Here is an 81,245-nt window from a genome sequence, read left to right on the forward strand (position 1 = left end):
CCAGCGTGCGCTGTTCGGCCGGGGCGAGGCGTTCGGCGATGGCGACGGCGAGCCAGTTGTGCTTGGCCTGCCGGGCCTCGGCGAGCACCCGCCGGCCCTCCTCGGTGAAGGAGAAGACGACCTGCCGGCCGTCGGTCGGATGCGGGCTCCGCCGCAGGATTCCCTGTTCCTCCAGGGCGCCGATCGTCATCCGCATCGACTGCGGCCGTACGAACTCGGCGCGGGCCAGCGCCGCGATGGTGGTGGGTCCCTCGGCGTCGATACGGGCGAGCGCCGCACGCTGTGAGGCGGTGAGCCCGCCGGCGTGCGAGACGGCGCGCAGCTGCCGCATGAGGAGGCTCACGGTGGCGCCCAGATCGGTCGCCAGGTCTTCCGGATCCTTTTCGGGCATGGCGGCACCCTAGGCTTACGACAGGCAAACTTGCAAGTTCACCTGTCGATAGTGCGGTGTTGTGCATACGCCCGCACGGTCCGCTCCAGAAAACGTCGAAGCCTGTGAGGCGCCGTGGCTCGGCGCCTCACAGGCTTCGCTTCCCTCGGTGGGTGAGCGCCTGACCCCCGTCCAAGCGCTCACCCGGCCGCCCCGTACGGGGCGGGTGTCCTCGCCCACGCCCCCGGGAGTGAGGGCGTGGGAGGTGTGGGAGATGTGGTGTGGTGCGGGTGGGGTCAGTGGCCCATGCCCGCGCCGCCGTCGACCGGGATGACGGCGCCGGTGATGTAGGCCGCCTCGTCGCCGGCGAGGAAGCGCACCGCCGCGGCGATGTCCTCGGGGCGGGCGGCCTTGCGCAGCGGGATCTCCTCCAGCATGGCGTCCAGGCGTTCCTGCGGGAGCGCCGCGGTCATGTCGGTCTCGGTGAGGCCGGGGGTGACCACGTTGGCGGTGATGCCGCGCGAGCCCAGTTCGCGGGCGATGGAGCGGGCGAGACCGACCAGGCCGGCCTTGGCCGCCGCGTAGTTCGCCTGGCCCGCTTCGCCGCGCAGGCCGACGGTCGACCCGATGAAGATCATGCGGCCCTTGCGGGCCCGCAGCATCCCGCGGGTGGCGCGCTTGGCCACCCGGTAGGCGGCGGTGAGGTTGGTGCCCACCACGTCGCCGAAGTCGTCCTCGGACATCCGCATCAGCAGCGCGTCGCGGGTGATGCCCGCGTTGGCCACCAGGACCTCGACCGGGCCGTGCGCCTCCTCGATCTGCCGGAACGCCGCCTCGACCTGCTCCGGGTCGGTGATGTCGCACCGCACGCCGAGAACGCCGGCGGGCGGCTCGCCCGAGCGGTACGTGACGGCGACCCTGTCGCCGTCGGCGGCCATGGCCCGCGCGACCGCCAGTCCGATGCCCCGGTTGCCACCGGTGATGAAGACGCTGCGGCTCATGGGTCCCTCTCGGTTGCTGCTGGTGTGCCCGGCTCCGCCGGCGGCACGGCGGCGGGCGCCGTGCGGGGCCCTGCCGCGGTCAGTCACTCTGGCACAAACCGATCGGGCGTTCTCGTCCGCTGCCGGTCACGCGGGGTGACCGGTACTGGGAGTTCCGGTAGGCGGGGTGCCGCTCCGGCCCGGGAAATGGGGTGGATGTGGGCTTTGGGGTGATTCGCGGGGTGGCGGGCGGTCTCCGGTGGGCCGGAGGGCTCGTTCGGTGCGTAGCGAAGTGGCGATAAAGTCGGCCGTAACTTTTCGATCCTTTTACCGAACCGGAGGGAGCATTGATGCCGAATGTCCGGTAAGCAGCGGCTCGGCGACTTCCTGCGCGACTGGCGCGGCCCGCGGGACCCCCGTCAGGTGCCGGGGTTCACCGCGAAATTCGGCCACCGGGACCGGCTCGGCATCACGCAGGCCGAGATGGCGGTGCTCACCGGTGTCACCGAGGGGTGGTACCGCAGGCTGGAGTCCGGCCGGATCGAGCGGCCGAAGACCGAGTGGCTGGAGCGCATCGTGCGCATCCTCGACCTCGACGAGGCGCAGCGGCACACCCTCTTCGTGTACGCGCGGGGGCAGGTGCCGCCGCCGCTCTACCGCCCCTCCGGCGCGGTCGACCCGTCGACGTCCGCGCTCATCCAGGTGCAGCCCTGGCCGGCCTATCTGTCCGACTCGGCGTGGGACGTGCTCCTGTACAACGCGGCCTGCGAGAAGGACTGGCCGTGGATGAAGCACGGCATCAACGTCATGATCTGGGCGCTGACGTACCCGGAGGCCCGCCTCCAGCTGATCAACTGGGAGGAGGACTGGGCCAAGCCGATGGCTTCCCAGCTGCGCCTGACCGCCGCCGAGCAGCCGGAGAACCGCAGGCTGGCGGAGGTCGTGGCGCAGATCAAGGAGCGCGACAGGGTCGCCGCCCGGCTGCTCACCGATGATCTGACGACGGTCACGCACCCGGACGGCGACCGGCGCTGGCTGTACCTGCCCGGCCACGGGGACGAGGAGTTCGAAGTCACCTTCCGCTGCTTCGCGCCGCTCAGCGACCGTACGCAGCGGCTCATGCTGGTGGTGCCGTCCGACTACCCGGTGGCGGCCGCCCTCCCCGCGGCCGCCCGCCCCGAAGCCGCCCGCCCCGAAGCCGCCCTCCCCGAAGCCGGTCTCCCCGCGTCCGGCTACGCCGCGTCCGCCAGCCGGGCCATGCCCTCGACCAGCTCGAACGTGGTGGACGGTACGTCCGGCACGCCCGCCTCCTGGTAGGCCGCCGCGACCGCGGTGAACAGCCGCTCGGGGTGCGCCAGCCCGCCTGCGTGCGCGGCCTTGACCAGGCGGGCCGCCTCGTCCAGCTCCGTGCCCTTGCGGGCGTGCGCGGTGGCCGTCTCGAAGATCCGGGACAGCTCGTCGCGGAAGCGGGTCAGCCCCGCGCGGTCCGTCAGCTCCCCGTGGCCCGGTACGAAGGTCGTGGCGCCGGTGGCCAGCAGGGTGTCGCAGGCCGTGACGCACGAGGAGAGCGAGCCCGACCAGACGATCATGTGGCCGCCGCGGAACAGGGCGTCGCCGGTGAACACCACACCGTCCTCGGGCACGTGCAGCGCGACATCGCCCGCGCTGTGTCCGGCGCCGAGGTCCAGGAGACGCACCGGCGTACGGCCGACGGACAGCTCCAGGCTGCCGGTGAAGGTCCGCGTCGGTCCGGTGACGGTGATGCCGCCGAAGTCGAAACCGCCGAAGTGCTCGACGGCGTAGGCCGCGACCGCGGTGACCGGCTCGCCGCGGCTCAGCGCCGACAGCATGTCCGGCGTCATCTCCTGGCACTGGTGCGCGGCGGACGCCTCGGAGGTGATGATCTCCGCGTCCGGGACCAGCTCGTTGCCCCACGTGTGGTCGCCGTTCTGGTGGCTGTTGACCACGGTGGTGATCGTCGCGTCCGGTACGGCACCGGCGATCGCGGCCAGCAGCTCCCGGGTGCCCTCCAGGGTGAACTGCGTGTCCATCAGGAGCGCTTCACCGTCGGACGCGACCAGGCCGCAGTTACTGTAACCCCAGGCGGTGCTGTCGTGCGTCCACGCCCAGGTGGTCGGGGAGAGCGGGACGAGGCGGGGCGTGGTCAAGGAAGAGGTCCATTCTCTCGGGCGGCGCCGCTGCCGCCGGATGGCACGGCGTACGGACCCGGCGGTGAACCCCACGGGAACGGTCGCCCGGTTCCGCAAGGGGCCAATGTACTCACCAACGGTCTGGACCACCCACACCGGATCACCCCTACCGGACCACCCATACGGGACCATCCGCGCAAGACGGCCGATGGTGCCCGTACCGGATGGACGGGCCGGTCGGGCCGGGCCGACCGCCACGGTACGGGCCGGTCCCGGAAACGGTGGTGACCAGGGTCACGCCGCCCCGTATCGCGTCGCCCCGCCGAGGACGCGGCAGGAAGGGCTATGCCATCCGCGACTCCGCATGTGCCTTGATGCCCGCGAGGTAGCCGGACTCCGGGTACGAGCGCATGGCGTGCTCGTACGCCGGGTTGCCCTCGCTCCACCGGTCGATGACCAGCTCCAGGTCCGTCCCGTCGCCGCGCGGCGTCAGGACGTGCGTCATCCGGCACGATGTCGCGGCGTGTTCCGGGTTGTGCACGGGGCCCGGATGCTGGACGTAGCCGAACCGGCGGCAGGGCTCGAACGCGGTTATCTCGCCGTACACCTGCACGATCCGCTCGCCGTCGGCGCCGTGCCCCACGAACTCGACGCGGCTGCCGATCTCGAACGACGACTCGATGCGCGAGCCGAACAGGGTCGCGCTGCTCCCCTCGGGCGTGGTGAGGGTCTCCCACACCTGCTCGGGTGCCGCGGCGATGGGGACGGTGTACCGAAGTGTCTCAGCCATGTCCGCAGAGTAGGGCCCACCACTGACAACGGTGGGTGGCCGCTGCCCCGACCGCCCGGCGGGCCCCGGGGAACCGCGCGTAGAACGGGTGCAATCGAGGCCAAAACCCGGCTGGTGCCGCATGCGGGTGGGGCGTGAGGTGGGAACGGGCGGGCCCACGGGGAACGGGGGAGGGGAGAGGGGAACGTGGCAACGGACCAACTCGAAGCGCCGGTGGCGGAGTTCGCGCGGTTCCTGCGCGGGCTGACGCGGCTGCTCGACGCGACGGCCGGCTGGTACGCCGTCTTCAGGCTGCGCGACCCCCAGGGCCTGCGGGCCTGTCTGGACGGTACGGACGTGCCGCCCTGGGACGTGGTGGAGTCGCTGCTGCACGACCTCGCGGTGCGCCGCGGCGAGCACGCCGTGCGCACCGCCGGGCCGCGGGCGCGCCGGCTCCACGAGGAGGCGGTCGCGGCGTACGATGCCCGGCCGGGCGCTCCCGCGCACCTCGGGGAGCGGCTCGACATGATGCTGCGCGAACGGCAGTACGCGGCGCTGCGCGAACGGGAGTTACGGGCTGCCCTGCTGGTGGCGGCGGGCGGCCCCGACGCCGCGCGGCTGGCGGACGAACTGGCCTGGGCCCGCGACGACCACGTACGGTCCGGGGCCCGGGCGCGTGAACTCCAGGGGCGCCTCGACGCGCTGGCGAGCGCGGCGGTGAGTCATCGCCCCCCGGGCGGCGCCACCGGTCTGTACGAGCACGAGCCGGACACCCCCAGCGCTCCCCGCGCCATCGGCACCCCCGAAACGCCCGTCACCCCCGCCAACGCCGCCCGCCTGGCCCAGCTCCGGGCCACCGGGCGCGGCGGCGAGGCGCACGCCCTGCTGTGCGCCGCCGCCCACGCACGCCCCTCCCAACTGCCGCGCACCATAAGCGAGCTGGAGAACGCAGGTCTGGCGGCTGAAGTGCCGACGCTGCTCTGGGAGGTGGCCTGCCTGCCGCCCGCCCGGCTCGCCGCTGCCGCCGACGCGCTGACCGCCGCGGGCCGCACCGCCGAGAGCGTGCGGCTGCTGCGCCAAGGCGTCGCCCGGCCCGCCGGGGAAGTGGCGCACACGGCGCTGGCGCTGCTCGGGGCGGGCCGCCCGGCCGAGGCCCGCGAACTGTTCGCGGCGCTCGTCCGGGCCCGTACGCCCGAGGAGGCGGTGGAGGCGACCGCGAGCGCCCCGGGCAAGCTGGTCCCGCTGCTCCTGGACGCCGCCGCCGGTGTCTCACCGCACCGCCACCGCGACATCACCCACGCCCTGCGCGCCGGTGGCGCGCGCTCCTGACCACGCGCCGGGCGCGCGCCTTTCCGGCCGCTTCCGGCGTCGCCCACCGCCGTACGGGAGATGGTCTTGCCTCGCCGCTGCACGGGGCCTACGGTCGCTCCACACGCGTAGATCCGCATGGCCCGCTGGCCGACGGCTCGACGAAGGAGCAGCTCATGGCCGATGTTGTCCGTAACGTCGTACGCGCCGCACTGGTTCAGGCGTCCTGGACCGGCGACACCGAATCGATGATCGCGAAGCACGAGGAACACGCCAGGGCGGCGGCCGCGCAGGGCGCGCAGGTGATCGGCTTCCAAGAGGTCTTCAACGCCCCGTACTTCTGCCAGGTCCAGGAGCCGGAGCACTACCGCTGGGCCGAGCCGGTGCCGGACGGCCCCACCACCCGCCGGATGCAGGAACTGGCCCGCGAGACCGGCATGGTGATCGTGGTGCCGGTCTTCGAGGTCGAGCAGTCCGGCTTCTACTACAACACGGCGGCCGTCATCGACGCCGACGGCACCGTGCTCGGCACCTACCGCAAGCACCACATCCCGCAGGTCAAGGGCTTCTGGGAGAAGTACTACTTCAAGCCGGGCAACCTCGGCTGGCCGGTCTTCGACACCGCCGTCGGCCGGATCGGCGTCTACATCTGCTACGACCGCCACTTCCCCGAGGGCTGGCGCCAGCTGGGCCTGAACGGCGCCCAGCTCGTCTACAACCCGTCCGCCACCTCCCGCGGCCTGTCCGCCTACCTGTGGCAGCTGGAGCAGCCCGCCGCCGCGGTCGCCAACGAGTACTTCGTCGCCGCGATCAACCGGGTCGGCGTCGAGGAGTACGGCGACAACGACTTCTACGGCACCAGCTACTTCGTCGACCCGCGCGGGCAGTTCGTCGGCGAGGTCGCCAGCGACACCAAGGAGGAGCTGGTCGTCCGCGACCTGGACTTCGGCCTCATCGACGAGGTGCGGCAGCAGTGGGCCTTCTACCGGGACCGCCGGCCCGACGCGTACGAGGGGCTGATCCGGCCGTGACGGCCCCGGACGCCGGGCCGGGCGCGGCACCGGCCCCCGCCGGCCTGCACGCCCGGCACCGCGCCGTGCTGCCCGACTGGCTCACGCTGCTGTACGAGCGGCCCATCGAGCTGACGCACGGCGAGGGCCGCCACGTATGGGACGCGGACGGCAACCGCTACCTGGACTTCTTCGGCGGCATCCTCACCACCATGACTGCCCACGCGCTGCCCGAGGTCACCAAGGCCGTCGCCGAGCAGGCCGGCCGCATCCTGCACACCTCGACGCAGTACCTGTCCCGGCCCATGGTCGACCTGGCGGAGCGGATCGCCGCGCTCTCCGGCATCCCCGACGCCCGGGTCTTCCTCACCACGTCCGGTACGGAGGCGAACGACACCGCGCTCCTGCTGGCGACGGTGTACCGGCGCTCCAACCAGGTCCTGGCGATGCGCAACAGCTACCACGGCCGGTCCTTCTCGGCCGTCGGCGTCACGGGCAACGCCGGCTGGTCGCCGACCGGCCTGTCCCCGCTCCAGACGCTGTACGTACACGGGGGTGTGCGCACCCGCGGCCCGTACGCCGGGCTGTCCGACGCCGCGTACATCGACGCGTGCGTCGCCGACCTGGAGGACCTGATCGGCCAGATGGCGGGCGTCGCGGCGCTGATCGCCGAGCCGGTGCAGGGCGTCGGCGGCTTCACCTCGCCGCCCGACGGGCTGTACGCGGCCTTCCGCGAGGTGCTGGACCGGCACGGCATCCTGTGGATCTCGGACGAGGTGCAGACCGGCTGGGGCCGGACCGGCGACCACTTCTGGGGCTGGCAGGCGCACGCCGGCAACGGGCCGCCGGACCTGCTCACCTTCGCCAAGGGCATCGGCAACGGCATGTCCGTCGGCGGGGTGGTGGCCCGCGCGGAGGTGATGAACTGCCTCGGCGCGAACTCGATCTCCACGTTCGGCGGCAGCCCGGTCACCATGGCGGCCGCCCTGGCCAACCTCGACCACCTCCTGGCCCACGACCTCCAGGGCAACGCCCGGCGCGTCGGCGGCCTGCTCATCGAGCGGCTGCGGGCGGCCTGCGCGGGGCTCCGGACCGTACGGGAAGTGCGCGGACGCGGCCTGATGATCGGCATCGAGCTGGTCGCCCCCGGCACGGACGAGCCGTCGCCGCGGGCGGCGAACCTCGTCGTGGAAGCCGCCCGCGAGCGCGGCCTGCTGATCGGCAAGGGCGGCCTGGGCGGCTCCGCCCTGCGCATCGCGCCACCGCTGTCGCTGACGGCCGAGGAGGCGCAGACGGGAGCGGGAATCCTCGCGGAGGCGCTGCGGGTGGCGGAGCGAGGGGTGGCGGCCGGTTAGGCGGCGACGGGTGAGCCGCACGGGCCCCGGACCGGCACGAGCCGGAACGCCACCCGTTCGGGCGTTCCGGCTCGTGCCGTAGTCCGTTCCGCTCCGGCTGTCCGCGCTCGGGCGGCTCCGCCGGTCCGGCCGGTAGGGCCGGTGCGGCCGGCTCAGGCGATGACGATGTTCTCCGCCTGCGGGCCCTTGTGGCCCTGCGTGACGTCGAAGGTGACCTTCTGGCCTTCCTGCAGCTCACGGAAGCCCTGGGCCTGGATGTTCGAGTAGTGCGCGAAGACGTCGGCGCCGCCGCCGTCCTGCTCGATGAAGCCGAAGCCCTTTTCGGAGTTGAACCACTTCACGGTGCCGGTTGCCATGTCTTAATCCTTCGATCGAGGCAGTTGAGGATCCCGCACGGCGCGGTCTCCAGGGTCGCCGCAATTGAGCCCATCCGGATGTGACCGGCAGAAACAGAAGGCGCCCGACGGTCACATCCCGTCAGGCGCGCATGACGTTCATGGGTACCAAAACTGCAACTGGGGCGACGGTAGCACGCGATCCGTCGCCGTTCCGGTACCGACCGTGACCACCGGGTGTCGCCCGTGTGGCGGCACCCGGGGCCCGGGCCGGGCCCCGGGTGCGCGGACGTCAGATGGTCGCGGTGTCGATGACGAAGCGGTAGCGGACGTCGCCGGCCAGCACCCGCTCGTACGCCTCGTTGATCCGGTCGGCGGAGATCACCTCGATGTCCGAGGCCAGCCCGTGCTCGCCGCAGAAGTCCAGCATCTCCTGGGTCTCCTGGAGGCCGCCGATCTTCGAACCGGCGAGGGTCCGGCGGTTGCCGATCAGGGCGAACGGCGCGACCGCCAGCGGGTGCTCCGGCACGCCGAGCTGGACCAGGGTGCCGTCGGTGCGCAGCAGGCCCAGGTAGGCGTTCAGGTCGAGCTGCGTGGAGACGGTGTTGACGATCAGGTCGAAGCTGTTCGCCAGCTTCTCGAAGGTCGCCGGGTCGGACGTGGCGTGGTAGTGGTCGGCGCCGAGCCGCAGGCCGTCGTCCTTCTTGCGCAGCGTCCGGCTCAGTACGGTGACCTCCGCGCCCATCGCGTGCGCGATCTTGACGCCCATGTGGCCGAGGCCGCCGAGGCCCACGACGGCGACCTTCTTGCCGGGCCCGGCCTGCCGGCGCGCCAGCGGCGAGTAGAGGGTGATGCCGGCGCACAGCAGCGGTGCGGCGGCGTCCAGCGGCAGGCTGTCCGGGATGCGCAGCGCGTAGTTCTCGTCGATGACGAGGTGGGTGGAGTAGCCGCCCTGGGTGGGCAGGCCGTCCCGGCCGATGGCGCTGTACGTGTCCACCTGGCCCAGCTCGCCGGTGCAGTACTGCTGGAGGTCCGCCTCGCAGTTCTCGCACTCGCGGCAGGAGTCGACGAAGCAGCCGACGCCGACCCGGTCGCCGACCGCGTACCGGGTCACCCCCGGGCCGACCTCGCTGACCACGCCCGCGATCTCGTGGCCGGGGACGAGGGGGAAGTGCCCGCCGTCGCCCCACTCCGCCCGCACGGTGTGGATGTCGGAGTGGCAGATGCCCGCGAACTTGATGTCGATGAGGATGTCGTGCTCACCCAGCTCCCGGCGCTCGATGGTGGTGCGCTCCAGCGGAGCCTTCGGGGCGGGTGCTGCGTATGCGGGTACAGAGGTGCGGTTCATGCTCTCCAGGGTGGGCTTGGCTGCCCGGGGCAACCAGTGCCCTGTTCAACCTACGCTCGGCGGTCCTACTACTGCGAGAAGCACCCTGGCGCGCACGCGGCCCGCCCCCGGTGCGCGCGATAATCACGGGATGGATCAGAGCACCGAAATGAGCGACTTCCTCCGCTCCCGCCGTGCCCGGCTCCGGCCCGAGGACGTGGGCCTGGTCCACCACGGCGGACGGCGGAGGGTGCCCGGCCTGCGGCGGGAGGAACTGGCGCAGCTGGCGGGCGTCAGCGTCGCGTACTACATCCGGCTCGAACAAGGGCGGGGCCAGAACGTCTCCGCCGAGGTGCTCGACGCGATCTCCGACGTACTGCGGCTCACCCCGGCCGAGCGCTCCCACCTCGCCGACCTGGCCCGGCCGGCCTCCCGCCCGCGTCCCGCCCCGCGCCCGCCGCGGCTGCGCCCCGCCGTCCAGGCGCTGATGGACGCGATGGAGGTCCCGGCGTACGTCGTGGGCCGGCGGCTGGACATCCTCGGCGGGAACCGGCTCGCCCGCGCCCTGCTCGGCGACTTCGCCGCGCTGCCGGCGGGCCGGCGCAACACGGCCTGGCTGGTCTTCCTCGATCCGGCCACGCGCGCGCTGTACGCCGACTGGGAGGAGAAGGCCAGCTCCGTCGTGGCCTTCCTGCGGCGGGACGTCGGCCGGTACCCGGGCGACCCCGAGCTGAGCGCGCTGATCACCGAGCTGTCCGCCGAGAGCGCCGACTTCCGCCGGATCTGGGCCGACCACGACGTACGGGACAAGGACTTCGGCCGCAAGCGGCTGCGGCATCCGGTGGTGGGGCCGCTGTCCCTCGCGTACGAGACGCTGACCCTGCCGGCCGATCCGGAGCAGCAGCTGGTCACCTACCACGCGGAGCCGGGGACGCCGTCGGCGGCGGCGCTGCGGCGGCTGGCGCGGCACGCGGCGGAGGGGGACAGCGCCCCGGAGCCGGGCGGTTTCCCGGAGCGGGCCGGTGCCGCGGAGCGGCGGGAGGAGGCCGTTTCCGCCTAGCGGTGAGGCCGTTTCCGCGTCGCTGTGAGGTCGTTCCCGCGTCGCGCCGAGGCCGTTTCCGCGGCGTGGCGGGAAGCGGCGACGCGGTCTGTTGTGCGGGCGCCCGGCTGGGTACCGTACGACGTGGGCCCCGCTGTGAGCATTCCGGCGGGGCCCGCCAGACGTCCGGCCGGTTTCCGCCCTGCGGACGGGCGTCTTTACTTCGCCATTACCTCTACAGTGCTGTAGATTTGCGATTCCCGGCCGGTGGCGGCGGCCGCCGCTCTGCCCGGGGGCATGCCATCCCGACGCAGGAGTGACAGCACATGACCGTGAACCTGGACAAGGGTCAGAAGATCAGTCTGAGCAAGTCCGGCGGGGGCGAACTCAGCGTGGTCCGCATGGGCCTGGGCTGGCAGGCCGCCGCCCGCAAGGGCTTCCTCGCCAAGCTGATGGCCCGCGAGATCGACCTGGACGCCTCTGCCGTGCTGTTCGCCGGTCAGCAGCCCGTCGAGGTGGTCTTCTTCCAGCACCTGATCAGCGACGACGGATCCGTGCGGCACACCGGTGACAACCTGGTGGGCGGCGCGGGGCAGGGCGGCGACGACGAGGTGATCTACGTCGACCTCCAGCGGGTGCCCCCGCACATCGACCAGATCATCTTCACGGTGAACTCCTTCACCGGCCAGACCTTCGCCGAGGTGCAGAACGCGTTCTGCCGCCTGGTGGACGAGAGCACCGGCCAGGAGCTGGCCCGCTACACCCTCACCGGCGGCGGCCAGTACACCGCGCAGATCATGGCGAAGGTGCGCCGGGCCGGCGGCGGCTGGGAGATGGCCGCCATCGGCGAGCCCGCGAACGGCCGCACCTTCCAGGACCTGATGCCGGTCATCACCGCGCACCTGTAAGCACGGGCGGAGGGCGCGCCCAAGGTGGCGCGCCCTTTCGCGCATCGGGGTCGCGTATCGGCCCGCGTATCGGCCCGCGTACCGGGGGTCAGCCGACGTTGACGCCGTAGTCGGTGGCGATACCGGCCAGCCCGGACGCGTAACCCTGGCCGATGGCGCGGAACTTCCACTCGCCGCCACGCCGGTAGAGCGCGCCGAAGACCATCGCCGTCTCGCCGGCGGCGTCGTACGACAGCTCGTAGCGGCACATCTCGCGGCCCGTCAGATTGTCCACGACGCGGATGTACGCGTCCTCGACCTGGCCGAAATTCTGCCCGCGCGTCTCGGCGTCGTGGATGGAGACGGTGAAGACGACCTGGCCGGTCTGCTCGCCGAGGCGGTCCAGGTCGACCAGGATCTGCTCGTCGTCGCCGTCGCCCTCACCGGTGAGGTTGTCGCCGGTGTGCCGGACCGCGCCGTCCGGGCTGGCCAGGTTGTTGTAGAAGACGAAGTGCGCGTCGGACAGGACGCGCTGGTCGGGGCCGCAGACGACCGCCGAGGCGTCCAGGTCGAAGTCCGCGCCGCCGGTGGGCCGGGCGTCCCAGCCCAGGCCGACGGTGACGTCCGCGAGGGGAGTGCCGTCCTGGTTGAGGACGACGTTCTGGCCCTTGCTGAGGCTGACGCCCATGGTGCTGTGTCTCCTGTTGCGAGTGCGGTGCGGTCCGGTGAGTCGGGTTCTTCCACCGGGCCAACGCGGCGGCCCGCACCAAGGTTCCCGGATTGCGCAAGCAATGAAGTTTTACGGGTGGCAACCGGGCGCGTCCCACCGGTTCCCGCTGAACCGCGGTCATGGTGTTGCCACAGTGGGTGACATGCTTCTACGGTCAGCTGCACGGCCGCGTTCTACGGGTGTAGACCGGCCGTGACGCGACGTCACCCGGGACGCGCCGCCCGGCCGGCCGACCACGCCGGGCCGTGTCCCCTCCGGCGCCGCCGAGCACCTGTGCTGTGTGTGGAAGGGAGAGCCGGAAGCATGAGCCGAACAGTCGTCCGCGGCGGTCTGGTCGTCACCGCCGCCGATGAGATCCACGCCGATGTCCTGGTCGAGGACGGCAGGATCGCCGCCCTTGCCGCGCACGGCACGACCACCGCCGAGAGCTGGACCGAGGGCGCCGACCGCACCATCGACGCCACCGGGAAATACGTCGTCCCGGGCGGCGTGGACGCCCACACCCACATGGACTTCCCGTTCGGCGGGACGTTCTCCTCCGACACCTTCGAGACCGGCACCCGGGCCGCGGCCTGGGGCGGCACGACCACCATCGTGGACTTCGCCGTCCAGACGCGCGGTCAGGCGCTGCGCGAAGGGCTGGACACCTGGCACGCCAAGGCCGATGCCCAGTGCGCCGTCGACTACGCCTTCCACATGATCCTCTCCGATGTGAACGAGCACTCGCTCAAGGAGCTGGACCTGCTGGTCGAGGAGGGCGTCACCTCCTTCAAGCTGTTCACCGCCTACCCGGGCGTCTTCTACAGCGACGACGGCCAGATCCTGCGCGCCATGCAGCGCTCGGCGGGCAACGGCGGGCTGGTCATGATGCACGCCGAGAACGGCATCGCGATCGACGTCCTGGTCGAACAGGCCCTGGCGGAAGGCCGCACCGACCCGCGCTACCACGGCGAGGTGCGCAGGGAGCTGCTGGAGGCCGAGGCCACCCACCGTACGATCCAGCTCGCCCGGGTCGCCGGCGCGCCGCTGTACGTCGTGCACGTCTCCGCCGAGGAGGCCGTCGCCGAGCTGGCGCAGGCCCGCGACAAGGGGCTGAACGTCTTCGGCGAGACCTGTCCGCAGTACCTCTTCCTGTCCACCGACAACCTGGCCGAGCCGGACTTCGAGGGCGCCAAGTACGTCTGCAGCACACCGCTGCGCCCGAAGGAGCACCAGGCGGCGCTGTGGCGCGGCCTGCGCACCAACGATCTCCAGGTGGTCTCCACCGACCACTGCCCGTTCTGCTTCAAGGGCCAGAAGGAGCTGGGCCGCGGCGACTTCTCCAAGATCCCCAACGGGATGCCGGGCGTCGAGCACCGGATGGACCTGCTCCACCAGGGCGTGGTGGACGGGCACATCAGCCGCCGCCGCTGGATCGAGATCGCCTGCGCCACACCGGCCCGGATGTTCGGCCTCTACCCCAAGAAGGGCACCATCGCGCCCGGTTCGGACGCCGACCTCGTCATCTACGACCCGGCCGCCGAGCAGGTCATCTCGGCCGCCACCCACCACATGAACGTCGACTACTCGGCGTACGAGGGGCGCACCGTCACCGGCCGCGTGGAGACCGTCCTCTCGCGCGGCGAGACCGTCGTCGACGAACGGCGCTACACCGGGCGCGCGGGGCACGGCCAGTACACCCCGCGCGGCACCTGCCAGTACCTGAACTGAAGGAGGCCGCAATGGACTTCGGAGTCGTCCTGCAGACCGACCCGCCCGCGTCCGACGTCGTCACCACCATGCGCCGCGCCGAGCGGCAGGGCTTCCGCCACGGCTGGACCTTCGACTCCTCCGTACTGTGGCAGGAGCCGTTCGTCATCTACAGCCGCATCCTGGAACACACCGAGCGCCTCATCGTCGGCCCGATGGTCACCAACCCCTCCACCCGCACCCCGGAGGTCACCGCCTCCACCTTCGCCACCCTCAACGACATGTACGGCAACCGCACCGTCTGCGGCATCGGGCGCGGCGACTCGGCGATGCGGGTGGCCGGCCGGCCGCCCAACACCCTCGCCCGCCTCGGCGAGTCGATCCGCGTGATCCGCGACCTCGCGGAGGGCCGGGAGACCGACGTCGGCGGTCGCCCACTGCGCATCCCGTGGGTGCGCGACGGGCGGCTGCCGGTGTGGATGGCCGCGTACGGGCCGAAAGCCCTGAAGATGACCGGAGAGCTGGCCGACGGCTTCATCCTCCAGCTCGCCGACCCGTTCCTGACCGAGTGGATGGTCAAGGCGGTGCGCGACGCCGCGGTGGCGGCGGGCCGCGACCCGTCCGACGTGAAGATCTGCGTCGCGGCGCCCGCCTACGTGGGCGACGACCTCGCCCACGCCCGCGAGCAGTGCCGGTGGTTCGGCGGGATGGTCGGCAACCACGTCGCGGACCTGGTCAAGCGGTACGGCGAGCACTCCGGCATGGTGCCCGAGGCGCTCACCTCGTACATCAAGGAGCGCGCGGGCTACGACTACGCCCACCACGGCCGCTCCGGCAACCCCGACACCGCGTTCGTGCCGGACGAGATCGTGGACCGCTTCTGCCTGCTCGGGCCGCCCGGGGCCCAGCTGGAGAAGCTGCACCGGCTGCGGGAGCTGGGCGTCGACCAGTTCGCGCTGTACGCGATGCACGACGCGCGGGACGCCACCATCGACGCGTACGGCGAACGGATCATTCCGGAGTTCGCGGGCTGAGGGCCCGGCAGGGGAGGGGGACGGCCATGCGCGTCGCCGTGGTGGGTGCGGGCATCGTGGGCGCGAGTGCCGCGTGGCACGCGGCCGGGCTGGGCGCGGACGTGGTGCTGGCGGGGCGCACCCAGCCCGGTGAGGCGACCGCGGCCGGCGCGGGCATCGTCTGCCCCTGGGCCTCCGGGAACGACGACCCCGACTGGTTCCGCGCCGCCGCCGAAGGGGCGCGGTACTACCCCGGCCTGGTCGCCGAACTGGCCGAAGCGGGCGAGCGCGGCCTCGGCCACCGCGTCGTCGGCGCGCTCGCCCTGGCCGCCGACGACGCGGACCTGCACCGCATCCGCCTGCGGGTGCTGGAACGGCGGCGCGACGCCGCGGACACCGGCGAGGTGGACCTCCTCGACGAGTCCGCGGCCCGCTCGCTGTTCCCGCCGCTGGCGCCCGGTCTGCGTGCCGTACGCATATCCGCCGGCGCCCGCGTCGACGGCGGCCGGCTGCGCGACGCGCTGCTGCGGCAGGCGCGGTGGCGCGGCGCGGACGTACGCCTGGGACGCGCGGCGCTGGTCCGTACGGGCGACCGGATCACCGGCATCGAGGTGGACGGCGAACGCATCGCCGCGGACGCGGTCGTCGTCGCGGCCGGGGCCTGGGCGCCGGAACTGCTGGCGCCGGTGGGGGTGACCGTACGGATCACCCCGGAGCGCGGGCAGCTCGCGCACCTGTCGCTGTCCGGCGCGGACACCGGGCATTGGCCCGTCGTCATGCCCCGCGCCACCGGGCACTACCTCGTCCCGTTCGACGGCGCGCGGGTCGTGGCGGGCGCCACCCGGGAGTCCGGCACCGGCTTCGACCACCGGGTGACGGCCGGGGGGCTGGCCGAGGTGCTGGCCGAGGCCCTGGCGGTCGCGCCCGGGCTGGCGGACGCCACGCATCTGGAGACGCGCGTCGGCTTCCGCCCCGTTGGCCCGGACAGCCGTCCGCTGCTCGGCCGGGTCCCCGGCCTGGACGGCCTGATCGTCGCCGACGGCCTCGGCTCGACCGGGCTGACCGCCGGCCCGTGGGCGGGACGGGTCGCCGCGCTGCTGGCCACGGGCGCGGACCCGGGGCTCGACCTGGGGGCGTACGACCCGGTGCGCTGACCGGCGCACGGTTCGGGCGGGGGCGCGTGGGTCCGGCCGGGGGCGCACAGGACGCGCCGAGGCGCGCGGGGGCGCGCATCAACTCACCCGTCACTCCCAACTCTTTGCCCACTCCTGATGCTCCCCATACGAGGTGGCCTTGGAGTGCGGCGGCCGATGCGGGGACCATGGATCCATGAGGCGCCCCCCATCGGAGACACACTTCGGCACCGGTACCCGTACGACGCCCGCTTCGGCCGGCCGGCTCTCCCACGTACGGTGGATCGCCGGCGGCACCGGAGCGGGCAAGAGCACCCTGGCGATAGTCCTGGCGCGGCGCCACGGCGCCGTCGTCTACCGCGGTGACCTGGCCCAGCACACCTGGCTGCCCCGTTGTTCACCCCGGCAGCACCCGAACTTCCACGCCGCCCGCGACGAGCCGCCCGGCTCCCTGTGGGACAGCCGCAGCCCCGACGAGGCGTGCGGCTTCGCGCAGCGCGTGGTGGCCGAGACCTTCGCCTTCGAGGTCGAGGACCTGCTCGCGATGCCCACCGACCGGCCCGTCCTGGTCGACTGGTTCGGCAACCTGCCGAGCCAGCTCGCCCCCCTGCTCACCCGCCCCGACCAGGCGGTCTTCCTGCTCCCCACCCCGGAGTTCCGGCTGGCCGCGCTGCGCTCCCGGCGCAGCGTCCCGGTGCGCTCCCTGGTCAGCTGGGGCAGCCGGGCCCCGGAAGCCACGCTGGCCAAACGGCTGGCCCGGGACGAACTGTGGGACGCCGAGGTCCGCCGCCAGGCGGCCGCCCACGGGAACACGGTCATCACCATGGACGGCGGCCGGCCGGTCACCGACCTCGCGGACGAGGTGGCGGAGCGCTTCCGGCTGGGGACGGCGGCGTAGGGGTACGGGGCTCCGCGGCGCGATGCACCGGACCCGCGCGACGGGCCGGAGTGCACGCGGCCGACAAAACCCGCGCGGCGGCCCGGAGTGCATGCGGCCTACAAAAGCCGCGCGTCCGACCGGAGTTCACGCGGCTTACGGCACCCGCGCGGTCCACTCCGGCGAGCTGAACTTGCCGCCCGCCAGCTCCTGGGCCCGCGCCATCTCCTCCTCGGAGACCGCCCCGTCCGTCCCGCCGTACCGCGACCGGAACGAGCCGATCATCCGCTCGATGACCTCGGCGCGCGGCAGCCCGGTCTGCCGGCGCAGCGGGTCCACCCGCTTCTTCGCGCTGCGGGTGCCCTTGTCCGACAGCTTCTCCTTGCCGATCCGCAGCACCTCGACCATCTTGTCCGCGTCGATGTCGTACGACATGGTCACGTGGTGCAGCACCGCGCCGTCACCCGCGACCATGCGCTTCTGGGCGGCCCCGGCGATCTTCCCGGCATCCGTCGCGATGTCGTTGAGCGGCTTGTACCAGGCGTTGATGCCCATGTCGCCGAGGGCGGTCAGCACCCAGTCGTCCAGGTAGGCGTAGCTCTCGGCGAAGGTCAGCCCCTGTACGAGCGAGGCGGGCACGCACAGGGAGTAGGTGATGGTGTTGCCGGGCTCCACGAACATCGCGCCGCCACCGCTGATCCGCCGCACCACCGTCACGCCGTGCCGCGCGGCGCCCTCCGGGTCCACCTCGTTGGCCAGCGACTGGAAGCTGCCGATGATGACCGCCGGGCGGTCCCACTCCCACACCCGCAGCGTCGGCGGCCGCCGCCCGGCGGCCACCTCGGCGGTCAGCACCTCGTCCAACGCCATGTGCAGCGCGGGCGGTTGCGGCGCCTCGTGGATGATCTGCCAGTCGAAGTCCGTCCAGTCGGTGGCCTGCGCGACCGCGCGGCGCACCGCGATGCCGACGGCCTCCGAGGTGAACCCGAACAGCACCGCGCCGGGCGGCAGCGCCGCGTCGATCCGGGCCGCGAGGCCCCGCGCGTCGGTGTCCGCCGGCGCGCCCTCCAGCGCCGCGTCGATGGCGCCCAGCGCCTCGTCCGGCTCCAGGAAGAAGTCCCCCGCGACATGGACGTCGCGCAGCGCCCCGCCCGTCACGTCGAGATCGACGACCACCAGCTTGCCGCCCGGCACCTTGTACTCACCGTGGTGCTTGCCCTGCACGGCGCATCCTCCCGCTGTCCTGTTCCCGGCGCTCGGCCCGGCGGCCGGCAGCCGGGTCAACCGTAGCGGTGCCGGTTTCATTTCCGGCAAAGGGGGCGGTTCGGGGCCCGGCCGGTCAGGGCGCCAGAGTGGCGAGCAGGTCGGGGAGGGCGGTGCCGATGGGGGTGCGGATCGTTTCGGCGGCCAGCTCGTCGTACGGGGTGGGCTCGGCGTTCACGATGATCAGCCGGGCGCCGTGCTCGGCGGCCAGTCCCGCGAGCGAGGCGGCGGGCTGCACCTGGAGGCTCGTCCCCACCGCGATGAAGACATCGGCGGCCTTGGCGACGCCCATGGCCGTACCGAGCACCTCCGGGTCGAGGCGCTCGCCGAACATGACGGTGGCCGATTTGAGGATGCCGCCACAGCCGGTGCACGCCGGGTCGGGGTCGCCCGCGGCCACCCGCTCCAGGGCTTCGGACATCGGCGCGCGGGCGTGGCAGCGGGTGCAGACCACGGTGCGGGCCGTGCCGTGCAGTTCCAGGACCTTGCGGTCGGGTACGCCCGCGAGCTGGTGCAGCCCGTCGACGTTCTGCGTGATGACGCGGACCGGCACGCCGAAGCGCTCCAGCCGGGCGACCGCCTCATGGGCCGCGTTCGGCCGGGCCTGCAGGGCCGGGCTGTCCTGCCGCATCCGCCAGGAACGGCGCCGGATCTCCGGATCGTTCATGTAGTACTCGTACGTCACCAGCTTTTCGGCCTCCGGGTCCCGCCGCCACAGCCCGTTGGGGCCGCGGTAGTCCGGGATGCCGGAGTCGGTGGAGATGCCGGCGCCGCTGAGGATCGCCACCAAGGGGCGGCGCGAGGTGCCGTGGGGCGCGGGGCTGGTGGGGGCCGTACCGGTCATGGTGCGAGCGTATGCGGAGGGTGGCCGGGGCGGCGAACGGATTTGCGAGGGCCCGCGGCCGGCCGAGGTGACCGGTACGGGTACCGATGTGATCAGGACGTGCCCTGCCCCGGGGGATTGCCGGGCCCCCTGCGGGGGAGAGGGCGGACAAGGAGACCGCTCGATCGTCCGTCGCATGTGAGGAGCCCCGTGTTCACCACCCGCCCCACCCTCCAGGGAACCTTCGGTATGGCCGCGACCACGCACTGGCTGGCCTCGCAGTCGGCGATGGGTGTGCTGGAGGACGGTGGTAACGCCTTTGACGCGGCGGTGGCCGCCGGGTTCGTGCTGCATGTTGTCGAGCCGCATCTGAACGGGCCCGCGGGTGAGGTGCCCGTCATCGTCGCGCCCGCGGGCGGGCCGGTGCGGGTGCTGTGCGGGCAGGGGCCCGCGCCCGCCGGGGCGAGCGTGGCGCACTACACCTCCCTGGGGCTCGGGCTGGTGCCCGGCACGGGGCCGCTCGCCGCCGCCGTGCCCGGTGCCTTCGACGCCTGGATGCTGCTGCTCCGGGATTACGGCACCAGGACACTGGGGGAGGTGCTGCGGTACGCCGTGGGGTACGCCGAGCACGGGCACCCGGCCGTCGAGCGGGTGGGCGAGACGGTGGCGACGGTCCGGGAGCTGTTCGAGACGGAGTGGATATCGTCCGCCGAGATCTACCTGCCGGACGGGCGGCCGGTCGGGCCCGGCGGCCTGCTCAGGAACCGGCCGCTGGCGGCCACCTGGCGCCGCCTGATCAGTGAGTCCGAGGCCGCGGCGGCGGGCCGGGAGGCGCAGATCGACGCCGCCCGCCGGATCTGGCGCGAGGGCTTCATCGGCGAGGCACTGGCCGCGTTCGCCGCCCGCCCCGCCATGGACACCTCAGGCGAGCGGCACGCGGGCACGCTGACGGGCGATGACCTGGCGGCCTTCTCGGCGACGTACGAGGACCCGGTGACGTACGACTGGAACGGGTGGACGGTGGCGAAGGCGGGGGGCTGGTCGCAGGGGCCCGCGCTGCTTCAGCAGCTGGCTCTGCTGCCTCCTGAGCTGCCCCGGTACGGGAGTGCCGAGTACGTCCACCTGCTGATCGAGGGGTGCAAGCTGGCCATGGCCGACCGTGAAGCCTGGTACGGCGACGCGGCCGAGGTGCCGGTTACGGCGCTGCTGAGCGACGACTACAACGCGGAGCGGCGGGCCCTGATCGGCGAGCACGCCTCGTACGAGCTGCGGCCCGGCAGCCCGGACGGCCGTACGCCACGGCTGAGCAAGCACGCGCTGGCGGTCGCGGCGGGCGCGGACGCCGCCGAGGTGCCGGGCGCCGCCGGCGCGGGCGCGGGCGAACCCACCGTGGCCACCGCCGATGCGCCCGGCGCCGCCCCCGCCATCGCGCCCGAGGTCGACCGGAGCGGCGCCACGCGCGGCGACACCTGCCACATCGACATCGTGGACCGCTGGGGCAACATGGTCTCCGCGACGCCCTCCGGCGGCTGGCTCCAGTCCAACCCGGTGGTCCCGGCGCTCGGGTTCCCGCTCGGAACGCGCCTGCAGATGGCCTGGCTGGAGGAGGGGCTGCCGAACTCGCTCACCCCGGGGCGCCGCCCGCGCACCACCCTCACGCCCTCGCTGGCGCTGCGGGACGGCATTCCGGTGATGGCGTTCGGCACGCCCGGCGGCGATCAGCAGGATCAGTGGCAGATGCACTTCCTGCTGGCCGCGACACTGCGCGCGCCGGTACGCGGCGGCCTGGACCTCCAGGGCGCCATCGACGCGCCGAACTGGCACAACGACTCCTTCCCCGGCTCGTTCTTCCCGCGCGCCATGCGGCCGGGCAGCGTGACGGTCGAGTCCCGGATCGGTGCCGAGGTGATCGGGGAGCTGCGGCGGCGCGGGCACCGGGTGACGGTCGGCGACGCGTGGTCGGAGGGGCGGCTGTCGGCGGTGGCGCGGGACCCGGAGACGGGCGTGCTGTCGGCGGCCGCCAATCCGCGGGGGATGCAGGGGTACGCCGTCGGGCGGTAGGCGGGGGCGTACGCCGTGCGGCCCGGGGGCCCGGCATCCGGAGTTCACCTCCTGTCCAGGCCCTGTGTCAGTGGGGCGTGGTTCGATGGAGTCATGATCGAAGCGATTCGTACGGAAACGGGAGACACGACGGAAGAGACGGGCGGCGCCTCCATGCACACGGCGGACGAGGTGCTGCGCGCGCTGGACACGGCCGCGGTCGAGGACGCCGTCCGCAAGGCCGCGGCGGCCGAGATCATGCCGCGGTTCCGGCAGCTCGCCGCCCACGAGGTGCTGGAGAAGAACGGCCCGCACGACCTCGTCACGGTCGCCGACCGGCTCGCCGAGGAGCAGCTGACCGCCGCCCTGACGAGCCTGCTGCCCGGCTCGCTGGTCGTCGGCGAGGAGGCGGTGCACGCCGACCCCGCCGTGCTCGACGCGCTGCGCGGCGACGCGCCGGTGTGGATCGTCGACCCGGTCGACGGCACCCGCCAGTTCGTGCACGGCGACCCGGGCTTCGCCACGCTCGTCACCCTGGCGCTGCGCGGCGAGCTGCTCGCCTCCTGGACGTACGCCCCGGCCCTGGACCTGATGGCGGTCGCCCGCCGCGGCGCGGGCGCCGAGCTGAACGGGGAGCCGCTGCGCCCCGGTTCCCCGGCGGCCGGCGCGGTGCTGGACGTGGCGATATCGCACTACGACTTCACCACCGACGAGCAGAAGCGGGCCCTGGCCCTGCTGGAGACCGACGGCGTCGCCCCGCGCCCCTGCGGCTCGGCGGGCCTGGAGTATCTGCACATCGCGCGCGGCGAACTGGACGCGGTCGCCTTCAGCTGGGAGAACTCCTGGGACCACGCGGCCGGGCTGCTCCTCGTCCACGAGACGGGCGGTGTCAGCGGCACGGTCGCCGGCGAGCCGTTCCGGATAGCCGGCGGCAACGCGCTGCCGTTCACCGCGGCACGGGACGCGGCCACGGCCCGGCGTATCCTCGAACTGCTGGCGGCCGCCGACTGATCCTCAAGGGCGAGGGTCGCAGACGAGGGGAGTGGCGCAGGTGCCGACGATGCTCGATGCCGTGGTGATCGGGGCGGGCCCCAACGGGCTGACCGCGGCCGTCGAACTGGCCCGCCGCGGTATGGCCGTCGAGGTCTTCGAGGCGCACGCCACCATCGGAGGCGGCGCCCGCACCGAGGAGCTGACGCTGCCCGGCTTCCGGCACGACCCCTGCTCGGCGGTGCACCCGCTCGCCGCGGGCTCGCCCGCCTTCACCACCATGGACCTGGAGCGGTACGGCCTTGAGTGGCTGCACCCGGAGCTGCCGATGGCGCACCCCTTCCCCGACGGCACGGCCGCGGTGCTCGCCCGCTCCGTCGGCGAGACGGCGATGTCCCTCGGCGCGCACGACGCCGGCACCTACCGCAGACTGCTCGCGCCCTTCCTCGGCAAGTGGGCGCCCCTGGCCGCGGACTTCCTGCGGACGCAGTGGCTCGGCCTGCCGCGCGACCCGGTGACGTACGCCCGGTTCGGCCTGGCCGCGGCCCAGCCGGTCGCCCTGCTCAACCGGCGCTTCCGGGACCAGAAGGCGCGCGGCCTGTTCGCCGGGCTCGCCGCGCACGTCATCGCGCCGCTCAGCAGTCCGGGCACGGCCGGCGCCGCGCTCATGTTCGCACTCGCCGCGCACGCGGGCGGCTGGCCGGTCCCGCGCGGCGGCTCGCAGGCCATTCCCGACGCCCTGGCCGCGCTGCTGCGCCTGCACGGCGGCGTGGTGCACACGGGATACGAGGTCAAGCGGCTGGACGATCTGCCACCGGCCCGGGCGTACGTCTTCGACACCTCGCCGACCGCGCTGGCCCGGATCGCCGGGCTCGGCAACGCCTACCGCGGCGTGCGGTACGGACCCGGCGTCTTCAAGATCGATTACGCGCTGTCCGGCCCGGTGCCGTGGACCGCGCCCCAGGCCCGCCGGGCGGGCACCGTGCACCTCGGCCCGACCAGCGGCGAGATCGGCACCGCGCTGCGCGCCGCCGCCGACGGCCGCGCCCCGTCCGTACCGTTCCTGATCACCTCGCAGCCGAGCCTGATCGACCCCACCCGCGCCCCCGAGGGCAAGCACACCTTCTGGGTGTACGGCCATGTCCCGCACGGCTGGGAGGGCGACGCCACGGAAGCGGTGGAGCGCCAACTGGAGCGCTTCGCGCCCGGGTTCCGCGACCTGGTGCTGGCCCGTGCCGTCGCCGGACCGCCCCGGCTGGCCGCCCGCAACGCCAACTATGTCGGCGGCGACATCTGCGCCGGTTCCGCCGCGGGCCTCGGCCTGGTCATCCGCCCCAAGCTCGCCCGTGTCCCGTACACCACCGCCCACCCGGCGGTCTTCCTGTGCTCCCAGTCCGCCCCGCCGGGCCCCGGCGTGCACGGGATGCCGGGGCACCACGCCGCGCGGGCGGTCTGGTCCCGGCTGCGCCCGACCCGCTGACCGGGCGCGGGCCGCCCACGCCCGGACGCCCGCGCCGAGCCGCCCGCACCGAGCCGCTCTCCGCGCGAAATCACCCCGAGTCACCGCCACGTCGTGGGCCGGCTTGACATGCAACCGGGCGGTTGCCAATCTGGTGGTGAGGGGGTCCGACGGTATGGACGAGGTGTTCAAGGCGCTCGCGGACGCGAGCCGCAGGCGACTGCTGGACCGGCTGAACGAGCGGTCCGGGCAAAGTCTGCGCGAGCTGTGCGCGGGGCTGGAGATGACCAGGCAGGCGGTGTCCAAGCACCTGGCGGTGCTGGAGGGCGCGGGTCTGGTCACGACGGTCCGGCACGGCCGGGAGCGGCTGCACTACCTCAACCCCGTACCCATCCACGATCTTGCCGACCGCTGGATCGGCCGGTACGAACGGAGCCGGATGGCCGCGCTCGGCAACCTGAAGCACGCTCTGGAAGGAACGGCGATGAGCAAGCCCGAGTTCGTCTACACGATCTACATCCACACCACGCCCGAGAAGCTCTGGGAGGGCCTGACCAGCCCGGAGTTCCTCAAGCAGTACCACGGCGGCTGGGCGCCCTCCTCCGACTGGAAGGCCGGCTCGAAGGTGCTGTGGCCGGTCGAGGACGGCGGCGAGCCGCAGGATCTCGGCCAGGTCGTCACCGAGTCGGAGCCCGGCAAGCGGCTCGCCTACACCTGGCACACGCTGCAGCCGATGCACCAGGAGATGTTCGGCATGAGCGACGCGGAGTTCGCCGAGGCGGTCAAGGAGCGCTCGAAGGTCGCCTTCGACATCGAGCCGGCCGAGGAGCCGGAGATGGGCGTGAAGCTGACCATCACCCACGACGGCTTCACCTCGGCCGACTCCAAGATGCTGGAGGGCGTCAGCGGCGGCTGGATCATGATGCTGTCGGAGCTCAAGACGATCCTCGAAAAGGCCTGACCCGCTTCCCGGCCGGCGGGCCGCCGCTCAGAGGTCCAGCACCAGCCGCGGCCCCTGCGTCCGCGACACGCAGGCGTACATCCGGCCCTCCGGGGCCCCGATGTCGTCCCGGTGCTCGGGCTCCCCGTCGAGAACGGTGAGTTCGCAACTGCCGCAGACGCCCTCGCGGCACCCGGACGGCACGCTGAATCCGGCGTGGTTCAGGACGTCGAGCAGCGACTCGTCGGCGGGCACCGGGACCGTACGCCCTGATCGCGCGCATACGGCGTCGAACGCCGTATCGGGTGCGAACACCCTGGGCAGCGGCTGGAACCGCTCGGCGTGCAGTTGCCCGGCCGGGAAGGCGGCCTCCGCCGCCGCGAGCATGGAGGCCGGGCCGCAGCAGTAGACCAGGGTGCCGGGTGCCAGCTCCGCCGCCAGCGCGCCGAAGTCCGGTCTGCCGTGCTCCCGGGTGGCGACGATGCGTACGGCGTCCCCGTGGGCGGCGCGCAGTTCACCGGCGAAGGGCATGGTGGCGGCCGAAGGCCCCACGTACACCAGCGAGGCCGGTACGCCCGCCGCGGTCGCCGCGCGCAGCATCGGCAGGACGGGCGTGATGCCGATGCCGCCCGCGAGGAAGAGGTAGCGCGGCGCGGGCACGAGGGGGAAGTGGTTGCGCGGCAGGGACACGTCGAGCGTGCGGCCCGGGCGCAGGAAGCGGTGGATGTATTCGGAGCCGCCCCGGCTGAGCGGGTCGTACCGAACGGCGACGCGGTAGGTCTCGCGGTCCGCGGGGTCCCCGCACAGGGAGTACTGCCGGGTCAGCCAGTTCGGCAGGGTCACGTCGATGTGGGCGCCCGGCTCCCAGGGGGCCAGCGGGCCGTCGGCGCCGCGCAGCACGAGGGAGACGACGTCGTCGGCGACCGGGTCGAGGTGGTCGAGGAGGGTCCGCTGCATCGGTGATTCCCTTTCCGGCGCGGTCGGTGGAGCTTCTTCCGGCACGATCAGAAGAGCTTGCGGTAGGACTCTGCGAGGACGGCTTCGAAGTGCTGCGGATCGAGGTCGCCCCCGAACTGCGCGGCGGCGACCTCGCCGACCGACGGCAACTCGTCGGCGAGGGCCGTGCTTGCCGGGTCCCACAGCCGCGACCGCAGCAGCGCACGGCCGCAGTGGAAGTACGCCTCGGCCACCTCCACGACGATCGCCAGCACCGGCGCCTTGGCCTCGGTGCGCATCCTGGTCAGCACGTCGGGCTCGTCGGTGGGGTAGGCCCGGCCGTTGACCCGCAGTACCTCCGACATGCCGGGCACCAGGAAGCACAGCCCGACCTCGCCGTTCTCCGCGATGTTGCGGAGCGAGTCGGCGATCCGGTTGCCCGGCCGGTCGGGTATCGCGAGCGTGTGCTCGTCCAGGACCTTCACGAATCCCGGGTAGTCGCCGCGCGGCGAGCAGTCGGCGTGTCCGGCCGCGTCCGCGGTGGCCAGCGACAGGAACGGCGAGTGCGCGATGAAGCGGCGGATGAACCCGTCGATATGGTCGATCTTCTTGTTCTCCAGCATGGACTCGGGTTCACCGAGCCGGGCGCGGACCTCCTCCATGGACAACCGGCGGGGGCGGGCGAGGGTGTGCGTCATGGCGGCTCCTTCCGGGAGGGGCGATACGGCGGACGGGCGCGGGCGGCAACGGCGCCCCGGCGTCCGGAGGCTCCGCCGACGGTGGCGGCAACAGCCGCTCCCCCGCAGCTCATGGCACCATTGTGAGTAATTGCTCAGGTCTTCGCCACTCGCATTCGAGGGGCTTCCCAGGAGGTGTCATGCCGACCGACCGCCAGGGCCTCGCACCACGTAAACAGCCACGCCAGGCCCGCGCCGAGGCGACCCGGCAGCGCATCCTCGCCGCGGCTGCTCACGTTTTCGCCGAGTACGGCTACGCCGCGGGGACCACCAACCGCATCGCCGAACGGGCGCGGGTCTCGATCGGATCGCTCTACCAGTACTACCCGAACAAGGACGCGATCCTGGTGGAGCTGCTGATCCGGCACCTCGACGCCGGGGCCGCCGCCGCCGAGGAGCGGCTGGACGGGCAGCTGCCCGACTCCCTCGAAGAGACCATGCGGCTCTTCGTGCGCACCTCGATCGACAACCACCTGGACGACCCCCAACTGCTGCGCGTCATGGCCGAGCAGGGCCCCCGGACCCCGGAACTCCTCGACAAGGTCGCCCGGCACCACCGGGCGCGGGTCGCCTCCGTCCAGGCGCTGTTCGAGCGCCATCCGCAGGTCCGGGTCGCGGACACGCACGTCGCCGCCCGGCTCGCCGTGGCCACCATCGAACTCCTCGTCCACCAGCTCCTGGCGGCACCGGACCCCGTGGACATCACCCGGTTCGAGAACGAGCTGGTGGCCATGCTCACCGGCTACCTCACGACCGAACGGTGACGGTACGGGCGCCCGCGGTACCGGCGGGTGCCGGGGCCCGTAATTCCGGTGCGGCCCGCTCGTCGTGCGTGGTAATCCCCTGGCTATGAGTGATCTTCAGACAGCGCGGCTGGTGCTCCACCCGCTCACCGCCGCCGAGGCGGAGCGGCTGGTGGCGCGCGCCCCGGCCGACGGCGACCGCTGGGCACCCGGCTATCCCACCGACGGGGACGTGAAGTCCGCCAACGACTTCCTGGGCCACTGCGCGTCCACCGGCGATCCGCAGCCCTTCGGGGACTACGAGATACGCCGCCGGGCGGACGGGCTCGCCATCGGCGGCGTCGGGTTCCACCGGCCGCCCGCCGCGGACGGCAGCGTCACGATCGGCTACGGCCTGGTGCCCGCGGCACGCGGCCACGGGTACGCGGCGGAGGCCCTGCGCGAGCTGCTGCGCCTCGCCCAGGAACGGGGCGTCACCTGCGTGAAGGGCGACGCCGACCACGGCAACACCGCGTCCCAGCGCGTCATGGCCGCAGCCGGAATGCAGCCCGTGGGGGAGGACGAGCGGGTGAAGTACTTCGAGATCAGCTGGCCCGTCACAGCCGGGGACACGGCCGGACCGCCGGGGCCCGCCGCCGGCGCCGGGGACACGGGACCATGATGGCCGTATGACCGCATCCGCATCCGCCCCCGCCCTCACCCTCGTCGCCGGTGACATCACCGAACAGCCGGCCGACGCCGTCGTGAACGCCGCCAACTCCTCGCTGCTGGGCGGCGGGGGAGTGGACGGCGCGATCCACCGGCGCGGCGGCCCGGAGATCCTGGCCGAGTGCCGGGCGCTGCGGGCCTCGCACTACGGCAAGGGGCTGCCGACCGGACAGGCCGTGGCGACCACGGCGGGCAGGCTGCCGGCCCGCTGGGTGATCCACACGGTCGGCCCGGTCTGGTCCGGGTCCGAGGACCGCTCGCACCTGCTCGCCTCCTGCTACCGCGAGTCGCTGCGGGTCGCCGACGAGCTGGGCGCCCGTACCGTCGCCTTCCCGGCCATCTCCGCCGGGATCTACCGCTGGCCGCTGGACGACGCCGCCCGTATCGCGGTGGAGACGGTACGGGCGGCGGAGACGGCCGTCGAGGAGGTGCGGTTCGTGCTCTTCGACGAGCGGGCGTACGCGGCGTTCGCGGCGCGGGTGGGCTGACCGGCCGCGAGACGGGGCCGCCCGGCGCTCAGTGCCAGGCGAACCGTGCCGACACGCACGGGTCCTCGTTGCGGTAGCCGAGGCGGTCGTAGAGCCGCTCGGCGGGCGCGTTGTCGGCCAGCTGCCACAGCGTGCAGAAGCCGTGCCGCCGTACGGTGTGCCGGGTCAGCCACGAGGTCAGCGCCGCGCCCAGGCCCTGGCCGCGCTGGGCGGCGTCGGTCGCGACGGACGCCATCAGCGGCGCGCCGCTGTCCCGCAGGCTGCTCATCGCGCCGCACGCCACCAGCCGCCCGTCCGCGCCGCGGATACCGGCCCACAGGCTCACGTCCGCCGAGCCGGGGCCGGTCGAGTGGGCCGGGCTGTGCTCGTTGAGGAAGGCGAGCAGCTCCCCGTGGTGGCTCTCGTCGAGCGCGACCACGCGGTACTCCGCCGGGTGGACGGACGGTTCCTCCAGCGTCCAGCGGAACACCCACTCGACCACGTCGGTCACCGCCAGGTGACGGCCGACCAGCGTCTCGGTGCCGCGCGGCCCGGTGAACTCCCGTACGCCGTCGGGAAATCCCTGCGCGGCACGCAGCACGAGACCGGCGGCGGCGTCGGCCTCGCCGACGCTCCACACGTGCCCGCGGGCGGCGTCGAGCCAGGCGGCGGCACCGGCGTTGCACCAACTGGACCGGTCGGCGGGCCGCTGCCGCGCGGCGCCGAAACGCAGGAGGGCGGCGCCCTCCTGGAGCTGAAGGCCCTGGGTGAACAGGTCCTCGGTCCGGGGGAGAAGAGTCGTTGCCTGCATCACTCTCTGAGAAGGACGTAGGGGAGGGAACGACTGCGGACACGCTGGAGGCGCGGCCGGAACCGTTCGTCTGAAGTAGGGGGTCCCGGCAGCGGCAGCACACGCGTGCGCGCCCGGCCAACCGGGTCGCCCACTCTCGCACACCGCCCCCGGACCGGCGCAAATTCGTGGCGGGTGCCGTATGCCACGTCGGGTCGGACAGCGGTTCCCGGCGGATTTTCCTCCGGGCCGTCGCTGGTCACCGAACGCTGATGTCGGAAAACCGCCAGCCCGCCGCCCGCGGCTGCCCGATCCTGGACGTATGCACACCGACTTCGAGCGCTGTCTGCGCGCCGTCCAGTCCAAGGACGCCCGGTTCGACGGGTGGTTCTACACGGCGGTGCGCACCACGCGTATCTATTGCCGTCCCAGCTGCCCGGTGGTGCCGCCCAAACCCGAGAACATGACCTTCTACCCGAGCGCCGCCGCCGCGCAGCAGGCCGGGTACCGCGCCTGCAAACGGTGCCGCCCGGACGCCAGCCCCGGATCGCCGCAGTGGGACGAGCGCGCCGACTGCGTCGCGCGCGCCATGCGGCTGATCGCCGACGGCGTCGTGGACCGCGAGGGCGTGCCGGGACTGGCCGCCCGGCTCGGCTACAGCACCCGCCAGGTCGAGCGGCAGCTGCTGGCAGAGCTGGGTGCCGGGCCGCTCGCGCTGGCCCGCGCGCAGCGCGCCCAGACCGCACGCCTGCTCATCGAGACCACCGAACTGCCCATGGCCGACGTGGCGTTCGCCGCCGGGTTCGCCAGCATCCGCACCTTCAACGACACGGTGCGCGAGGTGTTCGCGCTCGCGCCCACCGAGCTGCGGCGGCGCGCCCGGCCGGGCACCGGCGCGGCGGCCCTGCCCGGCACGCTCGCCCTGCGGCTGCCCTTCCGGCAGCCGCTGTGCCCGGACAACCTCTTCGGACACCTGGCCGCGACCGCCGTACCGGGCGTGGAGGAGTGGCGGGACGGCGCGTACCGGCGCACGCTCGCCCTCCCGTACGGGCACGGCATCGTCGCCCTCACCCCGCGCCCCGACCACATCGACTGCCGGCTCTCCCTGACCGACCTGCGCGACCTCGCCGGGGCCATCGCCCGCTGCCGCCGGATGCTCGACCTGGACGCCGACCCGGAGGCGGTGGACGGGCTGCTCGGCGAGGACCCCGTGCTGGCCCCGCTGGTCCGCAAGGCGCCGGGGCGGCGGGTGCCGCGCACGGTGGACGCCGACGAGTTCGCGGTACGGGCCGTCCTGGGCCAGCAGGTGTCCACCGCGGCGGCGCGTACGCACGCGGGCCGGCTGGTCACCGCGTACGGCCGCACGATCAACGACCCGGCGGGCGGCCTGACCCACCTCTTCCCCGCCCCCGCCGAGCTGGCCGGGCTCGACCCCGAGACGCTCGCCATGCCGCGCACCCGGCGCGCCACCCTCACCACCATGATCACCGCCCTGGCCGACGGGACCGTCCAGCTCGGCGTCGGCAGCGACCGCGACCGGGCCCGCGCCCAGCTGGCGGCGCTGCCCGGCGTGGGCCCCTGGACCGTCGAGTGCGTCGCCATGCGGGCTCTCGGCGACCCCGACGCGTTCACCCCGACCGACCTGGGCCTGCGCCGCGCCGCCGCCGGCCTCGGGCTGCCGGCCACCCCGGCGGCGCTGATACGGCACTCGGCGCGCTGGCGCCCGTGGCGCGCGTACGCCGTCCAGTACCTCTGGGCCACCGATGACCACCCCATCAACCACCTCCCCACCGACTGAGGCGATCCCATGTCCGTTCCCGTGACCACCGGCGGCGCGCGCTGCCACGCCGTCCTGCCCGACACCCCGTACGGCCCGCTGACCCTCGTCGCCGAGGGGGACGCCCTCGCCGGCCTCTACATGACCGACCAGCGCCACCGCCCGCCCCAGGAGTCCTTCGGCCCGCCGGAGGACATCGCGGAGCCGCCCTTCGCGGCAGCCGTCCAGCAGCTGCGCGCCTACTTCGACGGCACGCTCACCGACTTCGACCTGCCCCTCGCCCCGCGGGGCACGCCCTTCCAGCGCCGCGTCTGGGACGCCCTGCGCGAGATCCCGTACGGCGCGACGCTCTCGTACGGACAGCTCGCCGAACGCCTCGGCAAGCCGTCCGCGGCCCGCGCGGTCGGCCTGGCCAACGGCAAGAACCCGATCGGCATCATCATCCCCTGCCACCGCGTCATCGGGGCGAGCGGTAGCCTCACGGGCTACGGCGGCGGGCTCGACCGCAAGCGCCGGCTGCTGTCCTTCGAGCGGGGCGGAACCGTGCGGGCAGACGCGGCGCGGGGCGGAGCCGCCCGGGCAGGCTCCGTGCCGGGGCAGGAGCCGCTGTTCGGGTGAGGCGCAGGCGGCCGGCCGCCGCCCGTGTCCTCAGCCGGCGCTCTCCACCACTGCCCGCACATCCGCCACCAGCTCTTCCGCCACCTTCAGCGAACGCGCCAACTCCGGCCCTGTACGGCCCAGTTCGCCCAGCAGTGCGCTCGCCCGCTCCTCGAAAGCAGGCGGCGCGCCGGGCAGGGCTGCGGCGGCTGCGAGGGCGCCCTTCTCGTTGATCAGCCAGGTCCGGTGGTGGGCGTGCAGGGCCTGGGTCAGGTCGCCCACCGCCCGCGCCAGGCACAGCGCCGCGTGCAGCGTGTCCGCGGCCGCGTGCGACTTGCCCGCCATGGCCACGGAGAACCCGGCGTCCCAGACCGCCGTGCCGGTCAGCGCGCTTCGCAGCGGCTCCGGATACTCCCGCATCTCCGCCTTGAGACGGCCCAGCTCCCCGGACGGATCGGCCAGGACGCGCGCCAGCGCCAGCTCACCCGCGTACGCCGGGGACCAGAACCCCAGCGGATGCCCCACCTGGGCGCCGATCTCGAACCGCCCCGCCCGGCACTCCCGCCACACGGTCTCCACCCGGTCGAGATCCCGCAACAGCCAGTCCACATGCCGCCCGTCCGGCATCACCAGCCACGCTCCGCCGTTCACCCAGTCGCCCCAGGCACCCGGCCCGTGGATCTCCACCGGCGCGCCGGTGATCTCGGCGGCCAGGTCCGCGAGCGCGGCGAGACCGAGCTCGCCGCGGTAGTAGACGCCGAGGTCCCAGTCCGAGTCCGGGCGGTGGGTGCCCCTGGCCCGGCTGCCGCCGAGGGTGACGCCGATGACGCCCGGCACTTCCGCCAGGGCGGCTGCCCCGTGCCCGGCCCAGTGATCGCCGTGCGATTCGTCGTGGTGGTCCGTGCTCTCCTTCACGCCGGGCAGCCTACGGTCCCGCCCTCCGGGCTCACGCCACCAACCCCCGTACCTCCGCCAGCAACTCCACCTGATGCCGCCAGTCGCCGCCCGCGAACGTCATCAGGACGCGGGAGACACCCGCGCCGCAGTAACTGTGCAGGCGCTCGGCGGCTTCCCGGACGCCGCCGGTCACGGGGACCTCGGCGAAGTGTTCCGGCGTGGAGCCGTAGGCCACGGCCAGGCCCGCCGCGAAATCCGTACGGGTGGGCAGGTCCGGTTCCGTGCCGAGCGCGCCCATGGCGCCGACGACGACGGCCGGGGCCGGACGGCCGAAGGCGGCGGCGAGTTCGGCCAGGTGCACGGTGCCCGCGGCGACTTCGGCGGGTGGTGCCAGGCCGGGGTGCCAGCCGTCGCCCAGGCGTGCCGCGCGCCGTATGGCGCTGCGGGAGTTGCCGCTGATCCAGACGGGCGGCATGGCCACGGCGGGCCATAAATCGGCCGCGCGGATGCCCTGTTCGTACGGCGGTGTTCCCCCGTCGCCCGCAAGCAGGCGCGGCAGCAGCCGCAGTGTCGCGTCGGTCCGGCGGCCCCGTTCCTCGTACGGCACACCCGCCGCCGCCCACCGCGCGCGCCCGCCGCCGGTCCCCACGCCGAGCACCAGCCGCCCGTCCGCGACGTACTGGAGGCTCGCGATCTCCTCGGCGGCCCGGGCCGGGGACCGGAGTGCCGGTGCGTACGCCGTGCTGACGACGGTGATGCGCTCGGTCGCCGCGGCGACCGCCGCCACCGCCACCGCGGCGTCCAGCGACGGTTCGCCGGCCGGGGCGTCCCGGTGCGCGACGAGGTCGAGCCCGGCCCGTTCCGCGTGCCGGGCCGCCTCGGTGAGGGTGAGTTTCTGCTCGCGCCGCACGGCGGGCGACGGCAGCACCACACCCACCGCCAGGCGGCCCGGCGGGACCGCCGCATCCGGGAAGAACGTCATGCGGAGACGATGCAACCTCAAGCGGGCTTGAAGTCAAGGGGGCGGGCCCGGACCCGAGGGGTGGCGGGCCGGCCGTCAGGAGGCGGCCGGCGCGACGCCGTCCTCCAGCTCCACCGGCCCGCCCCCGCCCGCCAGCGCGTCCAGTGCGGCCCGCATGCGCAGGGCCATCGGGGGAGACAGCCGCGGTTCCGCCTCTTCCCACGTCAGCAGGGAGAAGGACAGCAGTTCCGTCTCCTGGAGGCGGATGGCCGCCAGTTGGCCCGCGTCCAGTACGCCGCCGTCGTACAGGTACGACACCAGCGGCGGGCGTCCGGGGCCGCGCACCCAGTCGACGGCCAGCAGCCGGCCCGGCTCGATGTCCAGGCCGATCTCCTCGGCGGTCTCCCGCCGCGCGGCCTGACGGGGCGACTCGCCCGCGTCCGACTCGACGGTGCCGCCGGGCAGGATCCAGGTGTCGCGGTAGTTCGGCTCGACGTACAGCACCCGGTCGTCGGCGTCGCGGAAGATGACACCGGCACCCGCGAGCACACGCGGAAGACCGGCGATATAGGTGGCGTAGTCCGTGGTCATACGGTGAGCGTAGTGGGGCCTGACGAAGTGTCCGCCCAGGCCGCGGGCCCGCAGGCAGCTGATCAAGTCCGGTGTCGGATTCTCATTCCGGGTCGGCAGGTTCTTGCCGGCCGGGCTCTGCGTGACGGATCCGTGCGACGCCCTTGTCCAGGTCCACGCTGAGTGGCGGGCCCTCCGCGGGCCGGACGTTCTTGCGGACCCTTTCCTGCTCCATCGCCCTCTTCACCGCCTGTGCTGCCGGGGAGAACTCCTCTGCCAGCACCGAGGTACGCCCCTTCGTCTTGCGGTAGTAGATCCATCCGCGGCGCTCCGACCACAGCAATACGCGATCCGCCAAGGCCAGGAAGATGCCGGCAGCGGCGGCGATGGTCACAACAAGCACAGCGCTTCTCATGCTGCTGGAACGTGGCAGCCCTCTGCCGCGTTCCGTGAGACGCAGGCTCGCCGGCCCCGGCGCCCTCGCTCGCCGGCCTTGCTCACCGGCCTTCGAGAAGCAGCGCCGCCAGCCGCAGATACGCCCGGTACGTCTCCGGGGCCAGCCAGGACAGCTCCACCACGCTGCCGGTGGCCAGGTGGCTGTCGCGCGGCACCATGACCACGCTCCGACACCGCGAGGCGAGCGCGTGCACGGAGGCCGGGTTCAGCGTCCAGCCGGCCTCCGGGCGGCTGTGGTTGAGCACCACCACCGCGTCCGCCGCCAGGTGCGGCAGGCCCAGGGTGAGCAGCCGGTCCATCGACTGCTGCGCGTGCGTCAGCCCGGCCGGGTCGGCCCGGGTCACGATCACCACCCGGTCGGTGTGGTGCAGCACCGCCTGCGGAAACCGGTCGGTGTCGGCGAGGGTGACGGCGCAGTACCGCTGTGCCAGTTCGGCCACCTGCGCGTAGTCCCCGTCGGAGAACTGGCCGGGCGGTCCCGCGCGGTTCACGGAGTCGTTGGCGAGCACCAGCAGGCCGGACCGGTGCTGGGACATGAACATGCGGAAGTCGTCGGCATCGCGGACCCGCCCCGCGTCCTGCGCCAGATCCGTCAGCCGGGCCTCGGTATTGCGGTAGACGCGCCGCGCGATACGGATGTGACCGCCGGCGTGCCGGTCCGCGTCAATGGCCAGGACGGGCTCCCGGCGCTGCTCGGCCAGCAGCGCTCCGAGCACGGTCGTCGTGGTGGTGCAGCCCACCCGGTCCTTCAGGGCGAGCAGGGCGATGTGCAGCGGACGCCTCAGCGGCGCCCGGACCGTGGCCAGCAGCCGGTCGTGTTCGGCGTCCTCGTCGGGGTGGCCGGCCGCCGGCCCGGCCGGGGCGGGCGGCGCGGTGGGCGTGTCGTCCTCGCCGCCCCGCGTCACCGACTCCGGCAGGTGCCCGGCGAACGCCTCGGCCACCTCCGCGGCCGTCGGCCGGGCCTCCGGTTCCTCGTCCACACAGCGCAGCAGGATGTCCCGCAGCCCGCCGTCCAGCCGGAGGAACCCCTCCTGCGTGAGGAGCGCGTCGCGCCGGTACCAGCGCCAGGACCGGCCTGTCGCGGCGTCCACCAGGATCGTGCCCAGCGCGTAGACGTCGCCCGCCGCGATCCGCGACTCGCCCCAGGCGGTGGCCTCCGGCGCGCGGTGCGGCGAGCCGGTGGGCACGGCCAGGGGCGACTCGCTGGACTGCCCGTCGATCCGGGCCGAGGTCCACTCCAGGATCCGTATCGTCTCCTCGGTCACCAGCACCGTTCCGGGCGCCAGCGCGCCGTGCACGATGTTCTTGCGATGGCAGCGGAGCACCGCGCGGGCCAGGTGCCACCCCAGCCACGGGAACAGCGGCGAGTCGTGCAGCGGGCCCGCGGCGTGCAGCAGCGCGCGCAGCGTCGGCGCCGGCAGCTCCGTACTGAGCCGGTCGAGACGCAGGGCGATCCACGGCTGCGCGCCCTCCAGATCACTGTCGAGCACTTCGGGCGCGTAGACGCCGTCCATCCGGCGCAGCGCCTGCCACTCGACGCCCAGCAGCTCCCTGGCCATCGGCGAGTTGAAGGTCGGCGACACGCGCAGCAGCGCTTCGGCGCCCGTCTCGTCCGCACCGATGTACGCGCTCGGCACGCCGCCCGCCTCGCCGCGCAGCCGCAGGTTGTACGGTCCCAGGCTTCGCAGATCATGGACCCGCAGCGGCAGCCACGACGGCGCCGCGCGCAGCGCGTCCGGCAGCCACGCCTCCTCGTACGTCTCCGGCGGCAGCGCCCGGACCGGGGCCATCGGCCGGGCCCCGAGGTGGGTCAGCAGCCGGTCCTCCAGCCAGGCGAACGGCCGCGTACCGGGCAGCAGCTCCCCTGTACCGGACGGGTGCGCCAGCCACGCCGGGAAGTCCGGCGACCGGCCCACCAGGCGCGCCAGCCGCTCGGTGACCGCGCGCGTGGTGCGCAGCAGTTCGATCGGGGGAGCGGTGTCCAGCAGGATCTCCTGGGCGCCCGGGACGAACTCGAAGCTGCGGTGCTGCGGCGGCGCGTCGTCCGCGGGCCCGGCCCGGCGCATCAGCCCGCCGAGGAAGACCTCGGCCAGGTGCGAGGTCTCGGCGGGCCACGGTACCGAGGACAGGACGAGCCGCATCACCGGCACCGTGATCGGCGACACCGCGGCCAGGTGGGCGGCCAGCCGGTACGCCGGGCCGGAGGCGGCGTCCCGGAAGCGCAGCACGGCGTCCGCTGCGTCCGCGGTGCGGGTGTCCGCCGCCGGGCGTACCCCGGGCGCGGTGGGCGGGGCCAGCAGCGGCAGCTCGGCACTCGCCCCGGGCGAGGCGACCAGCCGGGCCCAGGCGGCGACGGCCGCGCGGCGCGGCTCCAGTACGGGCACCGGGACGCCGCGGAAGTCGTCGGCGAGCCCCGCGGGCAGCAGCGCGTTGGTCACGTCCCAGGTGTCGTTGGCCGCGCCCCGCCGCCGGGTGGTCACCCGCCACGGCTCGGCCCGCAGCCCCGAACCGCTCCACATGTGCGCGGGCAGCGCGTGCACGACGCCGGTGGGGCCGCGGCGCGCCCACCGCTCCAGCGCGCCGTGCAGCGTCCCGTCGCGCCAGCAGGAGCCGACGCCGTCGCTGATGACCAGGATCAGGCTGCGCCCGGACGGGTCGGTGACGGCGGCCGGCGAGAGCTGTGCCGGATCGGGGTCGAAGGGGCGCGCCCGCAGCCGGGGCCTGGCCGGAGACCGGCTGTCCAGGCCGTGCACCCGTACGTCCCGGAACGCGCCCAACTGCTCGAAGAGCGACCGCAGTTCGCTGACCAGGCGGCGCCACAGCAGCATGGACACGCCGTCGTCGACGAGCAGCGTCAGATCGAGCCACCGCTCCCGCGCGGGCCGCGTCACCACGTCCGGCAGCCCGGTTTCGGCCATCGCCGTCACGGTCGCCACGTCGTCCAGCTCCTGCCGGTCGTGGCGCGGCCAGCGCTGCTTGAGAGGGCGCAGCGCCCGGCTGAGCCGCAGCTCCTCGTGGCCCAGCGCCTTGCCCTCCGGTACGCGTACGGGCAGCGCCCCGGCGTCCCGCCGCTCCGGGTGCGCGGCGGCGGCGAACTCGGGGGCGCCGCCCGCCGACGCGGCGGCGTGCAGCGCGCCGACGAGCCGGGACGGGGACCGCTGCCGCGGGGCGGGGCCGGAGCGGTGGGGCGCGTCCGGCGCCCGTCCGGCTCCCTCGGGCGCCGCATCGTCCGGGTGCCGCGCTCCGGGCATGTCCTCCTTCCCGCGGTGCGGGGCCGGCTGCTGCGCCACGAGGGCCGCCAGCGGCGCCGAGCCGTCGCGCGGCAGCCGCCCGGCCAGCCACAGGATGTCCAGCAGCTCCAGGGTGGAGATCTCGTAGCCGGTGAGGGCACCGACCTGCTCGAAACCGGAGCCGCCGCCCGGCACGGCTACACCGCTCCGCCGAGCCGGTGCAGCACCGCCTGCAACAGCCCCTCGGCGTCCAGGTTCACCCCGCCCTTGCGCAGGAATACCGCGTTGAGCAGCTGGTCCGTGGCCAGCTCGCCGTGCGCCCGCTCGTCGATGAAGGTCTGCAGCAGATCGTCCATCCCCGTCAGCGCGTCCTCGCCGAGGTGCGCGGCGACGATGCTGCGCAGCTGCTGCTGGTCCGGGTCGGGCAGCGCCAGCCGTACGCAGCGGCGCAGGAACGCCGGCGGGAAGTCCCGCTCCCCGTTGCTGGTGATCACCACCACCGGGAACTCCCGGCAGCGCACCAGGCCGCGCGTCACCCCCACCCGCCCGCTGTCCGTGCCGTGCAGCAGCACCTCCACCTCACTGCGGTCCTCCGGCAGCCGGGACAGCTCCGGGATCTCGAACTCGCCCTCCTCGAAGACCATCAGCAGGTCGTTGGGCAGGTCCACGTCGCCCTTGTCCAGCTCGTCGACGAGCAGCACCCGCGGTACGTCGCGCGGCACCAGCGCGGTCCCCAGCGGCCCCAGCCGGATGTACGTGCCGATGTCCGGCTCCGGGCCCGTGTGCTGCTCCTGGCGCAGGTGGGTTTCCCGCAGCCGGCCGATGGCGTCGTAGTCGTACAGCGCCTCCTTGAGCACCGAACGGCTGTTGACCGCCCACTGGAGCACCGGCCCCAGGCTCAGCTCGTGCGCGATGGCGTGCGCCAGCGACGACTTGCCGGTGCCCGGGTGGCCGGTCACCAGCAGCGGGCGCCGCAGGTGCAGCGCCGCGCTCACCACGTCCGCCTGGGCCCGGCCGATCAGATACGGGCGCTCGCGCCGTATGCCGTCCGTGCCGCCGGCCGGCGCGAACTGCCGCCAGGGCGGCGCCGGGGGCAGCACCGCCTGCCGGGGAGTGCGGTCGCCCCGGAAGAGCCGCCACGCGTCGTTCTCCGTCATCGCCGATCCGCTCCCGCCGTCAGCCGTCGCTCCCCGCCGCGGCGCGCCCCCGCGCACCACGGCCCGTACGCTCCGCCGCTCACCCGCCCGCCCCCGCGCCCGGATCGGCCAGCCGCAGCTCGTCCGGCAGCGGCAGTCCGGCGTCCTCCCAGACCAGCGCGGGCCGGGCGGCCTGCGAGGGGTCCATGTGGGCGTGCACCCGGAAGTGCCGTACCCGCTCCGGCAGTTCCTCCAACGGACCGGACGGGCGCGACGGTTCCAGGCGCGCCGCCTGCCGGTGGTCCTCCGCCTCGCGGTCCCACAGCACGATCGGCACCCCCATGAACAAGCACACGTTCAGCAGCTGCGCCCGGTGCTTGGGCGGCCCGTGCACCACGACACTGCCCTGGTCCCGGTGCGTCGTCTTCAGCAGCCCCATCAGCTCCCGGTCGCTGGTGATCCGCTCGTCGGCGATCAGCGGGCCGGTGCGCCGCCGGGCCTCCCAGCGGCGGCTGAGGTCGGGCCCGGCGGTGCGCGAGTGCCGCCGCACCTGGGGGCAGCGCAGGACGACGAGGAAGTCCTCGCCCAGCGGCGCCGGGTACGGCTCGCCGGGCTCCCTGCCGTCCCACTCGTCCACCGGCAGCTGGAGCCCGTCCGGGCCGACGGCCACCGCCACCATCGGCACGCCCTGCCCCGCGTCCTCGGCGCCGCTGGCGACGGCGCGCACCAGCCGGGCGACCTCCGCGCCGGTCAGCGGGCGGTCGTCGCGGGGCCCGGTACGGGCGGCCGTCCCGTCGTCGCGCACCCGCCACACCGCGCAGCGGTAGCGGTCCGGCGGGTCGTCGGTGTGCCGGGTCAGCTCCACCAGGACGCAGGCGCCCGCCGACGCGGTCCGCGCGGCCCAGCGCGCCGCGTCCGCCCGCCGCTCGTCCAGCGCCGAGGGGTGGACGCCCAGCCGCTGGGCGACGCGGGTGCTCCACTCCCGCAGCACCTCGCCCGCCAGCCCGCCGACCTCCGCCGCGACGTACTCCACCACCCGCACCAGCGCGGGCAGCCGCGGCGTCTCGTGCGGCACGGACGAGCAGTCGCCGGTCCACGTCTCCAGCGCCCGCAGTACGGCGGGGACGGCGGACGCGGACAGCCGCGCGCCGTGCAGCGGCGCGGGCAGCGCCACGAAGGGCAGGGCCGCGGCGGCGGCCCGGGGGAGCAGCCCCGGGTCATGCCCCGTCAGGCCGGTCAGCTTGGCGAGCAGCTTGCGGTGTTCGGCCGCCGACAGCAGACCGCCCGCCTCGACGAGCCGCCCCAGCGCCAGCAGCCGGTCCAGCTCGGCGCGGGCACCGCGCTCGGTGACGGTCCGCGCGACCGACTCGGTCAGCGTCGGCAGCGCCCGCTCGACCGTGTACAGGACCGTAGCCAGCTCCTCCACGGTCGGCGCCGAGCCGTCCCCCGGAGTGCGCAGGCCCAGCTCGGCGGCGAGGGCCGTGGCGTGCACCGCGCGCTCCGACGGCACCCCGAGCAGTGCCTGCACCGGGCCCGCCAGCATGTCGCGCAGCCCGCCGTCCTCGGGGAAGGCCGCACCGTCCCGGGTACGGTCCGGGCGCAGCAGCTCGCCCGCGCCGACCCGCGTCAGCTCCGCGTCGATCGCCTGCCGGGTGATGCCCCAGCTGCGCCGGACCGTGTGCTGGGCGGAGAACGTACCGCCCGGCGGCTCGATCCGGCCCATCACCAGGCCCACCGCGGCGGTGTCGCCCAGCGACCACAGGGGGCCGCCGCTGTAGCCCTCTTCGATGGCCGCGCCCGAAAGCTGCCCGTCGAGGTAGCCGACGCGGCCGTCACACACGCCCACCCGAACGTCGGCGTAGGTGAACATCTGCCCGCCGCCGTACCAGGCCCGCACCTCCTGGCCGGTGGCCATGTCCGTCCAGGGCAGCGGGCGCACCGGGGCCGGCGGCGGCTCGTCCAGCTCCAGTACGGCCAGATCGCCGGCCCACTCCAGGGCACCCTCGGGCACCGGTCCGGCGCCGTCGACAGCGCGCGGCGCCACCCACGCGGCCAGCCGTGCGCGCACGGCGGGCTCGGGGGACAGGACCGGGAAGGCGACTTCCAGCCGGACCCGACCCGGGTCGTCGGGGCTCAGCAACCGCCGTCCGAGCGCGATGTTGACGACATGGGCGCAGGTCAGCAGATACCGGGCCGCGAGGTGGACGCCCGCGCCCGCCGTCCGGGCCGTCCCGTCGTGCACCACCCTGACCAGCGCGCCCCGGGCGTCCGCCGGGGGCGCGTCGGCGGGCACCGTGAACCACCCCATGGCCTCAGTCCCGTACCGGGAACTGCCAGCTCGCCGTGACCGTCATGCTCGCCTGCCCGCCGGCGCCCACCACGCCCAGCTTCAGGTCCTGGCCGATCTGCACGCCGAAGGTGACGGCCAGCTCCTGCGGCGGGTCGGGCGTGGCCAGCACCGCGTCGTGCACCTGCTGGAGCACCGGCCCCAGCGGGCTGAGCACGGCCCGCAGCGCGTCGGACGCCAGGGCGGCGATCCGGTCGCCGCTGCCCACCGGCGTGACCCCGCCGATCCCGCCGGGCAGGTCCGCGCCGCCCGCGCCCCCGGCCGGCTCGCCGACAGGCGCCAGCGCCACCCGGACCGTGGCCTCGCCGAGCGGGAATTCCCCGTAGTCGTAATGCGGCACAGCCTCATTGTCCTGATCAAGTCGCCCCGGGAGAAGGTGCGTTCACCGGTCGTTTCGGTTCCGGTACGCGGCGGCCGCACCCGCCCGCGCCGGGTGGCCGGGTGCCGGTACGGCAACGAAGGACGGCCGGGATTGCCGACTTCCGGCAGTGAAACCGGGGCGCTCCCTGACGATGATCTTGCTATCGGACGTTCGACCACGAAAGGCCCACGCCCATGCGACCCACCCGCGCTGCCCTGCTCGTCGCGGCCACCTGCCTGACGCCGGCCCTGCTCCTCGCCACTCCCGCGTTCGCCGCCGGCCCGGCGGTGACGCCGACGCCGACGCACGCGAAAGCCGCGTCCGGGACGCCGGTGGACGAGATGTCGAAGGGCGACCTCGCCTTCGCCATCGCCCGCCTCCTGGCGGAGGAGAGCACCGGCCAGGGAGTCCGCCGGGAAGCCCGCAAGGCCCTGGACGGCACTGTCGAGGACATGCGCGCCTTCGTGAAGACCGGTTACCGGCTCGCCCGCGCCGAGGACGACCGCTTCGCCATCCTCCGCATGCTGAACAGGGCGGACCTCGGCCCGGCTCTCCGCAAGGCCGCCGAGAAGGCCGTCAGCGACAACGTGCCGGAAGACATGCGGCACTTCCTGGAGGTCGGGCAGTACGAGCTCGGCGCCAAGTGACCTGAGCCGGAGCCGCGGCCCGGGGCGGGGCGGGGCGCTTGCGACGGCTCTCGCCGGGCATGCCCGCCCCACACCCCGCCCGCCCTACACCCCGGGCGTGCCCTGACCCGGCGTGTCCGTCTCGTCACCCGACCGCTTCGCGTCGGCCGCCCGGCGCAGCCGTGGGTGGCGAGTGCGGCCGCGGTCGGTGATCTCCTCGCCGACGATGGTGCGCACCGCGTCCCGCAGGCCGTGCATCGCGGGGTGCCGGGCGGGCCCGGCGCCCGGGTCTTCGCGCAGTTCCTTCAGCAGTGCCCAGCACAGCGCCAGCATCACGAACACGAACGGCAGCGCGACGAGGATCGTCGCCGTCTGGAGCGCCCCGAGCCCGCCCGCCACCAGCAGCACCGCGGCGACCGCGGCCATCAGGATGCCCCAGGTGACCACCAGCCAGGTGCGCGGATGCAGCGCGCCCCGGCTGGTCAGCGACCCCATCACCAGGGACGCGGAATCGGCGCTGGTGATGAAGTACGTCATCACCAGGATCATCGCCACCCACGAGGTCACGGTCCCGGCCGGCAGCGCGTCCAGCATCCCGAACAGCGATGCCTCGGCGTCCTTCGCGTGCTTCGCCAGGTCGGCCACGCCGCCGGCGTCCAGCCGGATCGCGCTGCCGCCCAGCACGCAGAACCAGATCATGGTCGCGCCGCTGGGCACCAGCAGGACGCCGACCAGGAACTCCCGTACGGTCCGCCCGTGCGAGATCCGGGCGATGAACGTGCCGACGAACGGCGCCCAGGACAGCCACCACGCCCAGTAGAAGACGGTCCAGACGCCCAGCCAGTCCGCGTCGGTGAACGCGCCGGTCCGCGAGGCCATCGGCAGCAGGTCGGCCAGGTAGCCGCCGACGCTGGCCGGGATGCTGTCCAGGACGTACACGGTCGGGCCGAGCACGAAGACGAACAGCATCAGCAGCGCCGCCAGCACGATGTTCATGGTGGACAGCCACTTGACGCCCTTGTGCAGGCCGGAGAAGGCCGAGGCCACGAACGCCGCGGACAGCGACACGATGATCACCAGCTGGACGGCCGTGCTGTCCGCCGTGCCCGTGGTGATGTTGAGCCCCCTGCTGACCTGGAGGGCGCCCAGGCCCAGGCTGGTGGCCGTACCGAAGACGGTCGCGAAGACGGCCAGCAGGTCGATCAGGTGCCCCAGTCGCCCGCCGGCCCGCCGCTCGCCGATCAGCGGGACGAAGGCGGAGCTGAGCCGGTTGCTGCGGCCCTTGCGGAAGCCCGCGTACGCCAGGGCCAGGCCCGCGATGCCGTAGATGGCCCACGGCGTCAGGGTCCAGTGGAAGAACGAGTACTCCAGCGCGGTACGGGCCGCGGCGCCGGTGTGCGGTGTGACGCCGCTGGCGGGCGGCGGGGAGACGTAGTGCTGCAAGGGCTCGCCCACGCCGTAGAACATCAGGCCGATGCCCATTCCGGCGCTGAACATCATCGCGATCCACGCCAGATTGCCGAATTCCGGTTCCGCGTCGTCCGTGCCGAGCCGGACCCGGCCGAAACGGCTGAACGCGATCAGGACGCACAGCACGAGAAAGACATCCGCGGCCACCACGAACAGCCAGCCGAAATTCCCCAGCACCCAGTTCAGCGCGGAATCGGTGACCGATTCGAAATTCTTTTTGCCCAGCGCCGCCCACGCCACCACCGCGAGCACCGCGGCCACCCCGACGCCGACCAGAACGAGATCGGGCGGCGGATCGTGTTCCGCGCCGCCGGGCCCGGAATTCGGCGTCGGTTCCTCGGACGTCTGCACGCTCATGGCGTCCCACTATGACCGGAAAAATATTGTTCCGCCGGATTGGCGCGCCGTCCGGCACCGCCGCTCCCTGTTCGCCGGAGCCCGCGCCGGATAAGGTCGCAGCGGCGCGACTGCCAGTTCGAAAGCAAGGGGAAACAGTGGCGGACGCAGCAAGGACACCGGCGGCAGACCGGGACCGGGCACCGCGGGTGCTGGTCGCCGCGGACAAATTCAAGGGTTCGCTCACCGCCGTCGAGGTCGCCGGACACGTCACGGCCGGGCTGCGCCGGGCCGTCCCGGGCCTCGCGGTGGAGTCGGTGCCGGTCGCGGACGGCGGCGACGGCACGGTCGCGGCCGCCCTGGCGGCGGGCTTCGCACGGCACGAGGCCCGGGTCACCGGCCCCGTCGGCGACCCGGTGACGGCCACCTTCGCGCTCCACGAGGACGGCACGGCCGTGGTGGAGATGGCGGAGGCGTCCGGCCTCCAGCACCTGCCGGACGGGCGCTTCGCACCGCTCACGGCCACCACGTACGGCACCGGCGAGCTGCTGCGCGCGGCGCTGGACGCGGGCGCCGGCACGATCGTCCTCGGCGTCGGCGGCAGCGCCACGACCGACGGCGGCGCGGGGATGCTCGCCGCCCTCGGCGCCCGCTTCCTGGACGCCGCGGGCGCCCCGCTCCCACCGGGCGGCGGCCCGCTGCGCGACCTGGTCACCGCCGATCTGACCGGCCTGGACCCCCGGCTCGCCGGTACGGACGTGGTGCTCGCCAGTGACGTGGACAACCCGCTCACCGGCCCGACGGGCGCCCCCGCCGTCTACGGGCCGCAGAAGGGCGCGAGCGAACAGGACGTCGCGGCACTGGACGCGGCCCTCGCCCACTACGCCAAGGTTCTGGAGGCCGCGGTGGGGCCGCGCGCCGCCGAGTGCGCCCTCGCGCCCGGCGCGGGCGCGGCGGGCGGCATCGGCTACGGCGCTCTGGTCGGCCTGGGCGCCGCCTTCCGGCCGGGCATCGACGTGATGCTGGAGGTGCTGGGCTTCGCCCCGGCCCTGGCCCGCGCCACCTTCGTCGTCACCGGGGAGGGCTCGCTGGACGAGCAGACCCTGCACGGCAAGGCACCGGCCGGGGTCGCGGCGGCGGCCCGTGCCGCGGGCCTGGACGTGGCGGCGGTCTGCGGGCGACTGGCCCTGCCGCCCGAGGTGCTGGGCCGGGCCGGCATCCGCCGCGCCTATCCGCTGACCGACCTGGAGCCGGACCCGGCGCGCTGCATGGCCGAGGCGGGGCCGCTCCTGGAGCGCGCCGCGGAGGCCCTGGCCCGGGACTTCCTGAGCTGACGGCGGTGACGGCGGTGACGGAGGTAGCTGCGGTGCCCGTGGTGGCCGTACGGCGCTGACACGGGCCGCCAGGGGGCGCGGCGGGCGCCTGGGCGCGCCCCGTGCGCCTCCGCGCTTCCGGATACGGCAAAAGGCCCCCGCCGAGCTGCTGCGCTCGGCGGGGGCCTTTCGTGGTCCGAAGGCCGGTGGCCGCTACGGGATCTGCTGCACCTGCGCGCTGCGCGCCTCGCGGCGGTTGTCGCGGAAGGCGTTGACCCGGCGGGCCGTCGCGAAGACCGGGATCATCGCGCCCAGCACGATCTGGAGGGCGCAGCCGGTCTGCAGGAGCATCTGGCCGCCGGGGGCGTCCAGCGCCCAGGCCGCCAGCATGCCCATGCTCAGCACGATCCAGCTGAGCATCGCCACCGCGAGCCGTCCCCGCGGCTTCGGGTACTCGACCCGGCTCACCATCAGCCAGGCCACGCCGATGATCGCCAGCAGCGTCGGTACGAAGGGCAGCTCCAGCAGGACGATCGCGACGACGGTCAGCGCGCCGAACGGGCTCGGCATGCCCTGGAAGATGCCGTCCCGCAGCGTCACACAGGAGAACCGGGCCAGCCGCAGCACCACCGCCAGCAGCACCACCACCGCCGCGACCACCGAGACCCGCTGGAGCTGGTGGGCGTCCGGGGCGACCATGCCCCAGGTGACGACGAAGTACGCCGGCGCCAGTCCGAAGCTGATCAGGTCGGAGAGGTTGTCGAGCTCGGCCCCCATTGCCGAGGCGCGCAGCTTGCGCGCGACGAGCCCGTCGAACAGGTCGAAGATGGAGGCCAGCAGCATCAGGATCACCGCCATGGCGGCGCTGTGCCGCGCCATCCCGCCGTCCTCGTTGCCCGTCAGGTGGGGGATGAGGACGCCGGTGGTGGTGAAGTAGACGGCCATGAAGCCGCAGATGGCGTTGCCGAGGGTGAGGGTGTCCGCGATCGACAGCCGCGTCGACAGGGGCATGTCGTCGGCCGCGTCCTCCTCGACCTCCGCGACCCAGCCGGACTGGGTGTCGGGATCAATCACGGTCAAGGCGTGTCACCCCCGCGGTGGTGGCCTGGCCGACCTCGACCGCGGCCTCGACACCCGCCGGGAGGTAGACGTCGACGCGCGACCCGAAGCGGATCAGGCCGATGCGCTCGCCCTGCTCCACCTTCGTGCCCTGGGGGACGTAGGGGACGATGCGGCGGGCCACGGCACCGGCGATCTGCACCATCTCGATGTCGCCGAGCTCGGTGTCGAAGTGCCAGACCACCCGCTCGTTGTTCTCGCTCTCCTTGTTGAACGCCGGGACGAACCCGCCGGGGATGTGCTCCACGGACGTCACCGTGCCGGCCAGCGGGGCGCGGTTGACGTGGACGTTCAGCGGGCTCATGAAGATCGCGACGCGGGTGCGTCCGTCCTTCCACGGCATGATGCTCTGCACCACGCCGTCGGCCGGGGAGATGACCCGGCCCTGAGCGATCTCGCGCTCAGGGTCGCGGAAGAACCACAGCATGCCCGCCGCCAGGGCGGTGGCGGGCACGGCGGCGGCAGCCCAGCGTCCCGAGCGGCGGGAACGGGCCAGGCTGACCGCGGCCGTCGCGACGGTCGGCAGAAGCCACGGCGACGCTCCGCGCGCGAGGCGGACGCGACCGCGTTGTGCAGAGGATTGGCTGTGGGGCATGGATGACCTTCGTAGCGGAGGATGCCGCATATGCAATGGGGGACGGCGGCTTTCCCGGGATGGTATCGGTTGCGGGCGGCAACTGGCCAAGAGCCAGAGCCAATCCGTGGCCGAACAACGATGACGGGGTGTGATCTTCGTCCTGAAGAAAACACCCCAAATCGGGCGTTCACCCCTGGATTCGGTACTCCTCCAGTAGCCGTCGGCCGATGATCATTTTCTGGATCTCGGCGGTTCCTTCACCGATGAGGAGCATCGGTGCCTCCCGGTAGAGGCGCTCGATCTCGTACTCCTTGGAGAAGCCGTAGCCGCCGTGGATGCGGAACGCGTCCTCCACCACCTCCTTGCAGTACTCGGAGGCCAGGTACTTGGCCATGCCCGCTTCAAGGTCGTTTCGCTGTCCGGAGTCCTTTTTGCGAGCGGCGTTGACCATCATCGCATGGGCGGCTTCCACCTTTGTCGCCATTTCGGCAAGTTTGAACTGGATCGCCTGGTGCTGGGCGATCGGCTTGCCGAACGTGTGCCGCTGCTGCGCGTACGAAACGCCCAGCTCGAAGGCGCGCTGCGCGACGCCGCAGCCCCGCGCGGCCACATTCACCCGTCCGACCTCGACGCCGTCCATCATGTGATAGAAGCCACGTCCGGTCTCGCCGCCGAGGACCCGGTCGGCGGGGACCCGCAGCCCGTCCATGATCAGTTCGGTGGTGTCCACCCCCTTGTAGCCCATTTTGTCGATCTTGCCGGGGATGGTCAGACCCGGCCGGACCTCGCCGAAGCCGGCCTCCTTCTCCACGAGGAAGGTGGTCATCGACTTGTGCGGCGCGGTGCCCTCCGGGTGGCCCTCGTCCGTACGGCACAGCACCGCGACCAGAGTTGACGAACCGCCGTTGGTCAGCCACATCTTCTGACCGGTCAGTACGAAATCCCCGTCGTCCCCGCCGTCCCGCACGCCCTTGGACGTGATGGCCGAGACGTCCGAGCCGAGCGCCGGCTCCGACATCGAGAAGGCGCCGCGGATCTCGCCCGCCGCCATCTTCGGCAGGAAGTACTCCTTCTGCTCCTGCGTGCCGTGCTGCTTGAGCATGTACGCCACGATGAAGTGGGTGTTGATGATGCCCGACACGCTCATCCAGCCGCGGGCGATCTCCTCCACCGTCAGCGCGTACGTCAGCAGCGATTCGCCGAGCCCGCCGTACTCCTCCGGAATCATCAGCCCGAAGACGCCGAGATCCTTCAGCCCCTCGACTATCCGCGTCGGGTACTCGTCGCGGTGCTCCAGCTCGGTGGCGACCGGGAGAATCTCTTTGTCGACGAAGTCGCGGACCGTCGAGAGGATTTCCCGCTGGATGTCCGTCAGGCCCTCGGTCTGCGCGAGGCGTCCGCTCATCTCACTTCTCCTTACGGGCCGGTTCCCGCAGTTCGGGGCGGCCCGGCTGCTCGCCGCCGCGCTCCTTGACGTACGTGGCGGTGGGCACCATCACCTTGCGCCGGAAGACGCACACCAGGGTGCCGTCCTGCTTGTAGCCCTTGGTCTCCACGTACACGATCCCGCGGTCGCTCTTCGACTTCGACGGCGTCTTGTCCAGCACCGTCGTCTCGCCGTAGAGGGTGTCCCCGTGGAATGTGGGCGCGACATGCTTCAGCGACTCGATTTCGAGGTTCGCGATCGCCTTGCCCGACACATCCGGCACCGACATCCCCAGCAACAGCGAGTAGATGTAGTTCCCGACGACGACATTCTTCCCGAAGTCGGTCGTCCGCTCGGCATAGTTGCTGTCCATGTGCAGCGGGTGGTGATTCATCGTGAGCAGGCAGAAGAGGTGGTCGTCGTATTCCGTGACCGTCTTTCCCGGCCAGTGCTTGTAGACGTCCCCGACGGTGAATTCCTCATAGGTACGGCCGAACTGCATCGCGCTCACGCCTCCGGGGCTTCGAACTTCGAGGTACGGGTCATGCCGGCGGCGCGGCCCTTTCCGGAGATGACCAGCGCCATCTTGCGGCTGGCCTCGTCGATCATCTCGTCACCGAGCATCGCGGAACCCTTCTTCCCGCCCGCCTCGGAGGTGTGCCACGCGTACGCGTCCAGGATCAGCTCCGCGTGGTCGTAGTCCTCCTGCGTGGGCGAGAACACCTCGTTGGCGGCCTCGACCTGACCCGGGTGCAGCACCCACTTGCCGTCGAAGCCCAGCGCCGCGGCGCGCCCGGCGACCTCCTTGTAGCCGTCCACGTTCTTGATCTGGAGGTAGGGGCCGTCGATGGCCTGGAGGTCGTTGGCGCGGGCCGCCATCAGGATGCGCATGAGGATGTAGTGGTACGCGTCCGCGCCGTACCCGGGCGGCTGCTCGCCCACGACCAGCGTCTTCATGTTGATGGAGGCCATGAAGTCGGCCGGGCCGAAGATGATGGTCTCCAGGCGCGGCGACGCGGCGGCGATGTCGTCCACGTTCACCAGGCCCCTGGCGTTCTCGATCTGCGCCTCGATGCCGATCCGGCCGGCCTCGAAGCCCATGGTCTTCTCGATCTGGCTCAGCAGCAGGTCCAGCGCGACCACCTGCTGGGCGTCCTGCACCTTCGGCAGCATGATGCAGTCCAGGTTCTGGCCCGCGCCCTCGACGACGGTGATGACGTCCCGGTAGGTCCACTCCGTGGTCCAGTCGTTGACCCGCACGACGCGCGTCTTGCCGGTCCAGTCGCCGGTGTTCAGCGCGTCGACGATGTTGTGCCGCGCGCCCGGCTTCGCCAGCGGCGCGCAGGCGTCCTCCAGGTCCAGGAACACCTGGTCCGCGGGCAGGCCCTGGGCCTTCTCCAGGAAGCGCGGATTGCTGCCGGGCACGGCGAGGCAGGAACGGCGCGGGCGGAGCCGGTTGCCGTCGGAAGGGGCGGCGGGAGCGGGGCGGGTCATGCGGGGACCTCCAGAGGGTCGAGCTTGTTCGCGGTACGGATCTCGTCGACGATACGGCCGATGATCTCCGTGATACCGAAGTCTTTCGGGGTGAAAACGGCCGCCACTCCGGCTTCCCGGAGGGCCGCCGCGTCGGCGGCGGGGATGATGCCGCCCACGATGACGGGAATGTCCGGTGCGCCGCTGCGGCGCATCCGCGCCAGCACGTCCGGCACCAGCTCGGCGTGCGAGCCGGACAGGATCGACAGCCCCACGCAGTGCACGTCCTCGGCGACGGCCGCCGCGACGATCTGCTCCGGGGTCAGCCGGATGCCCTGGTAGACCACCTCGAAGCCGGCGTCCCTGGCCCGTACGGCGATCTGCTCCGCGCCGTTGCTGTGCCCGTCCAGGCCGGGCTTGCCGACCAGCAGGCGCAGCCGGCCGCCGCCCAGGTCGGCGGCGGTGCGCTCGACCTTCGCGCGGACCGCGGCGAGCGGGGTGCCCGCCTCGGCGGTGACCGCGAGCGGTGCCCCGGAGACGCCGGTCGGCGCCCGGAACTCGCCGAAGACGTCCCGCAGGGCCCAGGCCCACTCGCCGGTCGTGACGCCCGCGCGGGCGCATTCGAGGGTCGCCGCGAACAGGTTCGTGTCGCCGGCCGCGGCCTTCTTCAGCGCCGACAGCGCCTCCTGTGCGCGGCCCTCGTCGCGGTTGTCCCGCCAGGTGTGCAGCGCCCGCACCACGCCCGCCTCGTTGTCCGGGTCGACGGTCATGATGGCGGTGTCCAGGTCGGCGGTGAGCGGGTTCGGCTCGGTCGACTCGTAGCAGTTGACGCCGACGATCTTCTCCTCGCCCGCCTCGATCCGGGCCCGCCGCTCCGCGTGCGAGGAGACCAGCTGCGACTTCAGGTAGCCGGACTCGACGGCCGCCATCGCCCCGCCCATCTCCGCGATACGGTCCATCTCCGCCAGGCTGCCCCGGACCAGCTCCTCGACCTTGGCCTCGATGACGTGCGACCCGGCGAAGACGTCCTCGTACTCCAGCAGGTCCGACTCGTGGGCCAGCACCTGCTGGATGCGCAGCGACCACTGCTGGTCCCACGGCCGCGGCAGCCCCAGCGCCTCGTTCCAGGCCGGGAGCTGTACGGCACGGGCGCGGGCGTCCTTGGACAGGGTGACGGCCAGCATCTCCAGCACGATCCGCTGGACGTTGTTCTCCGGCTGCGCCTCGGTCAGGCCGAGCGAGTTGACCTGGACGCCGTACCGGAAGCGGCGCTGCTTGGGGTTCTCGACGCCGTACCGCTCCCGGGTGACCTGCTCCCAGATGCGGCCGAAGGCGCGCATCTTGCACATCTCCTCGATGAACCGGACCCCGGCGTTCACGAAGAAGGAGATCCGTGCGACCACGTCACCGAACTTCTCCGGCGGCACCTGCCCGGAGTCCCGTACCGCGTCGAGCACGGCGACCGCGGTGCTCATCGCGTACGCGATCTCCTGGACCGGTGTGGCCCCCGCCTCCTGCAGGTGGTAGCTGCAGATGTTGATCGGGTTCCACTTCGGGATGTGCGCCACCGTGTACGCGATCATGTCGGTGGTCAGCCGCAGACTCGGCCCCGGCGGGAAGACGTGCGTCCCGCGCGAGAGGTACTCCTTGACGATGTCGTTCTGCGTCGTGCCCGACAGCTTGGTGATGTCGGCGCCCTGCTCCTCGGCGACGACCTCGTACAGCGCCAGCAGCCACATGGCGGTGGCGTTGATGGTCATCGAGGTGTTCATCTGCTCCAGGGGGATGTCCTGGAACAGGCGTCGCATGTCACCGAGGTGGGAGACGGGGACCCCGACCCGGCCGACCTCGCCGCGGGCGAGGACGTGGTCCGGGTCGTAACCGGTCTGCGTCGGCAGGTCGAAGGCGACCGACAGGCCCGTCTGGCCCTTGGCGAGGTTGCGCCGGTAGAGCGCGTTGGAGGCCTCGGCGGTGGAGTGCCCGGCGTAGGTCCGCATCAGCCACGGACGATCCTTGTGACGTTCGGTCATGTTGGTCCCGTACTCTCGGGGTCTCCGTCCGTCCGGATCAGACGTTCCGGAAGCGGTTGATGGCGTCGATGTGCTCGGCCCGCATCTCGGCGTCGCGCACGCCCATGCCCTCCTCGGGCGCCAGCGCGAGCACGCCGACCTTGCCCTGGTGGAGGTTGCGGTGCACGTCGTACGCCGCCTGCCCGGTCTCCTCCAGGGAGTACGTCTTCGACAGCGTCGGGTGGATCTTGCCCTTGGCGATCAGGCGGTTGGCCTCCCACGCCTCGCGGTAGTTGGCGAAGTGCGAGCCGACGATGCGCTTGAGCGACATCCACAGGTAGCGGTTGTCGTACTCGTGCATGTAGCCGGAGGTCGAGGCGCAGGTGGTGATGGTGCCGCCCTTGCGGGTGACGTACACCGAGGCGCCGAAGGTCTCGCGGCCGGGGTGCTCGAAGACGATGTCGATGTCCTCCCCGCCGGTCAGCTCCCGGATGCGCTTGCCGAAGCGCTTCCACTCCTTCGGGTCCTGGGTCCGCTCGTCCTTCCAGAACCTGTACCCCTCGGCGTTCCGGTCGATGATCGCCTCGGCGCCCATCTTCCGGCAGATCTCCGCCTTCTGGTCGCTGGAGACCACACAGACCGGGTTGGCGCCGCCGGCCAGCGCGAACTGCGTGGCGTACGAGCCGAGTCCGCCGCTGGCGCCCCAGATCAGCACGTTGTCGCCCTGCTTCATGCCGGCGCCGTTGCGGGAGACCAGCTGGCGGTACGCGGTGGAGTTGACCAGCCCGGGCGCCGCCGCCTCCTCCCAGCTCAGGTGCCCCGGCTTGGGCATCAGCTGGTTGGACTTGACGAGCGCGATCTCGGCGAGGCCGCCGAAGTTGGTCTCGAAGCCCCAGATGCGCTGCTCGGGGTCGAGCATCGTGTCGTTGTGCCCGTCGGCGGACTCCAGCTCGACGGACAGGCAGTGCGCGACCACCTCGTCGCCGGGCTTCCAGGAGTTCACGCCGGGCCCGGTGCGCAGCACGACGCCCGCCAGGTCGGAGCCGATGACGTGGTACGGCAGGTCGTGGCGCTTGGTCAGCGGCGACAGCCTGCCGTAGCGCTCCAGGAAGGCGAACGTGGAGACCGGCTCGAAGATCGAGGTCCAGACGCTGTTGTAGTTCACCGAGGAGGCCATGACAGCCACCAGGGCCTCGCCGGGGCCCAGTTCGGGCACCGGCACCTCCTCGATGTGCAGCGACTTGCGGGGGTCCTTCTCCTTGGTGGACAGGCCGTCGAACATGTCGGCCTCGTCCTTGTGCACGGTCACCGCGCGGTAGGAGTCGGGCAGGGGCAGAGCGGCGAAGTCTTCGCTGGTGCTCTCTGGCGCGAGGATCGCGTCAAGTATCTGGTTCACGGTGTGCCTCCGGCGAAGCCAGTCGAAAGCGGCTTGAGGGTACGTCGGGGGTGGTGCAGGGAGAGCCGTCGGTCCAGCTGAGGGTGTTGCGGCTGAAGGGTGTTTGCGGCTGAGGGGTGTTCCGGCAGCGCGGGTAGCGCGGTGGGAGTGCCTGTGACGCAGGCGTCCGGGCGGGCAGGCACGAGAGGCTTGCTGGGACAGCCGGCACGCGGTGGATGTCCGCGTGCCGGCCGCCCGGACAACATCAACGTATGACACCGCGTGCCAGCCGACAAGACACTGAGTGCCAACAATTTCTCTCAGATGTCATCTGGGGGCCACGCATGAGCGGCCCGATGTCTGGTCGAAATGGTGAAATGTCGCCCCTTAAGGGGCGAAGTGGTGGGCATGACTCCGGCGCCGGAGGTGGTGCACGCCACCCCGGCGCCGGAGCGCAGGTATCTCAGGACCGCTGCTTGAGCGCCTTCTCGATCGTGCGCATGACCTCGTCCAGCGGCGCGTCCGTACGGGCCACGGTCACCAGGACCTCGCCCTGCCTCGCCGTCCGCGCCGGGGGCGCCTGGCGGCCCGCCCCGCCCCGGCCGGCTCCGATACCGGTGCCGAAGGTGGCGCGGACGATCGCGAAGGCGTGGTCGAGCTGGGCCTCCACGTCCCCCTCGGCGCCCGCCCGCAGCCAGCGCCGCAGTACGTGGTTGTGCGCGGTGACGACGGCGGAGGCGGCGACCTCGGCGAGCAGCGGGTCGTCGTCGCCCTCGTGGTGGGCGCCCTCGTCGAAGTGGCCGAGGAGGTAGCGGGTGAAGAGCCGTTCGTAGCGGGCCACCGAGGCGATCTCGGCCTCGCGGAGGGTGGGCACCTCGCGGGTCAGCCGGTAGCGGGCCACGGAGACGGCGGGGGAGGCCGCGTACATCCGCATGACCTCCTTGATGCCCCGGCAGACCGTGTCGAGCGGGTGCTCGTGCGCGGGCGCCGCGTCCAGGACGGCCTCGGCCCGTACGAGGGTGTCGTCGTGGTCGGGGAAGATCGCCTCTTCCTTGGAGCGGAAGTGGCGGAAGAACGTGCGGCGGGCGACGCCGGCCGCGGCCGCGATCTCGTCGACCGTCGTCGCCTCGTAGCCCTTGGCAGCGAACAGTTCCATCGCGGCGGCCGCCAGTTCACGGCGCATCTTCAGGCGTTGGGCGGCGGCCCGGCGGGTGCCGGGGGTGGTCGGTTCGGTTCCGTCGGACGGCTGCGTACGGGCGGGCTGGGACATGTGGGGACGGTACTGCATATTCCCGCTGCCTGCGGCATCAGCCGTCGCACGGGCCCCTGAGGGGTGCGGGCCGCCGGAGGGATCCAGCAGCCCGCCCCACCCGCCGCCGGCCGGCGGCCGGGCCGTCCGCCACGCGTCAGCGCCGGGCGTACTCACGGAAGCCGCGGCCGGTCTTGCGGCCCAGGCAGCCCGCGGCGACGAGGTGTTCCAGCAGCGGGGCCGGTGCCAGGCCGGGATCGCGGAACTCGGCGTGCAGCACCTTCTCGATGGCCAGCGAGACGTCCAGGCCCACCACGTCGAGCAGTTCGAACGGGCCCATCGGGTAGCCGCCGCCGAGCTTCATCGCGGCGTCGATGGCGTCCGGCGTCGCGTAGTGCTCCTGCACCATCTTGACCGCGTTGTTCAGGTACGGGAACAGCAGGGCGTTGACGATGAAGCCGGCCCGGTCGCCGCAGTCCACCGGGTGCTTGCGGACCCGGGCGCACACCGCGCGCACGGTCGCGTGCACATCGTCCGCGGTCAGGACCGTGCGCACGACCTCGACCAGCTTCATGGCGGGCGCCGGGTTGAAGAAGTGCATCCCGATCACGTCCTGCGGGCGCGAGGTGGCCCGCGCGCAGGCCACCACGGGCAGCGAGGAGGTCGTGGTGGCCAGGACGGCGCCCGGCTTGCACACCTTGTCCAGCGTCGCGAACAGCTGCCGCTTGATCTCCAGGTCCTCGGCGACCGCCTCGACCGCCAGGTCCACGTCGGCGAGCGCGTCCAGCGTCCCGGCCGGGGTGATCGCGTCGAGGGCGGCCTGCCGAGCCTCGGCGGTCAGCCGCCCCTTCTTCACGGAGCGGTCCAGCGACTTGGCGACGCGCGCCTTGGCCGTCTCGGCCTTCTCCAGGCTGCGGGCCGCCAGCACCACCGGGAGGCCGGCCTTGGCGAAGACCTCGGCGATCCCGCTCGCCATCGTCCCCGAGCCGGCCACCCCGACGCCGCGCACCGTGCGCCCTGCGGCCGGTTCGTGGGTCTCGGCGGGCGAGTGGCCGTCCGGCACGACGGCCGCGCTGCCCGGCGCCTCGTACGTGTAGAAGCCGCGGCCCGCCTTGCGGCCGGTCAGCCCCGCCTCGGCGAGCTGGCCGAGGATCGGCGCGGGCGCGTGCAGCCGGTCGCGGGAGGCGGCGTACATGGCCTCCAGGACCGTACGGGCGGTGTCCACGCCGATCAGGTCGAGCAGCGCCAGCGGGCCCATGGGCAGGCCGCAGCCCAGCTTCATCGCGGCGTCGATGTCCTCGCGGGTCGCGTACCGGGACTCGTACATCGCGGCGGCCTGGTTCAGGTAGCCGAACAGCAGCCCGTCGGCGACGAAGCCGGGCCGGTCGCCGACCGCGATCGGCTCCTTGCCCAGCTCGCGGGCCAGCTCGGTGACGGCCGTGACGGCGGTCGGCGCGGTCAGCACGCAGGAGACCACCTCGACCAGCTTCATGGCCGGCGCCGGGTTGAAGAAGTGCAGGCCCAGGACGCGTTCCGGGTGCCGGGAGTCGGCCGCCAGGCGGGTCACGGACAGCGCGTTGGTGCCGGTGGCGAGGACGGCGTCGGGCCGCACGATGGTGTCGAGCTCGGCGAAGACCTGCCGCTTGAGCTCGTAGTCCTCGGGCACGACCTCGATGACGAGATCCGCGTCGGCGGCGGCCTGCAGGTCGCGGAACGTGCGGAAGCGGGCCAGGGCGTCCTGGCGCTCGCGCTCGGTGACGCGCTCCCGGCGCACCGCCCGCGCGGTGGACGCCTCCAGGGCCGCGACGGCGCGGCGCGCCGCGGTGTCGTCGATGTCGATGCCGATCACCTCGCGGCCGGCGCGGGTGAGCACCTCGGCTATGCCGGTGCCCATCGTGCCGAGGCCGACGACGGCCACGGTGGCGGGCGTTCGGGGCGCGGGGGGTGAAGAGGCGGGGGAGGCGGGGGAGACCTGGGGAACGGTGGCGGCGTCGGCCGGACGGCCGGGTGTGGACTGAGGGTCCATCGCGAGACTCCAGGAGGTGGATCCCGTGCGGACAGAGGTTCCCGAGGGAAGAAATCCCATGTGCGCAGGGGAAAGTGACGACTGAGGAGGGGCCGGGCACATGCAGAACACGCATGACCCTAGCGGATGATGATCGGCGGGCCCTGTCCCGAGGCCGAGCCGTGAATGCGTGCTGGACGCCGAACCGACTGCACGTGTGGCGGCTGCGTCACCAGGCCGCCGGGGCAGGGGTGCTGCCCGTGCCCGGTAGCTTAACTCGTCGGTAACCAGCTGCGCCAGGGGGTGGCGCGGGGATTTAGGCTGTGGCTCGGGCCACGTCGCACGTACCGTGAGAAATCCGCGGGAGGGAGCGGCAAATGGAAGATGAATTCCACGAGTTGACGGACCGGGTGCGCGCCGAACTCCGCTCCCCGCAGGATCTCGTCGCCTACGAGCGGCTCCTCGGGCTGGCGCGCAAGAAGACCCCCGCGGGGCGCGAGGAGCTGGCCCAGGTGCTGACCGCCGTCGAGCGCCCGCTGTGGGCCCGCGAGATCGCCGCGTTCATCCTGGGGACCGCGGGCGACCGCCGCGCCTTCGAGACCCTCGTCCTGCTCCTGAACTACCGCGACCCGGTGCGCTGCGCCACCGCCGCACACGCCCTCGGCCGTCTCGGCGACCCGCGCACCGCCCGCGCCGCCGCCGCCCTCGCCACCAACCCCCTGCGCACCGCCTACGCCCTGCACCCGGTCCGCCTCCTGGCCGAACTCCGCGCCCCCGAATCCGTCCCCGCCCTGATAGCCACCCTGGAACGCCTCCTCACCCCCCACAACCCGTACTGGCGCGTGGCCCTGGCCTGCGTCGAAGGCCTGGGCGCCCTGGGCGACCGCCGAGCGGTCCCGGTCCTCACCGCGGCTTGCGATCACCCCCGGCTGGCCGCGGCGGCAGCGGCCTCGCTGGCGCGGCTGGGGGTGCAGGAGGAGCCGGGGGAGAGGGCGGGGTCTTGAGGGGCACAGCGTTGAGGGGCACGGCCTTGAGGGGCACGGCCTCGGGGCGGGCCCGTCGGTCCGGGGCGGGTGCGAGGGAGCGCTGATAGCGCACCTCGGGTACGGGGGTGCCTGCGACCTCGTACGTGTCCTCCGCGCCGTCCGCCAGAAAACCGGCCCGTTCGTAGAAGCGGCGGGCGCGGGCGTTGCCCTTGAGGACCCATAGGCACAGCGTGCGGAAGCCCTGCTGCGCGGCCCGCAGCAGGCAGGCGTCCATCAGCGCGTGCCCGATCCCCGTGCCGATGTGCTCCGGGGGTAGGTAGAGGGCGTACAGCTCGCCCCCGGACGGCCTCCGCGGGCCTCCGTCCTGGTCGCGGACCGGCCCGAAGGCGGCCCAGCCGACGAGGCCGCCGTCCCGCTCCGCCATGAGATTGACCACCTCGGGCGGCGCCGCGGCGAAGAACGCGCGCCGCCGTTCGGCGTCCTCGGCCGGGTCCATCCCGTCCAGGTACGCCTGCGGCATCAGCCCCGCGTAGGCGGCCTGCCAGCCGCGTATCCGGATGACCGCCACCGCGCCGATGTCGTCCGCCGTCATGTCCCGTATCCGTAAGCGCTCCACCATGAGCGCGACGCTAGGCGTTTGACCTTGACACTGGCGACAACGTTTCAGGCTGTGGCCCATGAGTACGCAACAGCCGCTCGGGCGGCAGCAGGAGCAGGGCCGTGTCGTCGTGGTGACGGGCGCGGGGACCGGGATCGGGCGGGCCACGGCACGGCGGTTCGCGGCGGGAGGGGACCGGGTGGTCGCCGTGGGGCGGCGGCCCGGGCCGCTGGCCGAGACCGCGGAGGGGTACGGGACGATCGAGCCGTACGCCGCCGACATCACCGCCGACGGGGCCGCGGAGGAGATCATCGGGCACGCGGTACGGCGCCACGGGCGGGTGGACGTGCTGGTCAACAACGCCGGGATCGTGGGCAGCGGGGGCCTGGGGTCGCTGACCCGGGAGCTGATCGAGCCGCAGCTCGCGACCAACCTGGTGGCGCCGGTGCTGCTGACGCAGGCGGCGCTGCCGTACCTGGAGGCCACCGGCGGCGTGGTGGTGAACATCAGCACCTCGGTCGGACAGCGGGCCTGGCCGGGGAACGCGGTCTACGGCGCCACCAAGGCCGGCCTCGAACTGCTCACCCGCAGCTGGGCGGTGGAACTGGCCCCGCGCGGCATCCGCGTCGTGGGCGTCGCGCCCGGGGCGGTCGACACCCCCATCGGGGAGCACCGGGGGCTGACCGCCGAGCAGCGGGCGGCGGTCCGGGAGTGGCAGGTCGGGCATACGCCGCTGGGGCGGGTGGGGCGGCCGGAGGAGGTCGCGTGGGCCGTCGTACAGCTCGCCTCGGCCGGGGCGTCGTTCGTGACGGGAGTGATCCTCCCGGTCGACGGCGGCGCGGTGGTGGCCTGACGCCGCCCGGGCTCCGCGGCCCGGGCCGGCCGCCTGACGCGTGCGGGCCGGGCTCCCTGTCCGGCCGCCCAGCCGTCCGGCCGTCCGGCCTTCGAGGGGAACCCCTAGGTTCCGCCCTCGCCCGGGCCTTGTCAGTGCCTCCTGCTACAACAATGGCAGGAGGTGAGGCCGGTGCGGATCGGCGAGCTGGCCGCGGTGACAGGGGTGTCTTCGCGGGCCTTGCGGCACTACGAAAGGGCGGGACTGATCACATCGGACCGCACGCACAACGGCTACCGGGTGTACGACGCGGGCGCCGCCGTCCGCGTGCGCAACATCCGCCACCTGCTGGACGCGGGACTGACCCTGGCCGATGTGAGCTGCTTCACGGCCTGCCTGGACGGGGACATGACGACGGCGCCGCCGTCGGCCGAGGGGCTGCGCATAGCCCGCGAGCGACTCGCCGTCATCGACGACCGCATAGCCGCCCAGACCCGGGCCCGGGACCGGCTGGCTTCCGCTCTTGCGGTGGCGGAGGCGTAGGTCACAGCAGTGCGAGCTGCGTGTGCTCGGGGGTGGAGTCAAGCGCCGGCCGGCTGATGCGCCGCGCCTCCCCGGAGCGGGCCGGGCCGATGCCGTACTCGGCCGCCAGCTCGTGTACCTGGCGTGTGATCCGGCGCTGGTACCACTTGGGGGCGTACGCGCCGTCCGCGTACATCCGCTCGTAGCGGCGTACGAGATGGGGGTGGTGCCGGGCCAGCCAGGACATGAACCACTCGCGGGCGCCGGGGCGCAGGTGCAGGACGAGCGGGGTCACGGAGGTGGCGCCGGCGGCGGCGATGGCGCGTACGGTCGCGCGTAGTTGGGCGGGGGAGTCGCCGAGGAAGGGAATCACCGGGGCCATCAGCACTCCGGCCGGAATGCCGTTGCGGGCCAGGGTGCGTACGACGTCCAGGCGGCGCTCCGGGGAGGGGGTGCCGGGTTCGACGGTGCGCCACAGCTCCCGGTCGACGAAGCCGACCGAGACGGAGACGCCCACGTCGGTGACCGCGGCGGCCTGCCGCAGCAGGTCGAGATCGCGCAGGATCAGCGTGCCCTTCGTGAGGATGGAGAAGGGGTTGGCACGGTCGCGCAAGGCCGTGAGGATGCCGGGCATGAGCTGGTAGCGGCCCTCGGCGCGCTGGTAGCAGTCGACGTTGGTGCCCATGGCTATGTGCTCGCCGCGCCAGCGGGGCGCGGCCAGCTCGCGCCGCAGCAGCTCGGGCGCGTTGACCTTCACCACGATCTGGGAGTCGAAGCCCAGCCCGGTGTCGAGGTCGAGGTAGCTGTGGGTCTTGCGGGCGAAGCAGTACACGCAGGCGTGGGAGCAGCCCCGGTACGGGTTCACCGTCCGTTCGAACGGCATGCGGGAGGCGCCGGGCACCTGGTTGATGATCGAGCGGGCGTGTACCTCGTGGAAGGTGATCCCCCGGAATTCGGGGGTGTCGACCGTACGGCTGACGACGTCCGTGCCGAAGAGGGCGGCGGACTGCTCGCCCAGATTCTCCCAGCGCATCGCGCTTCCTCCTGAGTCCCTCGGCCCCCCGGCGGCGTTCCCTCGGCTGCGTCCCGGCGCTCCGGCTCCCCGCCGGGCACTGTCCGCGGGGCCCGGTGGCCCCGCCGTTCGAGATAATAGAACAATTGTTCCCCTGTCGTCTGTCAAACCGCGCCCCGGCGCGTCGCGGGGCCGTACGCCCGTCCGTACGGCAGTCGCGCGCCCGCCTGTGCGACGGCCGGGCGTCCGCGGGCCCGTGCCACGCCTAAGGTGGTGTTCCCGCGGCGCGGCACGGCGCCGGTACGGCCCGCGGGCCGCGGGAACAGCAGACGAGCACCGGAGGAAGAGACACATGGGCCAGGTCGAGGCCACCACGCAGCGCGAGATCGCGGCGGACCCGGAGGACGTGTTCGACGCGCTCGCCGACTACAGCGGTACCCGCCGCAAGCTGCTGCCCGAGCACTTCAGCGAGTACGAGGTGCGCGAGGGCGGCGACGGCAAGGGCACCCTCGTCCACTGGAAGCTCCAGGCCACGAGCAAGCGGGTGCGCGACTGCCTGCTGGAGGTCGACGAGCCGACCGACGGGCAGCTGGTGGAGAAGGACCGCAATTCCTCCATGGTGACGACCTGGGTGGTCACCCCGGCGGGCGAGGGCCGCGCCAAGGTCGTCGTCACCACGACCTGGCAGGGCGCCGGCGGCATCGGCGGCTTCTTCGAGCGGACGTTCGCGCCGAAGGGGCTGGGCCGCATCTACGACGCGGTGCTCGCCAACCTCGCCGCGGAGACGGAGAAGAAGTAGCGGACCCCACGCCGCCGCGGCTCCTCCGGGGGCCGCGGCATGCTCACCGGTTCGGGTGGTTTCCGTTGGCCCGCCGTCCGTGCCGGAACGTACCGCCACCCTCCGGGAAACCCCTGATGGGCGCCCGACGGAAGCGCCCGGAACCGCAGTTGGGGCCGGTGCCGCCCGCTGCCGCCCCCGCCCGCCGCGCTTGAACGCCCTCGTCGCCCGGTGCAAGAAAAGGAACGGCGGCGCAGGCGTGAGCGAGGGGAGCAGTACGTGGGCGGTACCACCCTGATCGAACAGGGGCGATGGGAGGGGGCACCGGACCCGCATCCGGCCTGGCCGGACGGTGACGGCCGATCCCCGGACGCCCGACGGAGGCCGGGGCTTCCCGTCGCCCTGCCCCTGGCCCTGCTGCCCGCGGCCCTCGGCCCGACGGCCGCCGTCACCGCGCTCCCGGAGATCGCCGGCGAGCTGCGCGGCCCGGAGCCCGTGTCCTGGCTGCTGACCGCGTTCCTCTTCGCCGCGGCGGCCGGCCTGCCCCTGCACGGCAAGTTCGGCGACGTCATCGGCCGCCGGGCCGCCCTCGTCCTCGCCGCCCTCCTGTTCACCGCGGGCTCGGTGCTGGCCGGCCGGGCGCACACGCTGGGCGAACTGACCGCCTTCCGTGCCCTCCAGGGCGCCGGGGCCGGGGGACTGGTGGTCGGCGTCCAGGCGGTCCTCGCGGGGCTGGTTCCGCCGGGGGTGCGCGGCCGGGCCCTGGGCGTGACGGGCGCCGTCTGCGGACTCGTCGGCGCGGCCGGGCCGTTGCTCGGCGGCTACCTCACCGACCACGCCTCCTGGCGCTGGTGCTTCTTCTCGGGCGTGCCGTTCGGCGTCCTCGCGCTGCTCGTGACCGCGTTCGTACCGAGGCTACCGCGTCCCGCCGTACGGCCGAAGACGGATCTGACGGGTGTGCTGCTGCTGGCCGCGTGCGCCACCTGTCTCGTGCTGCTGGTCAGTTGGGGCGGTACGGAACACGCCTGGACCTCGCGGACGGTCCTCGGGCTCGCGCTGGGCGCGCTCGGCACCGCCCTGCTCTTCGTCGCCGTCGAGTACTTCGCCGCCGATCCGCTGCTGCCGCTGCACCTCTTCCGGGACGCGGTGTTCGCCGTGACGGGGCTGGTCGGCGCGGCCCTGGGCGCCGCGCTCTTCGGGATCGCGGGCTACCTGCCGACCTTCCTGCCGGTCATCGAGGGCGCGTCGCCCACCCGGTCCGGGCTGCTGATGCTGCCGCTGACGGCGGGCGTCGTGCTCGGCGCGGCCCTGAGCGGGCACCTCGTCCGCCGTACCGGCCGGAACCGGGTGTTCCCGGTCCTGGGCTGCGGGCTGGCGGGCGGGGCGATGTGGCTGCTGTGCCGGGTACCGCAGGACGCCGGGCGGCCGGTGCACAGCCTCGGAACGGGCGTGCTGGGCCTGGGCGTCGGCTGTGTGCTGCCTGCGCTCGTCCTGGCCGTACGCAACTCCGTACGGCGCGCCGGGCCCGCCCCCGCGCCCGGCACCACCCTGCGGCGGCTCGGCGGCAGTGTCGCCGCGGGCCTGTTCGTCACCTTCCTCGCCGACCGGCTGGCCGCGCACCTCGCCCACCGCCCGGCCGGGACCGGCCGGCCCGCCGAGCCGGAGGCGCTGGTCCCGGGGCTGATGAGCGCGGTGCCCGCGGCGCTGCACGACAGTCCGGCCGCGGCCTACGCGCACACCGTGCCGCGCGTCTTCCTCTACCTTCTGCCGGTGCTCCTCCTGGGCCTGCTGCTCGCCGTCTTCCGGAAAGAGACCCCTTTGGTGTCCCACACCTCGCACGTCCCACCGGCCCCGCACGCCCCGCTTCCGCCGCCCGCCGGGCCGCGGGAGGTGGCCCCGATCCCGCAGGCGCGTACGGAGGCGGTCGTCCCCCGCACGTCGGACCACCTGGAAGCGGACCCGGACTCGGGCCCAAATCCGGTTCCGGATCCGGGCTCGACGCCGTACGCCTCGGCCGCGGCCCCATCTGTAACAGTCGCATCATCCGTACCAAGGCCCCCGTCCGCCCCCAACGACCCCTCCGCCCCCGGCATCCCGGTCTCCGGCATCCCGGTCTCCGGCACGGTCCGGCACCGTGACGGCAGCACGGTGCCCCGCGCCGCCCTCACGCTCATCGACACCGGCGGGCGCCAGGTGGGGCGCGGTGCGACCGGCGACGACGGCCGGTACGCGCTCAGCACGCCGGGCTCCGGGCCGTACGTGCTCATCGCGGCGGCGGGCGGGCACCGGCCGCAGGCGGTCGCGGTCACGGTCGGCGAGCGGCCGGTCGGCCTGGACGTGGTGCTCGGCGGGGCCGGGCGGCTGGCCGGGACGGTGACCACCGCCGACGGCATTCCCGTACGCGATGCCACGGTCACGCTGACGGACGCGCGCGGCGAGGTCGTCGCGACCGCCCGCAGCGGGCGCGAGGGCGGTTACGTCCTCACGGAGCTGGTCGCCGGTGACTACACGCTCGCCGCCGGCGCCCCCGGCTACCGCCCCGTCGCCCTGCCGGTCACCGCCCAGGCGGCCCGGGAGACCCGGCAGGACATCGAGCTGGCGGGCGGCGCGGTACTGCGCGGCACCGTCCGGGCCGGTGACGGGCGCCCCGTCGGGGACGCCCGGGTCACGCTGCTGGACGCGGCCGGCAACGTGGTGGACACCGCGACCACCGGCCCGGACGGGTTGTTCCGCTTCGTCGACCTGTCGGCGGGCGAGTACACCGTCATCGCAGCGGGCTATCCGCCGGTGGCGACCGTACTCCAGGTCACGGGCGGCGGCCGTACCGAGCGCGATCTCCAGCTCGGACACGGGGACTGACCGTCGCCCGCCCCGGACCGGTGCCGGTCACGCGAAACCGGCACCGGCCCGACCGGCCCCGGTATGCGGGCCGGTCACCGGACGTCCCGGATCAGGTGCGGCGCCACAGCGCCGGGACGGCCGGCGGCTCCCATCCGTCGCGCGCGGTGTGCGGCTGCAGGCACGTGTACGCGGCGCCGTCGTACGTGACCTGGTCGCCGGTGCGGTAGTCGGTCCCGGCGGCCCAGGTGCCGCCGGGCGCGGTCGGCTGCCCCGTGGGGGACGGGGTGGACCCGCCCCGCACCCGCAGCACGAAGTCGAACGTCGCCTCCTTGGCCGGCCCGTTCTGCCGCACGTTCATCAGCAGCGCAGGGTTGAAGAGCGGGTCGGTGTTGTTGCGCGGCTCGCCGGGGAAGTAGAGCTGCGTGGTGAGGATCGGCTGGTTCGGGGCCTGCACCTTCACGTGCAGGTGCCGGGTGCGGCCCGGGTAGAGGCCCGGGACGATCGTGCTGAGCTTGAACGCGCCGCGCTGGTCGGTGAACTGGTGCCCGCGGAAACGGAAGCCGACGTTGTCGTAGTCACCGTTGACGTCCGCCTGCCACCAGTCCAGCAGGACGTGGGACAGCGGCTGGCAGGTCAGCCCGAAGACGAAGCCGCTCACGGTGAGCCGGGTGCCCTGCGTGCCGGGCTGGACCAGCGAGTCGCGCAGCGGCGAGTTCGGCTTGAAGTACGGGCCCTCGATCTGCGGCGGCGTCGGGTCGTCGCCGTCGTCGCAGTACGGGGTGGGGGTGAGCGGACCGTCGGAGGGCTTGCTGTCCCGGGCGAGCGCGACGCCGCCGAGCAGCAGGGGTATCGGCACCGCCGCGACCGCGGCCCTGAGCACATTCTTGCGGCTGATGCCTCTGCGCGCGCCGTCGTCCTGCGTGGTCTCCGTGCTGTCCGTGCGTTCGTCTTCCATGGCATCGCTCCTGTGAGCAGGGGGAGGGGGAAGCGGGCAGGGCGGAGCCCGGTACGGGGAGGAAGGAGCCGGGACGCGCCAGGCCCGGGCCGCCGTTGCCGGCTGACCGGCGGCCGCGACAGACGCTATTCGGGCCGGGGGCGGCCTTCGATGGACTCGGCGCGGAGGTCATGGTGAATTCCTCCGGCGGCGCCCGTGGCGCGGCGGAAGTCGCCGGGGCTCAGGCCCGTCTCCCTGCGGAAGAAGCGGCAGAAGTACGCGGGGTCGGCGAAGCCCACCCGGCGGGCCACCTGAGCCACCGTCAGGCGGGAACCGGACAGCAGCCGCTTGGCCTCCACGGTCTGCGCGTGCCGGATCAGACGGCCCGGAGTACGGCCGGTACTGCGCTTGACCAGTTCGGTCAGATGGCCTACGGAGACGCCCAGTTCGTCGGCGTAGGACCGTACGGAGCGGCCGGCGGAGCCCGGTTGGGCCAGTAACCGGGTGAACTCCCGGGAGACCAGGGCGGCCCGGCCCGACACGGAGCCCGCACGCCGTACGCCGGACGGGCCCGCCGCGCCGCCGGGGCTGGCCGTACCGTACGGGCCCGGCGCGCCGTACGGGGCGGACAGGCGCAGCGCGCGGGCGATCAGGATGTGCAACTGCGCCTGGAGCACCGACCGGAACGACGGGGCCCGCTCGCCGTACTCCCGCAGCATCTCCCGCACCAGGTCACCCATCCGCGCCGCGTCGTCCGGGCCGGGCCGCATCCACGGGCGCTCGCCCAGCTCCGTGAGCGCGTCCCGGTCGCCGGGGTGTGCCAGCAGGAAGTCGTCGGTGAACAGGATCACCCAGCCGCGCAGGCCGGTGACGTGGTCCCAGTAATGCACCTGGCCGGGGGTGATGAAGCACAGGTGGGGAGGGCGCAGCGGCCACCGGTCCTCGTCCAGGACGTGGCTGCCGGTGCCGCCCGTCACGTACACGATCTCGTGGAAGGAGTGCCGGTGCGGGAAACCGGCCCGGGAGAGGGGGCCGATGGTGTCGAAGGAGCCGATGGCGAACGGCAGGAGGTGCGGGGCGGGAACGTCGAGGCGGTGCAGCGGCACCGGCCCTTCGGCCTGGTCGTTGCCGCCACGCGGGGCGAAGACGTCCGGTGCGGGGCCGGCCTGCCGCCCGGCCCGGGGGGCGGCGGTCCGGCGGGCCCCCGCGGTCACCTGTTCGGTCCGTCTGGGCACGCCCTCACCATACGGGCGCCCGCAAGCCCCCAACCGGGGCCGCTCGTTCCGGTTCCGGCGGGCCGGACACCGGGGTGGCGGAGGGGCGGTGGCGCCGCCCGGGGCGACCGATCGGCTTGCGCCATGGTCGTTCGCGCGGGGCGCACCACCTATTCGGTGAATGCGGCCCGCGCTGTCGCCCCGCGGTCGTACCGTGGTAACGGTGGTGCAAGATCGGTGTACGAAGGAGCAACCGCCCATGGAGCGTGGCCCGTCGCACGGCGACGACAGGGTGGGCGCGGTGCCTCAGGTGCCGGCGCCACGGGACCCCGTGCCCGGCCGGATACCGCTCGCCGTCGTGGTGGTGGACGCCGACGGACTGGTCTCCCACTGGAGCACGGGCGCACGCAGGCTCTTCGGACCCGCCCGCGAGGAAGCGGTGGGCACCCACGCCGTCGACCTGATGCCGGTCTCCGGCGCGCTCGGGGAAGAGGAGTGGTCGGCGCGCGACTGGGACGAGGAGGACGGCGAGCGGCTCGACGGGCCCGACCTGGAGGCCTCGCTCGGCGGCCGGGCCGCCTATCCCACCGCGGGCCGCGCCCGCATGGCGGACGTGCAGCGCGGCACGGTCGACATCCTGTGGTGGGCGTACCCCCTGGTGGGCCCCGGCGAGGAGCGGCTGCTCGTGCTCGCCGCGGACGCCGACCAACTGCACCGCCACACCGGCACGGACCCCGGCGACACCACCGAGGAGGAGGAGCGCTTCGCGCCCGGCTTCGCCCTGCACACCGACTTCCCGGGCTCGGAGGTGCTGGCCGCCCAACTGCCGCAGATACTGCCGAGCATGAGCCCGCAGGAGAGCGCCCGGATCGTCTCCCAGGTGCTGGAACTGGGCTACCCGGTGCTGGAGATCAGCCAGCAGGAGCGCTTCCCGGTCACCCCGGACTGGGGCGTGCCGCGCCGGGTGGAGCGCCGGGCCCGGCTGCTGCGCGCCGCGGACACCGCCCAGGACGAGCGGACCGCCGCCGAGGCCAAGGCGGAGCTGGAATCCGACCTCGAATACGCCGCCGTCCGCGAGCGGCTGGAGTTCCTGAACGAGGTCAGCGGCCGGATCGGCTCCTCCCTGGACCTGGCCCACACGATCCAGGAGGTCAGCGAGGCCGTCGTACCGCGCTTCACCGATGTCGCCGGCACCTACCTGCGCGAACAGGTCGTCGCGGGCGAGGGCTTCCCCGACGGCCCGCCGGACGCCACGACCATGTGGCACCGCGTCGCGGTGGAGCACAACGACGAGCCGGGCCGGTGGGACGATGTCGTACCGGTCGGCGAGTCGATGCCGTTCCCCGTGCACACGCCGTTCTTCCAGTGCATGACCACCGGCGAGCCGGTGCTGATCCCGCGGATCAGCGAGGAACTGGGCAACGCCATCGCCGCGCAGTTCGAGAAGCGCGACATCAGCCCGCTGATCAACCGCCGCTCGCTGCTGGTGGTGCCGCTCAAGGCGCGCAACGTCGTCCTGGGCTTCATGATCCTGCTGCGCCACCCGGAGCGCATGGAGTTCAACGACATGGACCGGGTCACCGGCGCCGAACTGGCCGCCCGCGCCGGCCTCGTCCTGGACAACGCCCGCATGTACACGTATCAGGAGAACGTCGCCGAGACGCTCCAGGACAGCATGCTCCCGCACATCGCCCCGCGCATGGCGGGCTGCGACACGGCCACCCGCTATCTGCCCGGCACCCGCCTCGGCCGGGTCGGCGGCGACTGGTTCGACACCATCAAGCTGCCCGGCTCGCGCACCGCCCTCGTCGTCGGCGACGTGATGGGCCACGGCCTGAACTCGGCCGCGATGATGGGCCAGCTCCGTACGGCCGTGCAGACCATGGCCGCCATCGACATGCACCCGGCGCAGCTGCTGCGCAGCCTGGACGACCTCGCCCAGCGCCTCGGCGACAACTACCTCGCCACCTGCCTCTACGCGGTCTACGACCCGATCGGCCAGCAGGTGATGATCGCCAACGCCGGGCACATCCCGCCCGTCCTGGTGCGGGCCGCGGACGGCCGCAGCGAGCTGCTGGACCTGCCGACCGGCGCGCCCATCGGCGTCGGCGGCGTGCCGTTCGAGGCGGTCACGCTCCCGGTCGCGGCCGGGGACCGGCTGGTGCTGTGCACGGACGGCCTGGTGGAGGTGCGGGGCGAGGACATAGGCGTCGGCCTGGCGGCGCTCGCCGAGTCCGCCGCCCACCCGGCCGCCTCCATGGACGACGCCTGCGACGCCATCATCCGCGCGCTGAACGTCCGCGGCGGCCGCAAGGACGATGTCGCCCTGCTGATGGCGCGGCTCAACGGTATCGCCCAGGAGGACGTGGCCGAGTGGCGGCTGACCATCGACGCGCGCGAGGCGGGCCGCGCCCGCCGCCTGGTCCGCGCCCAGCTCGCCCGGTGGGGTTTGCAGGCGGCGTCGGAGACCGCCGAGCTGCTGGTCAGCGAGGTCGTCACGAACGCGGTACGGCACGCCCACACCCGGCATGTGCTGCTGCGTCTGGTCCGTACGGAAGCCCTGCTGTGCGAGGTGTCCGACGACGACCACGCCCTGCCGCAGATGCTGAGCGCGGCGGACGACGACGAGTTCGGCCGCGGGCTGCGGGTGGTCAGCAGGCTCGCGCGGGAGTGGGGCACGAGCCGGACGGCGACCGGCAAGACGGTGTGGTTCGAGCAGAATCTGCCCCGTACGGACAGCACCTGGCCGCGCGACGGCCGGAAAACGGGCTCGAACATCGCGTGAAGGAACGGTCGGCGGGCCTTGCGGCGGACCGGACGTGGCAGTAGCTATGAGCCATGACCGGTTCGAGCCAGTATCTGCGCGCATGGGAAGGCTTCTGGCGCGACGCGCCGGCGGGTGAGGGCGAGGTGTTCTGGGACTCCGATCCGTCCCTGACGGCCGAGCTGCACCTGCCGCTGTTCGCCGGCCACTTCGACGCCGCGCTGCCCGTTGTCGACCTGGGCTGCGGCAACGGCACCCAGACCCGCTTCCTGGCCGGGCGCTGCCCGCGCGCGATCGGCGTCGACCTCTCGGCGGCGGCCGTCGCGCACGCCCGCGCCGCCGACCCGTCCGGGGTGGCCGAATACCGGTGCCTGGACGCGTCCGACCCGGCGGCCGTACGGGCGCTGCACGCCGAACTGGGCGAGGTGAACGTCTACATGCGCGGCGTCCTGCACCAGTGCGCGCCCGAGGACCGGCCCCGGATCGTGGCGAACATCGCGACCCTGCTGGGGCGGCACGGCCGCATCTTCGCGGTCGAGCCGGCCGAGGCGTCCCGGGAAGTCTTCGCGTCGCTGGCGCAGTGCCCCGAGGGCCCGCCCGGCAAGCTGCGGGCCGTCCTCGCGCACGGCATCGCGCCCGGTGAGATGGCCGACTCGGTCGTTCCCGAGCTGCTGGCGGCCTACGGGCTGCGGGTGATCGGCACCGGCCGGCTGCCGCTGACGACGACCGAGTACCGTGCGGACGGCTCCCGTATTGAGATCCCGACGAACTGGCTGGTGGCGGGCGCGGCGGACTGACCGGGCCGGGACCGCGGGGGCCGGGTCCGCCCGCGCGTCGGCCGCCGGTACGGCCGCGCTTCCCCCGTACGGCGGAGGCGTCCCGGCCCGTGGGGTGATGCGGGGCGCGTGGGGCGGGCGGCACGGTGGTGCACGGCCGGGTGATCCGGCCGCCGGTGGGCGGGTCCCACCGGGCGCACCGTCCTCAGGAGGATCCATGCCGCGCGTCCGCCGTCCATTCGTCGCCGTAACCACGGCCCTCGCCGTCTGCGCCGGAACCGCGCTGACCCTCGGGGCGGCGGCCCCGGCCGGGGCCGCCCCGGAAACGGCGCCCCGGGCCGGGACCGGCGTCCGGACCGCCTCGCACACCACCGACGAACCGTCGCTCACCGGCGCGGGCAAGCTCCAGCGGCGCCCTGGCGACGACGTGCACTTCGCTTTCAACGCGCACGGTTTTGCCGACAAGGCGAGCGGCACGTTCTACGTCAGCCACCACATGGACAAGAAGTGGGGCGGGTATTTCAAGGGGCGTATCGACTGCCTGCTGACGGGCGGCCCGGTCGCGGTGGCCACCGGTGTGGTCACCGAGGTGAAGTTCACCGGCGCACCGGGCTATCCCGAACTCGGCGACATCAAGGGCAAGCGCTTCGGCTTCACCGTGCTGGACGACGGCAGGAAGGACCGGCTCGGCTACAGCTGGGCCATCGACGGCCTGCCGCAGAACAGCGTCGGGAAGTGCGAGAGCAGCGCGCCCTTCGAAACCTTGGCGAAGGGCGACTTCCGGGTCCGGCACTGGCTGCCGCCCAGGCAGACGGCCCGGGACTGACCCGCGGCCGGGTACCGGGCCGCCACGGGGGTGTGGCCCGGCACCCGGCCCGGTGCCTGCCGGTCACCCCGGCCCGCGGCCCGGACGGCTTGGCGTCGCCCCTGGTTATGGTGGGAATCCTGCCCGGTGAGGTACGCGACGGCGCGGCCCCCGGGCCGGTGCCGGAGCGGACCGCCTCCTAGCTGCGATGGGACGGGTGCATGGTGAAAATCCTCATTTCCGCCGACATGGAGGGCGCCACCGGAGTGACCTGGCCGGACGACGTCCTGCCGGGCCACGCCCAGTGGCAGCGCTTCCGGCCGGTGTTCACCGGTGACGTCAACGCGGCGATCGCCGGGTTCTTCGACGGCGGCGCCGACGAGGTCCTGGTCAACGAGGCCCACTGGTCGATGCGCAACCTGCTGCTGGAAAAGCTGGACGAGCGCGCGCAGCTGCTCACCGGCAAGCACAAGGCGCTGAGCATGGTGGAGGGCGTCCAGTACGGCGACGTGGACGGAATCGCGTTCGTCGGCTACCACGCCGGCGCCGGTACGGAAGGCGTGCTGGCCCACACCTACCTCGCCAACTCCCTGACGGGCGTGTGGGTGAACGGCACGCGGGCCAGCGAGGGCCACCTCAACTCCCTGGTGGTGGCCGAATACGGCGTGCCGGTGGTGCTGGTGACCGGCGACGACCGGGCCTGCGACGATGCCGCCGGATACGCGCCCGACGCGCGGGCCGTGGCCGTCAAGGACTACGTCTCGCGCTACGCCGCCGTGTGCCGCCCGCCGGCCCGTACGGCGGCCGACATCCGTGCGGCGGCCCGGGAGGCCGCGGCGCTCGCGGTGCGCACCGAGCCCGTACGCGGCGGCCCGTACACGGTGGAGATGGAGTTCGACGCCGAGCACCTGGTGGGCCAGGCGACCTGCGTGCCGGGTGTCGAGCGGAGCGCTGAGCGACGCGTCGCGTATACCAGCGAGAACATGTACGAGGCGATTCGCTGCTTCAAGACGGTCACCACCGTCGTGTCGTCGGCGGTGGAGGAAGCGTATGGGTGACAGCGCGGACGGCATGGCGGAGCCCGCCGGGGACGCGGTGGACGGACAGGCCCTCGACGAGGTCGTACGGTTCACGTCCGACCTGATCCGCATCGACACCACCAACCGCGGCGGCGGCGACTGCCGGGAGCGCCCGGCCGCCGAGTACGTCGCGGAGCGGCTCGCGGAGGCCGGTCTGGACCCGGTGCTGCTGGAACGCACCCCGGGCCGTACGAACGTGGTCGCGCGCGTCGAGGGCACCGACCCGGGCGCCGCGGCCCTGCTCGTGCACGGGCACCTGGACGTGGTGCCCGCCGAGCCCGCCGACTGGTCCCGGCACCCGTTCTCCGGCGAGGTCGAGGACGGCATCGTGTGGGGCCGGGGCGCCGTGGACATGAAGAACATGGACGCGATGGTGCTCGCGACCGTACGGCAGTGGGCGCGCGGCGGCATCCGCCCCAGGCGCGACCTGGTGCTGGCCTTCACCGCCGACGAGGAGGCCAGCGCCATCGACGGCGCGGGCTTCCTCGCCGACCACCACCCCGGCCTGTTCGAGGGCTGCACGGAAGGCATCAGCGAGTCCGGCGCCTTCACCTTCCACGCGGGCGGCGGCATGCGGCTGTACCCGGTCGCGGCGGGCGAGCGCGGCACGGCCTGGCTGAAACTGACCGCCGAGGGCCGGGCCGGGCACGGCTCCAAGGTCAACCGCGCCAACGCCGTCAGCCGGCTCGCGGGGGCGGTGGCCCGCATCGGCGAGCACCGCTGGCCGGTACGCCTGACCGACACCGTACGCGCCGCGCTCACCGAACTGGCCGCCCTGCACGGCATCGAGGCCCGCCTGGACGCCCCGGACTTCGACGTGGACACGCTGCTCAGCAAGCTCGGCCCGTCGGCCGCGCTCGTCGAGCCGACGGTCCGCAACAGCGCCAACCCGACGATGCTGGAGGCCGGTTACAAGGTCAACGTCATCCCGGGCAACGCCGTCGCCCACGTGGACGGGCGGGTGGTCCCCGGCGGCGAGGCGGAGTTCCGCACCACCATGGACCGGCTCACCGGACCCGACGTCACCTGGGCGTACGACCATGGGGAGGTCGCCCTCCAGGCCCCGGTCGACTCGCCCGCGTACGGGGCGATGCGGGCCGCGATCGAACGCTTCGACCCGGACGGCCATGTGGTCCCGTACTGCATGTCCGGCGGCACGGACGCCAAGCAGTTCTCCCGGCTGGGCATCACCGGCTACGGCTTCTCGCCGCTCAAGCTGCCGGAAGGTTTCGACTACCAGGCGCTGTTCCACGGGGTGGACGAATGCGTTCCCGTGGAGGCACTGCACTTCGGGGTGCGGGTACTGGATCACTTCCTAAGGTCGGTCGAAGGGTGATACGTAACGGTTGATGCCCGGCCGCGCGTACGACAGGCTTGGCGGCTCCGACGACTGAGGAGGAACGCCACGATGGTGACCACGGCCCCCTACGGTGCCTGGCCGTCCCCGATCGACGCCCGGCTGGTCGCCGAGCACGACGGCCGGCCCGAGTACGTCGGCGTGGTGGGGGCCGAGGTGTGGTGGACCGAGGCCCGCCCGGCGGAGGGCGGCCGGCGCGCGCTCGTCCGCAGGCGGCCCGACGGCGCGGAAGCCACCGTGCTGCCCGCGCCCTGGAACGTCCGCAGCCGCGTCATGGAGTACGGCGGCCAGCCCTGGGCCGGCGCGGTGGACGCGGACGGACGCACGGTCGTGGTCTTCTGCGACTTCGCCGACCAGCGGCTGTACGCGTACCTGCCGGACGGCGACGACGCGCCCCGCCCGCTCACCCCCGTCTCGGCCGTCGGCGGCGGGCTGCGCTGGGCCGACCCGGTGCTGCGCCTGGACCGCGGCGAGGTGTGGTGCGTCCTGGAGGAGTTCACCGGCCCCCGGCCGACCGACCTGCGCCGGGTGATCGCCGCGGTGCCGCTGGACGGCTCGGCGGCCGGCGACCGCACGGCGGTACGGGAACTGAGCGACGACCGGCACCGCTTCGTCACCGGCCCGCGGATCGCGCCGGACGGGCGGCGGGCCGCGTGGATCGCCTGGGACCACCCGCGGATGCCGTGGGAGGGCACGGTCGTGCTGCTCGCCGACATCACCGGTGACGGCGCCTTCACGGGCGTACGGGAGATCGCCGGCGGTACCGAGGAGTCCGTACCGCAGATCGAGTGGGACGCGGACGGCACGCTGCTGTACGTCTCCGACGCCGACGGCTGGTGGGAGCTGCGCCGTATCGACCCGGACGCGGACGGGGCCCCGGGCACGCGGCTGTGCCGGCCCCGGCAGGAGGAGTTCGGCGGCCCGCTGTGGCAGCTCGGGGTGCGCTGGTTCCGGCCGCTGGACGGCGGCACCATCGCGGTGCTGCACGGCCGCGGCGCCCTCACGCTCGGCGTCCTCGACCCGGTCAGCGGCGAACTGGTGGACGCGGCCGGGCCGTGGACGGAGTGGGCGTCCACCCTGGCCGTGCACGGCAGCCGGGTGGTCGGCGTCGCCGCGAGCCCGCGCAGCGCGTTCGAGCTCGTGGAACTGGACACCTGCACGGGCCGGGCCCGGGTGCTCGCGGCCCGGCACACCGACGCGGTGGACCCGGCCTGCTACCCCGAGCCGCAGATCCGCACCTTCACCGGCCCGGACGGCCGCGAGGTGCACGCCCACATCCACCCGCCGCACAACCCCGGCCACCGGGCCCCCGACGGCGAACTGCCGCCCTACGTCGTATGGGCGCACGGCGGCCCCACCGGCCGCACCCCGCTCGTCCTGAACCTGGAGATCGCCTACTTCACCTCCCGCGGCATCGGCGTCGCCGAGGTCAACTACGGCGGCTCCACCGGCTACGGACGCGCCTACCGCGAGCGGCTGCGCGGACAGTGGGGCGTGGTGGACGTCGAGGACTGCGCCGCCGTCGCCCGGGCACTGGCCGACGAGGGCACCGCCGACCGGCACCGGCTGGCGATCCGCGGCGGCAGCGCGGGCGGCTGGACGGCCGCGGCCTCGCTGGTGACGACGGACGTGTACGCCTGCGCCTCGATCAGCTACCCGGTCCTCGACCTGGTGGGCTGGATCGAGGACGGCACCCACGACTTCGAGTCGCAGTACCTGGAGAGCCTGATCGGCCCGCACGCCGAGGTGCCCGAGCGCTACCGCGAGCGCTCCCCGCTGCGGCACGCGCACCGGATCACCGCGCCGTTCCTGCTCCTCCAGGGCCTCGACGACGCCGTCTGCCCGCCGGGTCAGTGCGAACCCTTCCTCGCGGAGGTCGGCCGGCACGGCGTACCGCACGCCTACCTGGCCTTCGAGGGCGAGGGTCACGGATTCCGCCGCGCGGAGACCATCATCCGCGCCGTGGAAGCGGAACTGTCGCTGTACCTCCAGGTGTTCGGCATCGACCGGGCGGACGTTCCGGTGCTGGAGCTGACGAAGTGACGGACGCCGGCCCCGTGCGCGCCGCGGACCGCCCCCGGCGGTTGCTGCCCGGCGACCAGGTGCGCATCGTCGCGCCGAGCGGCCCGGTCGCGCCGGAGCGGCTGGACGCCGGGGCCGACCTGCTGCGCGGCTGGGACCTCGACCCGGTCGAGGCGCCCCACGTACGCGGCCGGCACGCCACCTTGCCGTACCTGGCGGGCACGGACGAGGAGCGCGCCCGCGACCTCCAGGAGGCGCTGTGCGATCCGGACGTCGCGGCGGTGTTCGCCGCGCGCGGGGGCTACGGCGCGCAGCGCGTGGCCGACCTGCTGGACTGGGCGGCGATACGGGCCGCCTTCCGCGCGCACGGCCCCAAACTCCTGGTGGGCTTCAGCGATGTGACCTCCCTCCACGAGGCGTTCGCGGTACGCGCCGGGGTGGCGACGCTGCACGGCCCGGCCGTCGCGGGCGAGGTGTTCCTCAAGGACGAGCCGACCCGCGAGCACCTGCGGCGCACGCTCTTCGACCCCGGATCGGCGCGAGTCGTCACCTCGCCGACCGCCCGGCCGCTGGTGCCCGGCCGGGCGAGCGGCGTCACCCTGGGCGGCTGCCTGTCCCTGCTCGCCGCCGACCTCGGCACCCCGCACACCCGCGCGGGCGCCGCGGGCGGCCTCCTCCTGCTGGAGGACGTGGGCGAGCCCCCGTACCGCGTGGACCGCGCGCTGACCCAGCTGCTGCGCGCCGGGTGGCTGGACGGCGTGGCGGGCGTCGTCCTCGGCTCGTGGGCCCGCTGCGGCCCGTACGAGGACCTGCGCGCGGTGCTGCTGGACCGCCTCGGGCCGCTCGGCGTGCCGGTGGTGGAGGAGTTCGGCTTCGGGCACGGCGACTCGGCGCTGACGCTGCCGCTGGGGATACGGGCCGAGCTGGACGCGGCGGCCGGGACGCTGACGTACGACGTACCGGCACTGCGCGAGCGGGCCTGAGGACGGGTGTTCCCGAGGCCGGGTGTTCCCGAGGCCGGCGCGACCTGAGGACGGGCACCTCTGAGGACGGGCACCTCTGAGGACGGGCACCTCTGAGGACGGGCACCTCTGAGGGCGGGCACCCTGAGGAAGGGCGCGCCACCCGGACGAGCGATCCGGTCCTCCGCGGCCGGTTCCGCGCCGCTCTCGAACGGGTGGTCCGGCGGGCCGGGATCCGGCCGTCCGGGTAGCCCATCGAGTGGTTCGGGCAGGGCCTTCCGGATGGACCCGGCACGGCCAGGGGACAATCCGCGTTGACACCTCTGTTACCTGTGTCACACCATGAGCCGGCCGTTGCCGACCGCTTGGTGCGGCGTGCCCTTGTGGAGGTCTGCGTGCCCAGCGTGTCCAGAGCCCTGCCCGGTGCCGCGTCCCGGCCCGTCCGGCGCGCGGCGCGCACCCGCTCCGCGCGGCTGCCCCTCACCGCCTCCGTGTGCCTCGCCGCGTGCGCCGTCCTCCTCGGGCCGGTCACCGCCGCCGGGCCGGCCGGCGCGGCGGGCCCCCGGCACCCCGGTTACGCCGTCACCGCCCTGAAGCTGCCGGTACGGGCCGGCGGCCGGAACTGCACACTGGACGCCGACCTCTACCGCCCCACCGGGGTGGACGCCGCGCACCCGGCGCCCGCCGTCCTGACCACCAACGGTTTCGGCGGCAGCAAGTCGGACGGCTCCACCGACGCCATCGCCCGCGCCTTCGCCTCCCGCGGCTATGTGGCGCTGGCCTACTCCGGCCTCGGCTTCGGCCGGACCGGCTGCCCGATCTCCCTCGACGACCCGCGGATCGACGGGCGGGCGGCGAGCCAGATCCTGGACTTCCTCGCCGGGCGGCGGGCGGCGAAGAACGGCACCCGCGTCGACTTCGTCACCAAGGACGGCCCGCGCGACCCGCGGGTGGGGATGTTCGGCGGCTCGTACGGCGGCGCCATCCAGCTGGCCACCGCGTCCGCGGACGACCGGCTGGACGCCCTGGTCCCGCTGATCACCTGGCACGACCTCAGATACGCGCTGGCGCCGAACAACGCCGACCGCATGTCCGGCGTCGAGGGGCCGGAGCCGGGCGCGTACAAGCACCAGTGGACCAACGGCTTCTACCTCATCGGCGAGGCCCAGGGCCTGCTGCACCCGCGTCTGGACCCGTCCCGGGGCGGCGGCGCGGGCTGTGTGCACTTCGTCGCGCGGGCGTGCGAGCTGAAGAAGCTGCTGAACTCCGGCCGCTATCCGTCCGCCCCCACGGCAGCCGTCCTCGACTACGCGCGCAGCCTCTCCCCGGCCTCCTACCTCGCGACGGTCCGTACGCCCACCCTGCTCGTCCAGGGGCAGGCGGACACCCTCTTCAACCTCAACGAAGCCGCCGCGACGTTCGAGACCCTGCGGGCCCAGGGCACCGAAACCGCCATGATCTGGCAGTCCTGGGGCCACAGCGGCGGCATGACCGACCCCGCGCCCGGCGAACTCGACCTGGGCAAGGGGAACTTCGAGACCAGTTATGTCGGCCGTCGGACCCTCGCCTGGTTCAGCCGCTATCTGCGCCAGGAGTGGGGCACCGACACCGGCCCGGCCTTCGCGTACTACCGCGACTGGGCGGGCCGGGGCCCTGCCTACGCCACCTCGCAGGTCTACCCCGTCGGCGTCCCGCGGCGGCTGTTCCTGTCCGGCGACGGCAAACTCGTGGGCGACCCCGGGGAAGTGGTCGCCGGCAGCCGCCACTACCGCAACTGGCGGGTCGCCTCCAGCCATTCGGAAAGCTCGCTGGCCGCCCTGATGAAGCTGCCGAACCCCAAGCCGTACGACACCCGGGGCACCTACCTGGACTGGACGTCCGAGCCGGTGCGCGGGCGGCCCGTGGACGTGGTCGGCGCGCCCCGGGCCACCCTGCGCGTCCATTCCCCCGACGCCGAGCGGACCCGGCACTCCGACGACGCGGCCGACCGGCTGCTGCTCTTCCTCAAGCTCTTCGACGTCGCGCCGAACGGCGGCCAGGTCCTCGTGCACCGTCTGGTGGCCCCCGTCCGGGTGCCCGACGTCACCCGGGAGTTCACCGTCGACCTGCCCGCGATCGTGCACCGCTTCGCGCCGGGACACCGGCTGCGGCTGGTCATGGCCGCCAGCGACACCGCGTACTTCGGCAACCGGGGCACCAAGCAGGTGACCGTACGCAGCTCACGCACGCAGACCGGCACGCTGGACCTGCCGGTGGTGGGGGACGCGCTGGAGGGGCTGGACGACTAGGGCGTGTCTCTTGGACGGGCTGGTCAGTTGATCGGTCGTGTCTGTCCGGTTAGTGATCACTGATGCGATGCGGGGCCGGATCGAGCCGTTGATGCCGGCCGACCCGGTCCGTGGACGACGATGGGCCGACCACCGACGTACCCTGGAGGCCATTGCGTGGAAGTACCGCACCTGTTCGCCCTGGCGAGACCTGCCCGGCGAGCTAGGGTCTTTTCAGACCGCTCACAAGCGCCTGATCAGGTGGACCGTGGACGGAACATGGGAACGCATCCTCGCGGCGGTCCTTACTGCGGCGGATGACGGTGGCCAGTGACAGCCGGGCTCGCCCTCTGAGTGTCCACGCCACCGCCGGTCAGGCTGGCGACGTGCCCGCCACCGCTCGACGGCATTGCGCTCCTTGTATTTGCCGGGGTCCAAGCCCGGCGGGCGGCCTCCAGCGCGGTGCATCGCCCGACTCGAGCAGTGGCGCGGCCTCGCCCTACGGACGGACGAACTCGCCATCGCCTGCCAGGCCGCACTGCACGTCGCCGCCATCCTCATCTGGGCCCGCAGATGACCGAAAAGTAGGACCCAGCGTTGACATCGACCATGCGGTCCATACTATTGGCCGCATGGTCAATAGTGTGGATGCCCAAGCACGCGCACCCCATCGACTCGGTGCCGTGAGCGCACTGGTGTGGGGCTACGTCGCAGCCATGGTCGCAACCGTCGTGGCGCTGGCGCTGCTGGCATCCAGGGCCCCGGGGCAGGCGACGGAGGAGGCATGGGGGCACGCCCTGATCGTCATGCTCTTCGCAGTCCTCCTTCTGGTGCGACTCCGGTCGGCTCGGTCGGGCAGTGCCAGGGCAGTACGGGCACTCGGCATCATCGCTGCGGCGCTGCTCGTCGTGAACCTGGTGGAAGCCGCCCTGCCGGACGTCTTCCCCGAGTGGATGCGGGTCGAGATGGTGGCGATCGCTCTCTGGATGGCGGCACTACTCATCCTGGTCCGCCGTTCGGCACGCCGCTGACCGGCGCACCGACCCGCTAGAAATGATGCTGTGAACACGCCCCACTCAGAGCCTCGCCCACGCACCCGTCAGCGCCTCAGCGAGGAAGTACGTCGGACACAAATCATCGAGGCCACCATCGCGGTGGTCGCCGAACTCGGCTACGAGAGTGCCTCTTTGGCCCGAATCGCCGAGCGGGCGGAGGTCTCCAAGGGCCTGGTCTCGCACTATTTCACGGACAAGGAACACCTGATGGAAACGGCCGCCCGGGCCACCCTGGCGACCACGAGACAGACCATTGCAGACTCTCTCGTCTTGACCGACCCGGTCCCCCAGGTCATCCGCGCCGCGATTCGCCGTGCGGCCGGTCTGAGTGCAACGCACCAGGCCGAGCTGACCGCGATGCGGCAGATCAGCACCAACCTGCGTAAGGCCGACGGCACCCCGCGGCTCGGCCTCACCGACTACGAGCAGACCTACCAAGGCCAGGAAGCCCTGTTCCGGCGCGGTCAGGAAGAGGGCACACTACGCGACTTCGACACCCGGGTCATGGCGGTCACCTACCAGGGAGCCATCGACACGATGCTCACCTATCTCCACGGCCATCCCGAGGCCGACGTCCACCACTACGCGGACGCCCTCGCCGACCTCATCGTCGCAGCGATCAGCCTCCCTCAAACGGCCGCTTGACACTCTCTGGCCATCCGGACCCGACCGAAGAGGCGCGCTCCAGGGCAGCCCGGGCCCGGCGCCGCCGGGCCCGGACGCCGGACCGTCAGGAGTCGGTGACGGTGATCGCCTGCACCGGACAGGCGCGGGCCGCCTCCCGTACGAGCGGGTCGCCGGCGCCGTCCTCGCGGCCGGGCAGCAGGGCGCTGAAACCGTCGTCGTCCTGGGTGAACACCCCGGGCGCGGTCAGTACGCACTGGCCGGAACCGATGCACACGGACGTATCGATGTCGATCTTCATGGCGGCTCTCCTCCGTTGGTCGCTCCAGGGCGCGGGCGGCTTGCATCCCTACCAGGTGACGGGCAGTTCGACCAGGCCCTGGAGGGTGTGGCCGGGCTTGACGGGGACCTCGGCGGCGGGCACCGCCAGCCGCAGGCCGGGGAAGCGGGCGAAGAGCGCCCCGAAGGCGATCTCCATCTCCGCGCGGGCCAGGTTCTGGCCCAGGCACTGGTGGATGCCGAAGCCGAAGGCGACGTGGTGGCGGGCGGAGCGCTCCCAGTCCAGGGTGTCCGGCGAGGCGTAGGCGGCGCCGTCCCGGTTGACGACCGAGGTGGAGAAGATCACGCCGTCGTCCGCCCGGATCGTCTCGCCGCCGATCTCGATGTCCGCGGTCGCCACCCGCATCATGCCGTCGGCGATGGACAGGAACCGCAGCAGTTCCTCGACCGCGGCCGGGAGGAGCGACGGGTCGGCACGCAGGGCGGCGAACTGCTCGGGGTGTTCCAGCAGTGTGAAGGTGCCCAGAGAGAGCATGTTGGAGGTGGTCTCGTGGCCGGCCACCAGCAGCAGCATGGCCATGCGGACCAGTTCCCGGTGGCTCAGCTCGCCGGGGTCCAGCCGCTCGGCGATCAGCTCGTCCAGCAGGCCGTCACCCGGCTCCGCGCGCTTGCGGGCCACCAGGCCGGTGAAGTACTCCTCCAGCTCGTCCCAGGCCTCGGAGACCTCCTGCGGGTCGACGCTCTGCAGGAGCGTACGGGACAGGCTCTCGAACAGTTCGTGCTCCGCGTACGGGACGCCGAGGAGCGCGCAGATCACCATGGACGGTACGGGCAGCGCGAACGCGGACACCAGCTCGGCGGGCGGGCCCTGCTCCTCCATGGCGTCCAGCAGCCGGTCGACGGTCTCCTGGATGCGCGGGCGCAGCGCGGCGGCGCGTTTGATGCTGAAGCTCGGTATCAGCATCCGGCGCTGTGTGTTGTGTTCGGGGTCGTCGACGCCCAGCAGCGGGGTGCGTATCTTGCGCAGCGTCTCGAAGCGCGGGGCGGGGGAGGGGAACGCCGGGTTCTGCCGGTCGGAGGACAGCCGCGGGTCGGTGAGCAGCGCCCGTGTCTCGGCGTGCCCGGTCACCACCCAGACGGGGCGTCCGTCGTAGAGCGTCGCGCGGGACAGGGGACGGGTGTCGCGCAGGGGCTGGTAGCCGGTGGGCGGGTCGTAGGGACAGGTGCGGTCCTGCGGGAAGGGCAGCGCCTCGGTCATGGGACCTCCAGGTGGCAAGGCTGCGTGGCGGTGCGGCCGTCGGACTCCTGCGACCAGGTTGGCGGACGGGGGGTCGGGCGGAGATAAGGGCTGGGGGAGGGG

71 protein-coding genes and 2 pseudogenes (1 of these 73 running past the window's edge) are annotated in these 81,245 nt (G+C 73.3%); 37 read left to right on the forward strand and 36 right to left on the reverse strand.

Annotation, left to right across the window (positions count from 1 at the left end):
• Together IH45_RS0101485 and fabG are read right to left on the reverse strand one after the other, a co-directional pair.
• Nucleotides 1-391, reverse strand: partial view of a MarR family winged helix-turn-helix transcriptional regulator gene (locus tag IH45_RS0101485; RefSeq protein WP_030660015.1) — the 5' portion only. 41 nt of this gene lie to the left of the window's left edge; the window shows 391 of its 432 coding nt (coding positions 1-391); its start codon is at nucleotides 389-391; the stop codon falls past the left edge of the window.
• Between the two features lie 275 nt (nucleotides 392-666).
• Nucleotides 667-1,371: a 3-oxoacyl-ACP reductase FabG gene (gene fabG, locus IH45_RS0101490; RefSeq protein WP_030660017.1), complete on the reverse strand. Its 705-nt coding sequence runs from the start codon at nucleotides 1,369-1,371 to the stop codon at nucleotides 667-669.
• Nucleotides 1,372-1,707: 336 nt separating this feature from the next.
• Between fabG and IH45_RS0101495 the strand changes: the two genes are divergently transcribed.
• Nucleotides 1,708-2,667, forward strand: a complete 960-nt coding sequence (locus tag IH45_RS0101495; protein ID WP_050514432.1) for an MmyB family transcriptional regulator — start codon at nucleotides 1,708-1,710, stop codon at nucleotides 2,665-2,667.
• On the opposite strand, the gene IH45_RS01000000142960 is transcribed toward IH45_RS0101495, so the two are convergent.
• The gene (locus IH45_RS01000000142960; RefSeq protein WP_050514433.1) at nucleotides 2,583-3,518 is read right to left on the reverse strand and encodes an MBL fold metallo-hydrolase; all 936 of its coding nucleotides are present in this window, start codon (nucleotides 3,516-3,518) and stop codon (nucleotides 2,583-2,585) included. The genes IH45_RS0101495 and IH45_RS01000000142960 overlap by 85 nt on opposite strands.
• Before the next feature lie 325 nt (nucleotides 3,519-3,843).
• Complete coding sequence (locus IH45_RS0101505; protein ID WP_030660023.1) at nucleotides 3,844-4,290, reverse strand: SRPBCC domain-containing protein; 447 nt, start codon at nucleotides 4,288-4,290, stop codon at nucleotides 3,844-3,846.
• A 186-nt stretch (nucleotides 4,291-4,476) separates the two neighbouring features.
• Between IH45_RS0101505 and IH45_RS0101510 the strand changes: the two genes are divergently transcribed.
• The 3 genes from IH45_RS0101510 (at nucleotide 4,477) to IH45_RS0101520 (ending at nucleotide 7,942) form a co-directional block, all read left to right on the forward strand.
• Complete coding sequence (locus tag IH45_RS0101510; protein ID WP_030660025.1) at nucleotides 4,477-5,598, forward strand: hypothetical protein; 1,122 nt, start codon at nucleotides 4,477-4,479, stop codon at nucleotides 5,596-5,598.
• 155 nt (nucleotides 5,599-5,753) lie between these two features.
• A complete protein-coding gene (locus IH45_RS0101515; protein WP_030660027.1) occupies nucleotides 5,754-6,608 on the forward strand; it encodes a nitrilase-related carbon-nitrogen hydrolase in 855 nt (284 codons plus the stop codon).
• Nucleotides 6,605-7,942, forward strand: a complete 1,338-nt coding sequence (locus IH45_RS0101520) for an aspartate aminotransferase family protein (protein ID WP_030660029.1) — start codon at nucleotides 6,605-6,607, stop codon at nucleotides 7,940-7,942. The genes IH45_RS0101515 and IH45_RS0101520 overlap by 4 nt, the downstream gene beginning before the upstream one ends.
• 152 nt (nucleotides 7,943-8,094) lie before the next feature.
• On the opposite strand, the gene IH45_RS0101525 is transcribed toward IH45_RS0101520, so the two are convergent.
• The gene (locus tag IH45_RS0101525) at nucleotides 8,095-8,298 is read right to left on the reverse strand and encodes a cold-shock protein (protein ID WP_030592723.1); all 204 of its coding nucleotides are present in this window, start codon (nucleotides 8,296-8,298) and stop codon (nucleotides 8,095-8,097) included.
• A gap of 271 nt (nucleotides 8,299-8,569) precedes the next feature.
• The gene (locus IH45_RS0101530; protein WP_030660031.1) at nucleotides 8,570-9,625 is read right to left on the reverse strand and encodes an NAD(P)-dependent alcohol dehydrogenase; all 1,056 of its coding nucleotides are present in this window, start codon (nucleotides 9,623-9,625) and stop codon (nucleotides 8,570-8,572) included.
• A gap of 130 nt (nucleotides 9,626-9,755) precedes the next feature.
• On the opposite strand from IH45_RS0101530, the gene IH45_RS0101535 reads away from it, so the two are divergent.
• The gene (locus IH45_RS0101535; protein WP_050514435.1) at nucleotides 9,756-10,664 is read left to right on the forward strand and encodes a helix-turn-helix domain-containing protein; all 909 of its coding nucleotides are present in this window, start codon (nucleotides 9,756-9,758) and stop codon (nucleotides 10,662-10,664) included.
• Nucleotides 10,665-10,969: 305 nt separating this feature from the next.
• Nucleotides 10,970-11,551 carry a TerD family protein gene (locus IH45_RS0101540; RefSeq protein WP_030660034.1) on the forward strand — a complete coding sequence of 194 codons (582 nt, stop codon included), beginning with the start codon at nucleotides 10,970-10,972 and terminating at the stop codon, nucleotides 11,549-11,551.
• An 88-nt stretch (nucleotides 11,552-11,639) separates the two neighbouring features.
• Here the strand turns inward: IH45_RS0101540 and IH45_RS0101545 are convergent, their stop codons facing one another.
• Complete coding sequence (locus IH45_RS0101545; RefSeq protein WP_030660037.1) at nucleotides 11,640-12,218, reverse strand: TerD family protein; 579 nt, start codon at nucleotides 12,216-12,218, stop codon at nucleotides 11,640-11,642.
• A gap of 345 nt (nucleotides 12,219-12,563) precedes the next feature.
• Here IH45_RS0101545 and hydA point away from each other — a divergent pair, with 345 nt between their 5' ends.
• From hydA to IH45_RS1000000147660, 4 genes are all read left to right on the forward strand, one after another.
• A complete protein-coding gene (gene hydA / locus IH45_RS0101550; protein ID WP_030660039.1) occupies nucleotides 12,564-13,970 on the forward strand; it encodes a dihydropyrimidinase in 1,407 nt (468 codons plus the stop codon).
• Nucleotides 13,971-13,981: 11 nt separating this feature from the next.
• Complete coding sequence (locus IH45_RS0101555; protein WP_030660041.1) at nucleotides 13,982-14,983, forward strand: TIGR03842 family LLM class F420-dependent oxidoreductase; 1,002 nt, start codon at nucleotides 13,982-13,984, stop codon at nucleotides 14,981-14,983.
• 26 nt (nucleotides 14,984-15,009) lie between these two features.
• The gene (locus IH45_RS0101560) at nucleotides 15,010-16,116 is read left to right on the forward strand and encodes an NAD(P)/FAD-dependent oxidoreductase (RefSeq protein WP_030660043.1); all 1,107 of its coding nucleotides are present in this window, start codon (nucleotides 15,010-15,012) and stop codon (nucleotides 16,114-16,116) included.
• Between the two features lie 175 nt (nucleotides 16,117-16,291).
• Complete coding sequence (locus IH45_RS1000000147660; protein ID WP_050514436.1) at nucleotides 16,292-16,993, forward strand: hypothetical protein; 702 nt, start codon at nucleotides 16,292-16,294, stop codon at nucleotides 16,991-16,993.
• A gap of 135 nt (nucleotides 16,994-17,128) precedes the next feature.
• Here the strand turns inward: IH45_RS1000000147660 and IH45_RS0101570 are convergent, their stop codons facing one another.
• Together IH45_RS0101570 and IH45_RS0101575 are read right to left on the reverse strand one after the other, a co-directional pair.
• Nucleotides 17,129-18,196 carry a lipoate--protein ligase family protein gene (locus IH45_RS0101570; protein WP_030660045.1) on the reverse strand — a complete coding sequence of 356 codons (1,068 nt, stop codon included), beginning with the start codon at nucleotides 18,194-18,196 and terminating at the stop codon, nucleotides 17,129-17,131.
• 115 nt (nucleotides 18,197-18,311) lie between these two features.
• Nucleotides 18,312-19,079: an SIR2 family NAD-dependent protein deacylase gene (locus tag IH45_RS0101575; protein WP_050514437.1), complete on the reverse strand. Its 768-nt coding sequence runs from the start codon at nucleotides 19,077-19,079 to the stop codon at nucleotides 18,312-18,314.
• A 189-nt stretch (nucleotides 19,080-19,268) separates the two neighbouring features.
• Between IH45_RS0101575 and IH45_RS0101580 the strand changes: the two genes are divergently transcribed.
• The 4 genes from IH45_RS0101580 (at nucleotide 19,269) to IH45_RS0101595 (ending at nucleotide 24,508) form a co-directional block, all read left to right on the forward strand.
• Nucleotides 19,269-21,119 (forward strand): gamma-glutamyltransferase family protein, encoded by a 1,851-nt coding sequence (locus tag IH45_RS0101580; protein WP_030660047.1) that lies wholly within the window; start codon nucleotides 19,269-19,271, stop codon nucleotides 21,117-21,119.
• A 153-nt stretch (nucleotides 21,120-21,272) separates the two neighbouring features.
• Nucleotides 21,273-22,109 carry an inositol monophosphatase family protein gene (locus tag IH45_RS0101585; protein ID WP_032916632.1) on the forward strand — a complete coding sequence of 279 codons (837 nt, stop codon included), beginning with the start codon at nucleotides 21,273-21,275 and terminating at the stop codon, nucleotides 22,107-22,109.
• A gap of 49 nt (nucleotides 22,110-22,158) precedes the next feature.
• Entirely contained in the window at nucleotides 22,159-23,568 is a 1,410-nt protein-coding gene (locus tag IH45_RS0101590; RefSeq protein ID WP_030660049.1) for a phytoene desaturase family protein, read from the forward strand.
• Nucleotides 23,569-23,722: 154 nt separating this feature from the next.
• A complete protein-coding gene (locus IH45_RS0101595; protein WP_030660051.1) occupies nucleotides 23,723-24,508 on the forward strand; it encodes an ArsR/SmtB family transcription factor in 786 nt (261 codons plus the stop codon).
• A 27-nt stretch (nucleotides 24,509-24,535) separates the two neighbouring features.
• On the opposite strand, the gene IH45_RS0101600 is transcribed toward IH45_RS0101595, so the two are convergent.
• Nucleotides 24,536-25,444: a PDR/VanB family oxidoreductase gene (locus tag IH45_RS0101600; RefSeq protein ID WP_030660053.1), complete on the reverse strand. Its 909-nt coding sequence runs from the start codon at nucleotides 25,442-25,444 to the stop codon at nucleotides 24,536-24,538.
• Between the two features lie 47 nt (nucleotides 25,445-25,491).
• Nucleotides 25,492-26,121, reverse strand: a complete 630-nt coding sequence (locus IH45_RS0101605; RefSeq protein WP_030660055.1) for an MSMEG_1061 family FMN-dependent PPOX-type flavoprotein — start codon at nucleotides 26,119-26,121, stop codon at nucleotides 25,492-25,494.
• A gap of 179 nt (nucleotides 26,122-26,300) precedes the next feature.
• Between IH45_RS0101605 and IH45_RS0101610 the strand changes: the two genes are divergently transcribed.
• The 3 genes from IH45_RS0101610 to IH45_RS0101620 all read left to right on the forward strand — a co-directional run bounded on the left by IH45_RS0101610 (nucleotide 26,301) and on the right by IH45_RS0101620 (nucleotide 28,099).
• Nucleotides 26,301-26,924 carry a TetR/AcrR family transcriptional regulator gene (locus tag IH45_RS0101610; RefSeq protein WP_030660057.1) on the forward strand — a complete coding sequence of 208 codons (624 nt, stop codon included), beginning with the start codon at nucleotides 26,301-26,303 and terminating at the stop codon, nucleotides 26,922-26,924.
• 85 nt (nucleotides 26,925-27,009) lie between these two features.
• Nucleotides 27,010-27,564 (forward strand): GNAT family N-acetyltransferase, encoded by a 555-nt coding sequence (locus IH45_RS0101615; RefSeq protein WP_030660059.1) that lies wholly within the window; start codon nucleotides 27,010-27,012, stop codon nucleotides 27,562-27,564.
• A gap of 7 nt (nucleotides 27,565-27,571) precedes the next feature.
• On the forward strand, nucleotides 27,572-28,099 hold the full coding sequence (locus IH45_RS0101620; protein WP_030660061.1) for an O-acetyl-ADP-ribose deacetylase: 528 nt from the start codon (nucleotides 27,572-27,574) through the stop codon (nucleotides 28,097-28,099).
• A 28-nt stretch (nucleotides 28,100-28,127) separates the two neighbouring features.
• Here the strand turns inward: IH45_RS0101620 and IH45_RS0101625 are convergent, their stop codons facing one another.
• On the reverse strand, nucleotides 28,128-28,889 hold the full coding sequence (locus IH45_RS0101625; RefSeq protein WP_030660063.1) for a GNAT family N-acetyltransferase: 762 nt from the start codon (nucleotides 28,887-28,889) through the stop codon (nucleotides 28,128-28,130).
• A 301-nt stretch (nucleotides 28,890-29,190) separates the two neighbouring features.
• On the opposite strand from IH45_RS0101625, the gene IH45_RS0101630 reads away from it, so the two are divergent.
• Nucleotides 29,191-30,666: a DNA-3-methyladenine glycosylase 2 gene (locus tag IH45_RS0101630; RefSeq protein WP_030660064.1), complete on the forward strand. Its 1,476-nt coding sequence runs from the start codon at nucleotides 29,191-29,193 to the stop codon at nucleotides 30,664-30,666.
• Between the two features lie 9 nt (nucleotides 30,667-30,675).
• Entirely contained in the window at nucleotides 30,676-31,263 is a 588-nt protein-coding gene (locus IH45_RS0101635) for a methylated-DNA--[protein]-cysteine S-methyltransferase (protein WP_050514438.1), read from the forward strand.
• Between the two features lie 30 nt (nucleotides 31,264-31,293).
• Here IH45_RS0101635 and IH45_RS0101640 read toward each other — a convergent pair whose 3' ends face one another.
• The 8 genes from IH45_RS0101640 to IH45_RS0101675 all read right to left on the reverse strand — a co-directional run bounded on the left by IH45_RS0101640 (nucleotide 31,294) and on the right by IH45_RS0101675 (nucleotide 41,179).
• Nucleotides 31,294-32,157 carry a nucleotidyltransferase domain-containing protein gene (locus tag IH45_RS0101640; RefSeq protein WP_078897115.1) on the reverse strand — a complete coding sequence of 288 codons (864 nt, stop codon included), beginning with the start codon at nucleotides 32,155-32,157 and terminating at the stop codon, nucleotides 31,294-31,296.
• Nucleotides 32,158-32,188: 31 nt separating this feature from the next.
• A complete protein-coding gene (locus IH45_RS0101645; RefSeq protein WP_050514439.1) occupies nucleotides 32,189-33,121 on the reverse strand; it encodes an LLM class flavin-dependent oxidoreductase in 933 nt (310 codons plus the stop codon).
• Nucleotides 33,122-33,196: 75 nt separating this feature from the next.
• Nucleotides 33,197-33,691 (reverse strand): NUDIX domain-containing protein, encoded by a 495-nt coding sequence (locus tag IH45_RS0101650; protein WP_030660073.1) that lies wholly within the window; start codon nucleotides 33,689-33,691, stop codon nucleotides 33,197-33,199.
• A gap of 82 nt (nucleotides 33,692-33,773) precedes the next feature.
• Nucleotides 33,774-34,064, reverse strand: a complete 291-nt coding sequence (locus IH45_RS01000000142970; protein WP_234440393.1) for a hypothetical protein — start codon at nucleotides 34,062-34,064, stop codon at nucleotides 33,774-33,776.
• A gap of 103 nt (nucleotides 34,065-34,167) precedes the next feature.
• On the reverse strand, nucleotides 34,168-37,551 hold the full coding sequence (locus IH45_RS0101660; RefSeq protein ID WP_030660077.1) for an SAV_2336 N-terminal domain-related protein: 3,384 nt from the start codon (nucleotides 37,549-37,551) through the stop codon (nucleotides 34,168-34,170).
• Nucleotides 37,552-37,553: 2 nt separating this feature from the next.
• Nucleotides 37,554-38,513, reverse strand: coding sequence for an AAA family ATPase (locus IH45_RS0101665; protein ID WP_030660079.1), 960 nt, complete (start codon nucleotides 38,511-38,513; stop codon nucleotides 37,554-37,556).
• Nucleotides 38,514-38,592: 79 nt separating this feature from the next.
• Nucleotides 38,593-40,800: a VMAP-C domain-containing protein gene (locus IH45_RS0101670; RefSeq protein ID WP_050514441.1), complete on the reverse strand. Its 2,208-nt coding sequence runs from the start codon at nucleotides 40,798-40,800 to the stop codon at nucleotides 38,593-38,595.
• Nucleotides 40,801-40,804: 4 nt separating this feature from the next.
• Complete coding sequence (locus IH45_RS0101675; RefSeq protein ID WP_030660083.1) at nucleotides 40,805-41,179, reverse strand: CU044_2847 family protein; 375 nt, start codon at nucleotides 41,177-41,179, stop codon at nucleotides 40,805-40,807.
• A gap of 215 nt (nucleotides 41,180-41,394) precedes the next feature.
• On the opposite strand from IH45_RS0101675, the gene IH45_RS0101680 reads away from it, so the two are divergent.
• The gene (locus IH45_RS0101680; protein ID WP_030660085.1) at nucleotides 41,395-41,847 is read left to right on the forward strand and encodes an ALF repeat-containing protein; all 453 of its coding nucleotides are present in this window, start codon (nucleotides 41,395-41,397) and stop codon (nucleotides 41,845-41,847) included.
• Nucleotides 41,848-41,931: 84 nt separating this feature from the next.
• On the opposite strand, the gene IH45_RS0101685 is transcribed toward IH45_RS0101680, so the two are convergent.
• The gene (locus IH45_RS0101685) at nucleotides 41,932-43,653 is read right to left on the reverse strand and encodes a BCCT family transporter (protein WP_030660087.1); all 1,722 of its coding nucleotides are present in this window, start codon (nucleotides 43,651-43,653) and stop codon (nucleotides 41,932-41,934) included.
• Between the two features lie 188 nt (nucleotides 43,654-43,841).
• Between IH45_RS0101685 and IH45_RS0101690 the strand changes: the two genes are divergently transcribed.
• Nucleotides 43,842-44,966 carry a glycerate kinase gene (locus IH45_RS0101690; RefSeq protein WP_030660089.1) on the forward strand — a complete coding sequence of 375 codons (1,125 nt, stop codon included), beginning with the start codon at nucleotides 43,842-43,844 and terminating at the stop codon, nucleotides 44,964-44,966.
• A 192-nt stretch (nucleotides 44,967-45,158) separates the two neighbouring features.
• Here IH45_RS0101690 and pssA read toward each other — a convergent pair whose 3' ends face one another.
• The 9 genes and pseudogenes from pssA to IH45_RS0101735 all read right to left on the reverse strand — a co-directional run bounded on the left by pssA (nucleotide 45,159) and on the right by IH45_RS0101735 (nucleotide 56,199).
• On the reverse strand, nucleotides 45,159-46,025 hold the full coding sequence (pssA, locus tag IH45_RS0101695) for a CDP-diacylglycerol--serine O-phosphatidyltransferase (protein ID WP_030660090.1): 867 nt from the start codon (nucleotides 46,023-46,025) through the stop codon (nucleotides 45,159-45,161).
• Entirely contained in the window at nucleotides 46,012-46,659 is a 648-nt protein-coding gene (locus tag IH45_RS0101700; RefSeq protein ID WP_003981813.1) for a phosphatidylserine decarboxylase, read from the reverse strand. The genes pssA and IH45_RS0101700 overlap by 14 nt, the downstream gene beginning before the upstream one ends.
• 169 nt (nucleotides 46,660-46,828) lie before the next feature.
• Nucleotides 46,829-48,046 (reverse strand): acyl-CoA dehydrogenase family protein, encoded by a 1,218-nt coding sequence (locus tag IH45_RS0101705; protein WP_030660092.1) that lies wholly within the window; start codon nucleotides 48,044-48,046, stop codon nucleotides 46,829-46,831.
• Between the two features lies 1 nt (nucleotide 48,047).
• Entirely contained in the window at nucleotides 48,048-48,569 is a 522-nt protein-coding gene (locus IH45_RS0101710) for a MaoC family dehydratase (RefSeq protein ID WP_003981811.1), read from the reverse strand.
• Between the two features lie 5 nt (nucleotides 48,570-48,574).
• Nucleotides 48,575-49,561 (reverse strand): HpcH/HpaI aldolase/citrate lyase family protein, encoded by a 987-nt coding sequence (locus IH45_RS0101715; RefSeq protein WP_030660094.1) that lies wholly within the window; start codon nucleotides 49,559-49,561, stop codon nucleotides 48,575-48,577.
• A pseudogene (locus IH45_RS0101720) lies at nucleotides 49,558-51,585 on the reverse strand (protein meaA); the annotation flags it as partial. The gene IH45_RS0101715 and the pseudogene IH45_RS0101720, both read right to left, overlap by 4 nt.
• Nucleotides 51,586-51,607: 22 nt before the next feature.
• Nucleotides 51,608-52,945: a crotonyl-CoA carboxylase/reductase gene (gene ccrA, locus IH45_RS0101725; protein WP_030660098.1), complete on the reverse strand. Its 1,338-nt coding sequence runs from the start codon at nucleotides 52,943-52,945 to the stop codon at nucleotides 51,608-51,610.
• A gap of 442 nt (nucleotides 52,946-53,387) precedes the next feature.
• Nucleotides 53,388-54,194 carry a TetR family transcriptional regulator gene (locus tag IH45_RS0101730; protein WP_030660100.1) on the reverse strand — a complete coding sequence of 269 codons (807 nt, stop codon included), beginning with the start codon at nucleotides 54,192-54,194 and terminating at the stop codon, nucleotides 53,388-53,390.
• Nucleotides 54,195-54,330: 136 nt separating this feature from the next.
• Nucleotides 54,331-56,199, reverse strand: a complete 1,869-nt coding sequence (locus IH45_RS0101735; RefSeq protein WP_078897119.1) for a 3-hydroxyacyl-CoA dehydrogenase family protein — start codon at nucleotides 56,197-56,199, stop codon at nucleotides 54,331-54,333.
• 356 nt (nucleotides 56,200-56,555) lie between these two features.
• Between IH45_RS0101735 and IH45_RS0101740 the strand changes: the two genes are divergently transcribed.
• Nucleotides 56,556-57,182, forward strand: a complete 627-nt coding sequence (locus IH45_RS0101740) for a HEAT repeat domain-containing protein (RefSeq protein WP_030660103.1) — start codon at nucleotides 56,556-56,558, stop codon at nucleotides 57,180-57,182.
• Here IH45_RS0101740 and IH45_RS0101745 read toward each other — a convergent pair.
• The gene (locus IH45_RS0101745) at nucleotides 57,082-57,783 is read right to left on the reverse strand and encodes a GNAT family N-acetyltransferase (RefSeq protein ID WP_063762936.1); all 702 of its coding nucleotides are present in this window, start codon (nucleotides 57,781-57,783) and stop codon (nucleotides 57,082-57,084) included. The two genes, IH45_RS0101740 and IH45_RS0101745, sit on opposite strands and share 101 nt — an antisense overlap.
• A 58-nt stretch (nucleotides 57,784-57,841) precedes the next feature.
• Between IH45_RS0101745 and IH45_RS0101750 the strand changes: the two genes are divergently transcribed.
• Nucleotides 57,842-58,615, forward strand: coding sequence for an SDR family NAD(P)-dependent oxidoreductase (locus IH45_RS0101750; RefSeq protein WP_050514442.1), 774 nt, complete (start codon nucleotides 57,842-57,844; stop codon nucleotides 58,613-58,615).
• A 171-nt stretch (nucleotides 58,616-58,786) separates the two neighbouring features.
• Nucleotides 58,787-59,137: a MerR family transcriptional regulator gene (locus tag IH45_RS0101755; protein WP_030660113.1), complete on the forward strand. Its 351-nt coding sequence runs from the start codon at nucleotides 58,787-58,789 to the stop codon at nucleotides 59,135-59,137.
• A 1-nt stretch (nucleotide 59,138) separates the two neighbouring features.
• Here the strand turns inward: IH45_RS0101755 and IH45_RS0101760 are convergent, their stop codons facing one another.
• On the reverse strand, nucleotides 59,139-60,149 hold the full coding sequence (locus IH45_RS0101760; protein ID WP_030660115.1) for an Rv2578c family radical SAM protein: 1,011 nt from the start codon (nucleotides 60,147-60,149) through the stop codon (nucleotides 59,139-59,141).
• A 331-nt stretch (nucleotides 60,150-60,480) separates the two neighbouring features.
• Between IH45_RS0101760 and IH45_RS0101765 the strand changes: the two genes are divergently transcribed.
• Both IH45_RS0101765 and IH45_RS0101770 read left to right on the forward strand, forming a co-directional pair.
• A complete protein-coding gene (locus tag IH45_RS0101765; RefSeq protein ID WP_030660117.1) occupies nucleotides 60,481-60,927 on the forward strand; it encodes an SRPBCC family protein in 447 nt (148 codons plus the stop codon).
• A 258-nt stretch (nucleotides 60,928-61,185) separates the two neighbouring features.
• Nucleotides 61,186-63,765: an MFS transporter gene (locus IH45_RS0101770; RefSeq protein WP_030660119.1), complete on the forward strand. Its 2,580-nt coding sequence runs from the start codon at nucleotides 61,186-61,188 to the stop codon at nucleotides 63,763-63,765.
• A 91-nt stretch (nucleotides 63,766-63,856) separates the two neighbouring features.
• Here IH45_RS0101770 and IH45_RS0101775 read toward each other — a convergent pair whose 3' ends face one another.
• Together IH45_RS0101775 and IH45_RS0101780 are read right to left on the reverse strand one after the other, a co-directional pair.
• On the reverse strand, nucleotides 63,857-64,702 hold the full coding sequence (locus IH45_RS0101775) for a carbohydrate-binding protein (protein WP_030660121.1): 846 nt from the start codon (nucleotides 64,700-64,702) through the stop codon (nucleotides 63,857-63,859).
• Between the two features lie 125 nt (nucleotides 64,703-64,827).
• Nucleotides 64,828-65,781: a helix-turn-helix domain-containing protein gene (locus tag IH45_RS0101780; protein ID WP_030660123.1), complete on the reverse strand. Its 954-nt coding sequence runs from the start codon at nucleotides 65,779-65,781 to the stop codon at nucleotides 64,828-64,830.
• Nucleotides 65,782-66,154: 373 nt separating this feature from the next.
• On the opposite strand from IH45_RS0101780, the gene IH45_RS0101785 reads away from it, so the two are divergent.
• The 11 genes and pseudogenes from IH45_RS0101785 to IH45_RS0101830 all read left to right on the forward strand — a co-directional run bounded on the left by IH45_RS0101785 (nucleotide 66,155) and on the right by IH45_RS0101830 (nucleotide 79,627).
• Nucleotides 66,155-68,680: an ATP-binding SpoIIE family protein phosphatase gene (locus IH45_RS0101785; protein WP_032916600.1), complete on the forward strand. Its 2,526-nt coding sequence runs from the start codon at nucleotides 66,155-66,157 to the stop codon at nucleotides 68,678-68,680.
• A gap of 53 nt (nucleotides 68,681-68,733) precedes the next feature.
• Nucleotides 68,734-69,456, forward strand: a complete 723-nt coding sequence (locus IH45_RS0101790) for a class I SAM-dependent methyltransferase (protein ID WP_030660127.1) — start codon at nucleotides 68,734-68,736, stop codon at nucleotides 69,454-69,456.
• 196 nt (nucleotides 69,457-69,652) lie between these two features.
• Nucleotides 69,653-70,261 carry a hypothetical protein gene (locus IH45_RS0101795; protein WP_030660129.1) on the forward strand — a complete coding sequence of 203 codons (609 nt, stop codon included), beginning with the start codon at nucleotides 69,653-69,655 and terminating at the stop codon, nucleotides 70,259-70,261.
• A 203-nt stretch (nucleotides 70,262-70,464) separates the two neighbouring features.
• Nucleotides 70,465-71,298 (forward strand): M55 family metallopeptidase, encoded by an 834-nt coding sequence (locus IH45_RS0101800; RefSeq protein ID WP_030660131.1) that lies wholly within the window; start codon nucleotides 70,465-70,467, stop codon nucleotides 71,296-71,298.
• Nucleotides 71,291-72,655, forward strand: a complete 1,365-nt coding sequence (locus IH45_RS0101805) for a M20/M25/M40 family metallo-hydrolase (protein WP_199810604.1) — start codon at nucleotides 71,291-71,293, stop codon at nucleotides 72,653-72,655. The genes IH45_RS0101800 and IH45_RS0101805 overlap by 8 nt, the downstream gene beginning before the upstream one ends.
• A gap of 72 nt (nucleotides 72,656-72,727) precedes the next feature.
• Nucleotides 72,728-74,719: a prolyl oligopeptidase family serine peptidase gene (locus IH45_RS0101810; protein ID WP_030660135.1), complete on the forward strand. Its 1,992-nt coding sequence runs from the start codon at nucleotides 72,728-72,730 to the stop codon at nucleotides 74,717-74,719.
• On the forward strand, nucleotides 74,716-75,681 hold the full coding sequence (locus tag IH45_RS0101815; protein WP_030660137.1) for a S66 peptidase family protein: 966 nt from the start codon (nucleotides 74,716-74,718) through the stop codon (nucleotides 75,679-75,681). The genes IH45_RS0101810 and IH45_RS0101815 overlap by 4 nt, the downstream gene beginning before the upstream one ends.
• A gap of 374 nt (nucleotides 75,682-76,055) precedes the next feature.
• The gene (locus IH45_RS0101820) at nucleotides 76,056-77,948 is read left to right on the forward strand and encodes a CocE/NonD family hydrolase (protein WP_078897121.1); all 1,893 of its coding nucleotides are present in this window, start codon (nucleotides 76,056-76,058) and stop codon (nucleotides 77,946-77,948) included.
• Nucleotides 77,949-77,985: 37 nt separating this feature from the next.
• A pseudogene (locus IH45_RS1000000147665) lies at nucleotides 77,986-78,504 on the forward strand (transposase).
• A gap of 106 nt (nucleotides 78,505-78,610) precedes the next feature.
• Nucleotides 78,611-78,958, forward strand: a complete 348-nt coding sequence (locus tag IH45_RS0101825) for a hypothetical protein (protein ID WP_030660140.1) — start codon at nucleotides 78,611-78,613, stop codon at nucleotides 78,956-78,958.
• 30 nt (nucleotides 78,959-78,988) lie between these two features.
• Nucleotides 78,989-79,627, forward strand: a complete 639-nt coding sequence (locus IH45_RS0101830; RefSeq protein WP_030660142.1) for a TetR/AcrR family transcriptional regulator — start codon at nucleotides 78,989-78,991, stop codon at nucleotides 79,625-79,627.
• 85 nt (nucleotides 79,628-79,712) lie between these two features.
• On the opposite strand, the gene IH45_RS0101835 is transcribed toward IH45_RS0101830, so the two are convergent.
• Both IH45_RS0101835 and IH45_RS0101840 read right to left on the reverse strand, forming a co-directional pair.
• Nucleotides 79,713-79,907 (reverse strand): ferredoxin, encoded by a 195-nt coding sequence (locus IH45_RS0101835; RefSeq protein WP_030660144.1) that lies wholly within the window; start codon nucleotides 79,905-79,907, stop codon nucleotides 79,713-79,715.
• 48 nt (nucleotides 79,908-79,955) lie between these two features.
• Nucleotides 79,956-81,143, reverse strand: coding sequence for a cytochrome P450 (locus IH45_RS0101840; protein WP_030660146.1), 1,188 nt, complete (start codon nucleotides 81,141-81,143; stop codon nucleotides 79,956-79,958).
• Nucleotides 81,144-81,245: the final 102 nt, after the last annotated feature.

It is taken from the genome of Streptomyces rimosus subsp. rimosus (genome assembly GCF_000720725.1).
GTDB classification, from domain to species: domain Bacteria; phylum Actinomycetota; class Actinomycetes; order Streptomycetales; family Streptomycetaceae; genus Streptomyces; species Streptomyces rimosus_A.

What these genes read in the sequence shown, in the direction of transcription:
- IH45_RS0101835 (WP_030660144.1), bottom strand. Translation starts at nt 79,907, where the DNA reads ATGAAGATCGACATCGATACGTCCGTGTGCATCGGTTCCGGCCAGTGC.
- IH45_RS0101615 (WP_030660059.1), top strand. Translation starts at nt 27,010, where the DNA reads ATGAGTGATCTTCAGACAGCGCGGCTGGTGCTCCACCCGCTCACCGCC.
- IH45_RS0101540 (WP_030660034.1), top strand. Translation starts at nt 10,970, where the DNA reads ATGACCGTGAACCTGGACAAGGGTCAGAAGATCAGTCTGAGCAAGTCC.
- IH45_RS0101590 (WP_030660049.1), top strand. Translation starts at nt 22,159, where the DNA reads ATGCTCGATGCCGTGGTGATCGGGGCGGGCCCCAACGGGCTGACCGCG.
- IH45_RS0101535 (WP_050514435.1), top strand. Translation starts at nt 9,756, where the DNA reads ATGGATCAGAGCACCGAAATGAGCGACTTCCTCCGCTCCCGCCGTGCC.
- IH45_RS0101610 (WP_030660057.1), top strand. Translation starts at nt 26,301, where the DNA reads ATGCCGACCGACCGCCAGGGCCTCGCACCACGTAAACAGCCACGCCAG.
- IH45_RS0101750 (WP_050514442.1), top strand. Translation starts at nt 57,842, where the DNA reads ATGAGTACGCAACAGCCGCTCGGGCGGCAGCAGGAGCAGGGCCGTGTC.
- IH45_RS0101625 (WP_030660063.1), bottom strand. Translation starts at nt 28,889, where the DNA reads ATGCAGGCAACGACTCTTCTCCCCCGGACCGAGGACCTGTTCACCCAG.
- IH45_RS0101560 (WP_030660043.1), top strand. Translation starts at nt 15,010, where the DNA reads ATGCGCGTCGCCGTGGTGGGTGCGGGCATCGTGGGCGCGAGTGCCGCG.
- IH45_RS0101730 (WP_030660100.1), bottom strand. Translation starts at nt 54,194, where the DNA reads ATGTCCCAGCCCGCCCGTACGCAGCCGTCCGACGGAACCGAACCGACC.
- IH45_RS0101600 (WP_030660053.1), bottom strand. Translation starts at nt 25,444, where the DNA reads ATGCAGCGGACCCTCCTCGACCACCTCGACCCGGTCGCCGACGACGTC.
- IH45_RS0101585 (WP_032916632.1), top strand. Translation starts at nt 21,273, where the DNA reads ATGCACACGGCGGACGAGGTGCTGCGCGCGCTGGACACGGCCGCGGTC.
- IH45_RS0101740 (WP_030660103.1), top strand. Translation starts at nt 56,556, where the DNA reads ATGGAAGATGAATTCCACGAGTTGACGGACCGGGTGCGCGCCGAACTC.
- IH45_RS0101645 (WP_050514439.1), bottom strand. Translation starts at nt 33,121, where the DNA reads ATGACGTTCTTCCCGGATGCGGCGGTCCCGCCGGGCCGCCTGGCGGTG.
- fabG (WP_030660017.1), bottom strand. Translation starts at nt 1,371, where the DNA reads ATGAGCCGCAGCGTCTTCATCACCGGTGGCAACCGGGGCATCGGACTG.
- IH45_RS0101650 (WP_030660073.1), bottom strand. Translation starts at nt 33,691, where the DNA reads ATGACCACGGACTACGCCACCTATATCGCCGGTCTTCCGCGTGTGCTC.
- IH45_RS0101710 (WP_003981811.1), bottom strand. Translation starts at nt 48,569, where the DNA reads ATGCAGTTCGGCCGTACCTATGAGGAATTCACCGTCGGGGACGTCTAC.
- hydA (WP_030660039.1), top strand. Translation starts at nt 12,564, where the DNA reads ATGAGCCGAACAGTCGTCCGCGGCGGTCTGGTCGTCACCGCCGCCGAT.
- IH45_RS0101745 (WP_063762936.1), bottom strand. Translation starts at nt 57,783, where the DNA reads ATGGTGGAGCGCTTACGGATACGGGACATGACGGCGGACGACATCGGC.
- IH45_RS0101670 (WP_050514441.1), bottom strand. Translation starts at nt 40,800, where the DNA reads ATGGGGTGGTTCACGGTGCCCGCCGACGCGCCCCCGGCGGACGCCCGG.
- IH45_RS0101575 (WP_050514437.1), bottom strand. Translation starts at nt 19,079, where the DNA reads ATGACCGGTACGGCCCCCACCAGCCCCGCGCCCCACGGCACCTCGCGC.
- IH45_RS0101555 (WP_030660041.1), top strand. Translation starts at nt 13,982, where the DNA reads ATGGACTTCGGAGTCGTCCTGCAGACCGACCCGCCCGCGTCCGACGTC.
- IH45_RS0101795 (WP_030660129.1), top strand. Translation starts at nt 69,653, where the DNA reads ATGCCGCGCGTCCGCCGTCCATTCGTCGCCGTAACCACGGCCCTCGCC.
- IH45_RS0101525 (WP_030592723.1), bottom strand. Translation starts at nt 8,298, where the DNA reads ATGGCAACCGGCACCGTGAAGTGGTTCAACTCCGAAAAGGGCTTCGGC.
- IH45_RS0101705 (WP_030660092.1), bottom strand. Translation starts at nt 48,046, where the DNA reads ATGAGCGGACGCCTCGCGCAGACCGAGGGCCTGACGGACATCCAGCGG.
- IH45_RS0101505 (WP_030660023.1), bottom strand. Translation starts at nt 4,290, where the DNA reads ATGGCTGAGACACTTCGGTACACCGTCCCCATCGCCGCGGCACCCGAG.
- IH45_RS0101685 (WP_030660087.1), bottom strand. Translation starts at nt 43,653, where the DNA reads ATGAGCGTGCAGACGTCCGAGGAACCGACGCCGAATTCCGGGCCCGGC.
- IH45_RS0101760 (WP_030660115.1), bottom strand. Translation starts at nt 60,149, where the DNA reads ATGCGCTGGGAGAATCTGGGCGAGCAGTCCGCCGCCCTCTTCGGCACG.
- IH45_RS0101595 (WP_030660051.1), top strand. Translation starts at nt 23,723, where the DNA reads ATGGACGAGGTGTTCAAGGCGCTCGCGGACGCGAGCCGCAGGCGACTG.
- IH45_RS1000000147660 (WP_050514436.1), top strand. Translation starts at nt 16,292, where the DNA reads ATGAGGCGCCCCCCATCGGAGACACACTTCGGCACCGGTACCCGTACG.
- IH45_RS0101630 (WP_030660064.1), top strand. Translation starts at nt 29,191, where the DNA reads ATGCACACCGACTTCGAGCGCTGTCTGCGCGCCGTCCAGTCCAAGGAC.
- IH45_RS0101515 (WP_030660027.1), top strand. Translation starts at nt 5,754, where the DNA reads ATGGCCGATGTTGTCCGTAACGTCGTACGCGCCGCACTGGTTCAGGCG.
- IH45_RS0101840 (WP_030660146.1), bottom strand. Translation starts at nt 81,143, where the DNA reads ATGACCGAGGCGCTGCCCTTCCCGCAGGACCGCACCTGTCCCTACGAC.
- IH45_RS0101810 (WP_030660135.1), top strand. Translation starts at nt 72,728, where the DNA reads ATGGTGACCACGGCCCCCTACGGTGCCTGGCCGTCCCCGATCGACGCC.
- IH45_RS0101495 (WP_050514432.1), top strand. Translation starts at nt 1,708, where the DNA reads ATGTCCGGTAAGCAGCGGCTCGGCGACTTCCTGCGCGACTGGCGCGGC.
- IH45_RS0101620 (WP_030660061.1), top strand. Translation starts at nt 27,572, where the DNA reads ATGACCGCATCCGCATCCGCCCCCGCCCTCACCCTCGTCGCCGGTGAC.
- IH45_RS0101700 (WP_003981813.1), bottom strand. Translation starts at nt 46,659, where the DNA reads ATGCCCCACAGCCAATCCTCTGCACAACGCGGTCGCGTCCGCCTCGCG.
- IH45_RS0101775 (WP_030660121.1), bottom strand. Translation starts at nt 64,702, where the DNA reads ATGGAAGACGAACGCACGGACAGCACGGAGACCACGCAGGACGACGGC.
- IH45_RS0101715 (WP_030660094.1), bottom strand. Translation starts at nt 49,561, where the DNA reads ATGACCCGCCCCGCTCCCGCCGCCCCTTCCGACGGCAACCGGCTCCGC.
- IH45_RS0101805 (WP_199810604.1), top strand. Translation starts at nt 71,291, where the DNA reads ATGGGTGACAGCGCGGACGGCATGGCGGAGCCCGCCGGGGACGCGGTG.
- IH45_RS0101545 (WP_030660037.1), bottom strand. Translation starts at nt 12,218, where the DNA reads ATGGGCGTCAGCCTCAGCAAGGGCCAGAACGTCGTCCTCAACCAGGAC.
- IH45_RS0101680 (WP_030660085.1), top strand. Translation starts at nt 41,395, where the DNA reads ATGCGACCCACCCGCGCTGCCCTGCTCGTCGCGGCCACCTGCCTGACG.
- IH45_RS0101790 (WP_030660127.1), top strand. Translation starts at nt 68,734, where the DNA reads ATGACCGGTTCGAGCCAGTATCTGCGCGCATGGGAAGGCTTCTGGCGC.
- IH45_RS0101665 (WP_030660079.1), bottom strand. Translation starts at nt 38,513, where the DNA reads ATGACGGAGAACGACGCGTGGCGGCTCTTCCGGGGCGACCGCACTCCC.
- IH45_RS0101765 (WP_030660117.1), top strand. Translation starts at nt 60,481, where the DNA reads ATGGGCCAGGTCGAGGCCACCACGCAGCGCGAGATCGCGGCGGACCCG.
- IH45_RS0101605 (WP_030660055.1), bottom strand. Translation starts at nt 26,121, where the DNA reads ATGACGCACACCCTCGCCCGCCCCCGCCGGTTGTCCATGGAGGAGGTC.
- IH45_RS0101735 (WP_078897119.1), bottom strand. Translation starts at nt 56,199, where the DNA reads ATGGACCCTCAGTCCACACCCGGCCGTCCGGCCGACGCCGCCACCGTT.
- IH45_RS0101785 (WP_032916600.1), top strand. Translation starts at nt 66,155, where the DNA reads ATGGAGCGTGGCCCGTCGCACGGCGACGACAGGGTGGGCGCGGTGCCT.
- IH45_RS0101635 (WP_050514438.1), top strand. Translation starts at nt 30,676, where the DNA reads ATGTCCGTTCCCGTGACCACCGGCGGCGCGCGCTGCCACGCCGTCCTG.
- IH45_RS0101530 (WP_030660031.1), bottom strand. Translation starts at nt 9,625, where the DNA reads ATGAACCGCACCTCTGTACCCGCATACGCAGCACCCGCCCCGAAGGCT.